Origin of the sequence: Rheinheimera muenzenbergensis, from assembly GCF_036984005.1 — a bacterium.
Taxonomy (GTDB): domain Bacteria; phylum Pseudomonadota; class Gammaproteobacteria; order Enterobacterales; family Alteromonadaceae; genus Alishewanella; species Alishewanella muenzenbergensis.
Window position 1 is genome coordinate 1 of sequence record NZ_JALAAR010000001.1, and the last position, 115,343, is coordinate 115,343.

100 protein-coding genes and 1 pseudogene (1 of these 101 running past the window's edge) are annotated in these 115,343 nt (G+C 49.2%); 37 read left to right on the top strand and 64 right to left on the bottom strand.

Annotated features, from left to right (window positions below; translation table 11 throughout):
• Positions 1-115: 115 nt before the first annotated feature.
• The gene (locus tag MN202_RS00005) at positions 116-553 is read right to left on the bottom strand and encodes a DUF4826 family protein (protein ID WP_335734026.1); all 438 of its coding nucleotides are present in this window, start codon (positions 551-553) and stop codon (positions 116-118) included.
• Positions 554-785: 232 nt separating this feature from the next.
• On the opposite strand from MN202_RS00005, the gene MN202_RS00010 reads away from it, so the two are divergent.
• On the top strand, positions 786-1,829 hold the full coding sequence (locus MN202_RS00010) for a Leu/Phe/Val dehydrogenase (protein WP_335734027.1): 1,044 nt from the start codon (positions 786-788) through the stop codon (positions 1,827-1,829).
• A gap of 32 nt (positions 1,830-1,861) precedes the next feature.
• On the opposite strand, the gene MN202_RS00015 is transcribed toward MN202_RS00010, so the two are convergent.
• Complete coding sequence (locus MN202_RS00015; RefSeq protein WP_335734028.1) at positions 1,862-2,749, bottom strand: patatin-like phospholipase family protein; 888 nt, start codon at positions 2,747-2,749, stop codon at positions 1,862-1,864.
• 140 nt (positions 2,750-2,889) lie between these two features.
• Here MN202_RS00015 and MN202_RS00020 point away from each other — a divergent pair, with 140 nt between their 5' ends.
• From MN202_RS00020 to prsR, 3 genes are read left to right on the top strand one after another with little or no spacing between them, the layout of a single operon-like run.
• Entirely contained in the window at positions 2,890-3,636 is a 747-nt protein-coding gene (locus MN202_RS00020; protein ID WP_335734029.1) for a S1 family peptidase, read from the top strand.
• A gap of 37 nt (positions 3,637-3,673) precedes the next feature.
• Positions 3,674-5,698, top strand: a complete 2,025-nt coding sequence (gene prsK, locus MN202_RS00025) for an XrtA/PEP-CTERM system histidine kinase PrsK (RefSeq protein WP_335734030.1) — start codon at positions 3,674-3,676, stop codon at positions 5,696-5,698.
• Between the two features lie 34 nt (positions 5,699-5,732).
• On the top strand, positions 5,733-7,091 hold the full coding sequence (prsR, locus tag MN202_RS00030; protein ID WP_335734031.1) for a PEP-CTERM-box response regulator transcription factor: 1,359 nt from the start codon (positions 5,733-5,735) through the stop codon (positions 7,089-7,091).
• Positions 7,092-7,158: 67 nt separating this feature from the next.
• Here the strand turns inward: prsR and MN202_RS00035 are convergent, their stop codons facing one another.
• From MN202_RS00035 to tkt, 10 genes are all read right to left on the bottom strand, one after another.
• A complete protein-coding gene (locus tag MN202_RS00035; protein WP_335734032.1) occupies positions 7,159-8,418 on the bottom strand; it encodes a tetratricopeptide repeat protein in 1,260 nt (419 codons plus the stop codon).
• A 1-nt stretch (position 8,419) separates the two neighbouring features.
• Positions 8,420-9,037 carry an energy transducer TonB gene (locus MN202_RS00040; RefSeq protein ID WP_335734033.1) on the bottom strand — a complete coding sequence of 206 codons (618 nt, stop codon included), beginning with the start codon at positions 9,035-9,037 and terminating at the stop codon, positions 8,420-8,422.
• Positions 9,038-9,039: 2 nt separating this feature from the next.
• Entirely contained in the window at positions 9,040-9,444 is a 405-nt protein-coding gene (locus tag MN202_RS00045; protein ID WP_166839892.1) for an ExbD/TolR family protein, read from the bottom strand.
• 11 nt (positions 9,445-9,455) lie between these two features.
• Entirely contained in the window at positions 9,456-9,983 is a 528-nt protein-coding gene (locus tag MN202_RS00050; RefSeq protein ID WP_335734034.1) for a MotA/TolQ/ExbB proton channel family protein, read from the bottom strand.
• Positions 9,983-11,344, bottom strand: coding sequence for a MotA/TolQ/ExbB proton channel family protein (locus MN202_RS00055; protein ID WP_335734035.1), 1,362 nt, complete (start codon positions 11,342-11,344; stop codon positions 9,983-9,985). Before MN202_RS00055 ends, MN202_RS00050 begins: the two co-directional genes overlap by 1 nt.
• Positions 11,345-11,356: 12 nt before the next feature.
• Positions 11,357-12,127 carry a DUF3450 domain-containing protein gene (locus tag MN202_RS00060; RefSeq protein ID WP_335734036.1) on the bottom strand — a complete coding sequence of 257 codons (771 nt, stop codon included), beginning with the start codon at positions 12,125-12,127 and terminating at the stop codon, positions 11,357-11,359.
• A gap of 247 nt (positions 12,128-12,374) precedes the next feature.
• Entirely contained in the window at positions 12,375-13,439 is a 1,065-nt protein-coding gene (gene fba, locus MN202_RS00065) for a class II fructose-bisphosphate aldolase (RefSeq protein ID WP_335734037.1), read from the bottom strand.
• 49 nt (positions 13,440-13,488) lie between these two features.
• Positions 13,489-14,670, bottom strand: a complete 1,182-nt coding sequence (locus MN202_RS00070; RefSeq protein ID WP_335734038.1) for a phosphoglycerate kinase — start codon at positions 14,668-14,670, stop codon at positions 13,489-13,491.
• Between the two features lie 25 nt (positions 14,671-14,695).
• On the bottom strand, positions 14,696-15,700 hold the full coding sequence (gene epd, locus MN202_RS00075) for an erythrose-4-phosphate dehydrogenase (RefSeq protein WP_335734039.1): 1,005 nt from the start codon (positions 15,698-15,700) through the stop codon (positions 14,696-14,698).
• Between the two features lie 72 nt (positions 15,701-15,772).
• Positions 15,773-17,770 (bottom strand): transketolase, encoded by a 1,998-nt coding sequence (gene tkt / locus MN202_RS00080; protein ID WP_335734040.1) that lies wholly within the window; start codon positions 17,768-17,770, stop codon positions 15,773-15,775.
• Between the two features lie 325 nt (positions 17,771-18,095).
• Between tkt and metK the strand changes: the two genes are divergently transcribed.
• From metK to MN202_RS00115, 7 genes are all read left to right on the top strand, one after another.
• Positions 18,096-19,244: a methionine adenosyltransferase gene (metK, locus tag MN202_RS00085; protein WP_335734041.1), complete on the top strand. Its 1,149-nt coding sequence runs from the start codon at positions 18,096-18,098 to the stop codon at positions 19,242-19,244.
• Between the two features lie 179 nt (positions 19,245-19,423).
• Positions 19,424-21,016 carry an AbgT family transporter gene (locus MN202_RS00090; protein ID WP_335734042.1) on the top strand — a complete coding sequence of 531 codons (1,593 nt, stop codon included), beginning with the start codon at positions 19,424-19,426 and terminating at the stop codon, positions 21,014-21,016.
• 108 nt (positions 21,017-21,124) lie between these two features.
• Positions 21,125-21,853: a 16S rRNA (uracil(1498)-N(3))-methyltransferase gene (gene rsmE / locus MN202_RS00095; protein ID WP_335734043.1), complete on the top strand. Its 729-nt coding sequence runs from the start codon at positions 21,125-21,127 to the stop codon at positions 21,851-21,853.
• 9 nt (positions 21,854-21,862) lie between these two features.
• Positions 21,863-22,825, top strand: coding sequence for a glutathione synthase (gene gshB / locus MN202_RS00100; RefSeq protein ID WP_335734044.1), 963 nt, complete (start codon positions 21,863-21,865; stop codon positions 22,823-22,825).
• 24 nt (positions 22,826-22,849) lie between these two features.
• Positions 22,850-23,407 (top strand): YqgE/AlgH family protein, encoded by a 558-nt coding sequence (locus MN202_RS00105; RefSeq protein WP_335734045.1) that lies wholly within the window; start codon positions 22,850-22,852, stop codon positions 23,405-23,407.
• The gene (gene ruvX / locus MN202_RS00110) at positions 23,407-23,823 is read left to right on the top strand and encodes a Holliday junction resolvase RuvX (protein WP_335734046.1); all 417 of its coding nucleotides are present in this window, start codon (positions 23,407-23,409) and stop codon (positions 23,821-23,823) included. The genes MN202_RS00105 and ruvX overlap by 1 nt, the downstream gene beginning before the upstream one ends.
• Positions 23,807-24,070, top strand: coding sequence for a DUF1653 domain-containing protein (locus tag MN202_RS00115; RefSeq protein ID WP_335734047.1), 264 nt, complete (start codon positions 23,807-23,809; stop codon positions 24,068-24,070). Before ruvX ends, MN202_RS00115 begins: the two co-directional genes overlap by 17 nt.
• Here MN202_RS00115 and MN202_RS00120 read toward each other — a convergent pair.
• The 3 genes from MN202_RS00120 to MN202_RS00130 form a co-directional block, all read right to left on the bottom strand.
• Entirely contained in the window at positions 24,036-24,602 is a 567-nt protein-coding gene (locus MN202_RS00120; protein ID WP_335734048.1) for a hypothetical protein, read from the bottom strand. The two genes, MN202_RS00115 and MN202_RS00120, sit on opposite strands and share 35 nt — an antisense overlap.
• 5 nt (positions 24,603-24,607) lie before the next feature.
• Positions 24,608-25,312 carry a hypothetical protein gene (locus MN202_RS00125; RefSeq protein ID WP_335734049.1) on the bottom strand — a complete coding sequence of 235 codons (705 nt, stop codon included), beginning with the start codon at positions 25,310-25,312 and terminating at the stop codon, positions 24,608-24,610.
• 63 nt (positions 25,313-25,375) lie between these two features.
• Positions 25,376-25,984, bottom strand: a complete 609-nt coding sequence (locus tag MN202_RS00130; RefSeq protein WP_335734050.1) for a DUF2589 domain-containing protein — start codon at positions 25,982-25,984, stop codon at positions 25,376-25,378.
• 319 nt (positions 25,985-26,303) lie between these two features.
• Here MN202_RS00130 and MN202_RS00135 point away from each other — a divergent pair, with 319 nt between their 5' ends.
• Genes MN202_RS00135 through MN202_RS00145 form a run of 3 tightly spaced genes read left to right on the top strand, consistent with a single transcriptional unit; the run spans position 26,304 to position 28,414 of the window.
• Positions 26,304-26,555 (top strand): superinfection immunity protein, encoded by a 252-nt coding sequence (locus tag MN202_RS00135; RefSeq protein ID WP_335734051.1) that lies wholly within the window; start codon positions 26,304-26,306, stop codon positions 26,553-26,555.
• 10 nt (positions 26,556-26,565) lie between these two features.
• Positions 26,566-27,708 carry a sensor histidine kinase gene (locus MN202_RS00140; RefSeq protein WP_335734052.1) on the top strand — a complete coding sequence of 381 codons (1,143 nt, stop codon included), beginning with the start codon at positions 26,566-26,568 and terminating at the stop codon, positions 27,706-27,708.
• Positions 27,701-28,414 carry a LytR/AlgR family response regulator transcription factor gene (locus MN202_RS00145; protein WP_335734053.1) on the top strand — a complete coding sequence of 238 codons (714 nt, stop codon included), beginning with the start codon at positions 27,701-27,703 and terminating at the stop codon, positions 28,412-28,414. Before MN202_RS00140 ends, MN202_RS00145 begins: the two co-directional genes overlap by 8 nt.
• A gap of 2 nt (positions 28,415-28,416) precedes the next feature.
• Here the strand turns inward: MN202_RS00145 and MN202_RS00150 are convergent, their stop codons facing one another.
• Entirely contained in the window at positions 28,417-29,289 is an 873-nt protein-coding gene (locus MN202_RS00150; protein ID WP_335734054.1) for a tRNA/rRNA methyltransferase, read from the bottom strand.
• Between the two features lie 290 nt (positions 29,290-29,579).
• Here MN202_RS00150 and MN202_RS00155 point away from each other — a divergent pair, with 290 nt between their 5' ends.
• From MN202_RS00155 to MN202_RS00170, 4 genes are all read left to right on the top strand, one after another.
• Positions 29,580-30,704 (top strand): PP2C family protein-serine/threonine phosphatase, encoded by a 1,125-nt coding sequence (locus tag MN202_RS00155; protein ID WP_335734055.1) that lies wholly within the window; start codon positions 29,580-29,582, stop codon positions 30,702-30,704.
• Positions 30,688-31,740, top strand: coding sequence for a serine/threonine-protein kinase (locus MN202_RS00160; RefSeq protein WP_335734056.1), 1,053 nt, complete (start codon positions 30,688-30,690; stop codon positions 31,738-31,740). Before MN202_RS00155 ends, MN202_RS00160 begins: the two co-directional genes overlap by 17 nt.
• Positions 31,737-32,804, top strand: a complete 1,068-nt coding sequence (locus MN202_RS00165; protein WP_335734057.1) for a serine/threonine protein kinase — start codon at positions 31,737-31,739, stop codon at positions 32,802-32,804. Before MN202_RS00160 ends, MN202_RS00165 begins: the two co-directional genes overlap by 4 nt.
• 83 nt (positions 32,805-32,887) lie before the next feature.
• The gene (locus MN202_RS00170; RefSeq protein WP_335734058.1) at positions 32,888-33,700 is read left to right on the top strand and encodes a hypothetical protein; all 813 of its coding nucleotides are present in this window, start codon (positions 32,888-32,890) and stop codon (positions 33,698-33,700) included.
• Between the two features lie 9 nt (positions 33,701-33,709).
• Here the strand turns inward: MN202_RS00170 and MN202_RS00175 are convergent, their stop codons facing one another.
• Positions 33,710-34,225 carry an RNA methyltransferase substrate-binding domain-containing protein gene (locus tag MN202_RS00175; RefSeq protein ID WP_335734059.1) on the bottom strand — a complete coding sequence of 172 codons (516 nt, stop codon included), beginning with the start codon at positions 34,223-34,225 and terminating at the stop codon, positions 33,710-33,712.
• A 303-nt stretch (positions 34,226-34,528) separates the two neighbouring features.
• Here MN202_RS00175 and MN202_RS00180 point away from each other — a divergent pair, with 303 nt between their 5' ends.
• From MN202_RS00180 to MN202_RS00195, 4 genes are all read left to right on the top strand, one after another.
• Entirely contained in the window at positions 34,529-34,981 is a 453-nt protein-coding gene (locus MN202_RS00180; protein ID WP_335734060.1) for a hypothetical protein, read from the top strand.
• Positions 34,981-35,451, top strand: a complete 471-nt coding sequence (locus MN202_RS00185) for a hypothetical protein (protein WP_335734061.1) — start codon at positions 34,981-34,983, stop codon at positions 35,449-35,451. The genes MN202_RS00180 and MN202_RS00185 overlap by 1 nt, the downstream gene beginning before the upstream one ends.
• A 69-nt stretch (positions 35,452-35,520) precedes the next feature.
• Complete coding sequence (locus MN202_RS00190; RefSeq protein WP_335734062.1) at positions 35,521-36,357, top strand: 23S rRNA (adenine(2030)-N(6))-methyltransferase RlmJ; 837 nt, start codon at positions 35,521-35,523, stop codon at positions 36,355-36,357.
• 3 nt (positions 36,358-36,360) lie between these two features.
• Positions 36,361-37,143, top strand: coding sequence for a S1/P1 nuclease (locus MN202_RS00195; RefSeq protein WP_335734063.1), 783 nt, complete (start codon positions 36,361-36,363; stop codon positions 37,141-37,143).
• On the opposite strand, the gene MN202_RS00200 is transcribed toward MN202_RS00195, so the two are convergent.
• The 6 genes from MN202_RS00200 to rlmC form a co-directional block, all read right to left on the bottom strand.
• Positions 37,116-38,246: a dienelactone hydrolase family protein gene (locus tag MN202_RS00200; RefSeq protein ID WP_335734064.1), complete on the bottom strand. Its 1,131-nt coding sequence runs from the start codon at positions 38,244-38,246 to the stop codon at positions 37,116-37,118. The two genes, MN202_RS00195 and MN202_RS00200, sit on opposite strands and share 28 nt — an antisense overlap.
• On the bottom strand, positions 38,246-38,791 hold the full coding sequence (locus tag MN202_RS00205; protein WP_335734065.1) for a hydrolase: 546 nt from the start codon (positions 38,789-38,791) through the stop codon (positions 38,246-38,248). Before MN202_RS00205 ends, MN202_RS00200 begins: the two co-directional genes overlap by 1 nt.
• Positions 38,792-38,802: 11 nt before the next feature.
• Positions 38,803-41,898 carry an error-prone DNA polymerase gene (locus tag MN202_RS00210; RefSeq protein ID WP_335734066.1) on the bottom strand — a complete coding sequence of 1,032 codons (3,096 nt, stop codon included), beginning with the start codon at positions 41,896-41,898 and terminating at the stop codon, positions 38,803-38,805.
• 9 nt (positions 41,899-41,907) lie between these two features.
• Positions 41,908-43,305, bottom strand: coding sequence for a Y-family DNA polymerase (locus MN202_RS00215; protein WP_335734067.1), 1,398 nt, complete (start codon positions 43,303-43,305; stop codon positions 41,908-41,910).
• Position 43,306: 1 nt separating this feature from the next.
• Positions 43,307-43,975, bottom strand: coding sequence for a translesion DNA synthesis-associated protein ImuA (gene imuA, locus MN202_RS00220; protein ID WP_335734068.1), 669 nt, complete (start codon positions 43,973-43,975; stop codon positions 43,307-43,309).
• Between the two features lie 66 nt (positions 43,976-44,041).
• Entirely contained in the window at positions 44,042-45,184 is a 1,143-nt protein-coding gene (rlmC, locus tag MN202_RS00225; protein WP_335734069.1) for a 23S rRNA (uracil(747)-C(5))-methyltransferase RlmC, read from the bottom strand.
• A gap of 164 nt (positions 45,185-45,348) precedes the next feature.
• On the opposite strand from rlmC, the gene MN202_RS00230 reads away from it, so the two are divergent.
• Positions 45,349-45,930 carry a porin family protein gene (locus MN202_RS00230; RefSeq protein WP_335734070.1) on the top strand — a complete coding sequence of 194 codons (582 nt, stop codon included), beginning with the start codon at positions 45,349-45,351 and terminating at the stop codon, positions 45,928-45,930.
• A gap of 83 nt (positions 45,931-46,013) precedes the next feature.
• Here MN202_RS00230 and MN202_RS00235 read toward each other — a convergent pair whose 3' ends face one another.
• From MN202_RS00235 to thpR, 5 genes are all read right to left on the bottom strand, one after another.
• The gene (locus tag MN202_RS00235) at positions 46,014-47,387 is read right to left on the bottom strand and encodes an amidohydrolase family protein (protein WP_335734071.1); all 1,374 of its coding nucleotides are present in this window, start codon (positions 47,385-47,387) and stop codon (positions 46,014-46,016) included.
• Positions 47,388-47,540: 153 nt separating this feature from the next.
• Complete coding sequence (locus MN202_RS00240; RefSeq protein ID WP_335734072.1) at positions 47,541-49,418, bottom strand: alpha/beta hydrolase family protein; 1,878 nt, start codon at positions 49,416-49,418, stop codon at positions 47,541-47,543.
• 164 nt (positions 49,419-49,582) lie between these two features.
• Positions 49,583-51,904 carry a penicillin-binding protein 1C gene (pbpC, locus tag MN202_RS00245; RefSeq protein WP_335734073.1) on the bottom strand — a complete coding sequence of 774 codons (2,322 nt, stop codon included), beginning with the start codon at positions 51,902-51,904 and terminating at the stop codon, positions 49,583-49,585.
• A gap of 18 nt (positions 51,905-51,922) precedes the next feature.
• Positions 51,923-57,748 carry an alpha-2-macroglobulin family protein gene (locus MN202_RS00250; protein WP_335734074.1) on the bottom strand — a complete coding sequence of 1,942 codons (5,826 nt, stop codon included), beginning with the start codon at positions 57,746-57,748 and terminating at the stop codon, positions 51,923-51,925.
• A 127-nt stretch (positions 57,749-57,875) separates the two neighbouring features.
• On the bottom strand, positions 57,876-58,427 hold the full coding sequence (gene thpR / locus MN202_RS00255) for an RNA 2',3'-cyclic phosphodiesterase (RefSeq protein ID WP_335734075.1): 552 nt from the start codon (positions 58,425-58,427) through the stop codon (positions 57,876-57,878).
• An 84-nt stretch (positions 58,428-58,511) separates the two neighbouring features.
• Between thpR and MN202_RS00260 the strand changes: the two are divergent.
• Positions 58,512-60,179 (top strand): annotated as a pseudogene (locus MN202_RS00260) (PAS domain S-box protein); the annotation flags it as partial.
• Between the two features lie 102 nt (positions 60,180-60,281).
• Here the strand turns inward: MN202_RS00260 and MN202_RS00265 are convergent.
• The 13 genes from MN202_RS00265 to MN202_RS00325 form a co-directional block, all read right to left on the bottom strand.
• Positions 60,282-62,591, bottom strand: a complete 2,310-nt coding sequence (locus tag MN202_RS00265) for a YgiQ family radical SAM protein (protein WP_418333705.1) — start codon at positions 62,589-62,591, stop codon at positions 60,282-60,284.
• A 215-nt stretch (positions 62,592-62,806) separates the two neighbouring features.
• Positions 62,807-63,859 carry a hypothetical protein gene (locus MN202_RS00270; RefSeq protein ID WP_335734077.1) on the bottom strand — a complete coding sequence of 351 codons (1,053 nt, stop codon included), beginning with the start codon at positions 63,857-63,859 and terminating at the stop codon, positions 62,807-62,809.
• A gap of 254 nt (positions 63,860-64,113) precedes the next feature.
• Positions 64,114-64,416, bottom strand: a complete 303-nt coding sequence (locus MN202_RS00275) for a hypothetical protein (protein WP_335734078.1) — start codon at positions 64,414-64,416, stop codon at positions 64,114-64,116.
• A 170-nt stretch (positions 64,417-64,586) separates the two neighbouring features.
• Complete coding sequence (locus MN202_RS00280; RefSeq protein WP_335734079.1) at positions 64,587-64,844, bottom strand: hypothetical protein; 258 nt, start codon at positions 64,842-64,844, stop codon at positions 64,587-64,589.
• 127 nt (positions 64,845-64,971) lie between these two features.
• The gene (gene nadS, locus MN202_RS00285; RefSeq protein WP_335734080.1) at positions 64,972-65,256 is read right to left on the bottom strand and encodes a NadS family protein; all 285 of its coding nucleotides are present in this window, start codon (positions 65,254-65,256) and stop codon (positions 64,972-64,974) included.
• A 1-nt stretch (position 65,257) separates the two neighbouring features.
• Positions 65,258-65,593, bottom strand: a complete 336-nt coding sequence (locus MN202_RS00290; protein ID WP_472511558.1) for a type II toxin-antitoxin system RelE/ParE family toxin — start codon at positions 65,591-65,593, stop codon at positions 65,258-65,260.
• 134 nt (positions 65,594-65,727) lie between these two features.
• Positions 65,728-66,237 (bottom strand): GNAT family N-acetyltransferase, encoded by a 510-nt coding sequence (locus MN202_RS00295; RefSeq protein ID WP_335734081.1) that lies wholly within the window; start codon positions 66,235-66,237, stop codon positions 65,728-65,730.
• A 112-nt stretch (positions 66,238-66,349) separates the two neighbouring features.
• Positions 66,350-66,703, bottom strand: coding sequence for a hypothetical protein (locus MN202_RS00300; RefSeq protein ID WP_335734082.1), 354 nt, complete (start codon positions 66,701-66,703; stop codon positions 66,350-66,352).
• 29 nt (positions 66,704-66,732) lie between these two features.
• Positions 66,733-67,479, bottom strand: a complete 747-nt coding sequence (locus MN202_RS00305; RefSeq protein WP_335734083.1) for an esterase/lipase family protein — start codon at positions 67,477-67,479, stop codon at positions 66,733-66,735.
• A gap of 56 nt (positions 67,480-67,535) precedes the next feature.
• The gene (locus MN202_RS00310) at positions 67,536-67,781 is read right to left on the bottom strand and encodes a hypothetical protein (protein WP_335734084.1); all 246 of its coding nucleotides are present in this window, start codon (positions 67,779-67,781) and stop codon (positions 67,536-67,538) included.
• 9 nt (positions 67,782-67,790) lie between these two features.
• Complete coding sequence (locus MN202_RS00315) at positions 67,791-69,977, bottom strand: eCIS core domain-containing protein (protein ID WP_335734085.1); 2,187 nt, start codon at positions 69,975-69,977, stop codon at positions 67,791-67,793.
• Positions 69,978-70,049: 72 nt separating this feature from the next.
• Entirely contained in the window at positions 70,050-70,628 is a 579-nt protein-coding gene (locus tag MN202_RS00320; RefSeq protein ID WP_335734086.1) for a HutD/Ves family protein, read from the bottom strand.
• 51 nt (positions 70,629-70,679) lie between these two features.
• Complete coding sequence (locus tag MN202_RS00325; protein ID WP_335734087.1) at positions 70,680-70,970, bottom strand: hypothetical protein; 291 nt, start codon at positions 70,968-70,970, stop codon at positions 70,680-70,682.
• A 291-nt stretch (positions 70,971-71,261) separates the two neighbouring features.
• Here MN202_RS00325 and MN202_RS00330 point away from each other — a divergent pair, with 291 nt between their 5' ends.
• The gene (locus tag MN202_RS00330; RefSeq protein WP_335734088.1) at positions 71,262-71,603 is read left to right on the top strand and encodes a YajD family HNH nuclease; all 342 of its coding nucleotides are present in this window, start codon (positions 71,262-71,264) and stop codon (positions 71,601-71,603) included.
• 3 nt (positions 71,604-71,606) lie between these two features.
• Here the strand turns inward: MN202_RS00330 and MN202_RS00335 are convergent, their stop codons facing one another.
• Complete coding sequence (locus MN202_RS00335) at positions 71,607-72,557, bottom strand: helix-turn-helix transcriptional regulator (protein WP_335734089.1); 951 nt, start codon at positions 72,555-72,557, stop codon at positions 71,607-71,609.
• A 170-nt stretch (positions 72,558-72,727) separates the two neighbouring features.
• On the opposite strand from MN202_RS00335, the gene MN202_RS00340 reads away from it, so the two are divergent.
• Positions 72,728-73,357, top strand: a complete 630-nt coding sequence (locus MN202_RS00340; RefSeq protein ID WP_335734090.1) for a glutathione S-transferase family protein — start codon at positions 72,728-72,730, stop codon at positions 73,355-73,357.
• Positions 73,358-73,391: 34 nt separating this feature from the next.
• Here MN202_RS00340 and MN202_RS00345 read toward each other — a convergent pair whose 3' ends face one another.
• Positions 73,392-73,871: an NYN domain-containing protein gene (locus tag MN202_RS00345; RefSeq protein WP_335734091.1), complete on the bottom strand. Its 480-nt coding sequence runs from the start codon at positions 73,869-73,871 to the stop codon at positions 73,392-73,394.
• Between the two features lie 205 nt (positions 73,872-74,076).
• Here MN202_RS00345 and MN202_RS00350 point away from each other — a divergent pair, with 205 nt between their 5' ends.
• Entirely contained in the window at positions 74,077-75,054 is a 978-nt protein-coding gene (locus MN202_RS00350; protein WP_335734092.1) for an alpha/beta hydrolase, read from the top strand.
• Between the two features lie 84 nt (positions 75,055-75,138).
• Positions 75,139-76,590, top strand: a complete 1,452-nt coding sequence (locus MN202_RS00355) for a diguanylate cyclase (RefSeq protein WP_335734093.1) — start codon at positions 75,139-75,141, stop codon at positions 76,588-76,590.
• A 7-nt stretch (positions 76,591-76,597) separates the two neighbouring features.
• Here the strand turns inward: MN202_RS00355 and ybaK are convergent, their stop codons facing one another.
• From ybaK to MN202_RS00375, 4 genes are all read right to left on the bottom strand, one after another.
• The gene (gene ybaK, locus MN202_RS00360; RefSeq protein ID WP_335734094.1) at positions 76,598-77,068 is read right to left on the bottom strand and encodes a Cys-tRNA(Pro) deacylase; all 471 of its coding nucleotides are present in this window, start codon (positions 77,066-77,068) and stop codon (positions 76,598-76,600) included.
• An 86-nt stretch (positions 77,069-77,154) separates the two neighbouring features.
• Entirely contained in the window at positions 77,155-78,354 is a 1,200-nt protein-coding gene (locus MN202_RS00365) for a TonB family protein (protein WP_335734095.1), read from the bottom strand.
• Entirely contained in the window at positions 78,347-78,739 is a 393-nt protein-coding gene (locus MN202_RS00370; RefSeq protein ID WP_335734096.1) for a BlaI/MecI/CopY family transcriptional regulator, read from the bottom strand. The genes MN202_RS00365 and MN202_RS00370 overlap by 8 nt, the downstream gene beginning before the upstream one ends.
• Before the next feature lie 70 nt (positions 78,740-78,809).
• Positions 78,810-79,835: a GlxA family transcriptional regulator gene (locus MN202_RS00375; RefSeq protein WP_335734097.1), complete on the bottom strand. Its 1,026-nt coding sequence runs from the start codon at positions 79,833-79,835 to the stop codon at positions 78,810-78,812.
• 111 nt (positions 79,836-79,946) lie between these two features.
• Between MN202_RS00375 and MN202_RS00380 the strand changes: the two genes are divergently transcribed.
• Complete coding sequence (locus MN202_RS00380) at positions 79,947-80,144, top strand: hypothetical protein (protein WP_335734098.1); 198 nt, start codon at positions 79,947-79,949, stop codon at positions 80,142-80,144.
• A gap of 77 nt (positions 80,145-80,221) precedes the next feature.
• On the opposite strand, the gene MN202_RS00385 is transcribed toward MN202_RS00380, so the two are convergent.
• The 6 genes from MN202_RS00385 to MN202_RS00410 form a co-directional block, all read right to left on the bottom strand.
• Positions 80,222-81,910 (bottom strand): dipeptidyl-peptidase 3 family protein, encoded by a 1,689-nt coding sequence (locus MN202_RS00385; protein WP_335734099.1) that lies wholly within the window; start codon positions 81,908-81,910, stop codon positions 80,222-80,224.
• 87 nt (positions 81,911-81,997) lie between these two features.
• Positions 81,998-82,558: a TMEM165/GDT1 family protein gene (locus MN202_RS00390; RefSeq protein WP_335734100.1), complete on the bottom strand. Its 561-nt coding sequence runs from the start codon at positions 82,556-82,558 to the stop codon at positions 81,998-82,000.
• Between the two features lie 225 nt (positions 82,559-82,783).
• Positions 82,784-83,659, bottom strand: coding sequence for an alpha/beta hydrolase (locus tag MN202_RS00395; RefSeq protein ID WP_335734101.1), 876 nt, complete (start codon positions 83,657-83,659; stop codon positions 82,784-82,786).
• A gap of 6 nt (positions 83,660-83,665) precedes the next feature.
• Positions 83,666-86,728, bottom strand: a complete 3,063-nt coding sequence (locus MN202_RS00400; RefSeq protein WP_335734102.1) for an efflux RND transporter permease subunit — start codon at positions 86,726-86,728, stop codon at positions 83,666-83,668.
• Positions 86,725-89,979: an efflux RND transporter permease subunit gene (locus MN202_RS00405; protein WP_335734103.1), complete on the bottom strand. Its 3,255-nt coding sequence runs from the start codon at positions 89,977-89,979 to the stop codon at positions 86,725-86,727. Before MN202_RS00405 ends, MN202_RS00400 begins: the two co-directional genes overlap by 4 nt.
• A 29-nt stretch (positions 89,980-90,008) precedes the next feature.
• Positions 90,009-91,082: an efflux RND transporter periplasmic adaptor subunit gene (locus MN202_RS00410; protein WP_335734104.1), complete on the bottom strand. Its 1,074-nt coding sequence runs from the start codon at positions 91,080-91,082 to the stop codon at positions 90,009-90,011.
• 283 nt (positions 91,083-91,365) lie between these two features.
• Here MN202_RS00410 and MN202_RS00415 point away from each other — a divergent pair, with 283 nt between their 5' ends.
• Positions 91,366-92,817: an OmpP1/FadL family transporter gene (locus MN202_RS00415; protein WP_335734105.1), complete on the top strand. Its 1,452-nt coding sequence runs from the start codon at positions 91,366-91,368 to the stop codon at positions 92,815-92,817.
• Positions 92,818-92,882: 65 nt separating this feature from the next.
• On the opposite strand, the gene MN202_RS00420 is transcribed toward MN202_RS00415, so the two are convergent.
• Positions 92,883-94,199 carry a DUF4397 domain-containing protein gene (locus MN202_RS00420; RefSeq protein ID WP_335734106.1) on the bottom strand — a complete coding sequence of 439 codons (1,317 nt, stop codon included), beginning with the start codon at positions 94,197-94,199 and terminating at the stop codon, positions 92,883-92,885.
• A gap of 216 nt (positions 94,200-94,415) precedes the next feature.
• Between MN202_RS00420 and MN202_RS00425 the strand changes: the two genes are divergently transcribed.
• Positions 94,416-95,522 carry a phosphoribosylaminoimidazolesuccinocarboxamide synthase gene (locus MN202_RS00425; protein WP_335734107.1) on the top strand — a complete coding sequence of 369 codons (1,107 nt, stop codon included), beginning with the start codon at positions 94,416-94,418 and terminating at the stop codon, positions 95,520-95,522.
• Positions 95,523-95,586: 64 nt separating this feature from the next.
• On the opposite strand, the gene MN202_RS00430 is transcribed toward MN202_RS00425, so the two are convergent.
• The 4 genes from MN202_RS00430 to MN202_RS00445 all read right to left on the bottom strand — a co-directional run bounded on the left by MN202_RS00430 (position 95,587) and on the right by MN202_RS00445 (position 98,032).
• Positions 95,587-95,799, bottom strand: coding sequence for a hypothetical protein (locus MN202_RS00430; protein WP_335734108.1), 213 nt, complete (start codon positions 95,797-95,799; stop codon positions 95,587-95,589).
• 260 nt (positions 95,800-96,059) lie between these two features.
• Complete coding sequence (locus MN202_RS00435; protein ID WP_335734109.1) at positions 96,060-97,034, bottom strand: DUF4097 family beta strand repeat-containing protein; 975 nt, start codon at positions 97,032-97,034, stop codon at positions 96,060-96,062.
• A gap of 10 nt (positions 97,035-97,044) precedes the next feature.
• On the bottom strand, positions 97,045-97,524 hold the full coding sequence (locus MN202_RS00440) for a hypothetical protein (RefSeq protein ID WP_335734110.1): 480 nt from the start codon (positions 97,522-97,524) through the stop codon (positions 97,045-97,047).
• Positions 97,517-98,032, bottom strand: a complete 516-nt coding sequence (locus tag MN202_RS00445) for an RNA polymerase sigma factor (RefSeq protein WP_335734436.1) — start codon at positions 98,030-98,032, stop codon at positions 97,517-97,519. Before MN202_RS00445 ends, MN202_RS00440 begins: the two co-directional genes overlap by 8 nt.
• 177 nt (positions 98,033-98,209) lie before the next feature.
• On the opposite strand from MN202_RS00445, the gene MN202_RS00450 reads away from it, so the two are divergent.
• Positions 98,210-99,004 (top strand): pseudouridine synthase, encoded by a 795-nt coding sequence (locus MN202_RS00450; protein ID WP_335734111.1) that lies wholly within the window; start codon positions 98,210-98,212, stop codon positions 99,002-99,004.
• Here MN202_RS00450 and MN202_RS00455 read toward each other — a convergent pair.
• Complete coding sequence (locus tag MN202_RS00455) at positions 98,969-100,165, bottom strand: MFS transporter (RefSeq protein WP_335734112.1); 1,197 nt, start codon at positions 100,163-100,165, stop codon at positions 98,969-98,971. The two genes, MN202_RS00450 and MN202_RS00455, sit on opposite strands and share 36 nt — an antisense overlap.
• 144 nt (positions 100,166-100,309) lie before the next feature.
• On the opposite strand from MN202_RS00455, the gene MN202_RS00460 reads away from it, so the two are divergent.
• Complete coding sequence (locus MN202_RS00460; RefSeq protein ID WP_335734113.1) at positions 100,310-100,957, top strand: DUF5610 domain-containing protein; 648 nt, start codon at positions 100,310-100,312, stop codon at positions 100,955-100,957.
• 29 nt (positions 100,958-100,986) lie between these two features.
• On the opposite strand, the gene paeA is transcribed toward MN202_RS00460, so the two are convergent.
• The gene (paeA, locus tag MN202_RS00465) at positions 100,987-102,294 is read right to left on the bottom strand and encodes a polyamine export protein PaeA (RefSeq protein WP_335734114.1); all 1,308 of its coding nucleotides are present in this window, start codon (positions 102,292-102,294) and stop codon (positions 100,987-100,989) included.
• Between the two features lie 183 nt (positions 102,295-102,477).
• Between paeA and MN202_RS00470 the strand changes: the two genes are divergently transcribed.
• Both MN202_RS00470 and MN202_RS00475 read left to right on the top strand, forming a co-directional pair.
• Positions 102,478-102,834, top strand: coding sequence for a DUF3718 domain-containing protein (locus MN202_RS00470; protein ID WP_335734115.1), 357 nt, complete (start codon positions 102,478-102,480; stop codon positions 102,832-102,834).
• A 128-nt stretch (positions 102,835-102,962) separates the two neighbouring features.
• Positions 102,963-103,943, top strand: coding sequence for a sugar phosphate nucleotidyltransferase (locus tag MN202_RS00475; protein WP_335734116.1), 981 nt, complete (start codon positions 102,963-102,965; stop codon positions 103,941-103,943).
• A gap of 4 nt (positions 103,944-103,947) precedes the next feature.
• Here MN202_RS00475 and MN202_RS00480 read toward each other — a convergent pair whose 3' ends face one another.
• The 4 genes from MN202_RS00480 to MN202_RS00495 form a co-directional block, all read right to left on the bottom strand.
• Positions 103,948-105,201 (bottom strand): Nramp family divalent metal transporter, encoded by a 1,254-nt coding sequence (locus tag MN202_RS00480; RefSeq protein WP_335734117.1) that lies wholly within the window; start codon positions 105,199-105,201, stop codon positions 103,948-103,950.
• Positions 105,202-105,269: 68 nt separating this feature from the next.
• Positions 105,270-108,443: an efflux RND transporter permease subunit gene (locus MN202_RS00485; RefSeq protein ID WP_335734118.1), complete on the bottom strand. Its 3,174-nt coding sequence runs from the start codon at positions 108,441-108,443 to the stop codon at positions 105,270-105,272.
• A 17-nt stretch (positions 108,444-108,460) separates the two neighbouring features.
• On the bottom strand, positions 108,461-109,642 hold the full coding sequence (locus MN202_RS00490) for an efflux RND transporter periplasmic adaptor subunit (protein ID WP_335734119.1): 1,182 nt from the start codon (positions 109,640-109,642) through the stop codon (positions 108,461-108,463).
• Positions 109,643-109,852: 210 nt separating this feature from the next.
• Positions 109,853-110,545 (bottom strand): tellurite resistance TerB family protein, encoded by a 693-nt coding sequence (locus MN202_RS00495; RefSeq protein ID WP_335734120.1) that lies wholly within the window; start codon positions 110,543-110,545, stop codon positions 109,853-109,855.
• Positions 110,546-110,699: 154 nt separating this feature from the next.
• On the opposite strand from MN202_RS00495, the gene MN202_RS00500 reads away from it, so the two are divergent.
• Both MN202_RS00500 and MN202_RS00505 read left to right on the top strand, forming a co-directional pair.
• Positions 110,700-113,954 carry a S41 family peptidase gene (locus tag MN202_RS00500; protein WP_335734121.1) on the top strand — a complete coding sequence of 1,085 codons (3,255 nt, stop codon included), beginning with the start codon at positions 110,700-110,702 and terminating at the stop codon, positions 113,952-113,954.
• A gap of 226 nt (positions 113,955-114,180) precedes the next feature.
• Positions 114,181-115,343, top strand: partial view of a S8 family peptidase gene (locus MN202_RS00505; RefSeq protein ID WP_335734122.1) — the 5' portion only. The gene runs 2,851 nt beyond the window's last position; the window shows 1,163 of its 4,014 coding nt (coding positions 1-1,163); its start codon is at positions 114,181-114,183; the stop codon falls past the right edge of the window.

A 115,343-nucleotide genomic window follows, 5' to 3' on the forward strand; every position in this document is an offset into this window, starting at 1 on the left:
CAAGAAGTGTTAAATCGAGCAAACTTAAGTATCCCGTTAAAAAGAAAAATGCCGGTCAGCTTAACTGACCGGCATTACACTTAGTGCGGTTTTTTTTCGGCTACTAATATAGCAATTAGCTTAGCGCTTCTTGTTGCCATAATTCGTCAGCATTAAACATATCGTACAAACTGTGCGCTCGGTTAATCAGCAGATTTACAAAATCTTTTTGCGTTTGATCTGTCACACCGGCATCGACAATTTGCTGGGCTTTTAATTGCCAATGTAACGAAAATGCCCGTACCGCCTCGCGTGCATTGGCTGCGGCAGAAAAGGCCATATGATCGGTGGGTAAGTCACCGCTGATCACCCAAAACGACTGTTTGTCTTTAGTATTGAGCTTCCATACTGCAAAGTAAGGCGGTAGATAGCGGCTCTCTGTTACGGCGACATTATCAGGCAAAATACCTTTACTGGCTAAATACTCATTAGCTTTCTGATACTGGCTTCTTACCCATTCCTGTCTGGCTTGCTCAGCCTGTTCAATTTGTTGTTGAGTTAACTGCTCACTCATAACTTTTATTCCTCAGTGTAAGTGGCATTACTTTAGGGGAGTGAGTTTCAACAATCAAGTGTTACGAAAGATTGTCGACAATGCGCTGGACAGACCAGAGCATTTTTCAGTGCTACTGTGGTGAAACCCCGGGTGAAATGTTACATTGCGCGGCGCAAAAGTTGGTGCAGCACCAACCTAAACAACAATGCAAGCACTGTCACTTACTACAGTGCATAACGGAGAATCAGTCGTGGCAGTTTTTAATCATCCTGAATTCGAGAATCATGAGCAAGTGGTATTCTGCGCCGACGCAGAAACCGGTTTAAGAGCTATTATCGCGGTGCATAGCACTGCATTGGGCCCTGCCGTTGGTGGTTGCCGTTTATGGAACTACGAATCAGATGAAGCCGCTATTAATGACGTACTGCGCTTATCACGCGGCATGACATATAAAAATGCAATGGCAGGTTTGCCATTAGGTGGCGGTAAGTCAGTGATTATTGGTGATGCTAAAAGCATTAAATCAGAAGCGTTATTCCGTGCTTTTGGCCGCATGGTGCATAGGCTGTCTGGTAGTTACTACAGCGCTGAAGACGTGAATATCACCACCGGCGACATCATGATGGTGAACAAAGAAACGCCTTATGTTGCCGGTTTAGAAGGCAAAAGTGGAAACCCGGCACCGTTTACTGCACTGGGTACTTACCGCGGTATTAAAGCAGCCGCTTTACATCAGTTTGGCTCTGATAATCTGGCGGGTAAAACCGTAGCAGTACAGGGGCTGGGCAGCGTCGGCTATTATCTGTGCGAGTATTTGCACAAAGAAGGCGCTCAGCTTATTGTTACCGACATTAACCCAACTGCAGTGCAGCGCGCGGTTGAACAATTTGGCGCAACTGCCGTAGGTTTATCTGACATCTATGGCGTAGATGCCGATATTTATGCCCCCTGTGCGTTAGGTGCCACCATCAATGATGACACTATTTTGCAGTTAAAAGCCCGCGTGGTAGCTGGCTGTGCCAATAATCAGTTAAAAGAAGCACGCCATGGTGAAGTACTGCGGCAAAAAGGTATTTTGTATGCACCGGACTACGTTATTAACGCCGGTGGCATTATTAATGTCGCCTTTGAAATGCGGCCGCAAGGCTATTCCGAAGCTGAATCTACGGCAAAGGTAATGGCCATTTATGACACCCTGTTAACGGTATTCCGCCGGGCCGATGCCGAGCAACAATCTACCAGTGTTGTCGCTGATTTAATGGCACAGGAAATCATTCGCCGGGGCAAGTGTTAAGCGAAAGCACGATAAGCCACGCTAACAGTGGCTTAGTCTTTTACATTAACTGGCTGGGTGTTGGCTGCATTGGCGCAGTCATGTTGAAACAACCCAGCCAGCTTACGCGGCACTATATTGCTCACCGTGTTATAGCCAATATCAAACAATTGCTGTTTTTGTTCAGTTGTCATAGTAAAGTCTACTGACGATACCGCGCCGGTATTCACCACTATGGTATTGTGCCAATACTCTGCGTGCACATATTCGCGCGATACCGCACTCATAAAAGTTCTTATCAGCATCATGATATAAGACACCAACGGGAAATAGCGGCCAGGTAGCAAAGGCTTAGCCTCGGCATCACTTTTTAAGCGAAAGCACATCAGCGGTAAGCCCGCGCCGGACCAATCATGGTGTAATGCGTCTTCAGACAAAATTACGCCATCGGTCATGATATGGTTTTCAAATTGCTGAAACGAAAAAAACAGCGGGATAGACATAGAAAACCGCACGGCTTTGGATACTTTAAGATTTGGTGTTTTGATGCGGTTAAATACCACAGGCCCGCCACCGTTAATATCAGTGGCCAAAATATGTAAATCATACGGCAAGTCAGCAAAGGTTTTACCCTGCAATTGCTTGTCCAGCCAGGCTTCGAGTTTGTTGCCGTTACATAAACCACCGGTGCGGATCAATGACGAAAACGAAAAGCTCCAGAACTGTTTAAAGTCAGTTTGCAATGCCAATGCTTTAATATCCGGCAAACTCCAGCCAGCAGCATACAGCGCCGCAACTATACTGCCGCCGGAAACACCTACCAAATGCCGGAACATAAAGCCCATATCCAGTAACGCCTGCAAAATACCGATATAACAACTGAGCCGGGTGCCCCCGCCAGAAAAAATGGGTACTATTTCGGTATTGGTCAGATTTGGCATCTCAGCACTGTCCTTAGCCTGATAACAACTGTTTTAGTATGGGACATAATCTGGTTAGTGCCACAGAATAGCGCAGCTATTTAGCACAAATTGCGCTAATATTGCTCAATAGCACAATTACTTAGATATGGAATGTCGGAATGTTGCAAAAAGTTTTACCCATTCTGCTGCTTTGTTATACCTGCACAATTCAGGCGAAAACGACACTTAGCAGCAGTATCAGTAAAATTAAGCCGTCGGTTGTCGCTATCGGCGTTCATGATCCGCTAGGTTCCCCCAGAGTACGTTTAACCGGTACCGGTTTTGTTGTCGGCGATGGGACAAAAATCGTCACTAACTATCATGTCATAGCACGAACACTGAGCGAAGCCAGAAACGAGCGTTATGTTGTGTTGTCCGGCACCGGCAGCGATGTACAAATGCACAGCATACAACAAACTAAAACTGCCCCAGCGCATGATTTAGCCGTACTTTCCATTGCCACTGCCCTACCCGCTGTGACACTCGCAAATGAAAAACTAGCAGCCGAAGGGACTGAAATAGCCTTCACCGGTTTTCCTATCACCAATGTGCTGGGGTTATATCCGGCTACGCACAGAGGCATTATTTCCGCCATCACTCCCATTGCGGCTCCTGCTGATAACTCCAGCCAACTACAGGCAGCGGCATTAAAGCGGTTAAAACAACCCTATATGGTGTATCAACTGGACGCGACGGCCTATCCTGGCAACAGCGGCAGCCCGTTGTATGACGCCGGCACTGCGCAGGTAATCGGCATCATCAATAAAGTTTTTGTAAAATCCACCAGGGAAGCTGTACTCAGTGATCCGAGCGCCATCAGTTATGCTATTCCGGTGCAGTTTTTACTGCCATTATTAGCTGACTAACAGCATTACCGCAGCTTAATTTACCGGACTGAACTAAATGGATTTTCTACCACATCTTGCACTGGATAAAGTAGGCTACGCGCTTGCTGCTACAGCAAGCTTTGTCTTTTTCTTATTACTATTGGTTACCCGGGTTAAAAACCTGCAACGCTTGCTGCTGCTATGCTGGACCTTAGTGTGTTGTGTTTGGGCAAGCTATTACCTGTTATACGCAGTCACCCCCTATAGCACAAAAGCATCACTGCTGTTTGAACTGCTTAGATACTATGTATTGTTGCTGTTTTTAATTACCGCACTTAACTCTGCAACCAACAGTTTCCGCCTGTTACTGCAGAATAAAGCCATGTTACTGATTACCGCCACGGTATTAGTGTGGTACCCGCTGTGCTACTGGCAGCTTATTTCCGATAACCTGATATTCACCGGCAGTTTGGCGCTGTGCATTTTACAGCTGGCATTTCTCGAAGCCTTGTATCGTCGCTCCGGTAACGACAGATGGCAATATAAACCTATGGTGATAAGTCTCGGGCTTTGTTTGCTATTTGATTTTGTCTTGCTGGCTGAATCAGCGTTATTCGCTCAGGTCGACAACCAACTCTGGGCTGCAAGAGGTTACGTATGCGCCGCTTTGCTGCCACTGATAATAGTGTCAGTAAGACGGATCAGTGCCTGGGGTATCAGCGTCTATGTGTCACGGGATATCGTGCTGCAAAGTTCGCTGGTGTTGGCATCTGGTGGTTATTTGTGCCTGATTGCTATCGCAGGGTTTTATATCCGCTATGTCGGCGGCAATTGGTCAAACCTATTGCAAGCCACCTTTTTTGCGCTCGGCTTTGCTATGCTGGCTTTTCTGCTGTTTTCCGGCGCGCTGCGCAGAAAGCTAAAAGTGTTTATCGAGAAGCATTTTTTTGCTAATAAATTCGATTACCGGCAAAAATGGTTAGAACTAACACGTATGCTGCGGCAAATTGACCTTAGCAAAGCCCGGCAATACGACGCCATTTTGCAAGCCTGGCTTAGCGCTGTCGGTTATAGCCGCGGTTGCCTGGTACGGCTACCTAAATCAACAAGTCCTCACTGTTTGGCTGTAGCTAACCGCGCCCCATTAACAGCAGACGAGTTAACACTGATTTCCCGCTATCAGACCAGTTTTGCTAAGCAGCACTGGATTGTCGATTTGTCTGACAAAGAAAGCAGTTTTGTCCGACAACAACAGGATCTGACACAGCTGGATGTGCAGTTAATATTACCCATCCATGCTGATGGCGAGCTTTGGGGGCTTTGCATGATCAATACCCCAGACGTGGATAAACAACAACTGAACTGGGAGTTACGTGACTATTTAATGCTGGTTACCGAACAAACTGCCAGCTATTTACTGCTTATGGAAGCCAGTAAAATATTCAGTGAAAATGCCCAGTTTGCCGCGTTCAGCCGGATGTCGGCCTTTGTAGTGCATGATTTAAAAAATGTAAAAGCCCAAATTGACCTCACCCTACAGAACGCTAAAAAACACCGCCACAATCCCGAGTTTATTGAAGATACCTTCGATACCTTGTCTGCCATGCAGCAACGGCTGGAAAACATGTTAGCCCAACTGAACAATAAACGACATCAAAATGAAACCGTCAGCGCCTTTGATGCCGCAGAGGTGATCCGGCAAGTGATAACATTGCGCTGCGCCGGCAAAAAGCCAGTGCCCCAATTTACCGCTTTGCAACAGTGCCAGTTACAGCTGAATAAAGAACGCTTTAGCAGCGTGATATACCATCTATTAGACAATGCGCAACACGCCACGGCCGAGCATGGCCGTATCGACGTCAGCCTGGATGTACAGCAAAAGCAGCTGGTATTACAAATCAGCGACAATGGTTGCGGTATGTCAGCAGATTTTATCAGCAACAGATTATTTAAGCCTTTCGACTCAACAAAAGGCAATTCAGGTATGGGCGTCGGCGCCTATGATGCGCTACACTTTGCCCAACAACACAACGGGCAACTTTTGGTTAAAAGTACTGAAGGTAGCGGAACTACCTTTACCCTAACGCTTCCGTTACAATAAAAACGTATTGAGTTGTAACTACAAGGATCGTGGCATGAAAACAGTTTTAGTTATTGAAGATGATATTGGTATTCAAAAGCAACTTAAATGGAGTTTAAGTGACTATGAATTGGTTTTTGCCGCCGACAGAACCAGCGCTCTGACACAGTTACGCCGCTACGAACCTGCCGTTGTTACACTGGATTTAGGCTTACCTCCCGATGCCGCCAATGCATCAGAGGGACTTGCCTGTCTGGCCGACATACTAGCCGCACAGCCCGATTGTAAGGTAATAGTTATCACCGGAAACACCGACAACGAACATGCGCTTAAAGCCGTTGCGCTGGGCGCCTATGACTATTATCAAAAGCCAATTAACACTGACGTGCTAAATATAATATTAGCCAGAGCATTTAAAATCAGTGAGCTTGAAACTGAAAATCGCGCGCTCAGATCAGCAAATATAAATAACAGTGACATTATTGGTAACAGCGAAGCCATTTTAAAGGCATGCCGGACGGTAGAAAAAATTGCGCCGACTGAAATAACCACCCTATTACTCGGCGAAAGTGGTACCGGCAAAGAAGTGTTTGCCCGGGCTATTCACCGCCAAAGTCCAAGAATTAATAAACCCTTTGTCGCGATAAACTGTGCCTCCATTCCGGAAAACTTACTGGAAAGCGAACTGTTCGGCTATGAAAAAGGCGCTTTTACCGGAGCCAATAAAACGACACTGGGAAAAATTGAATGTGCCAATGGTGGCACTTTACTGTTAGACGAAATAGGCGACATGCCGCTTAGTCTGCAGGCAAAAATGTTGCGTTTTTTACAAGAGCGGGTCATAGAACGGGTTGGTGGCCGACAGGAAATTGAAGTGAATGTCCGGGTTATCTGCGCCACTCATCGTAATCTGGCGGAAATGGTTGCAGAGCAGAGCTTTCGCGAAGACTTGTATTACCGTATCAGCGAGATCAGCCTGACAATACCACCACTGCGCCAACGTGGCCACGACATCATTGTCATTGCCAAAGCCCTGCTCCACCGCTTTAATGACGAATTTAACAGCCGCGTACAGGGCTTCAGCGAATCCGCCATGCAGGCAATGCTGCACTACCAGTGGCCGGGTAATATTCGCGAATTGCAAAACAAACTTAAGTCAGCGGTAATACTGGCAGACAGCAAATATATATCGGAAGATGATTTAGGCCTAAGCAACCAGAGTAGTAAAACAGAAACCTTACGTAAAGTACGTGAGCAAGCCGAAACTCATGCTATCCGCCATGCCTATACTCTGGCAAATGGCAATTTATCTAAAACTGCAGACAGCCTGGGTATTACCCGGCCAACACTTTATGCACTAATAGATAAGTACCGCCTGCACGACCTACGTAATGTTGAAACTGAAAACCCGTAACGGCAATATGTCGTTACGGGAATAGCAATACAGATAAAAAAACCCCACTTTCAGGTGGGGTTTTTTATTACAGCGTAATGCCTTTTTGCTTGGCTTTATCTTTAATGTACGACTCCCAACTACGCACCTGACGTGACATAGCAGGATCTTTCTTCGCATTCATCAAAGCAGCATAAGCTTCTTTATACTTCTTCTGATTAAAGTAAGCATCTACCAGGCTCATATACACCGTTGAAGGTTTCTCAACATTCAGCGATAGCGCCTTATCAAAAGCCGCAATAGCTTCATTGTACTTTTGCACAGACACATAAGCAGAGCCCTGACGACGATATGCATCTGCATCGTTAGTCATTTTAGCCAGCTCGCCATAGTATTCTGCAGCACGGGCAAACTCACGGGCAGACTGGTAGTTAGAAGCGATAAAAGTAACGTTGTTTTTATCTTTCTTAACCAGGCCTTCCTTCATGTGCTTTTCCATCACCGTGGCGGCTTTGTATGGAACATTATTATTCGCATACATTTGCGCCAGCATCCGCACTTCAGAGTCTTTTTCCAGATAACCTTGTGAGTAAGCCATCTGTAGAGTCGACAATGATTTAGCATAATCTTCAGTTAAGGTGTAAAAATTACCCAGATAAACCCAGAACTGCTTATTCTCAGGAAATATCTGCACCATAATTTCAGAGTGAGCTACTAAATCTTTATAGCGTTTTAACTCATACAGCGCGCCCATCTTCAACAGATAGTGATTTGATTCAGGCTTAGCTGAAAAACGAATCGCATCATCAGCGGCAGGTACAACTTTGTCATACTGGGCCATCAGGTGATAAGCGTTGGCTATCCGCATATAAGCATCAGAACTTTGCTCGCCGGTAAACATAATCCAGTCTTCATAAGCTTTAATCGCTTTCTGGTACTGTTTATCCTGCAACAACATATCGGCCAGTAGCTTCATGGTTCCAGCCTGATCATTAAACGTCAACTGATCAGGTTTTACCGCTAAAGTCAGATATTTAACTGCCTGCTTTTCGTCTTTAGTGGCGTACAAATTACCCAAAAAACGATTCAATGTAGCCATATCAAACTCGTTGCTGGATTTGGTATCCAGTAACACTGCTATGGCTTCATCTAGCTGGTCTGCGTTGTAAAGTTCATAGGCTTTAACCAATGTCTTACCAACGCGCTCACCAACGATTTGCGTTTTCCGTGCTTTACGTTCTTCCACTTTGGCCATATTCGGCTGCACCGCAGCCGACACCGGAGCCACAGCAACACCAAGGGCGGCCATGACAACCAGAGCTGAGGTAAGTTTATTAAACTTTTTCATATTAACCTCCTGCCATATCAAGTGTGAAATCAAGCTGCACGACCTGGCCGGTTTGCTTTAACGGCTTACCGTCAACCACTTTAGGGCTGTATTTCCAGCGACGCAGTGCACGGATAGCTTCACGGTCGAATACACGGCGTGGTTCGGCTTCAATAACTTCAACCTCATCCACACTACCATCTTCCATAATGCTAAAGCGTAACCTTACCCAACCTTGCAAACCATCGCGGGCAGCTTGTACCGGGTAGCGCGGCTCTATACGTACTATAGGTGTTGCATCACCATCGCGCATCATGCCAGATGGGTCACCTAAGCCTGCATTAGCAGCGCCTAAGTTTAAACCCGGCATATTAAAGCCGATAGTACCACCCGCATTTGCCACATCAGGCTCAGGCTGAGGCGCCTTAGGCGGCTGAGCTGGCGGTGGTGGCGGCGGTGGCGGTGGTGGCCGACGTGTCTGTGTATCTGAATCGGGTGGCGTAGTGTTTAGCTCAATCACTATACGCTCTTGATCTACCACCGAACGCTCTCCGGAACCTTTAACCAGAAGAGCCATAATCAGAAACAGCACGAACGTTACCACAGCACCGATTATTAACGATGTCAGGAAACGTGCCATAATTACTTAGTCTCCCCGGCGATACTAATCACCAATGCCGGATCAGCAGCTTTAATCTGATCCATCACTTCCATCACTATACCGTGCTTAGCTTCTTTATCTGCCTGTACGATAATAGTGTCGGTTGGTGACTCAGCTCTTAACCGTTCAATGTTGGCAGAAACCCGCTCAATATCAACAGTACGCTTATCCATCCAAATTTCGCCGTTTGCACGGACTGCAATAAAGATAGTAGCGCTTGGCTTTTTGACAGCCTGAGCTGCTTCTGGTTTATTCACATCGATACCGGCTTCCTTAACGAAAGACGTCGTTACGATGAAAAAGATAAGCATAATGAACACGATATCCATCATCGGCGTAATGTCGATTGCGGCTTCATCGTCTTCACGAATACGTTTACGTGCCATAAAAATCTCTCTTAATGATGCGGTAAGCTGTCAACGAGATCTGCTTTTTCCCGTTTGACTTTAACTTCCAGCCGCGAACTGAAAAATACGCCTGATAATGCAGCAACCATACCCGCCATTGTTGGTATTGTCGCCATCGAAATACCAGCAGCCATAGTTCTTGGATTACCTGTCCCCATTGCAGCCATAATGTCGAATACTGCAATCATACCGGTTACCGTACCCAGCAACCCAACTAAGGGTGACATAGCTACGAGCGTTTTAATCAGCAACATGCCTTGATCCAATTGAAGCGTAGCTTCGGAAATCCAGGTATCGCGAATTTTATGTGCATACCATGATGTGGTATCAGCACGGGCATCCCAACGAGCAATAATGTCTCGCTTTAACTTCGGGAAAACCCATGTTACGTACCAGTAGCGCTCCAGCATCATAAACCACATAACGAGGAGCACCAGGGCGACAACGTATAATACGTTGCCACCGGTATGTATAAAATCCTGTACCGATTCCCACAGCTCAATAAGCTGGAGCATCATTAGGCTTTCTCCTTCTCCGCATGAGCAGCAACGATACCGGCGCTTTGCTCATCTAAAACGTGCAGGATTGATTTCGCTTTTGACGCAACAACACTGTGTAAAAAGATTAACGGTAATGCCGCAATCAGACCCAGAGCTGTTGTAACAAGTGCCAGAGAGATATCGCCGGCCATCAGTTTTGGATCACCAGTTCCGTATAATGTAATGGTCTGGAACGTTTGAATCATACCGATTACGGTACCTAACAGACCCATTAACGGTGCTACAGCAGCAAACAGCTTGATTAAACCGATACCACGATCCACTTTTGGCGTCTCACGCAAAATAGCTTCATCCAGTTTCAGTTCAAGGTTTTCTACGTCAGCAGAAGTATTCTGGTGATACACAGTCAGAATACGACCCAGTGGATTGTCTTTTGACGGGTTAGCCAGATCTTTCAGCTGAGCACGGATTTTCGCACCCACAACGCTCAGAACTACGAAGCGCTCGATGAAAATCAGTAAACCAATTAACAATAAGATCGTGATCAGGTAACCAACTTCTTTACCCTGATGGTAGTAATCCATCAGCGTATTACGCTGCTGGTTTAACCGCAGTAAAGAGTTGCCCTTGGTTGGATCCAGGTAAAAACCAACTAACTCACCGCTTGACGCGTTGTGGAAGTTTGCTACTGAATCATGAATTTTTGCCTGAGGAGCACGGCCTAATGGCTGCAGCTGGTCTGTTGAATCGTTGCGTAACAGATACTCTTGCTCACCAGTTACGTGGAAAGTACCAAAACGGGTAACACGACGCGTTTCTGTACCGCCATCCAGCTTCACTACTTCAGCATCAAAAGTAGCAATCTTGCCTGACTCAGTCATCTCAGTCAGCATCGCCAGCCACAGATCTTCCATCTCTTGCAGAGTTGGCAGCTCTTTCGCTTCAGCGATAGTACGCAGTGGTACATCACGGTCCGGGTACTGAGCACTGATTAATGATGTAGAAATGTCACCAATAGCTTTGTTAGCTGACTGGCGAACCACACCGAATACTTCACCCATGGTGCCTAAAGCACTTTCAAGTTCAGCTTGTTTCTGTGCAATCAGGATGTCGTTATCAGCGTATTGCTTTTGCAGACGCTTACCACGAGCTTCTTCATCGCTGAAAGCTTTTTTAGCCGCGTTTAATAACGCTTGCTTATCTGCACGGTCAGCCAGGAAAGCACGCTCGCGCTCCTGGTTTACACGACCTTCAATAACACGTTGTTTTTTTACTTGCTCCAGTAACTGATCCAGCTTAGCGGTATCAGCAACAGTGCTAAAAGTCATAGAGGCGGAAAGTGTTACTGCCGCAGCTACGACGAAAGATTTAAATTTCATGCTCATTTGCTGTTACTCCGCTGCGAATAAAGGTACACGATCCATTTCAAGCTGGGCTTCACGACGCGCCATCTTGATAAAATTGGTCACTGAATTCATGTACGAATCTGGTAATTCATCCCAGCTTTGCGTTGTTTTGTTCCAAACCCAGCCAGAGCTGCCATCCAGCGACTGTGCCATTAATACCAGGCGACCTAAATGCACGTAATCAACCGTCATTTCGCTGCCACCGATAGTCAGAGTACCCTGGAACGCAGCCAGCTCAGAGCCGTAACCCATTTCGATGCTGTAAGCTTCAAGGATTTGACGGAACTGTTCTGAACGCTGAACGTCTGAACGGGCCATGATTTCACGCAGATTTTCAGCGCGCTGAATACGACGCTCAGTACGCAATGGAATATCGGCTTTAACAAACTGTTCCAGTGCGTCGATCATACGGAACATTAATGGCACTGTACCTTTGTTGGTATTTTCTAAGCCATCAATCTGACGCTGGATAGAATTAATCTGACGCTGCTGATCAGCAACCAGGGTCGCCAGAAAATCATTATAAACTTTCAGGTTTTCTGTCTGGTCAACAACCTGGCGGTACTCGCCGAGTAATTCCTGCGACTGGTCATAAATATTGTTGATTTTTTCTTGAGACTGCACAGCTGCGCGCTGAATTTGACTACCTTCCTGATGCAACGCTTTTAAATCTGTTGCCAGTGCATTCGCCGACAGAGCGAAAGTACCGGCCAGAGCTGTTGCAACAAGACTCTTGCGAATTTTATTGTTAAACATAGTTCCCAACCAATTATTGCTGATTAACGTAACCTGAAGTAGTAAGGGCATGTTGCTTACGGATACAACAACGCCCTCGGTTAGAGGGTAAACCGTCCGCATCATTACAGTTAAAAACGACCTTGTCAAGACGACGCAGGCGTCCAGAGGTCTGCTCTGTTCCTGTTATGCATTGCAGCAGTTTACCCAAATTAAGCACAGTTAAACATTTACAAATTAAATTACTATAACTTATTAAATTATTAGCTTATTTAATGTTCGGTGTCAGTTGACCTGACACATACCGTGCCACCATATCGTCCAATGATATGGCTTTGATTTTGCTGCCATGGCCTGCAGCATTAAAAGCTTCATAACGGGCAACACAAATTTCCATCATGGCCTTTACTGACTCTTGCAAATATTTGCGCGGGTCAAACTCTGCCGGATGTTGCGTCATATAACGACGAATAGCACCGGTAGAGGCTAAACGTAAATCAGTATCGATATTGATTTTACGCACACCATATTTAATGCCCTGCTGAATTTGATCAACAGGTACACCATAGGTTTGCGGGATCTGGCCGCCATTTTCGTTAATAATTTGCAACCATTCCTGTGGCACTGAAGACGAACCATGCATCACCAGATGAGTATCAGGAATGCGTTGATGAATGGCTTTTATACGATCAATTGCCAGAATATCACCTGTCGGTGGCCGGCTAAACTTATAGGCACCGTGTGAGGTACCACAAGCGATAGCTAGCGCATCAACCTGGGTTTCCCGTACAAACTGTGCCGCTTCTTCCGGATCAGTCAACATTTGATCATGGCTTAAGATGCAATCTGCACCTATTCCATCTTCTTCGCCTGCCGCACCGGTTTCCAGTGAGCCTAAACAACCTAGCTCGCCTTCTACCGACACACCACAGGCGTGCGCTATTTCTACAACTTTGCGCGTTATACCGGCATTGTAGCCATAGTCCATCGGTGTTTTACCATCTTCACCTAAAGAGCCGTCCATCATTACCGATGAAAAACCCAGCTGAATAGATCGTTGGCATACACCCAGCGAGGTGCCATGGTCCTGATGCATTACCACCGGTATATGCGGAAACTCTTCCACCGCTGCCAGAATTAAATGGCGTAAAAAGGGCGCACCGGCGTATTTACGCGCACCTGCAGATGCCTGCACTATTACCGGGCTGTCAGTTTTATCCGCTGCCAGCATGATCGCGCGCATTTGCTCTAGGTTGTTTACGTTAAAAGCCGGTATGCCGTAGCCGAATTCGGCAGCATGATCCAGCATTTGACGCAGGGAAATAAGGGCCATGAAATCCTCTCTTAATCTTTTAGGGTACAGTTGTAATATGTCATTTTTATTATTGTGTTATTGCACGTTGTTCCAGTATAGCCACTGCTGGCAGAGTTTTACCTTCCAAAAACTCCAGAAAGGCACCTCCGCCGGTAGATACATAGGATACTTTGTCAGCAATATTGTACTTATCGATAGCCGCCAGGGTGTCACCGCCGCCGGCGATCGAAAAGGCGTTGCTGTCTGCGATCGCCTGTGCCAGTGCCTGGGTGCCTGCAGCAAACTGATCAAATTCAAAGACGCCCACCGGACCGTTCCAAACGATGGTACCGGCAGATTTTAAGATATTAACCAACTCGGCCGTAGTATCCGGGCCAATATCGAAAATCATATCGGTATCTGCCACCGCGGCTACCGGTTTTAACGTTGCAGCTGCAGTTTCGCTAAACGCCTGCCCCACCACCACATCGGTTGGTACCGGAATATTACCACCGCGCGCTTTGGCTTGTGCCATCAGACGCTGTGCTTCAGGGATTAAATCGGCTTCATATAAGGATTTACCGACGTTATTACCGTTGGCGGCAATAAAGGTGTTGGCAATACCGCCCCCCACGATTAACTGATCGACAATACCGGATAATGATTCCAAAACAGTCAGCTTGGTTGATACCTTTGACCCGCCGACAATAGCGACCAGTGGCCGCTTAGGATTTTTTAACGCTGCGGCTAACGCATCAAGTTCTGCTACCAATAATGGGCCGGCACACGCTACCGGCGCAAATTTTGCCACACCGTGTGTAGACGCCTGAGCGCGGTGCGCAGTACCAAAAGCGTCCATCACAAACACATCACACAGGCCCGCCAGCTGTTGCGCTAGAGCGTCGTCGTTTTTGCCTTCGCCTTTATTAAAACGCACGTTTTCAAACACCACGACTTCGCCCGCTGCCACATCAATACCCTGCAGATAATCCACAGCTAAGCGCACTGGTGCTGTTAACGCCTGCGCCAGGTAATCCACGACAGGTTGCAAAGAGGACTCGGCATCGTAGACGCCCTCTTCTGGCCGGCCCAGGTGCGACATCACCATCACTTTAGCGCCTTTACTCAGTGCCAGTTCAATGGTCGGTATTGCCGCTTTTAATCTGGCATCAGAGGTAACTTTGCCGTTCTTTACCGGCACGTTTAAATCTTCACGGATCAGTACACGTTTGCCGTTAAGATCCAAATCGCTCATGCGAATAACAGACATTTCTTGCTCCTTGTTATTAATTGCGTTACAGCATCGCCCGCGCAGTATCGAGCATACGGTTAGCAAAGCCCCATTCGTTATCACACCACACCAGGCATTTTACCAACCGTTTATGACTGACGCGGGTTTGCGAACCATCGACAATGCAGGAATGCGCATCGTGGTTAAAATCTACTGATACCAAAGGCTCTTCGGTGTAATCCAGAATACCGGCCAGCTCGCCGATACGGGCGTGTTGCAATACCTGATTTACCGCTGCAATACTGACATCCTGGTGCAGGGTGACACTTAAATCCATCGCGGTGACATTTACTGTCGGCACCCGTACCGCTATGGCTTCAAAGCGGCCGGCAAACTTTGGCAGTATGCGCTCTATGCCCAACGCCAGTTTGGTGTCGACCGGAATAATCGATTGGCTGGCAGCGCGGGTGCGGCGTAAATCCGGGTGATATGCATCTATTACCTGTTGATCATGCATCGAGGCATGAATCGTCGTAATAGTGCCGCTTTCAACGCCAAAATGCTGATCCAATACCTGGATCACCGGCACTATGCAGTTAGTGGTGCACGACCCTGCCGACACCACTGTCATCTGCGCGGTTAAACTGCTGTGGTTGATGCCGTAGATAATAGTGGCATCAATATCGCTATCTGCCGGGTGCGAAAACAACACCTTTTTAGCACCGGCCGTTAAATGCCAGTTTGCATGCTCGCGGCTGTGAAATACGCCAGTGCACTCCAGCACCACATCGACTTCAAGCTCACTCCACGGCAGCTCCAGCGGATCAGCCTCGGCAAACAGAGCTATGTTGTTGCCATCTACCCTGATACCACCATCAAAGGAGCTAACACTAAAACCAAAGCGACCGTGTGAGGTGTCATACTTCAACAAATGCGCTACGCCTTTGGCGTCAGCTAATTCATTAATTGCTACCACTTGCAGTTCGTGTTGCCAGCCATTTTCATAAATAGCGCGTAAAATATTGCGCCCGATACGGCCGAAGCCGTTTATTGCCAATCTGATAGCCATAACACCACGCTAAATGACATAAAAAACGACATAAGAAAATGGGACCAAACCTGGTCCCATTAGATCTGGCTGTTAAGCCAGTAGTTGCCGTGCCGCCTCGAGCACTTTGTCACTGGTAATACCAAAGTGTTCAAACAGTTGCTCAGCCGGCGCAGACTCACCAAAGCTGGTCATGCCGATAATTTTGCCGCTTAACCCGACATATTTATACCAACTGTCGGTAATGCCGGCTTCCACCGCAACCCGTTTTGTTACAGCGGCCGGTAATACTGCGTCACGATACGCAGCGTCTTGCTGCTCAAATACATCGGTAGATGGCATAGATACCACGCGCACCGCTTTACCTTCGCCGCTAAGCGTTTTAGCCGCCTGCATTGCCAGTTCAACTTCTGAACCGGTGGCAATAAAAATAAGCTCTGGCGTGCCGGCACAGTCACTAAGGATATAACCACCGCGTTTAACATCAGCTAACTGTTGACTGCTGCGTACTTGCTGTACCAGATTTTGCCGGGTAAAAATAAGGGTCGTCGGGCCATCTTGGCGTTCAATCGCTGCCTGCCAGGCAATGGCAGATTCAACCTGATCACAAGGACGCCAGTTCATCAGGTTAGGCGTGGCTCGCAGTGCAGCCAGTTGCTCTACCGGCTGGTGCGTTGGGCCATCTTCGCCCAAACCAATAGAGTCATGGGTGTAAACAAAAATAACCCGCTGCTTCATCAGGGCTGCCATACGCACTGCATTACGGGCGTATTCCATAAACATCAGGAAAGTTGCACCATATGGCACAAAGCCGCCATGCAAAGCAATACCATTCATAATGGCCGACATACCAAACTCGCGCACACCGTAATAGATGTAATTGCCGTTGGCATCAGTGCCGGTTAGCGGCTTAGAGCCTGACCAGATTGTCAGGTTAGAGCCGGCTAAGTCGGCTGACCCACCCATAAACTCGGGTAACAGCGGGCCAAATGCATTTAACGCGTTTTGTGACGCTTTACGCGTGGCTATAGTAGCCGGGTTTGCTTGCAGTTTCTCGATGTAAGCTTGCGATTGCGTTGCCCAGTCAGCGGGTAACTGGCCTGCAACACGGCGGCTGAACTCAGCTGCCAGCTCAGGGTAAGCTGCACTGTAGCGGGCAAACAACTGCTGCCAGTTTTGTTGCTGTGCGCTGCCTTTGGCTTTAGCATCCCAATCAGCATAAATATCAGCCGGAATGTCAAAAGGCGCGTGTGGCCACTGCAGAAAATCACGGGCTGCGGCAATTTCAGCATCACCCAGCGGAGCACCGTGGCAATCATGGCTGCCACCTTTATTTGGCGCACCATAGCCAATGACTGTGCGACAACAAATTAACGTAGGTTTGCTGCTTTCTGCTTTTGCCAGCGTAATAGCCGCTTCAATAGCAGCAGCGTCATGGCCATCCACATTACTAATTACATGCCAGCCATAGGCCTCAAACCGCGCCGGAGTATTATCGGTAAACCAGCCTTCAACATGGCCATCAATAGAAATACCGTTATCGTCCCAAAACGCAATTAATTTACCCAGGCCTAAAGTGCCAGCCAGTGAACAGGCTTCATGCGAAATACCTTCCATTAAGCAGCCGTCACCTAAAAAGGTATAAGTATGGTGATCAACGATGTCAAAACCCGGCTGGTTAAACTGCGCCGCTAAGGCTTTTTCAGCAATCGCCATACCAACAGCATTGGTAATGCCCTGCCCCAGCGGGCCGGTAGTAGTTTCGACACCCGGGGCATAACCGTACTCCGGGTGGCCCGGTGTTCTGGAATGCAACTGGCGGAACTGTTTTAAATCGTCAATGTTTAAGTCATAACCCGATAAATGCAACAGAGAGTACAACAACATAGAACCATGGCCATTGGACAATATAAAGCGATCACGGTTAGGCCATTTGGGGTCTTGCGGATTATGTTTTAAAAAATCGCGCCACAACACTTCGGCAATATCCGCCATGCCCATAGGGGCGCCCGGATGTCCTGATTTGGCTTTTTGCACTGCATCCATACTTAATGCACGGATCGCGTTTGCGAGTTGTTTACGAGATGGCATCTTCACTCCTGACATTGCGCGGCTTCAACTGACGAAGCTGATTATTATAGTGCTGACATGTTAAGGCGTTATGGCGCGCTATTTTCCCAGAGCGCCCGCCGTATGGCAAATTTAAATCTGCCAGTTGGCAGAATTTACTAGCTGGTAGATCCAACAAGCTGTGCTAACGTAATTAGCAAGGTAAAATAGCATTAAAGACGTCTGGGCGGCAGATTTTTCTGGCAAAGTAATAGCACTTTCTCTAGAATACGCGCCTATTTTTTGGTTCGTTGGCTGTTTACCCGGCTAACTGACGGCATTAACCTTATTTAGTGGAATACAACCTATGGCACAACATATTTTTACTTCTGAGTCGGTATCTGAAGGACACCCGGATAAAATCGCCGATCAGATTTCAGACGCCGTACTGGATGCAATCCTTGAACAAGACCCAAGAGCCCGCGTAGCCTGCGAAACCTTCGTTAAAACCGGCATGGTTTTAGTAGGTGGCGAAATTACGACGTCAGCCTGGGTTGATATTGAAGAAATTACCCGTAAAACCGTGCGTGAAATTGGCTATACCCATTCTGATATGGGCTTTGATGCCGACTCCTGCGCTATCTTAAACGCCATCGGCAAGCAATCGCCGGATATTAACCAGGGCGTAGATCGGGCCGATCCAAAAGAGCAAGGCGCCGGCGATCAGGGTTTAATGTTTGGCTATGCCAGCAACGAAACTGATGTATTAATGCCTGCTCCTATCACTTATTCGCACCGTCTGGTGCAGCGCCAGGCGCAGGTGCGTAAAGATGGTACCCTGCCATGGTTACGCCCGGATGCCAAATCACAGCTCAGCTTTATTTATGAAGATGGCAAGCCGGTAGGTATTGATGCGGTAGTATTATCAACCCAGCACTGCGATACCATCAGCACGGCCGATCTGCGCGAAGCGGTAATGGAAACCATTATTAAGCCGGTATTACCTGCTGAATGGTTAACCAGCAAAACCAAATTCTTTATTAACCCAACCGGCCGCTTTGTTATCGGTGGTCCAATGGGCGACTGTGGTTTAACCGGTCGTAAGATTATTGTTGATACCTACGGCGGTATGGCGCGTCATGGTGGTGGGGCTTTCTCTGGTAAAGATCCATCAAAAGTTGACCGCTCAGCCGCTTATGCTGCCCGTTATGTAGCAAAAAACATCGTGGCGGCCGGTCTGGCCGACCGCTGTGAGCTGCAGGTGTCTTACGCTATCGGTGTGGCAGAGCCAACCTCTATCAGCCTGGAAACCTTTGGTACCAGTAAACTGACTGAAGATCAGCTGATTGCGCTGGTACGCCAGCATTTTGACCTGCGCCCATATGGCCTGATTGAAATGCTGCAACTGGAGCGTCCAATTTATCAACCAACAGCGGCTTACGGTCATTTCGGTCGCGCAGAGTTCCCATGGGAGCAAACTGATAAAGCTGAACTGCTGCGTCAATACGCCAGATAATAAGTTGCAGTTAAAATAAAAAGGAGAGCCCGGCTCTCCTTTTTCACAACTGTGGTTTATGCACAACCTCACTTTAACCTTATCATCAGCGGCTTTTTGTGTATTATAAGCCGTTGTGTTGTATCCAGGGTCCTCTGTCTGCGGGCAGAGTGAAACAAAACTATAAGAAAGGAACCGTTATGTCTGAACAAACTGCCCCTGCCGTAAAAAGCGGTTGGCTCAACCGTGCGCTAAATGCCATCGAAGTCGTCGGCAATAAATTACCCGATCCAGCCGTACTATTTGCCATTTTAATGGTAATGGTCTGGCTGGTCTCCTGGGCACTTGCCGGCGTCAGTTTTAATGAAGTCGACCCTCGTACCGGCGCTGCTATTCAGGTAAATAATTTATTGGCAGCGGATTCCCTGACCACTTTTATGGCAAAAATGGTTAATACCTTCGTCACCTTTGCCCCGCTGGGCGTAGTGCTGGTGGCGATGCTGGGTTTGGGCGTAGCAGAACATACCGGTTTTATTAATGCCGGTTTACGCTCAGTGTTATCGGTTACACCCAAAATGCTGTTAACGCCGGTGCTGATAGCGGTCGGTGTTGCCAGTCATATGGCGGTTGATGCCGGTTATGTGCTGGTTATCCCTCTGGGTGCGGTAATTTTTTATGCCGCAGGCCGCCATCCGCTGGCCGGTATTGCCGCCGCGTTTGCCGGTGTGTCCGGTGGTTTCTCGGCCACCTTATTGCCGTCAAGCTTAGATCCGTTATTATCAGGTCTGACGCAGGTTTCAGCCCGCTTATCGTCCGATCCGGCTGCAGCCGAAATGGTAATAAGCCCGATGAATAACTACTACTTCACCACCGCATCGACGCTGTTAGTCGTGATTGTCGGCTGGATTATTACCGACAAGTTTATTGAACCGCGCTTAAAAGCCACTCAGGTTGATGGCGACCCGGCCGATATGCCAAAAATGGACGATTTAAAGCCAAACGAGCGCAAAGGTTTACGCTGGGCCAGTTTTTCTATGCTGTTAAGCATAGTGTTATTAATAGTGTCAGCCTTACCAGAAACGTCAGCCTGGCGCGCACCTGCCGGCACTGTGCTGGCTGCAGGCCAGAGTAACCTGCTGGTGTTCACAGCGCCATTAATGCAATCTATTGTTAGTATTATCTTTTTATTCTTCTTAATTCCGGGTGTGGTGTATGGCTATGTGTCTGGCAATGCCAAAGATCACCGCGATATTATCAAAGGCATGAGCAAGGCCATGAGCGGCATGGGCTATTACATAGTAATGGCGTTTTTCTGCGCTCAGTTTATCTATGCGTTTGGTCAGTCTAACCTGGGCGCCTTGCTGGCCATCAAAGGTGCTAACTGGCTGCAGGAAATGGCGTTCCCTATGGGCTTTACCTTAATTGGTATTGTCTTTCTGTCTGGCTTTGTAAACTTGCTGGTCGGTTCTGCCTCAGCAAAATGGGCGCTGATCGGTGCCATTATGGTACCTATGCTGATGCAGCTGGGTGTTTCACCTGATCTGACTCAAGCGGCTTATCGCGTCGGTGACTCGTCAACTAACATCATTACACCGTTACTGCCGTACTTCCCGCTGATCGTGGTGTTCTGTCAAAAGTACGTCAAGTCTACCGGTATTGGTACGCTGATTGCGCTGATGTTGCCATATTCCATTGCTATGTTGGTATTGTGGACGGCCTTCCTGCTTGGTTTCTGGGCGCTGGATATTCCACTGGGTGTTGGTTCAAGCTACAGCTACCCTGCCAGCAATTAAGTCTGGTTTAAATAACAACAAACCCTGCTGCGGCAGGGTTTGTTTTTTTCTGTTGCTCGCCGTTTCCGCCTGCTACCATAACGGCATTGTTCAGTTGCAGAAGTTTTTATGCGTATTCCAAGAATTTATCATCATGGCGCTATAGCGCTAAACCAGCAATTTGCCCTGGACGACGATGCCGCCAACCATGTAGGCCGCGTGCTGCGTATGGCAGTAGGCAGCGAACTGATGCTGTTTAATGGTGATGGCTTTAACTACCCTGCCCGCATCAGTAGCAGCGATAAAAAACGGGTCAGTGTTATTGCCACAGCACAGCAGCCCAACCCGGTTGAGTCGCCACTGAAAATTCATTTGGGTCAGGGCATATCGCGCGGCGACAGAATGGATTTTGCCATTCAAAAAGCCGTCGAGTTAGGTGTGACTGAAATAACCCCGTTATTTACCGAACGTTGCGGCGTAAAGCTGGATGCTGACCGGTTAGCCAAACGCAACGAGCAGTGGCAAAAAATTGCCATCAGTGCCTGTGAGCAGAGCGGCCGTAGCATAGTGCCAACCGTACATCCGGCCATTTCACTGGATAGCTGGCTTGGACAAAACACAAAAGAATTAAAACTAACCTTGCATCCGTGGGCCAAAGACACCATTAAGACCCTAACCGCTAACCTGAATATCCGCTTAGTCATAGGCCCTGAAGGCGGTTTTAGTGAGCAAGAAATGGCACACACCACAGCAGCTGGTTTTAACGGCATTCAGTTGGGGCCACGCGTACTGCGCACTGAAACCGCTGCACTTACAGCAATCAGCGCCTTACAACTGCAATTTGGCGATCTGGCCTGAGGACACTGCATGAACAAACCGATAAAACTTGGCATAGTGATGGACCCAATCTCTGCCATCAATATTAAAAAAGACTCCAGTTTTGCCATGTTGCTGCAAGCACAGCAGCGCGGTTACCAAATCCACTATATGGAAATGGCCGATTTATATCTGCTCGAAGGCCAGGCACGCGCCGCCACTAAGCTCTTAACGGTGCAGCAAGAGCAAGCCGGTTGGTATAACTTTGGCAGCGAGCAAGACATTGCGCTCAGTGAGCTGGATGTGATCTTAATGCGTAAAGATCCGCCGTTTGATACCGAGTATATCTACGCCACTTACATACTGGAGCGGGCAGAAGATGAAGGTACATTAATCGTCAATAAGCCGCAGAGCCTGCGCGATGCCAACGAAAAACTGTACACCAGCTGGTTTAGCCAACATACACCAAAAACCCTGGTAAGCCGCGATGCCAAACGCTTAAAAGCCTTTTACCAGGCAGAACAGGACGTAATATTAAAGCCGCTGGATGGTATGGGCGGCGCTTCTATTTTTCGGCTAAAACCCGGTGATGCCAATGTCAGCGTGATCATAGAAACCCTGACAGAACATGGCAGCCGCTATGCCATGGCACAGCGCTTTATTCCGCAAATTAGTGACGGTGATAAACGAATACTGGTGGTAAATGGTAAACCCGTGCCATACTGTTTAGCGCGCATTCCGGCCAGCGGCGAAACCCGGGGTAACCTGGCAGCCGGCGGACGGGGTGAAGCCAGGCCATTATCAGCATCGGATCTGGCCATTGCCAATGCGGTAGCACCTACATTAAAAGCCAAAGGTTTGATTTTTGTCGGTCTGGATGTAATAGGCGACAAATTAACAGAAATAAATGTTACCAGCCCAACCTGTATCCGCGAAATTGAAGCGGCGTTTCCAATTAGTATCACCGGTATGTTATTTGATGAAATTGAACAGCTGCTGGCACAGCGCCAGTGACAACCACGTTGTAGCGAGGTCACTATGCAGAGTTTTCAGAATCATTTTTTAATTGCAATGCCATCACTGGACGATCCACTGTTTAAACGCAGTGTGGCCTATATTTGTGAGCACAATGATGAAGGTGCCATGGCTATAGTGATCAACCATCCACTGGAAGTGAAGGTGGCAGATTTACTGCAACAACTGCAAATTGAATTTAACCAAAAAAGCCCCGCAGCCACCGCACACGTTTGCGCAGGTGGCCCGGTGCAGCATGACAGAGGTTTTGTGCTACACACGGCCAAAGAAGGTTACAGCAGCAGTATGCGCTTAAACGATAGCCTGATGGTGACAACATCGAAAGATATCCTGTTTGATCTGACCACCGACAACGCACCGGAAAAATTTATCCTGGCACTGGGATATGCTGGCTGGACCGCCGGCCAGCTGGAGCAGGAAATTGCCGACAATGCCTGGTTATTGATCCCGGCAGACAGCAACATTATTTTTGATTTGGCCCATGCCGATAAATGGCAAAGTGCCACGGCTAAATTTGGTATTAAACCCTGGCAACTAACTAACGAGGCCGGTCACGCTTAATGAGTCGCACCATACTAACCTTTGATTACGGCACCAAAAGCATTGGCGTGGCGGTAGGACAAGAGCTTACCGGCACCGCCTCGCTGCTTAGTGCGTTAAAAGCCCAGGACGGCACACCGGATTGGAGCCAACTGGAAAAACTGATTGGCGAGTGGAAACCGCAATTATTGCTGGTAGGTCTGCCACTCAATATGGATGGCACCGAACAACCCTTTACTGCCCGCACGCGCAAATTTGCTAACCGGCTGCATGGTCGTTTTGGCCTGCCGGTCGAGCTACACGATGAACGTCTTACCACCACCGAGGCGCGCGCCATGCTGTTTGCTGAAGGCGGCTACCGTAGTCTGGCCAAAGATAAAGTGGACAGTTTATCGGCAAAAATTATCTTTGAGAGTTGGTATGAACAACAAGCTTAAACCACCGCTGCAGCCGGGTTTTTACCAGCATTACAAAGGCGCTTATTATCAGGTTATCGACTGCGCCCGCCACAGCGAAACAGAGCAGTGGCTGGTTATTTACCGCGCGCTGTACGGCGATTTTGGTCTCTGGGCGCGGCCGCTGGATATGTTCACTGAAAACGTTGAAATCGCCGGCGAATTACTGCCGCGCTTTTTGTACATTGGCAGCGTTAAGCCGGCTGAGCTGCAAAATCCGCAGGGTTAACCTCTTGTGCCAGCAGTAAAATAATATCCTGCTGCGATAACCAACTGCGTAACTGCACCGCCCCGGCTTTTAGCTGGTCATGCTGGCCAATCAATAGCCACAATTGCTGTACAAAGTTGTCAAAACCCGCCGTAGCATCATAACGTAGCGCCCCGCTTTGGCTTATAACACTAAGCAAATGTCTAATTAATTCAGAACTTTGCTGCAGCTTCTGCTGATAGGGCGTTAACGCTTGCTGTAAACACTGTTGCAATGGGTACAGCATCTGAACGGCTTCACGTAGTTGCTGTTTACGCAACTGGCCACGATGCTCATCACAATGCACGGGCATAGTAAGTTTGCTGCGTAAGCCAGCCAGTTCGGCGCTGGCTACCAGGCCGTAGCTACTTAACAGTTGTTCCGCTGATGTTATCCAGCTTTGCAGTGCAGTCAGCGCCTGCGGCTGTTTACGTTCAAAGGCCGTAACCAGCGGCGGAAACTGCAACAGCATAGTAGTTAACTCTTTTACCAGATGCACAATCGACTTTTGCATGGCCGTTATTCCGGTAATAGACGACGGCTGACTTCACCAGTACTACTTTCCATCTGCTGCCACTCCATGCCATCTTCCGAGATCTTAAGTTTGATGTAGATGATATTTTCCGGCTTCTCTTCGCGCAGCTTATGCGACTCGGCAATCACATTTAAGTTTTCGATCACCTTGCGCTGGCTTAGCACCTTTATTTCCTGCGTCGCCGCCGCCACCACTCTGGCTGTTATCTGTTCAATATTAAGTTTAGGGATATTTTCCCGGCTGAGCAGTTGATGCTCTTCTGCCAGTTGCACCAGTTGCCGCACCGCCAGTTGGCTGTACTCTTCTACCGGTGCCATGTCTTGTTTAATGCGTAGTGACTGTTCCAGATCGTGGGTTTGCTGCACCAGGGCCGACCGCAGGGCTTTCGACGCTTTAGAAGGCAAACTGGTGCGGCCAAGGCTATTGGTTAGTTCCTTGTACATCAGGCTGTTAAACTTATTATTGTCTATCGGCTGATATTGGGTCTCTGTTTTTTCGGTCAAAACATCCAGTGCCACCGGTATGGTCAGTTCAACATCCCCCACGCGCATATGCGGCACGGCAAAATGCTTAAGTAAGTCATGTTTGGCATATTCTTCCGCCACTTTCACGGTTTGAATATCCGCCATTACCCGGGCATTGGTAATGCTGCTGATAATACTGCCCAGGTATTCGTTTAAATTCGGCATAGTAAATTCCCTGTAAAACCAGGCCGGCAGCAACGCCACCGGCCCTTAGCTTCGCCAACGCGATCAGGCGCTAACGATACTGTCTTCTAACATCGTTAAGATCCGGTCTAACCCAGCCGGTATTTCATCATTTAACGCCGTAACCTTAACACCGAGGTTATAGGTTTTTTCTACGCTGACACCACGGGTAGACGAGCGTTTGTAAGAGGCTGACGCTTTGAAATTTACAATTTTATAGTTAATGCCCAGCTCGGCGCTGGCAGCAAATTCGCTGGATACATTGGACGTTTCGGTCGACGTCAGCTTGGCATTAAAGTCGATGGTGATTTCTTCAATTCTAAGCGCCGGTATCGTCAACATGGTCAAAAACGGTACCTTTATCGACACTTCTGTAGAGATAAAATTGCTGGTGACATCAGTACCCGGTGGTAAACCTTCGTCAGTCAGTTGTTGTGCCGTCTTGCCGACATGAGGATTGGGCGTCGATTTAGTAAAATCAAAATCAACATAACGCAGCTCTTTACTGCCACCGTTATCTTCAAAGCCCACCGCCTGAATAAAACTGACCTGCGACATAGACGCCGCATGTTGTGCCTGCACCGCTGCCTGCAACGGGCCGCCGATATACACGCTAAAATCTAAACTATTGAGTTCCTGCACCAGATTTGGCATGACTCTCACTCCCTGCTAGCTGTACCTACTCTGTTAAGGCTTTTCGGTTGCCGCCGACTACTTTTCGCCGGCTGTTTACCACAGCTACTACAGACGGTACATCAGCACCAGCCCGGCAGTTAATCAAGCCTAGCTGTAAGCTGAAGAATAACCAGCAACAAAATAGGGAATTTTATTACGCTTTGCTGATAAATAACTGACATGCAGCAAGCCAATTTTACCTTTTGTCACCGATTAAAACCGTTAGTCATTTTTTTCCGCCAGCTGTGCAGGCCTGGCTTTATTGTATCAGCGTCAACTAACACAAAAGGACAATAGCATGTTTGCACAAACTGAACTTATGCACCACTTAGGCCAGCTCAGCCCATTTTTCTGGTTAGGCTTTATACCGGCATTTCTGGCGGTGTATTTTTTACCCAGCATTATTGCCAGTTTTCGCAACCGCCAACATCTGGGTAAAATTTTCCTCGCTAATATACCGGCAGGCTTTTCCTGGATTGCCTGGTTGGCACTTATTGCCTGGGCCTTTACCGGTAAACAGAAAAAACCTGCTGAACAAGCCGGGGCTTAGGTAGTACACTGTGTTTACTCAGCATTTTACTATTGAGCCAATGTTTACTTTGCCTGCTTATCGCCAACGTATTGCGTTAAATAACTGCAGCCGCGCCTACTTGTGGGCGCAGCTGATTACTATGCTGGTGTATTTGCTGTACCTGATGGCCTACACTTTGCCTTTTGTCAGTGTTCAGCAACCTGGTTTACTATTAGCGTTTTTACTGAAGTATCTTATCGAGGCGGGCTGTTTTGTCAGCCTTGGCCACCTGCTGTTACGGCCCGGGCTACAGTCTATACAACAGCATGGTATCAGTATCACGTCGTTGTTTAGCTTCGGCCTGATGTTACTGCTGGCCGCGACGCTGCAATCAGCCCTCAGTTACCTGTTAAGCCAGCTTGATGTGTTTAACAGCACAGATCTGAGCCTACTAACCGTCAATAACCCTGAGCAGCAGTCATCGTTTCAGATGACATTTTCCACCACTTTTATCCTGCTCAGTTACGGTATTATGTACGCCGGCATGTATCTGGTGTGGACCTTTGCCTATGTACTATGGCAAAACTGGCAAGCCCGGCGTTTAATGCAACAACAAATGCAACAAGCCCGGCTACAGCAGCTGACAAACCAGCTTAGCCCGCACTTTTTATTTAATGCCTTTAACAGTATCCGCGCGCTGATTTTTGAAGATCAGCAAAAAGCCGCCGATACCGTAACCCGGTTATCTGAACTGTTTCGTTTTCACCTGCAGGCGCATTTACAGCCCGAATCTACGCTGGCACAAGAGTGGCAGTTAACCGAGCAATACCTGGCGATAGAGCAAGTACGGCTGGAACAACGCCTACAATTTAGCTGTGATATTGCACAGCAGTTATCGCAATACAAACTGCCAACACTGAGTTTGCTTACTCTGGTAGAGAACGCCATTAAACATGGCATAGCGCCTAATGTCGCCGCCGGACAATTGCATATAAGCGCCACAGCACACAATAACGGCTGGCGGTTAACGGTAACCAACAGCGTGCAAGCCGATACTGCACAGGCCGGCACTGCTACAGGCTTAGCTAATTTACGCAGCCGGCTGCAACTGATGTACGGCGCAAACGCTACGCTAAAACTGACGCAGCAAAGCGGCCAATTTAGCGCCCAGTTGGAGTTTAGCCATGTATAACTGCCTACTGGTTGACGACGAGCGCTTAGCCCGCAGCGAATTAAAACGCCTGCTAAAAGCGCATCCCCAATGCATTGTTGCCGCCGAAGCACAAAGTGGCGAAGAAGCCTTGCAGCAACTTGCCAGCATGAAAATTGATGTAGTGTTTCTGGATATTCAGATGCCGGGCCTGACCGGCTTGCAACTGGCAGAGCATATTCCCGCTAACACCCAATTTATCTTTTGTACCGCCTTTAACAGCTTCGCGTTAGATGCATTTGAGCTAAATGCGGTGGATTATCTGCTAAAACCTATAGCACCGGAACGGCTTGGCAAAGCGCTGCAAAAACTGCGGCCAGCTAATACTGATATCACACCGCACTTTTTAGCGGAACAGCACGGTATTTTACTTAAGTTCGGTGACAGCCAGCGGGTGGTAAGGCTAAATGAAATCAGCCGTTTTGAAAGCATCGGCAACCATGCTGCAGTGTATACGCCTTATGGCAAAAGCTTTATTCACAGCTCGCTGGCGAAGATTGAACAAAAACTCGACCCGGCGCTGTTTTTCAAAGCCAGCCGGGCCGATATAGTGCGCATCAGCGCCATCAGCCAGATTGAACCGGCAATTGCCGACGGTGGTTTAGTCGCCATCTTACAAGACGGCCAGCAGGTCGATGTCAGCCGGCGTCAGGCGCAGCAGCTAAAACAGCAATTTAGTGCGTTTTAGCTTTACAATTGCTGGCGGTACCATTCGCCTAAGATCAGGCTGGCGGCAACACTAACGTTAAGTGATTCTACCTTGCCGGAGCCTGGTATTTGCAGCGCAATATCGGCGCTTTTGGCCACGTTTTTTGACACGCCAAACATCTCTTCACCAAATACAATCACCACTTTGGCCGGCAGCTGGCTTTGATACAACGAAGTACCACCGTGGCTGGACGTGGTGATCAGCGTATAACCGGCGTCTTTGCACAGCTGTAATGCCAGAGGCAGGTTATCGCAACTTAAGCCGTCGACAAATTCGCCACCACCTTCAGCTGTGCGCAGTGCAGCGCCCGATTGCAACAGCTCCGGTTGCTTCATAATAATGCCGCCCACGCCAAAGTGGGCACAGCTGCGGGTTATTGCGCCTAAATTGTGTGCGTTTTGGACTTTATCTAAGGCGAGTAAACAGTCTTTTTTAATCCCTTTATGTTGCAGGTAATTCGCAAGCGATTGAATTGGTTTACTTTTTACCAGCATCACGATGCCGCCATGATGCGTACTGGCTGAAATTTTCTCTAACTCATCATCTTCCACTATGTGATACGCCTTTTTAGACGCCGCCAGATACTTCATTACGTCTGAAAACTTCGGTGCTACCTTCTCTGAAACATAAAGCCGAATAACCGCTTCTGGCCGCTGTTGGAAAAGCACTCGGCAAGCGTTTGGGCTATACACTTTGATCTCATCGCCCTGCACCGACTTTACGGCTTTCGCTGTTTGAGGTTTTGCAGCTTTAGCGTTTCGATCTTGTTTACCCGCAGAGGCCTTATCAGTTTTAGTCCAAGGTTTATGTAACGGGTTAGCGGCTTTGTTTTTACTCGGACGGTTTTGCGACATCGGTATTCCTGTATCAGCCTAAAGGCCAGCAATCATTATTGCGGCGAATTTTAGCAGCTAAGTCTAGTCTTTACTTGCGTTTTCTATATTCACAAGACGTTATCAACAACTAGGCAAATTCTTAAAACTAGGATGTGGCTTTTTAGATAAATTGTGAAGGCTATAAAAATGGGTATCAATCAATGACGCGTTAATCAAACTGTTAAATTTTTTCTTCAATTAAATAGAATTAATCATGGCCTACGTGCTATCGTCTAACTTACTTATCAATATGTTACAGGACATGGATCATGTTTCAAGAGCTTTTTCAGAAGCATATTGCTAAAGGAATTCTTAGCAGAAAAATGCTTTCTATTGATAACGGGTCTATCGCAATAGCATCCGACGTTGGCCTAACGAGGCAAGCCAACCAAGACAGAGTTGCAGTAATGAAATTTAGCTCCGTCGATGCTTCATATACTCTTTTGTCAGTCGTTGATGGCATGGGTGGTATGAGAGATGGAGAAAAATCCGCCGAGATAGCAATTTCAGTCTTTTTCAACACAGTAATAAACACAATACACCTTGGTCCAGAACTAGCTATATCTAAAGCAACTTTAGCTGCGAATGACGCTGTATTTCAATTTACCAATGCTAAAGGTGGAAGCACTCTCACCGCTATTTTGTTGAGTAACAATGGTGATAACTTTACAGTTAACGTCGGAGACAGCCGAATTTATGCCAGAAAACGGGAATCTCATAAAATCGTTAGATTAAGCATAGATGATTCTCTTGCAGAGGCTGTGGGCGGAAGTGGAACTGAGCTGATTCAATTTATTGGTATGGGCGACGGCATCCAACCTCATATTTCTCGTCTGTCGTCAGATGTAAGCCAAGTTTTTCTAACTACGGATGGCATTCATTATATAGAGCCTGCGACTCTATCAAGCATTGTCGAAAACTCTGATAATGTTATTCAAGTGGTTGAACGACTGGTTGCTACAGCTCGCTGGTGTGGTGGACCAGACAATGCATCTATTTGTGCTGCAGATTTAGAAAACTTAACCTTTAACGAATACTTAACTGAAACAAATGTTGTTCAAGTATCAGATCCAACAAGCACGTTTAATTTTATCCTCGATAAATCAAACATTAACAGCTTAAGCCTAGATTACGTTAGAGCGCGGAATATTATTGAGCCTCATAAAAATACAAGTAAGCATGAAGATACTGATAAACCCAAAGTAGTCAGAAAAGAGCAATCGTCGCTTGATGATACAAAAGAAACGTCAAAAGAACGTCCAAAAAGAAAACGAGCGCGTTCTAAAAAGCAAACCGAAACTGCAACTCCTGAATCGAAAATGCAAATTAAGTTAACAATATGCGACGACGAAAGTAATGAGAATGATGAGGTAAAGGATGACTCTTCAAAATAGATATGAAATCAACGGCAGTAATAGTTCAGGAGGAATGGGAGACATACTTTACTGCAAAGATAATCATCTACAGAGAAACGTTGTCATAAAGCTACTGAAAGACAACGAAGAAGAAAGAAGATTAATTGATGAACAAAAATCTCTATTAAACCTCCGTTCAAAGCATGTAGTTCAACTCTATGACATTGTTCGTATAGACGGAAAAATTGGTTTAGTTCTTGAGTTTATTGAAGGAAAGGATCTCTCTTCAGAATCATTCAAGGATGATATGAACGGATTAGTATCAACACTGTGGCAAATTTCATGCGGTTTGAGAGATATCCATAACGAAGGCATTATTCACAGAGACATAAAGCCAAATAACATTCGGCGAAATCGTAATGGCGTGATCAAAGTTTTTGATTTTGGTCTTTCTAGAAAGTCAGATAGTGCTAAAACGCAAAGTGTAATCGGTACAGTAGTATTCATGGCTCCGGAACTTTGGAAATTAGGCGAAGTGGAATTTACTTCTGCTATTGATGTATACGCTTTTGGGGTTACAGCGCTTGCACTGACACAAGTAAATGTGCCAGAGGGGTTACTTAAATATCCGCCGCAGCCGGTGGGGCTAGGTTGGCTGCAAAACACCCTCCCAGATCTTGACCCCGATATTGTGAGCATTTTGGAAAGATGTCTTGAATATACGCCAAAAGATAGACCCCAAATAGTTGAGGTTGAGCATGCTTTCAGGCGTCATCTGTTAAAAGATCGACATAAAGGTCTTTTGGTAATGGATCAACAAGTCAAAGAACTAAACTGCCACAATAGAAGAGCAAAAATAACTTACACAGTAGGTAATACTTTGCATGGAGAGATAGCAATAGAATATAACGGTTATGATTTCAATGTGATTGCATTTTCTGGCGCTGTATTCGTAAACAATACCGCTGTAACTATTGGGCAAAAACTGCCCGGTGCTTCTGTTATTACGTTAGGTAACGGTAAAAAAAGAGGATTCGTTACTTTCGACATATCAAATCCAGAGGTTGTTTCATGATTGAATCTAACACTTTAATCGCAGGCCGCTATGAAGTACTAAAACATATTGGTTCCGGAGGCATGCAAGACGTTTACTTAGTCAAGGACATATTAATTGGTGGGGCGTTTGCTTTAAAAACTCCACAGCCAGGGCAGAAAGCTAGAAGATTTCAAGCTAGTGCGGTCATTGCCGCAAAAGTGAACCATCATAATGTTGCTAAAACATTAGACTACTTTGAAGAAGGTGGTAATGTTTATCTCGTTGAAGAGTTTGTTGATGGTGAAACGTTAGAAGAAAAAATCAAAAAACGCGCTTTTTTAGACCCTCATTTGGCTGCAAAAACCTTACATTTATTAGCAAAAGGTATAAGAGCATCTCATATTCAAGGCGTTATTCATCGTGACTTGAAACCAAGTAATATTATGGTTGATTCTACTTTAGGGCTGCAAGAGCTTAAGATAACAGATTTCGGCATTGCAACATTAACTGAAGAGGTTTTTAACGAAGCAGCGGAATCTGGTGATATTACTAGATCAACATCAGGCACGGTAAAAGGTGCATTACCATTCATGGCGCCCGAAATGATGTTTAGAAAGCAAGGAGATACTCTAACTTGTGCTGTCGACATTTGGTCGATTGGAGCAATGATGTTTAAGTTGCTTACAGGACAGTATCCATTTGGTGTGTTTCTGGATGCTGCGGTTAACGTTAAAAACCAAGTTAGAGCACCTTGGCCTGATTTTATGACATCAAATCCTCAATTTGCACCTTTAGCAAAAGAGCTTCAGTCTATCATTGAAAGATGCCTTGCATATGCACCCAATAAAAGACCCACGGCAGATGAATTAGTTTCAATGTGCCAAAACCTGTGCTACCTATCTTCTGAACGATTTGAAGGCACCGTATACCGATTAATAAATAATGGATACAGCGGTTTTGCATCAAACCCTGAACATTCAGTATTTTTCAATGTACATAGTATGTACGGGATTAATCAAATCAAAGAAGGCAGTCAAATATCTTATTCAAGATTTCATGGGACACCAAACGATAGAGCACATCCAATAATCGTCTTAAATTAAAAATAATTTTGTTTCAAGTTAAAATGCAAATTTCAAAATAAGTTGCTCGCTACGTTGACCAGATGCTTAAAAAGGGATAACCATTGTTAGTTACAGCATTGAAAGGAATTGATGAATTAAATGTAAATTTAAAGTGCCTTAGCTGCTCGAACTGCGGTGTTATTTACTCTAGACAACCTGTTTCACGTTTATCGTGGATGTGTCCTCATATAGCTTTAGCTATTACAGAAAACGAGTCCGAATTTGTAAAAATACATCCTGAATTCAAGCCCTATATTCCTTTCATTAGACAACATGCCCGCTCAAACACTGACCATTTTTTACCCAATGTTTCAAATATATACAATTGTAATGATGTCACAATATTCCAAAGTCAATTTGATCTAGAAAGACGAAGTCACGAGTTTTTAAGAATCGCGCTAGATAACAAGATGTACACTTTATGGCTACCGGGTTTTGAATGGTGCTTTAACGCTGATGAGATAACAGACCCTCTCTCTGAAAGTAATAAAAGAAGGATTGAAAGACTAATATTTGACAATGTAAACGTTGGATTATTTTACAATTTGAACAGAATTGTTTTGGCTAATCCTGAAGTTACTAAAAGCAAAAAAATTGGTAGCTCAGGTTTAAGATTTATTGGTGTGAACGATGGCAACCAAATCGACTTTCAAGTATCAGCAATCTACAAAGTATCGTCGCAAAAAATCAGATTAAACCTTAAAATTTCAGGATGGCAGAGGATAAAAGGAAGCTCAGTTGCGTATTATGATAAGGCGACTAATTCATTAGATTTCAAACATAAAGCGTTAACTATATTTGAAGAAGCTTTACTTAACTGGTGTAATGAAATAACTAATTACGCTAAATTAATTTCTAATGTTTCAATAACATAGAGCAGTTACTTAGCCGACCCAAAAGTCATAGATTGGTCTACCTCTTTTATGCGGGTTACCCACGCCGTCCAGTGCCAGCAAACAATCGCGTTTACGGCCTTTTTGCTGCAAATAGGCCGCTAAACTTTGTTGTGGCTTGCGTTTTACCAGCAGTACCACGCCGCCGTGATGGCTACTGCCAGCCACTTTTTCCAGCTCAGTGTCATCAACAATATGGTAGGCTTTTTTCGCTGCAGCTAAATACTTCATCACATCAGCAAACTTAGCCGCCATTGGTGCTGAAACGTAAAGCCGGATCAGTGCATCTGGTCTTTGGCTAAATAACACCCGGCAGGCATTTTCACCATACACCTTGCCTTCATCGTCCTGCACTGTGCGTACGGCTTTAACCGGTGGCGTTTTATCCGCTGCCGCACGATGGGCTTTATTAGCAGCAGGCCTGGCGTTTTTAGCGCCGGCATCTTTGGTCCAGGGCTTGTGTAGCGGATTGGCTGCTTTGCCGCCTTTGGTTCTGTGTTGTGACATAAAACATCCTGCGAGCGCCGCATGGCGGCAGTAAATCAATAATGCGGCGGATTTTACCAGCTGCGCTGCAACAATACTTGTGTTTTACGCTCACTGTCCTGGTTACCAGTGCAGACAGCACCAGGCTGATGATAACCAGCGCATATCACAGCCGGGCTACTGCAAGCTTGCAAGCCAGGAAAAACTTTACATTAAAAAAACACCTTTGACATAATTAGATACAGTACTAGAATGTTGGCCGTACCGTTAAACGCCAATTTATAACAGTGTTTTTAAAAAGGATTTTTCAAACGAAGCCTGCCTATGGACCCGATTACACTTATCAATTTAGTGCCCTACACTTTTTTAAACCCGTTGATCCTGCTGGCGTATTTTGTCGCTTTTTCAGAGGACAGCGCGCTTCGTCTGTTAAAGGTTAAGCCTTTTTACCATCTGTCTGGCAACTCACAGCGCATTAATCTATTGGTGTATGCCGGCTTTTGTATAGTGGCAAGCGCCGCTTTTATGGCCTTTAAGCTGGTTGTGTTACTGCCTTTAGCTACAACGCCACTAACCGCTTTAGATATCATGCTGGTGCAACCTGGCTGGAGCTGGCTGTTTGCCTACGTAGTAAGTGCATTTACATTAGCTGCATTGCTTTCCCGCGATGGCTTGGAGGGTAATATCGCCGGCTTTATTTTTGCGCCCTTTATCTTTATAGCCACAATATTATTACTGATAGAGCACGTGCAGTGGCTATTAGCGAGGGTGATCTGATGGAATTAAGCGCTAGCTGGTGGATGTATCTGCTTAATGCTTTTACCCCCGTTTTGGCCATTATAATGCAAGCACATTTAATAGCGGAGCAGCAAAAAGCCGCCAGCGGTAACACTGAGCCGGTCAAAGCCGCAGAGCCTTTACCACCTATCGTGTCGGCTATTGCCGGTTTACTGACACAAGTGATTATGGCTGCCTTTATCTACACAATCTGGCTGGCGGCGCACTGGCTGATATTCTGGTTGCTAAACAAGCCTTTTAATATCTCTGCGTATTTTTACAAACCTGCGCAGCTGGCCTATTGGTTTCCTTATTTATTCGGGCTGTATTTTGCTTGTTATAGCGTTGTTGTCGCCGCCAACCTTAGCTCAACACGATTTAAAATCGTCATGAACAGCGTAAATTTTTTAGGCTTTGCTGCTTCGCTTTATATGGTGGCAGTTACCTATCTGAAGTGGCTGACAATGTAAAACGACTTGTGTTTTTCTGCCTGCGCAGTATGCTGTCGGCCTTTAAATCCGCCACTAAAGGCCCTGTTTATGCTTAGCTATCGTCATAGTTTTCATGCCGGTAACCATGCCGATGTGCTAAAACATCTGGTACAGGTTGCCATTGTTGACTACCTGCTGCAAAAAGATAAACCTTTTTGCTATCACGACAGTCATGCCGGCGCCGGTTTATACAGCTTGCTGGCCGAGCAAGCGCAGAAAACCAGCGAGTACCAGGGCGGTATTGGCAAATTGTGGCAGTATCAGGCGACAAGCCCGGCATTGGCACATTACATTGCATTGATAAAACAGCTGAACCCGGACGGCGAGCTGGCGTTTTACCCTGGCTCACCCAAAATTGCCGCCATGCTGTTACGCAGCAGCGATAGCATTCAGGCTACAGAGCTGCACCCCACTGACTACCCTATTCTGGCAAGCCAGTTTGCCCGCCGCCGCCACAGCCGGATAGAGCATATGGATGCCTGGGCCGGCTTTAAAGCCATGCTGCCACCACTGCATAAACGTGGTCTGGTGCTGATAGATCCCCCCTACGAGCTGAAAACTGAATACCAGGATGTAGTTGCTGGTTTACAAAGCGCTTATCAGCGTTTTCCACAAGCGACTTATGCAATCTGGTATCCGGTGATCGAGCGCGCAGCGGTTGAAGCCTTTATCAGCGCTATTGCCGCCACTGGTATCAAAGATCAGCTGCGCATTGAATATTGCCCGCTACCAGACAGCAGTGGCTTTGGCATGACCGGCAGCGGTATGCTGGTCATTAATCCTCCCTATACGCTGGCCAAAGATATGCAGCAAGCCCTTAGCGAACTCAGCCCGCTGTTAAGTGCCGAAGGGGAATTTCAGGTACACCAACTGGTGCCGGAGTAAACTATGCGTTTTATTATTTTGCTGGCGTTATTGCTACTGAGTAACCCGCTGCAGGCTTTTAGTAAAACCGGCCACCAGCTGGTATGTGCAACGGCCTATCAGCTGGTTAGCGACACGACAAGGTTGCAGATTGACCGCCTGGTTGCCGCCTCGCCCTATCAGCACTTTAACCAAAGCTGCAGCTGGGCCGATGAAGTTCGTGACGACCCGGCTTTCGACTATGCCTCAGTACTGCATTTTGTTAATTTCCCGCGTGATAAACAACAGCTAAGCGCGACAGACTGCCCGGCGCATGGCTGCATTTTATCCGGTATTACTGCTATGCAGCTGCGTTTAAAACAGCAACCCGGCGACTGGCAAGCCTTGCTATTTTTAGCGCATTTTATTGCCGACCTACACCAGCCACTGCACGTCAGCTATGCCGATGATTTAGGTGGCAACCGCACTGCGGTGTATTTTTTTGGTTTGCCGAACAACCTGCATGGTGTATGGGATTTTGCACTGTTAAAACAACTGGGCTATGAAGCAGACAGCAACAAAGCTGCTGCTTTGTTTAACCTTATCAGTGCTGAGCAGCGCTTAGCCTGGCAGCAAGGCGATGTGCTGAGTTGGGCCAACGAATCGGCGGCACTTACCATAGAGATTTATCAGCGCTATAAACCGGGCATGCTTATTGATAACAGCTATGTACAGCATTATCAGGCCACACTGGAGCAACGTATACAGCAAGCCGGTGTGCGCCTGGCACTATTGCTGGATCAGTCTCTTGCGCCCCCTGCTAACTGAGTAGCCAACCAGCTGAACACCTGCTGTTGCTGCTCGGCGTTAAACTCATGGCCGTATTGCGGATAAAGCGATGTAGTCAGTTGCTCTGCAGCACCATGCGCCTGCCATACCTTTGCCAGTTGCTGATAGGCCAGCTCGACACCGGCTTTGGGCATCAGATTGTCCTGGCCACCGTTGATAAACAACATCGCTTTAGGCGCAGCCAGTGACGCTATATCGGCAATATCTAATTTTGCCGCTAAACCCGGGTGCAGCATATAAAACGCCGACTGGCCCTTGAGAATATTATTGCCAGGCGTAATTAAATGCCGGTAGCTGTTTAACCAGGCTATCGCCACACCCGCTTTGATATCATCAGTTAAGGCCGCCAGTTGCCAGGCCCGGAAGGCCCCCATCGAAAACCCCAGCACCGCCAGCCTTGTGCTGTCGGCCTGAGGTAACTGCTTAATAAACTGTAGCAGGCGAATATCTTCGTAAGCGGCCATGCCGGCCAGCGAGCGGCCCAGCATAAACATATTGGCAGCCAGCGCCTGCTGCGCCTTAAACTCAAGCGGGCCGCGCTCACTCCAGCCAAAAGTATCTGCCGCCACAACCAGATAGCCTTGTCTGGCCAGTGCATCACCGACAAAATTACCGCTGAAGTATTTATCGGCCCATTGCTGCGCGGATGCCTGACGTGGATCGCCGGCAAAGGGTTTGAGCCATTTTTCTTTGCCGATATCAAAGCGGGCGCCGTGATCATGCAGTAGTAACAATGCCGGTACCGGCTTGGCCACATCAGGTTGCAATAACATTAACTGCACCCGGCTTTGTTTGGTGAGTTGCACCGACCACAGCTGGGCGCTGTACCCGTCACGCACTTCGGTTTTTAGCAAGCTGGCGGCAAAATCAACCGGTTCATCCGGCCACAACAATGCTTCACGTAATGCCGCCCGCCCCTGAGCGCGCCAATGCTGTATATCGTTAAAGCGCGCTGGTTGCCAGCTTAGCGGATAGTGTTGTGCTGGCAATAACTGCTGATAAAAATCCGGTAATTGCTGCTCAATCAGCTGATCTGCCTGCAGTGGCAACGCCAAAACCAACAGTAGTAATGCATAGCGCATTAACGGATCCAGCCCTTGCTGATTTGGCGAAAGGTGTCAGTGCCACAGCACTGCAGCCATTCAAATGCCAGCATCTCCTGGCTGATGATTTGTGCGCCGGCTTGCTGCATCCGGCTCAGCGCCAGTTGCTTGTTTTGCTCGCTACGCGAACCCACCGCTTCTACTACCACAAATACCTGATAGCCCAGCGCCAGTAAATCCAGCACCGACTGCAGCACACAGACATGGGCTTCAGTGCCCAGCACTACAATTTGTTTACGCCCGGCACAGGCCAGACTGCTGACAATATGCGGCTCTTTCAGCGCGCTAAAATGCATTTTTTGCAGTACCTGCGCCGCAGGAATAAGCTCTGCCAGTGCCGGCAATGTCGCGCCTATACCCTGCGGATATTGTTCGGTGGCCCATACTGGCACTTCCAGTTGTACGGCCACCTGCAGCACCCAGGCCGCCGCCTGCTCTACCGCTTTACTATCAAAAATAGCCGGAGCCAGTTTTTGTTGCATATCAATCAGTAATACCAGGCTTTGTGAGGCTTGCAGTAACATAGCAGTTCCTGTTAATGAAAATCGCGCGAGGACAGCTTAAGTTCGGCCAAAAGTGCCGATAAGTCAACCAGCTTACCGGCGATAATATGGGTGACGTCGCCTTCGCGCTGTAAAATGCCATCCACCTGTAAAATAGTGGCGGTTAAAAAGCTTTTTTGCTGTGCCTGTGCCGTCGCCAGCCATACCAGCACATTGGCCGTGCCGGTTTCATCCTCCAGCGACATAAAGGTGACTCCGGCCGCGGTGCCCGGCCGTTGGCGTAACGTTACCAGGCCACTGACCCGTACCGGGCTGTTGTGCCGCACCCTGTACAATTCGTCAACCGGTACGCTGCGCGGTAATTTACCGGCCTGGCGCAGCAATGCTAACGGATGCGTTGCCAACGTAAGGCCGGTGGCGGCGTAGTCTTCCAGCATTTCTTCTACTTTACCTGGCGGCGCTAAATAAGCCGGCGTCGTTTGTGCTACCTGTGCCGCTGTTGATTGCCGCTCCGGCTCAGTAGCAAACAGCGGCAGACTGTGCTGCGTGTCCAGCAATTGCCAGCGGCTGTTGTACCTATCACCACTGATACTGTTTAGCGCATTGGCACTGGCCAGTGCCTGTAAATCGCCGCGGCTAAGCCCGGTTTGCCGCAGTTGCGTTATATCACGATAACCGCCGGAGGGACGCAGCTGTAACAGTAACTGCGCTCCGGCCGACGATAAGCCCTTAATCTGTCGCAGGCCCAGCCGGATGGCCTTACCTTGTTGCTGCAGGCAATAATCCCACTGCGACTGATTAACACACAGCGGCAACAACTCGACGCCATGTCGGCGGGCATCCTGCAGCAGCTGCGCCGGGCTGTAGAAGCCCATCGGGTAACTGTTCAGCAAGGCGGTGCAAAACGCAGCCGGATAGTAGTGCTTCAACCAGGCCGAAACATAAGCCAACACCGCAAAACTGGCCGAATGCGACTCCGGAAAGCCATATTCACCAAAACCGCAAATTTGCTGGTAAATACGCTCGGCAAAGTCCAGCGGATAACCGCGCCTTTGCATACCGTCTATCAGTTTATGTTTAAACTGCAGCAGTTCACCGGTTTTCTGCCAGCTGGCCATGGCACGGCGCAACTGATCGGCCTCGCCGCCACTAAAGCCGGCTGCCACCATCGCCAGTGCGATAACCTGCTCCTGAAATATCGGCACGCCCAGAGTGCGTGCCAGCACGTCTTTTACTGCCTCTGACGGATAGTCCACCGCCTCTTTGCCATCACGCCGTTTTAAATACGGGTGCACCATATCGCCCTGAATTGGCCCGGGTCGCACTATGGCAATTTGCACCACCAGATCGTAGTAACAGGCCGGTTTAAGCCGTGGCAGCATGCTCATTTGCGCGCGTGACTCTATCTGAAACACGCCAACCGTATCGGCTTTTTGCAGCATCTGATACACAGCGGCATCATCGCCCCTGGCACTGATACCGGCAATGCTTAAGTCTTGCTGCTCATGTTGCTTTAGCAACGCAAAGCACTTGCGGATAGCCGTTAGCATGCCCAGCGCCAACACATCCACTTTTAGCAGCTGAAGTGTCTCCAGATCATCTTTATCCCACTGGATCACGGTTCTGTCGGCCATGGCGGCGTTCTCTACCGGCACCAGTTCATACAAGGGCCCTTGTGAGATAACAAAACCGCCGACATGCTGCGATAAATGCCTTGGCGCCCCCCGCAGTTGCTCCACCAGCGTAACCAGCTGCTGTGTGGTTTGGCTAGTGCTGTTAAGCCCCAGCGCCGCCAGTTGCTGTTGCCAGCTTAATGCCGGGTCGCGCCGCTGAATATTTTTCACTAAGAAATCCAGCTGACTAATCGGCAGCCCCAGCGCTTTGCCAACATCACGCAGCGCGCTTTTAAAGCGGTAGCTTATTACCGTAGCGGCCAGCGCGGCGCGTTCCCGGCCGTATTTCTGGTACAGATACTGAATCACTTCTTCGCGCCGCTCATGCTCAAAGTCGACATCAATATCCGGCGGCTCCTGGCGTTCGCGCGACAAAAAGCGCTCAAACAGCACCTGAATTTTTTGTGGATCGACGGCGGTAATTTCCAGGCAATAACACACTACCGAATTGGCCGCCGAGCCCCTGCCCTGATACAAAATGCCACGCGCTTTAGCAAACTGCACCAGATCATAGATAGTGAGAAAAAAGTATTCATAGTTAAGCTCAGTGATCAGTGCCATTTCTTTGTCGATAATGGCCTGAACCCGCGCAGTTATGCCGTCAGGAAACCGGACTTGGCTGCCCCGGGCAACCAACCGGGCCAAATAACCGGCTGCCGTTTCACCATCGGGCACCAGCTCGCTGGGGTATTGATACTTAAGTTGATCCAGTGAGAAAGTGCAGCGCGCGGCAATAACACAACTTTGCTGTAGCAACTCAGTGCTGAACAGTTTTTCCAGCTTCGCCAAAGGCCGCAGGGCACGTTCGGCATTGCTTAGCAGCTGCCGGCCCAGTTCGGCTATAGGTTTACCGGCTTTAATGGCACTGACACAATGTTGCAGCGCCAAGCGCTGCGGGCTATGCATCAGTACAGCGCCACAAGCCACAACGCTAAGCTGATGCTGCCGGGCCAACTGCTGGCAATAGAGGTTAAAGGCGGCTTCATTATGGTTAAGCTGGCGGCGCATTGCTAACCACAGCCGCTCGCGGTGATACTTTTGCAGCCAATTGGCCCAGTGTGTATCACTGTCGCTATCGCCAGCGGGTAACCACAACAGCAGGCACTGTTGCAGCGACATAAGATCCCACTCAGTTAAGCAATATTCGCCTTTACTGCTACGCCGCCGGGCGTTGCTGATCACCCGGCACAGTTCAGCATAAGCCGCCTTATCCGGGCACAGCAATACCAGCTCAAGTTTATCCAGCTGAAAATAACTGCCCACAATCAGCTTAATGTTTAGCTGCTGCTCCTTTATCTGCCGGTAGGCCCGCACTATACCGGCAACCGAGCATTCATCGGTCAGCGCCAGGGCTTCATAACCCAGCGCTGCAGCCTGCTGCACCAGTTCCTGCGGGCTGGAAGCGCCGTGCAAAAAACTAAAGTGGCTTTGACAAAACAATTCAGCGTAGGCCATAACACGCAGCTAACTAAATAAACCGTGCACAAACCACTGCTGCTGTGCAGTACGGTATAACCATAGCCACTGGCCTTGCTGGTTGCGGCCAATAAAATAATCACGCTGGGCTGCCAGTTGCCAGCCGTCCGCACACAAACGCTCCGGGCCGCTGTTTATCTCTACCGCTTCATGCAGTCGCCGTGGCTGTGGTAATAAAAATGCCGGTCGCTGTAGCAAGGCACCGGCCTGCGGCCTGGTTGACAACAACGGCAAGGGCCGGCCACTGGCGTGCTCGGGTAAATGCTGGTTTTGCAAGCTTAGCCCGCTTATTGCGCCGCGGCCCAACCTGGCTTGCAATAAAGACACCAGCTGCAAAGCGGAGATATTACCCTGCTGTGGCGCAAATAAATCGTCGCTTTGCGCCTGCTGTGGTGCAAATTGTGTTACCTCAAGCTGCAAGCCATACACCGGCGCCGTCAGCTGGCTGCTTTCCAGTTGCAACTGACACAGCCTAAGCCAGTTAACCGCGCGATATTCTCCCTGAGCCGAGCCAATACTGTAGCTTTTTGTTGCGCGGTCACGGCTATACAAATGCAGGGTCAGTTGATGGCATAAAGCATTATTCCGCTCAAGTTGTTGTTCAAGTTGCTGCAATAGCTTTTGCAGCGGCACACTGAGCACTGCCACATCGCTGATGTCATACAACAGCTCCAGATAACGGCTAAAACCGGGCTCGGGCCGGATATAATCCAGTGCATGAAAAAACTCACCGCGTAAACGGCCAAGATAACTGATTAAGCGGTGATCAAAGCGCCGTGCCAGTTCAGCCGCCGATAACGCCAGTAAACGGCCCAGAGTATCAATGCCCAGCCGCTGCAGCTGCTGCTGCATCTTTGTTTCCAGCTCAGTAAAGCTAAGCGGGCTGCGCTTTAGGGCTTTATCTGTCACGGCATGATCGGCAGTTAACTGGTTAAATTGCTGCAGTGCCAAACATTTAGCGGCAAAGGGTGTAGCTGCGCTGGCATAAGCATAACGATACGGCAGCCGTTTAAGCCCGCCCAGCAAGGCGCTCCGGTAGCCATCCAGGCCATGATACAGCTGCAGCATACTGCAGCCGCGTAAATACAAGCCGGCTGGCGGATCTGGCGCAATTTCACCGCTTAGCTGATACAACTGCTGCGCAATTGCCATTAACAGCGCCTGCTGTTGCTGCTCCTGATAGGGAATAAGCTGCAGGTTGTGGCACAGTGCTGCAGCAGTAGCCAGCCCCATCCGCAGCTGCACCCCTTGCGCAGCTGCCTGTTCATTTAACTGAATAATACTATGCTGCGTATCCACCACCGCCAGCGGCAAAGTTTGTTGCCCGGCCTCTGCTAAGCTATCGCACTGCAGCGCCGGAAAATGCAGATACACATACAGCGCCATTTCAGCCAGCCTTACGCTGTGGCAACGCTGTACTAGCTGCCGGCAAATACAACGCCGGCCAGTGCTTTTGCATATCCAGCACAAAATCTGCCGTCGGCCAGCCGCCTTTGCGTTTATGCACACGAAGTTGCAAACCCTGCCGGTGCGGTTTCAACTCCAGGCTTAAATTTACCGGCAAACTTAGCCCGGCTGCCGGCCGGCGCAGCAACACCAGGCTGGCCGCCCCCTGCTCTGCTGCCAGTTGTAAACGTCGGGCCAAAGCCAGCTTCAGCAGCGGCTGCCATAGCAATACCACAGCACAACAACCGCTTTGCAGGCATTGCTCGGTAGCCCACAACGCTTCTTTGCTGGTTTTTGGCGTAATAATTACTAATTGTGACAAGCTGATACCGGCTGCGGCCAGCATATCGGCGCAGGGTTCTGCCGGAGGGGATATCAAAACCAGCAAACGGCCAAGGCTATGCTGCTGTTGTAAGTAAGGCAGCAATAAACGTAGCTCGCCTATGCCCAATTCTGTTTGAATATCAATTAAACCGCTGGCCGGAAAGCCTCCGGCCAGTTGCTGATCCAGCTCACTGTAACCGGTCGCCACCGCCTGATATGCCGCCTGCTGGCTATTGCCGTGCCATAACAATTGCCGTCTGGCTAACTGTGCTAATATCGCCGACATAATGCACCCCAATACACTGTACATTAATACAGTATATACTGCGATAAGCAGGATGCAACCGCAACCTTAATCGCGGCGTTGCAACAGGGTTAGTACTTCGTAGTGGCTGCTGTGGGCAAACATATCAAACAATTGTACTTTCAGTAGCTTATATTCTGGCAAAGCTGCCAGATCCTGCGCCAGCGTTTGCGCATTACAGCTGGAGTAAATTAACCAGTGCGGCGCTAAGCGTTGTATATCTTTGCACAGTGCTTCGCCCAGCCCCCGCCGCGGCGGATTTACCACCAGTAAGTCCGGAGCCTCAGCCGCAGCACTGGCAAAGGCAGCGGAATCCAGCGCCTGAAACTGCACATTCGTAAAACCCAGCTCTGATGCAGAACGGCTGGCACTGGCGATAGCCGCCGGCGCTATTTCAATGCCAGTCAGGCTCTGTCCAGCCTGAATCAGGTGCAAGCCAAAGCCACCGACGCCACAAAACAGATCCCAGATGCGCTTAAATTTGCCCTGCAGCTGCAACTGCGCCGCCCAGTCTGCAGCCGTCTGATACAGGCTGGCGGCCATAACCGGCTGAGTTTGAAAAAAACTTTGCGGCGTTAAATACAGCGGCACCTGATTTAACTGCTCGGCCAACAGCGTTTGCTCTGTCAGGATAATTTCTTCTTCGCCTTCCAGCAGTGCCGCAGGCAGCGGCTGCAGGTTAACTGAACACACCTCCAGCTGTGGCCACTGCGCCAATAACCAGGGCAGATGCTTTTGCACCGACGCCAGGCAGTTTTTGGAGCGCAGCACCAAACGCAGCATAAAACGGCCACTGTGCCGGCTTTGGCTAAGTAAAATAAACTTCAGCTCGCCGCGCCTTGCAGCAATATCGTAAGGAGTTAGTTTTGCGCGTTGAATAAAGGCTTTACACAATTCAAAGGCCGGTGCAAACGCCGGCGGATATAACGGGCAGTCGGCCAAATCAACCGCTTCTCCCTGTGCATTAACAATGCCCAGCATTGGCTGTTCTGCTGTGCCCAGTGCCACCATCTTGGCTTTATAGCGAAAGCCCTGCTCTGCCGATGCTACCGGCTCAAACAACTGTGCCGGCTTAAACGCTGCCAACAAGGTTGTGAGTTGTTGCTGCTTTAACGCCAGCTGTTGTGGGTAAGGTTTATCCAGCCAGTGGCAAGACAGACAGCGTTTCGCTGCAAAATGGTGGCAATGCATAATATCTCCGGGCCAGACCGCGCTATTTTACTGTGTCAGCACAGTACAACAAGCAAAAAATCTATAGCCATACAGCAAAAGAAAACCTGCTGTTATCACCGTGTTGCTAAAAGATCCGACAACCGCTAGTATGCGCGCATTTCAATAATGTATTAAGGGATAACATGAAAAACGTTTTAGGTGCATTGTCAGTAGTTGCGGCGTTGTGTGCCATGCCGGCTCTTGCTGATACCGAACATACCGGCTTTTTTATCGGTGGCGGTGTCAGTAATTTCGACTTGGACATTAAGTATGTCAACGAAGACCTGTCAGCAACCGGTTTTACTCTTTATGGCGGCTATAACTTCAGCAACTGGTTTGGTATTGAAGCCAGCGTCAACGCCGCCACAGACTTAGGCGATAACAACTCGGATCTCACAGCCGCAGCTATTATTGTAGGGCCTAAATTCAGCTACAACCTGAACGACACTATCACCTTGTTTGCCAAGGCAGGCCTGGCCAGTGTCGCAGTTGTCGACAACTATTATGCTGAAGATAGGGGAGATTGGGATTGGGGTGATGAAGCCGACTACAGTGGCTTAGGTTACAGCTATGGGCTGGGTAGTCGCTTCGCCGTCACTAAACACCTGAACATCCGTCTGGCATATGAATATATCAGTGCAGAATTGGATGCAGACTCCAGCTACTTCTACGATATTGATACTGAGCTGTCAGTATTCAGCCTTGGATTGCATTATCAGTTCTAAACCACTGTCACTGTAATCAGTTTAACAGTATGGCAATTGCCGGAGTAAGCCGGCAAACGACATACTGTTAAACAACAATACTGTTACAGTTGGTCCGTCTGTACTACGCCATTTTGTTTGTAAATTACTCCGCCCTTCATTACCAGCTTTACATCCGACAGTTTATTGATATACCGCAGAACATCCCCTTTCACTGCAATAATGTCGGCATATTTGCCTTCGCTTACCGTGCCCAGCTTGTCAGACACGCCCATCATCACAGCCGGCCAGTAGGTGGCAGCACGAATGGTATCCATTGCTGATATCCCCATTACATCTACCCATACCGCCAGCTCGTTCCAGGTGCTTTGGCAATGAAATTTAGTGGGAATACCACTGTCAGTACCCACCAAAAACACTACTCCGGCTTCACGCAGCTGGGCAATTTTGTGCTTAAGGGTTGGTTTGCGCAGTGGCGTCAGTTGCATATAAGCCAGCTTACCCGGCTGCTTCAGCGACTGTTTAATGTCGGCGATGGTGTCAGGCTTTAAGCCACGCTGCCAGCAATCGGCGTCCAGATGCTCGGGGTTAGCCACCGTTAAATCATAGTTCCACAAACCTTCTACTGTTGGCGTCCAGAACAGGGGGCCGCCGGCAACCCGGCCGGTAGCGGTGCGCTCTTTAAGCAAGTTCATGACATCATCAGGAAAGGCCGGTGCCGTGGTCAGGCCGGTATGTTCAAAGTTATCGACACCAATACTCAGGCCACGGCGAATTTCATCCGGCCGGTGCGCATGGGCAACAACCTTAAGACCGTGCTTATGCGCCTGGGTTACTATGGCCTGCGCCTCTTCCAGCGTCATTTTGTCCTGATCGATAAGCTTTACAATATCCACGCCGGCTGCGGCCAGTTTATCGACCTTTTGCTGCGCGTCTTTCACCCCCTTAATGCTCCAGCGAAACGCCTCGGTGCCGGGGTAAGCTTTATGCTGTAAAAACGGGCCGGAAACAAATAAGCGCGGACCGGGGATCTCCCCCTTTTCAATACGCTGTTTCACACTGATAGAATCGGCCAGCGGCGCGCCCAGATCGCGGGCGCTGGTAATACCGGCTAACAATAACTGCACGGCACTGGCTGGCATAATTTCATCCGACAGCCGGTTAATGTAGGCTTTATCCCAATGCACATAATTGGCATGACCATTTAGCATCAGGTGAGCGTGGTTTTCCCACAAGCCGGGTAATACATCCATGCCTTCGGTAGACACCACCTTATAACCATCCGGCACCGGTAGCGTGGCGACTGTGCCAACCTGCTCTATCATGCCATCACGCACCAAAATAACGCTATTTGCCAGCGGTTGGTGGCCATAACCGTCAATCAGCCGGCCGCCAACCAAAGCCGTGGTGTCGGCCTGTACCAGCCCTGCGCCCCACAGCACACAGCTTAATAAGCTAAGCAGTAGTGGTTTTTTCATTGTTATATCGCCTCTTCACGCCAGGTTAAAATTTAACCTAACGCTGATTCAACCTGAGCACAATGGGCTTTAACGCAAATAGCCGGCAAACTGGCAATAAAAAAGCCCGTTATAACAACGGGCTTACAGCATTCACTTAAGTGTTAAATATTGCTACAGCGTTAAATGCTGGCCAACAAAATCCAGCAGTTGCTTATAGTACACACTGCGGTTTTCCGGCGAGTAAAAACCATGGGTTTCATCATCAAACTCCAGCCACTGATATTGTTTACCGGCTTTATCCAGCGCGGCTTTTAAACGGGTGGCATGCTCCAGCGGCGCACGTTTATCTTTTTTGCCATGGGCAATAAAAAGTGCGGCCTGCAATTTTTCTACATGATTTACCGGCGAAATATGCTGAATAACCGCGTCATCTTTACCAAGCACATTATCAAGATAAGCGACACCAAAGGTCCGTGTGGGTATATCGCCTTCCTCTTTCATCAAGGTTAAATCATAGATACCGGCCACTGCCACAGCACATTTATACAAATCCGGCGCCAGCACAGCCGATTGCACTGCCGAATAGCCACCAAAGCTGCCGCCCATAATGCACACATTGCCGGCCTTAGCTTTACCACTATCGATAGCCCAGCGGGTACCGGCAATAATATCCTGTTGTATCGCATCGCCCCATTGTAAATACCCTGCTTCCTGATGTTTCAGTCCATAGCCCCAAGAACCACGATAATTTAACTGCAATACCGAATAACCTGCTGTCGCCAGCAACTGTACTTCGCGATCAAAGCCCCAGCTATCACGGACAAAATGCGGCCCGCCATGCACATTTACAATCAGTGGTTTATTAGCACTATTACCCTTGCCGGCAGTAAAATAGCCGTGAATTTGAGTGTCATCGAAGGATTTAAACGCAATGGCTTCTGTGGTTGCCAACTTGGCTTTAGCCAATGCCGGCATCCTATCGAATAGCTTTGTCATACTGCTATTTTTTTTATCGAATAAAAAATAACTGCCGGCATTAATATCTGAGTATATGGCGACGACCCAAAACTGTTCATTGCTGGTTTTACTGGTAATGGTAAGTGCATTGCCGGGAAAAGTGGCCAGCAAGTCTTTAAATACCTGCGCTTCAGCATATTTATCCGACAGCAACACATAGGTTGGCAGACCATCGTCAAGCTTTAACGCAAAGATACGGTTATCATTTTTAGTGTGTTCAAAATGCGCAATATCGACGTTTTTATCGGTAAAAATTTCTTTGTAACTAAAATCAGCCAGCTTTAGTTTAAATAAGCCGGTTTTATCCTGACCATAGTCATCCAGAACATAAACAGAGTCCCCGCTTTCATCCAGGCCAATGGCAGAAAACCGTTCACCAAAGTTCGATGCTGGTACCTGCTCCCAATCTTTAACTTTGTCGTTAAAACGATATACCAAAGTATTGTCGCCTTTATCGACACCTACCGCCAGTTTCAGTGCACCGTCCTGATCGGCGATAAAATCAGCGTAAGGCACCGGCGAATGGCCGACTTTACGCATTTTGCCAGTGTAAATATCCAGCAACATCAGCTCAGCTAAACGGTCACCACCTTCGCTCCAGGGCGTGCTGGAAATTAAAATCTGCTCTTCGTTATCCGGCATCACACTGACAATTTCAGCCCAGCCTTTTGTCGCTTCTTTCTTTTTAATGTGCGAGCCGGTTTGCATCTCACCGGCACGATAACCGTAAATCAGGCTGGCTTTAGAGCTATCCCAGTTTATTGCAAATAGCTCACCATAATATGACGGCTCTTGTTTCCATGGCATGATCTCGGCCATTTTTATCACTAAGCGCTCGTTGTTGGCCCAGAAATAGCCGCCAATTTCTTCACGGCCGGGAAAGCGGATAGCATTAACCATTTTAAAATTTTTACGTTCAATAATGCCCAATGCAGTTTTGTTATTAATATTTACCACTGCCGAAATAAAGCGGCCATCCGGTGAAATTTGTACATTGGTATAGGTTGGATTCTGGCTGAGCAACGCCACCATATCAGCATCATTAGCTGCAACAGCCGGCCACTGTATGATAAAAACAGCGCATAACAACATAATCCTTATAGCATTTTGCATGGTATTCCCTTAGTAAACCCCAAAGCGGAAACCAAAGTTAACAAATTGATTAAATTGTGACAACAAGGAAATGTAACAATACTCTAATTTACAGTTGTTACTGCGGTAACAACATCGGCTGCATTACCCAGGTCATCCACTACCTTGATATGAAACTGGCCGGCCTGCGCTTGCCATAGCAGCGGCTCATCCGGACGGGCGGCACCAATAAAGCGGTTATCGACAAACCAGTAGGCAGTTTTGGCCGCTCCATCCAGGGTTGCCAGCAGCGGCAAACTGTTTTGTTGTTTATCTAACTGATATTGCAACCCGGGTTGCGGCAGACGGATAACGGGTGGCTGGCCCTGACCAGATTGCAAGCAGCCAGCGGCCATAGCCGGTACCTGCTGCAGCATAATGCCGGCCCGGCTAAAGGCCTGCTGAATATCTGATGGCCAGAATTCAAACACCTTTAGTTCGGTTTGCGGTGGCGTATGCTGACAGGCGCGCAGACCGGAATCGACGTACACCGGCACAGCGCGATGCACCTCAGACAACCTGACTGGCGACACGCCGGGTATAAACCAGCCGGGACGGCTTTGCGGACAGTGTTTGTTCGGCAAGTCACCGCTGCGGCTACACAGTAGTACCTGTTTAACATTAAGGGCTGCAGCGGGCGTAAACAGCTGTTGCTCTGCCTGCAAGTCTGGCTGTAATAATGAAAACAGCTCAAACAATAAGGGCCCGGCTGCGGTACGGCCAACTAAATTAGCATTGGCACTGCCGTCAAAATTACCCAGCCATACCGCCAGCACATAATCACCGCTCAGGCCTATTGCCCAGGCATCACGAAAGGCGTAAGAGGTACCGGTTTTCCAGGCCACCGGCCGGCCAGGGCTGAGTTGACTGATAAGGCCCGGCTGCGGTCTTGGGTGTTGGCGCAGCATATCCAGCGTTAAAAATGCCGCTTCGGCGGTAAGTAAGGGTTGCACCGGCTGGGTAGCCGCCTCTGCCTGCCATTGCAGCGGTTGCCAGTTACCGCCGTTACCTAACATGGCATACAGCTGCACTAATTGCTGCATGCTAATTTCCATACCGCCCAATACCAGTGCCAGGCCGTAATGGTCAGCAGCTTGCGGCAACGGTACCTGCGCCTGTTTTAGCCAGTGATAAAAATCCGGCTCTGACAGCTTGGCCTGCAATTGCACCGCCGGCACATTACGGCTGTTAATTAATGCCTCAGTAGCACTTAGCGGCCCGACAAACTGCCGGTCAAAGTTTTCCGGATTAAAACTGCCATAACGCCGGGGTAAATCACTTAACAGACTTTGCGGATGAATATGCCCCTGCTGCATCGCCAAAGCATAAACAAAAGGCTTTAAAGCCGAACCGGGCGAGCGCAGCGCGCTAACACCGTCTACCTGGCCAGCAATATCAGCGTTATTAAAATCAGCTGAGCCCAGATACGCCGTTATCTGCAGGCTACTACGTTTCACCAGTAATACACTGGCATTAACCAGGCCTTTGTCACGATGGCGGCCCAGATAACGGCTTAGCTGTTGCTCAATACGTTGCTGTAAAGCGGCGTCAATGCTGGTATAAAAGCGCCCGCCGCGCTGCCCTTCACCTTGCAGATGGTTGAGTAAATGCGGCACTTTATACGGTAAGTCGGTACGGCTTTTATACTGCAGCGGCAGCGTAAGCAGCGCCTCACGCGCGGTGGGATGCTGCGCCAGCCACTGTGCCGTTAGCCGCTGCCGGGCTAATTCCAGTTGTTGCCGGCCTTGTTGGCTTAGCGGGCTGCGTTGGTTTGGGTTTTGTGGGATCAAGGTCAGTGCTAAGGCTTCCGCCTGGGTTAGCGCTTTGGCTTGTTTACCAAAATAAATCAGGCTGGCGGCGGCCACGCCTTCAATGTTGCCGCCATAGGGCGCATAGTTAAAGTAGGCCTCAAGCAGTTCATCTTTGTCGTAATGCCACTCCAGATACAGCGCATAGGCTAACTGCTGTAACTTGCCGCTAAAGCTGCTGCTGTTCAAGCCAAAACGCAGCCGCGCCAGTTGCATGGTTAAGGTGGATGCGCCCTGACGCCGGCCATTTTTAAGCACACTTTGCCAGAAGGCCCGCGCTACGGCTTGCAAGTCTACGCCAATATGTTGGTAAAAACGCCTGTCTTCATACCACAATGTAGCCTGAATAAGCTCCGGTGCTATATCGCTTAGCGGTAGCTTTAGCCGGTAACGCTGATCCGCCGCCAGACGCAGGCTAAGCAGGCTGCCGTCGGCGGCAAAATAGGCACTGGCCTCAGCATAATGCGGATACAGCGACGGTTTGCGGCTGCATACCAATAGCAGCACAGCTAACAGCAAAGCTGCCAGCGGCACCAGCAGCAGCCTGCCCAGCCAGCGCCGCACTTTAGTTAACGGCATGATCTGCACTTAGCTGCATTAATTGGCCTGCGCCTGCACGACAAAGCGGCCAGCGGCAGTACTGGCGCGCACACTGTTATCGTACATCGACTCGGCCTGTACCACCGGCAGAATAAAATCACCGGCGGCAGTCACCTTAACCTGATAACGCAGCTCGGTCATTTTCGGGCCAAAACTGGCGTAATACACTAACCGATCTTCACGGATATCAACATAGTCGGCGCGCCAGCCCTGGCGCTCGCGCGGCACTGAGCTGCGGATCACACTAAAGCCTGCCGGCAGTAAGTCCACCACCGCCACATTGTTATGCCAGCTGGTGCTCAGGCTACGCAGGCGCAGGCGCACCGTGAGTTCATCGCCTTGTTGCGCTTGCGTTACCAGTTTACCTTCGCTATTCAGATAATCCCGCGTCACTTCCAGCTGCTGTGCGACAGCTTCTGTTGGCGCTTTAACAGCAAAGCCGGCTTCACTGAGGGCATAAAACAGCGGTTGCTCACTTTGCAGCACTATTTTCTCTGCCAGTACACTAAAAGCGCGCTTGGGTTGCGCAGTTTGATTATCTGCGCCTGCCAATGCGGTTTTACTGCCATCGGTATGTTGTTGATAAAACAGCGGCGCTTTAAGCTCTTCGTCACTAAACAACTGATCATAAGCCGCCAACGCCAGCACGGTGTAGGCAGTGGCATAGGTGTTGTACTGTTTATCAAATACCGGCTGCAGTAAACGCAGCAGATCTTGCTGATCCAGTTTGCGCGCTTCATCAGCAAAATGGCTGGCCAGCAAATATACATATTGTGCATCCTGGCTTAGCTGCGATTGAAACGCCGGGTTGGCGTACGCCGCCAGCGTGATACCAGAGCGGGCCAGATAAGCCGTTTGCAGCGCCGAAGCTTTGCCCAGCCGGTAGTTGCTTACTAAAGCCCGCGCCAGTTCAGGCTTTTGCAACAGCTGATAGCTGGCGGCCATGTAGCTGGCAGTAATATCGCTTTGCCAGGCTTGCTGATGCTGTTTTTCCAGCCTTTCGTGCAGCTCGGTTAAATAATTGCTGGTTACTTCACCACTGCGCGTCAGCAAATAAATGGCCGTAGCGCGGGCGCGAGCATGATACAAATTAGCACCGCCCTGGCGTGCGGCACGGCGCAGATACTCAAGCCCCTGCTGGTACAGATAATCCGGTACAGCCAGGCCCTGCTCGCGGGCAGCCAGTAAAAAGTGCATGGCATAAATACTTGGTATATCGGCACTGCTGTAACCGCCGGGCCAGAAGCTAAAGCCGCCGTCACTTTGCTGACGCTCGGCCAGCTTTTCAATCAGCACAGCAAATTTGTCATTCAGTTCAGGCCAGCGTGCCTGATAGGAAGGTTGTTGCACTAAACCCAGCCAGGGGAATACCTGCGACACCACCTGCTCAGTACAGCCATGTGGATACCGTGCCAGATAATCGGTAAAGCCTTCTACCAGCACCAGCGGGCTGGCTGAGGCCGCTACGGCTAGCTGGGCAAACTCGGCATGCAGCGGATAGCGGGTTGCCACTTCGGCGTTGCCATTTTTGCTGTAACCGGCATTAAGGCTGGATAAATAAGGCGTTGCCGGGCGTATACTTAAACTGGCCTCGCGCACCGCCTGTTCCGTTACCGCGTCGCTGCTGTACTGCGCGGTAAAACCTATGCTGGCTTCACCTGGTGCCGCGCCGGCTTTTACCCTGAAGCGGGCACTTTGTTCACTGCCCTCACTAATATTAAGCTGCACCGTACCTTCGCCTACCAGGCTTAACGCCGCTGGCAACTGCACACTTACCTGTATCGGCGCATCCTTACCCGAGCCCTTAATACCGTTGGCAACACTGATGCTGACATCAAACTCATCACCCGGTGCCGCGCTTTGCAACACTTCAGGTGTTAACACAAAGGGGCCGCGCACGCGCACATCACGGCTGCTGGCTGCCAAGGCATTGTCGGCCACCGCGACGGCCATCAGCTTAATATTACCGCTAAAACTTGCCGGCAGCGTTACCTGAGCACTGCCCGGCTGGCTGCTGGCTTTTACCATGCCCAGCCAAAACACGCCAGGTTGCTCGGCACGGCGGGCAAAGGGGTTAAGGTTTTTATCCATCATCATCCGCGCTTCAGCCAGTGCCATTCGCTCGACATCCCCCCCAACACCGGCCAGTTGGCGTTGCAAGGCGCTAAACTCGGGTAAGATCAGATCCAGCATTTGTAAACTGCGCACTTGCAGTGCCTTCTTCTGCAGATAATGGCCTAACGGATCGGGTAGCTGGTAGCCCGCCACCTGTAAAATGCCTTCGTCTACGCCATATATCAATAAATCGGCCGGTTTGTCGGTGCGATAGCCCAGCGTAAAGGCTTTACCCGGCCTGACTTCCTCTGGCGCGGTTAGCGTAATAGCTACAGTGCGGGCACTGCGATCGATATTAAACGGCACCACCGCATAGCTAAGCGGGCTGACAAACAAGGCGTCGGAGTCACTGGCACGGACAAAGGCAACATTAACATAGGCATTGCCTTCCAGCTCTGAAGGCACCTGAATACGTGCAATGCTGCTGGTAGTGTCACTGCTAAACCAGCTAAAGTTATGCACTTTATCGGTTTCAATACTAATTAAGCCGCTACCGGTATAAGGCGCGGTAATATTCAGCTCTATCCAGTCACCGGCTTTATAGTCGGTTTTATCCAGTTTAACGCTTAGCGCCGCGTTTTGTTCCAGCATGGCAGCGGTATTGCCCTCAGCTACCACGCTAAACGCCAGGCTGCCCAATACCTGCCCGTCCTGCTGCAACTGCAATTCAAAATCGCCGGCGCTGTCGGTAGGCAAGGTGTAGTTACTACCGTTAGCGTCGATAGCAAAAGCACTGCTGCTAAGTTCAATATCCTGCACTATGCTCTGGTAGGCAAAGGTGCCGTCTGGCTGTTTAACCAACGACGACAGCGGACGTTTTTCTATTAATTTCACGCTGATATCATTAAGCTCAACCTGGCTCAGGCTATTATTTACCGCAATAAATTTCAGCTTACGTGTTTGTTGCCGTTTCAGGTAACGCAATTCACCATCAGCTTTTACCGCCACCAGCACCGGTAACGGCGACAACCAGGCGGTACTGACGGCTTTAACACTGCGCCCGCCACTGCTGTCAAAACCTTCACTATTAACCACCAGACGATAAGTACCGCCACTGTACTGCGCTAATGGCAGTGCAAAACTGGCTTTGCCGTCGGCATCGGTTTGTTGCTCATCCAGGCTCAGCCGCACCCGGCTGCGCGACTGCTCATCCTGCTGCGGCGCGATAAAATGATAATCAGCATACTGCTGAAAACTGAAATTGGCCGGAATTAATTCCAGCGAGGCGCTGATCCGCCGTTGTTGTGCCGGCGTGCCAAACAGATTATCCAGCTGGATCTGTGCCGCCAGATCTGCCGGTGCCAGCCAGCCTTTGGCGCTTTGGTTAAAGCGGCTTTGTATTTTTAATGTATCCGGCAAAAACTCTTCCAGTACAAAGCTGACAGAGCCCAGATGCCTTGTAGTATTGCCCTTGCTATCAAGCAGGCTTACCGAAGCATGGTAATTGCCGGTTTCGCTGTGTGCTGCGGTATCCAGGCTAAAACTGTGCAAGCCTCTGCCGGCCAGATTGAAATTTTGCTGCCAAAACATATTGCCGCGCGGGCTTCTCAGCTGAATTTTCAGCGGCAGATCCGGCCCGGCCAGCGATAAATCACTATTGCGGATAATAGCCGCCAGTTGCACCTGCTCACCGGGGCGATAAATGCCACGGTCGCTAAACATATAGGCTGTCAGGGCTTTATCGCTGTGTTGATCCTGATAGCGGCCCCCGGTATCAAATTTAGAAAAGTCCAGTTGACGGCTGTATCTGTCGTACGGAATAAAACTGCTATCGGTCACGCCGTCACGCAGGCGGCTAACCAGATACACCACCGGCTGGCGCTCGCGCTCAAAGCCGCTGGTAGATCCCAGGCTAACATGGCCCTGAGCATTGCTGACGGCAGACATAATGGCCTGGCCGTTTTTACCCAGCAGCTCCACTTTAGCCCCGGCTACCGGCTTGCCGCTGGCTACCGACATCACAAATACCTGCTGGCTGCTGTCGGCCTGATGCTTCACCAGCAAACCTAAATCGGTGACCAACACGACGCGTTTGTCCAACTCGGCACCGTCACGGTTTGGGTAGCGGGCGTCATATTCAGTTATTTTGACAAAAAACACCCCCATTCCTGCCTGTTCAAGATAAGGGGTTAACGGCAACGCCAGATAGCTGGCCTGTTTTGGATGCTGTTGCGCCAGATTAAAGGTTTGCTGATGCACAGTACTGATATTAGATTCATCAAACTGGTAGTTGTAAAAATACGGCTGGCTGACATCGCCACCGGTCTGGCTGATAAAATGGTTTAAATGCTGCGGCAGTAACTTATGCAGCGTAACCTTTACGCCTGTTACGCCGCGGGTAAGCAGCTGCAGGGTTTTATCGCCGCTCAGGCTAAGTAAGGCGCCATCACCAACCAGCCTGGCCTGCTTCGGATACTCTGGTGCCTGCACCACGCTGCGATATTCACTGGCCAGGCTAAAATCACTGCCCGACTGCAAGCCCTTGGGCACGCTAACAAATACGCTTTGGCCGGGCAGTAAATCCAGTTTCAGGCTAAAGGCGCTATCTTGCTCAGCAGCGGTTGGCATCAGCTCGACCGGCAATAAACTGGCCTGTTGCAATACTGCCGCCGTCACCTCACCTGGCGCCCAGTAATAGGACTTGCGCCGCGGGTGTTTTGGCAATACATACAACTTAAGCTTTTGTTGTAATTCGGTACGGCTAATACGATCCGTAAATTCCAGCAGCAGCATTTGCCCGGGTTGTTGCTCTGGCGTGTAGACAATCTCCGTGCTTAGCCGTTGTACTTTTAAAAAGCTGCTTTTATCCGGTACCAACAGCTGATCACTAACCGCGTTTTGGGTTATCCCCTTGCCAGTGCTGGCCTGAACGCCCTTTTGCAGTGTCAGTGTCAGATACTGCTCCTGCGCTGGCAGCGTTATTGCTGCCGAACTGACATAAACTTCACGACCGCTGGCATCTGCGCTCAGGCTAAATGCCAGCGCCTTACCTTTGCTGTTAATATCAGCACCATTGTCGCGCATGGTTAACGATAGCTGCTGCTCGACACTTTGCAGCTGCACCGGGTGGCTAAAACGCAGCGTTGCCACAATCTGACGCGTTGCCTGCTCGGTTGGGTGCTGATAAAACCGCAACCGCTCGACGCCGGCACTAAGCTCTGCCGTACTAAAACGGTAACTGTCGCTACTGAGTACGGTGGATGCGGCAAACAGCTGTTTTTCCAGTTTCAGCTGATAACTGCTGCCGGCAGGCCAGGCCTGCTCGGGGGTAAAGCTCAGTGTGTTATCGTCCTGCCACAACCATTTACCAGCAATTGCCGGGGTAATGCTGGCCCCTTCCGTTAGCACTTCGCCAATTAAATCCAGCCGCGCCGCCGACAGCTGTGGTACTGGCGCAATACGCCCGGTCTGGTTGCTGATGTCATAGCTAAATTGCAAGATTAACGGTGTGGGCTGTTCGATATCGTCCTGATAGTGGCCAAGCGGCGGTGCTATAACCTGCGCCTTAACCTGCAGCGGTTTGGGCAACTGCTGGTAATACTGATAAGCCGCTACCGCAGCCGCACCCAGCGCCAGCACAGTTGCCACAGTGGCGAAAAACCGCAGTGGCCGCTGCCTTGCCTGTTGCTTTACCTGTTGCAGCCAGGCTGGGGCGACCCAGCTAAGCGAGCCGAAAATTTTGCTAAACCATGAGGCAGAGGCAGGCATAACCAATCCTTGTTAATGAAATCGCGTAAAATGGGTAGTGTTGCCGAGTATAGGCGCTGAAAATTAATCACTGATGAACTATAGCAGTTAACGCTAAACGTCTTAACCCCTTGCGATTAAATAGCTGTTATATAAGCATAAAGTTATGCAATGGCTGATACTGCAAACGGCCGTCATGTTGCGCCGACTGATACAGCGCAAACTGGCTGATGTGCAGATTTAACGGCGTTACCGGCTGCGCCAGTGCGGCATCGGCCACCGCCTGGCGGGCCAGCGTAATATGCGGCCGGTATATATCGTGGATATCGCTAAAACCCTCGGCTTTACAACACTCGGCTACCTGCTGCTGTAACAGCAACAGCGCATCTGGCAGCTGGGATGGCGCCAGATAGAGAATTTTCGGTTTGGTAAAACAGCTTAAGGTATCCAGCATGATGCTAAACGGCGCTAAGTTAATTTGTCCGGCAGCGTTAATCAGCCGCTGTTGCTGTGTCGCATCAACCTGGCCTAAAAAAAACAAGGTCAGATGCAGATTATCGCTATCTACCGCTTTCGCAGCAGGGCACAGGTTAAGCGCCTGGCGCTGATAAGGCAGCAATTGTTGTTGCTGCAGCGGTGAGAATTTAACGCTGAAAAACAGCCGTTTTGATTGCAACAGCAATGCAGCCCCTCCTGACATAGACGCCTGAATTAAAATAAATTATTTGCTAAAAAGCAAATCGCTGACTAGCTTTAAACCTGCCCTGCTTGGTGGAGTACAACTATGCTTAGCTTCAAATCATCGGCGGAAAATATCATTACGGCTATTAATGCCTCGCAGGCGGTTATTCAGTTTTCGTTAGATGGCATTATTCAAACGGCTAACGATAACTTTCTGCGAACGATGGGATACAGCTTAACCGAAGTAGTCGGCAAGCATCACCGTATTTTCGTTGATCCGGTTGAAGCACAAAGTGCAGAATATTCGCAATTCTGGCAGCAATTACGTGCCGGTAAATCGCAAACAGCCGAATTTAAACGCAAAGCTAAAGACGGCACTGATGTCTGGATCCAGGCGTCATATACACCGATCCTGAAAAATGGCAAAGTAGAGCGCATTATCAAGTTTGCTACCGACATTACCAATCAGGTAATACAGCGCGCTAATCTGGAATCACAAATTCAGGCTATTCACCGCGCCCAGGCGGTAATAGAGTTCGCTTTGGATGGCACCATTTTAGACGCCAATCAAAATTTTCTGGCGTTGATGGGTTACAGTCTGGCTGAGGTTCGCGGCAAGCATCATAAAATTTTTGTGCCGGCTGACGAAGCCAAAAGCCAGGCCTACCAGCAATTCTGGCAAACTTTACGCTCGGGTGCCTACCAGACGGCAGAATATAAACGCGTCACCAAAAGCGGTCAGGAAGTGTGGATCCACGCCACTTACAACCCCATCACCACACCGGATGGCAAAGTCATTAAAATTGTTAAGTTTGCCAATGACATCACCGCCGAAGTAGCACAACGTGCCGAGTTCCGCTTGCTGTCTATGGTGGCCAACGAAACCGACAATGCCGTAATAATTACCAACGCCGGCCGCGAAATTCAATACGTAAATAATGGCTTTGTAAAGATGACCGGTTACGCCGCCGATCTGGTTAAAGGCCATCGCACCAAAGAGTTTCTGGTCGGGCCAAAAACAGACCCGGCTACCCGGCAGCGCATTGAGGCCGAGCTGGATGCGCCACGCGCCTTTTATGATGAAATTGAAATTCACCGTAAAAACGGCGATGCACTGTGGATATCTGTTACCAGTAACCCGGTGTATGATAAACAGCAGCAACATCTTGGTTATATTGCCATTCTGGCTGATATTACTGCCGTAAAAACCACGGCACTCGATTTTGCCACCCGGCTCAACACCATCAGCCAGACGTCTCTGTTGGCGGAGTGGGATTTAAACGGCAAGTTACTGCAATTAAATGACTACCCGGAAAAAATTCTGGCCATAGCGCCAGCACTGTTTAGCGACGCCCTGCAAAACTGGCAGCAATATTTAGCCGATGCCGAAGCCAGAGCGTTGATGGACGGTACCAGTATCAGTAAAGAAATAATGCTTGATATCAGCGGCCGTGAGATCTGGTTTGGTGCCACCTTTAGCGCGGTAAAAGACCCTTACGGCACTATCACTAAGGTGATTTTGTACGGTACCGACATCAGTGAGCGATTGCTGGTGGTAAAACAGTCTGAACAGGTGATGATTGAACTGGTAAAATCCGGCGACAGCATTAATCAGATGGTATCCAGCATTAATGCTATTGCCGATCAAACCAATTTGCTGGCGCTTAACGCCGCTATAGAAGCCGCCCGCGCCGGTGAAGCCGGTCGTGGCTTTTCGGTTGTCGCAGATGAAGTGCGCAACCTGGCCGCCAAAGCCGGCACCTCAGCCAGCGAAATTAACAGCGTAGTTAGCCAAAACCAAACCCTGTTAAAAGACCTGGCGTCCACATTGAATACGCTAAACAGTAAAGCAAGCTAACGGCAATACCGCAGTTTATTTACTGCGGTTTTTTCCTGACGCCTTGCCTTGTCCTGTTGCGGCAGTTTTACCAGACTGCGCGCTGTTATTGCTAAACGGCTTTTTGCCCGGCTTGTCGTTGCCATTGCGCTTGGCAATGGCTTTGGCTGCCGGGTTTAAACCGGTGTGGCGGCTAAGTGCAGGTTTACCACCTTTTAATGGCTTTTTAAACTGCTCTTCTTTGCCCTCTTCCGGCACTAAACAGCCTTTGCCGCGGCCAATTAAGTGCTTTAAGCCCATCTTTATTAAGGCTTCGCGAATTTGCGGCCAGCCTTTGGGATCATGGTAGCGTAGTATGGCTTTGTGCAAACGGCGCTGACGCTCGCCTTTGGGCACGGCGACGACTTCGTCATTGGCCTTGTTGATGTTTTTCAGCGAGTTCATTTCCGTATGGTAAATAGTGGTCGCGTTGGCCATCGGGCTGGGGTAAAAGTTTTGCACCTGATCCAGTTTAAAATCGCGCTCTTTAAGCCATAGCGCCAGGTTTACCATGTCCAGATCGGTAGTACCCGGGTGGGCGGCAATAAAATACGGAATTAAAAACTGCTCTTTGCCGGCTTCTTTACTAAAGCGGTCAAACATTTCTTTAAACTTGTCGTAGGCGCCCATGCCCGGTTTCATCATCTTCGACAAAGGGCCGTTCTCGGTATGCTCCGGCGCAATTTTTAAATAGCCGCCAACATGGTGCTGCACCAGCTCGCGCACATAGTTCGGGTCTTCTACCGCTAAATCGTAACGCACGCCGGACGCTACCAGTACCTTTTTAATACCAGGCAAGGTGCGCGCTTCGCGGTACAGCTCTACCGTCGGGCTTTGATCGGTGTCCATATGCTCGCAAATCGTCGGATACACGCAGCTTGGCCGGCGGCAGGTTTGCTCGGCTTTCGGGTTTTTGCAGTTTAAGCGGTACATATTGGCCGTTGGGCCACCAAGATCGGATATCACGCCGGTAAAACCGGGCACTTTGTCGCGAATATCCTTGATCTCCTGCATTATCGACTCTTTCGAGCGGCTTTGAATAATACGGCCTTCATGCTCGGTAATAGAACAAAACGAGCAACCACCAAAGCAGCCGCGCATAATATTCACCGAGGTTTTAATCATCTCGTAAGCCGGAATTTTCTCTTTGCCATATACCGGGTGCGGCACGCGCTGATACGGCAGGCCAAAGACTAAATCCATCTCTTCAGTAGAAAGCGGAAATGCCGGCGGGTTAACCCAAATATGCCTGTCGCCATGGCGCTGCATTATCGCGCGGGCACAACCCGGGTTGGTTTCCTGGTGCAAAATTCGCGAGGCATGGGCATACAGCGGCTTATTAACGCTTACCTGCTCAAAGGCCGGCAGCTTAACGTAGGTTTGCTCCCACGGCTTTTGCCGCGGCGCCTGGATCATGATTGGTTTGGCTTCTACTTCAGCCGGCTTACTCAGATCAATACCGGCTTTGGCATATTCCGAATAGCTGCTGCAGCCAACATCATCGGCGCCATAGGGGTTGGATATCGGGTCAATTTTGCCGATTTTATCCAGCGCAGTCGAATCGACACCGCGCCAGCCTGGCAGCGGCTCTTTGCGAATAACGGCGGTGCCGCGTACGTCCTGAATTTCGCTGATGGGCACGCCCGAAGCAATGCGGTGCGCCACTTCGATTAGCGGCCGCTCGGCATTACCGTAAATTAAAATATCGGCCTTGGCATCAAAGATCACCGAGCGACGCACTTTTTCTGACCAGTAATCATAATGCGCGATACGGCGCAAGCTGGCCTCAATACCGCCAATAATTACCGGCACGTCTTTAAAGGCTTCTTTACAACGCTGGGTATAAACAGTAACCGCGCGGTCTGGCCGTTTACCGCCAACATCGCCCGGTGTATAGGCATCGTCGTGGCGCAGCTTTTTATCAGCGGTGTAGCGGTTAATCATCGAGTCCATATTGCCGGCCGACACGCCATAAAACAGGTTTGGCTTACCCAGGCGCATAAAGTCGTCTTTGCTGTGCCAATCCGGCTGGCAAATAAGCCCCACACGGTAGCCCTGGGCTTCTAGCATGCGCCCTACTACCGCCATACCAAAGCTCGGATGGTCAACATAGGCATCGCCTACTACCAAAATCACATCGCAGCTATCCCAGCCAAGTTTATCCATCTCAGCGCGCGACATAGGTAAAAACGGCGCCGTGCCATAGCACTCGGCCCAGTATTTTGGGTAGCTGAATAAATCACGCTCAGGCGCCATGCGTGCTACAGGGGCAGACTTGCGGGAAACGGTAGTAGCAACAGTGGACATAAATTAAGCACCAGAGTGTATCAAGGGCGCGTATTATACAAGGTGTAAAGGGGAAAGGCGAATGGTGGCTTGGCTACAAGAGTTAAGACAATAACAAAAAACCCGCCGAAGCGGGTTTTTATAGATTTTTTAACCTAATCCCATACACCGTGATTCATAAATTTCTCCTGTGTTGCTCGCTATTAGATATATACTATCGACTAATGTAGTTTAGACTATTGTGAATGTCCAGCATTTTCCCGCCACCAGAAAGCAAAGCCTTGGTGGGGGTACACGCCGGCATTAATGTTAAAAGTAAAAGCATTTTCATTGTGTATACAAATTTCTTTCTTAACAGGTTTTGTGTGCAATCCCCTTCCGTATATCTCTATTGACTGCGGTGCAATTATCTTTAGCTTCATTCCATCAGCGGGGGTAGTTGTAGTCCAGATTTCTGAATCGTTTTTACGTCTGAAGGTGTGAGATCTAAAAAGAACCTTGATTTCGTCCTGAGGGCCAAGCTCAATCTCTTTTTCGAAACCTACGCCGCTATTACCATCTAGCTTCTTCGTAAAATCAGAAAGCTCTTTATCAGACATTGGAATTTCGCCAATTTGACCATAGTCAATTTTTACTCTATCAGCCAAAATTTTATCCAAATCACATGATACGCCATATCTTACTTTGAACTTACGTTTTGTATATCCTTGATTAGATATAACATGCTCTGATGTTATTTTAACCTTGACCAATTCCTTTCGCAAATCTGCCTTAACGTCATTCAGATCGACATCTTGAGGGAAAGATATTTCATAAGTCATTACTGAATCTTTCTTAAGTATCGTGCTTTCAAGCACACTATCTTTAATTTCTTCGTAAAGGGTGTCTGGGATAAATCTTTTAAAAACAGCTGATAAGACATTTTTCCCTAGCTGCTCTCTAAATTGCTCACTAGCTTCAAATTGTCTTTTTTTAAGAAACTTTTCTATCGTAAAACCTACTATAGATGCAACAACCGCTGTTACACCAAGCTCTCTAGCAATTAGTAATACGTACTTTATTGTCGTTTGATCAACAATGTACTTTTTGAGGTACACCTCACCTTCATTACCAAAAAAAATCAGTATCACCCCTATAAAGAAGGTAATTAAAATAGTAAATTTATCATAAAAACTGAACTCAAAAGGATTTGACTCGATTGTTTTGCCATTATTTTCGGTTTTACTGTATTTTTCCACTTGAGCATCAAGCTTGACTATCTTGTAAGCTTTCCAGAAATTCCATGCCATATATAATCCTTACATTATTAAGCAGCAAAGTAAGCACCATCAAAGTTAAAACAAAATCAAAGCAGTTACCCCAGCAAGCACGAGCGAATTTTTTAACTACAATTTTTTATCACTAATAAACAACTGATTTAAATGTACTGAAAAATCAAACTTGGTCAAGGCTTTATTTGCTGCAAAAACTAAGGGCGCAATAATGCGCCCCTACGTTGGCATCATGGCAACCGATGCCGGTCTGTTGGAATACCTCGGTTCCGCTATTCAACCTCGACAAAATCGTTTTCGCTAGCGCTGCCGCCGTGATTTTTCCGGTACTCTTCAAACTCCAGATCGGCTTTTTTATCGCTTTGCGGCCAATCTGCATCAATTTGGTTGAGTATTTCAGTAACAACAGCCCAACCGGTTACGTTAGGAGTAGTATCATCCAACCACTGCTTGCCATCCCAGTACAAATAGTCATAAGAGCCAAAACCGCTAATATGCCGGATTGCCACGAGGTAAACGCCGGTATCGGTTGGAGTGCCATCATTCCACTTAACATTTATTTTGTGCTTAGCCATTACTTCTGATCCCTAAATGCTTCAGCCATGCCTATCAAGCCAGTTTGTGACGTAAATACATGAGCCGCATAAGTACTTTTTATAAACTTTGCCTCTTGGCTTAGCGTCTAGGTTCAGTACTTCCAGCTCTGTATTTATTACGATAAACAATTTCCTCTCGTCGGGCTTAATCATAAGCCTAAATCCTTTTTAAAATCATTTAGCCCTTGAGAGCCGCTTAAATCTTTACTGCGCTCGTCAACAAGCCTGGCACCGGCACTATTGTCTAATTGATCAAGAAACCACTCGTATTGTTCTGCTGTCAGGATAGCGCCTACGGTTTTCCCTTTTTTAGTCAGAACCAGTTCAGTTTTCTGAGCTCCTAAAGTATTAACAAAGGTTTCAATTGCTTTTGTGTCAACTACTTCAGCTTCGTTATAGTCTTCCATCTCTATACTCCAGTAAATTTGAATGGGGTGAATGCTGCAAAAAAACAAACTTGGTCAAGGCTATATTTGCTGTAAAAACTAAGGGCGCAATGATGCGCCCATACGATGGTTTGGTGTAGCGGCCCGTTTAGTGTGCAGCCAGTTGGTGGTAGAACTCGGGGTTGTCCTGAATAGTCGCCAGCACTTTGGCGGCCAGGCCGGTTGGGTTACGGCGCTTACTCTCCCAGCTTTTAATAGTATCAACACTGGTACCCAGTGCTTGGGCTAACTGTGCCTGGGTAATGGCCAGGCTCTCACGCAAGGTTTTAACATCAGCTACTTCAAAGCGGGTCACCCGGCTTGCTTCTTTTCTACCTTGCTTAATCTCCACCGCTTCGGTCAGAGAATCCTTTAGCTCGTTAAAGATACTCATACTACACCTCGCCTTTTAGTAACTTGGTTAACTGCTTTAACTCAGCTTTTTCAGCAGCAGTAAGGCTGTCTTTTTCATTTTTAGCATAGGCCAGCAGCATATAGATAACTTCTGCCGTTGCCAGAAAATAGACGACTCTGGCGCTACCGCTTTTACCCTGCCCATCTGTTGCCATACGCACCTTGCGTAGCCCACCAGTACCGGTGATCAGATCGCCTTTCATCGGTTGAGCAATAAGCTCTTGCTGCAGTACCCTTAGCTCGTCATCAGTAGCAATTTGCTTGATCTGCTTGGTAAACAGCGATGTTTCGATAAACTCGATACCATGCAATGTCAAAACCTACCTCCTTGTAAGTTATTGCAAATGTACATAGTACACCTTAAAAATTAATTGGCCAAGCCAATGCCACCTATCAGAAAAGTTAAGGCACAAAATGCGCCCTAACATTGGGTTAGCCTGGTTGCCTAGCATCACGCGTCAAAATGGTAGATGTGATCGGCATAATGATTACCGCCAATGCTATGTGCATCCGGCTCTTTTGCTACCAGCTTAAAACCGGCTTTTTGTAATACCCGCTCTGATGCGATATTGCCCTCAGTAACCACTGCTTTAAAACGAGCTATCTCCTGCGTATTTGCTGCCCATTGAATTAACGCTTGTAATGATTCTGTGCCAAAGCCCTGACCATGAAACTCGGGCAGCAATAAATACCCCACTTCAGCCCTCCCCTCTGCCATTGCCATGCCGGTAACGCCAATAGCCTTGCCGGTATCAAGCTGGCGCATAACCAGACATAGCCAGTGGCTGGCGTCTTTGTGCCATGGCTGCAGCCGTGACTGAAATTTCTGCTGTAACTCAGCCTCTGTTGGTGCATCAAAACACTGCGCTATCACCTCAGGAGTCTGGTGTAGTAGCTGAAATAACGGCCAGTCTTGTTGTGTAAGTGGCGTCATTTCCAGACGCGCAGAAGTCACTCGCATAAGATCCCTTTTATACTGAAAATGATTGGCGCAACGCTTTCTCAGCCTGCGGATAATGTCTCGACACTTAATTCAGAGTGCATAATTACGTTTGATCTTACCACGGCAGCATTTAACCGGCTCGGGTGCCATTTGGCACAGTTTGTTCCGGACAGGCTAAACAAGGTGTTAATTTATCTTCATAGCCAATATCAAACAACATCCCCTGCGATACCTCCCCGGCCATTTTGCGCTCAGGTAAATTCACCACAAACAGTGCCTGTTTGCCTTCAATCTCTTGTGGGTTAGCGCGCTCCTGTTTAATGCCCGCCAGTATGCTGCGCTGATGATCACCAAAATCGACGATAAGTTTCATCAGCTTGTCAGATTTAGCAACCTCTAACACTTGTGTAATGGTACCAACACGGATATCGATTTTTGTTAAGTCATCAAAACTTATAGGAGCTTTTATTGCTGCTGGTGCCATGGCTATTCCAAATTAAATAGGCTTAGTTGTTAGGCAGGTTTAACTTGCCGTTGCGCCGGGCAGGTAAACTGCTGGGCGCTGTCGCCAAAAAAGCTGCCGCTGCGTAAAAAGTGCAGTACCTGATCTATAACCTGTTGCCGTTTCATCAAAAACGGATGCGATACTTCTACCGTAACCAGCGCGCACATGCCTTGCACTTTGGTGTTTTCAACCGACACCTTGCCATCATCCGGGTTCGGTAAGAAGTTTGACAATATAAGATTGATAGAGCTGGTGCCGGCAATAATGCCCAGCTCAAAACTCACCGGGCCCAACTGTTTAGGTATATCGTGTTCGCCGGTGCCCAGTTGCATACCGGCCGGACCGTTAAAGGCTTCAAAGCCCGGTACATCTTTTAGGTTATCCACCACCTGGCTGCCCCGATTCGGCGGCCCCATCATCACTACCCGGCCCAAATCGGTAATGACATTGTGCTGCAGATATTGCCGCAGCAAAATACCGCCCATTGAATGGGTAACAAAATGAATAACACGGCTTTGCTCTGCGCGGCACTGCGCTAATGCCGGCGTTATCGCCATCGGCGCCAGTGCTTCTACGCTATAGTCACGCGATGGGTAATCAACATTGACGCTATGGTAGCCGGCATCATCCAGTGCTTGCTGCATAGTTTCCATCGCGCCAGCGCTGCGGGCCAGGCCGTGCAACAGTACAACGCAGTCTTTTGCCATGCCGTTAAACGACAAAAGCAGCAAAACGGCTGACAGTATTATTCGCATAGCATTTCTCTGAGGTTACCCGATTCATGTGCACTGACGTAGCTTCCAGGGGCCCGTCATTTTTCAATTGAACGCCCAATCGTTTCCATCTGATTTTTTAGAATTTTAATTTTAGCGTCAATGGCGTACAGCTCATCCTTGTTGTTTTTTATTGCTTTGAGCGCTTCCAACTGCTCAATAGTAGCCAACAACTCCATTTTCTTATTTTTTTTAACAGCCTCATCTATAGCCTGTTCAAGCGCTTTTGGATCATTTTTCAGGTGTTCCAGACCCAATCGTTTTATTCTTGATTCAGAAGACACCTTTTTCTCCTATTTCTTTTTATGCTCGACTTGCAGATCAGCACGCGCTACCACATCGATTGGGCTCGTATCTTCTCGCAATATTGCACTTGTCCCCCAAACAATTCCTGTTCCCGGATGTCTCGGCTTTTCTTCAGTATTCTTGCTATGCAATATTTCACTCAATGTCAACTCCCGAGGTATGTTATATACACTAAAGTGAGTATCCCGATTCGCAATCAACCAATATGTTTCCTGGCCTATTACCCGCCACAGTTTATTCTCTGTGTTGGTTTCTATTTCGCCATCCTTTCTCATGATATTTTTCTGCCGGAAAGGCTCTTTAAACTTTTCAGGCAGTTTATGCTCATTTAACAAGCTGATTTCAGCCTGCTCTACACCATCAATGGTGACATCCTGTCCTTGTTGTTGTCTTATTTTCTTATGTGTCACATAAGCTGCAACGGCTGTTTCTGCCTCTGTAAGCACTGTTTCCACATTCTGAATTGTGATCGTGGCTAATTGGCCTACCACTACAAAACTGAACTCATCTCCACCATGTCTAAAGCTAATAACATCTGCCTTCAGCGACCTCATGTGTTTATCAGTTGTATCAGACATAAATCTAAACACATTGTCAGAATCACCTCGTGTAAGATTATCATTCAGGCCACCCAAATTTCTGACATCAACCTCGACATAACCTGCAAGTACACTAGGATAGTTTTCATTAAAATAATCCTTTGCTTTAACAAGTGTGGCAATTCGATCTCCTGCAGCGTCAAAGCCTGTGAGAGCCTCTTTCTCTGACCTGCCAGCAATCTTATACAGCTCAGCAATTTGTTCAGCCTCTAACCCTAATTCTGCGCCTTTTAGTTTGAAATCATCATCACGAGCGTCGGCGGCACCTTTAAAAGTACCGGGAGCGTCCCCCTGAAAATCATGTGCAGTTTTTGACGATACTCCTGCATCTGCCGGTAAACGGGCAGCACCTGAATCCACAGCTTCAGCAGCTTTCGCTTTACTGCCTTTCATTTCAAAAACGCTAAACCCCATATCGACACCCTTTTGCTCAGGTCTTTTCGGGTTAGCAATGTCAGCAATGTCCATTTCACCTTTTTTGGCCTTCCATTCAGATTCAGCTTTTTTCAGCTCGGCCTCAATTAGTTCTTTAGTCAAGGTCGCTTTATTTCCAATGACCATAAATCCAAATCGACTTCCTTCGTGCCGATATCCTTGCACTTGATAACGGCCACGCAGCACATTCAGAGAATCATCTACGAGTTTAGACATCTTGCCAAAAACATCATCTGCACCAGCATGACCTTTTGCCGCATTCAATCCAGCCAGATTGCGGAATTTAATATCAGCATAAAACACAATGTCATCGTGCTCACCACGTGTACCTTTATCTACAAAGTCTCTGGCCAATGCCCTTGTTTCTTCCTGATCAGAACTGGTTCGCAACTTAGTAACCGGATCAAGCGTATTTCCGCCACTGTGGTCGTACAATATTTGCGCCTGTTGCTCAGCAATACCATATGTTTCTTGAGCCAGTTGCATGAACCTTTCTTTCCTGAGATCAGCACTGTCTTTAAACACGGCCTGAACGACAGCTGCTGGCTGTGCCTGTACTAAATTTGAAGGTTTCTGTGGGCGTTGAGACACAGCCATTGCCCCCATAATATCGGCCTCATTTTCCAGGCTTATATCATCGTTTATATTCACTTTTTGCTTTAGTTGGCTTGTTGGTTTTACCCGTCCTTGCTTTTGCTGAACCACGTGCCAAGTCTCATGAGGCAAATGCTTTTCTTGTCCAGATGCAATATGAATATCAGTGCCCTGCGCAAAAGCATGCGCTTGCAGCTGAGCTGGTTTGTCAGAGTGGTAATGTACTTTTACGTCATCCATGGAGTAACCGGAAAGATTTTCTATTCCGGTTTTTAAAGTATCAGGCAAGCCCGTGTTGTTGTTTTTCTTCTGAATGAAGGGCTGTTGTTGAACAGAGTGTTTGCCAGCCACAGCTTGCAATTGAGCAACTTGCTTTGTCTGACGACTAATATTAGCCATCTCTTGCAGTTTCTTTTGTGCAATAGTTTCTGTTCGATTATCGACAAATTGAAAAGTTGACTCGCCAACACTTTGCATTTGATTAATGCCATTCGCAACCGATTGGCTTTTATTCTTTTGCGTTTTGTCAGCGTGTGTATTCGTCATTTAAGTTGCCTCACTGGCGATTGAGTAATTTTAGCAGCTGGCAACCGGAAAGCGAAAACACTAAGTAAATGTTCATTGATTTGCCGCCAGGCAGATATATACAACCTGTGCACTATCACTGCTGCTTATCTGCAAACTATTGCTTTCATTAGTCAGGCTAAGCGTATGCTGCGCTTGCAGCGTTATGTGCTTTGCACCAATTACCGCATTAACACGGCCGCTGGCGACATAAACAAGCGTCTGCGCACTTAACGGCAATGTTTGTGCTGCACTGCCTATAGTGAGTACCTGCAGCTGGGCCTGCACAGCTGCACGGCGGGTCATCAGGTTAAAATCACGTACGGCACCATTAATTAAACTGCAATGAATAGCCGTTTCACCGGCGAAGGCGAACGGCGTAAGCGGTGTATCTAATAGCTGTGGGTTAGCGCCCACACCATGCAGGCTAAAACCATTGCCTTCAAGCAGCAAAATAATACGGTCAATATTATCAAAGCGCGAAAACGGGCCGTCGCTGGCCACTTCAGCAATAGACAAGCGCCATAACATACCGAGCTCATCATCCTGCCGGCATAGCTGATGGGTAATGCCACCACCATTTTGCCAGCGCTGGGTTTGCCACTGCTGTGGCGCAATAATCTCTGTGCTCATAAAGTCTCTGGCAGATGTGTTGAATAAAGCGTTACTGACAGCAGGCGACATCTAGCTGCCCAAATTAAAAAAGATCCCCACCGCCAGCTCGGCCCAGCAATACAAAAATACCACCGCAACAGCCAATGCAAGCCAAAGCCGCTTCGCTGCGGGTATACGTCTGGCCAGCAATACAAAGCCGCTGGCACTGCCAAAAATTAAGCCAGCCATCAGTATAAAATCAGCGCCGCTCCAGTTTACCTCTGCAGTTAGCTGCATGGCCGTAAAAGGTAGCAACAACAGCACAACTGTTGCTACCGCTATCCAAATAAAAATGTCGTTACGCTGCAGCTGAGGTTTCATCAGTGTGCTCCCTTAATTAAGCGTTACTTTATTATATTTGTCGTAGTAAAAACATCAGATTCCGCTGTTTGCTTCTGCTGTGCTCCAGCCTGTTATAGATGTATTACCGCTCTAAAGCTTAACTGATGCTGACAAAAATACTACAGCGTGCTGACGTCGCCGTGGGTAGAATTAACAGCGGCCTTGGGTAATTGGTTATTGCACTAAAATGGCCCTTAGCCGCATAATTGCCGTTAGCTTAACAGCGCCATGCTACCGTGGCGGTATGTGTAACGTGTTAGCAGGATAATTATGACTAAAACCAACAGCGGTGCTGCGGCTTATCAGCAGCAGGAACAAGGCTATCGTGATAAAGCACTGAAAATGTATCCCTGGGTGTGTGGCCGCTGTGCCCGCGAGTTTGTGCACTCTAATTTGCGCGAGCTGACTGTGCATCATATTGACCACAATCACAGCAATAACCCCGCAGATGGCAGCAATTGGGAGCTGTTGTGTATTTATTGCCATGATAACGAGCACAATAAATTCCACGAATTTGTACTCTACGGTGGCACTACTGAGCAAAAAGTCGCGCCGGCGACCCATAATCCGTTTGCCGATTTAAAAGCGTTATTAAATAAGCCGAAGTCATAAATCTTAACGTCCCGCGATATGCAGTAAACGCTCGGCCTGCAGCTTTAACGCCTGTTTTAACTCCGGCGGTGCAATAATACTAAAATCAAACGGCAGCTGGCTTAGCCACTGCGCCAGAAACAGGCAGCTGTCGGTGCGGGTACTTAACAGCAAGCCATCTGGCTGGGGCTTTAACATAGCTGCTGTAGACCCCAGCGCCTGGGCGGCGCTTTGAGGATCGGTATGCAACAATACCTGCACGTCTACATTGCCCGGTATGCCAAACAGGCTTTGGCTAAAATGCTCAGCAGAATCAAAATCGTCCGGCCGGCTAAAGTGTTGTTCCAGTAGTTCGATGTGCTGCAACCGGTCGAGCCGAAAGGTGCGTAATTCGCGACGCAGATGACAATACCCACTCATATACCAGCGGCCAAGGCGAAACAGCAAGCCATAAGGGTCAACCTGCCTTTTCGCCGGCGCTTGTTGGCGTGCAGCATAGTGGATAATAACTGAGCGCTGTTGTTCCAGCGCATCGAGCAAGGGGCTAAGGTGTTGGCCAGCGCTGGGGGTTTCAGCGACGGGCAGCACCAACCGGATAGTATCGGCAATAGCCCTGGCACGGGATTTTAGTTTAACCGGCATGACCCGCTCCAGCTTGGCCTGCACACTACTGATGGCCGCCTGCGTATCGGCCAGGTTAAGGTTGTGTGCCGCCAGCAGCCCAAGCGATAACGCCAGAGTTTCGTCGTTGGTAAACATCATTGGCGGCAATTTAAAACCGGCCACTAACATATAACCGCCGTCGCGGCCTTGCTCTGATGTTACCGGTATACCCAGCTGCTCCAGTGCCTGGATATAACGGCGCACAGTGCGTTTATCGACGCCCAGCCTTGCCGCCAGTTCGGTGCCACTTAAACGACCATGTGACTGCAGCAGTTCCAGCAAACTAAGCACACGAATAGTTGGCCCGCTCATACAGCTCTCCGGTTAGTCATTTATTGTTCCTGCTTCCACTTAGGTGTGGAAAATATACCTGATTACTAGGACGCATTCTGTCCTATTTTGGTTTTATTCTGTTCCGGCAGCACATCGAATCGCCATAAAACAGGTTGTATCTATTACTCTTACTTACAAGGAATACACGAATGAAACCGTTAACTTTCTATACCAACCCTAATTCACGTGGTCGTATTATCCGCAGGCTGCTGGAAGAGCTCGAAGTACCTTACGACGTAAAGGTGTTGCAGTTCGGCAGCGAAATGAAAGCAGCGGAATTTTTAGCACTAAACCCTATGGGTAAAGTACCGGCCATTAAACATGGCGATACAGTGGTCACCGAAGGTGCTGCTATTTGTGCCTATCTGGCCGATCAGTTTGCCGATAAAAAGCTGGCCCCCGCCCCCGATAGCCCGGAGCGCGGCAGCTATTATCGCTGGTTATTTTTTGCCGCCGGCCCACTGGAAATGGCCACTACCGCCAAAGCGTATGACTGGCGTATTGATAGCGACAATGCTGCTTCTGTAGGTTGCGGCTTGTATCAGGACACGGTAAAGGCGTTGGAAACCGCCCTGACCAAAGGCCCCTACCTTTGTGGTGAGCAATTTACCGCAGCGGACATTTATGTTGGTAGCCACATTAGCTGGGGCATGCTGTTTGGCACACTGGAAAAACGCCCGGCCTTTATCGACTATGCGCAGCGGCTGCAAGCGCGTAAAGCCTGTATCCGGGCAACAGAGCTTGATGATGCTCTGGCAGCAGAGCTGGCGCAAAGTTAATGAGCTTGCCGCGGGTGCTTACCGCACACGCGGCCTAGGCTGGCAGTAGCAGCACATCGTCAATCGCGATAAAACGGCTGGCAGCTTTTACCAGCGCCTGGGCAGTTAAACCCTCCACACCGTAGACCTCGACTTCGGTTTGGTACCTGGAGGTCAGTTTGTCGGCCAACAGGGCAAAATCGCCATCGCCGGAGGCCAGTACCAGTACATCACTGTGCTGGCCGTACTCGATAGCATCGAGCGTGATACCGACATCCCAATCGCCTTTAGCACTGCCATCGGCGCGCTGAATAAAGGGCTTTAGTTTTACCTCGAAACCAATGGCGCGCAGGATATTTTGAAACTGGCGCTGCTTTTCATCTTTGCGATCAATAGCATAGGCAATAGCCTTTACCACAGTGCGACCAGCAGTAACCTGACGCCAAAAGGCGTTGTAGTCAAAATTACGGCCATAAGCTTCACGGCTGGTGTAGTAGACGTTTTGTACATCTACCAGAATTGTTACCTTGGTCATAGCACTCTCCGGCACAACAAAGTTGCCACGCTAACCGGCAATAGCCGCTGCAGCAAGCAATTTAGTGTTATTTCGGCTACCGGCCCGGCCGGATGCTAACTGCAAAAACCCGCGATGTAATAGTGCAACTAAGCAAATTCAGCCTATGCTTTTTTGGCATCAATACATTTGGCCGCAGTTAAACTACCAACAGAAGGAGTTTGTGATGTTATTTATTACTAACAGATTTCCCAAAGGATCTATTTTAAGTCGCGCTGGACGGAAATTTTCGTTCGACCTGCGCAACAATGCACCGAGTAATTCGGTGTTCTTTTGTCAGCACCACCCCGATGGCCATTGCACTGAAGTAATGGGGGAAAAGTTTTTATTAGCATTAAAACAAAGCCCCTACCGGCAGTTATTGCTCTATATTCATGGTTTTTCTAATTTACCGGACGATATTTTTCAATCGGCCAAAGAACTGCAAGAACTGTGCGACAAAGAAAAGCCGCAGGAAGTTTTGGTCGTGCCGGTGATCTGGCCTTGCGATAATGACATGGGCATTGTTAAAGACTACTGGGATGATCAGAAATCTGCTGATCAAAGTGCTGCAGCCTTTTCACGCGCTTTGAGTATTTTTTTAGACTGGCGTCTTACACCAGCCAACGAGCCGGAAACAGCGCCCTGCCTGAAAAGAATTAATGTACTGGCACACTCTATGGGTAACCGGGTGTTGCGGCAAACCTTGCTGGACTGGAATAAAAATGATCTGGCAAATGGCGTACCACTGCTATTTCGCAATACTTTTATGGTGGCGGCAGATATCCGCAATGAGTCGGTACATAAAGATCAGTCCGGCAGATTGATTGCGGACGCATCGCGCAATGTGGTGGTGTATTTTGCCTCTGACGACTTAGCCCTGCGCAGCAGTAAAGTTGCCAACCTGAAAAACAAAGTGGCCTCTCGCCGGCTGGGCCACACTGGGCCGGAAGATATCAACCTGACGCCACATAATCTGTACAGTGTTGATTGCGACGATATTAATACCGCATATGACACACCCAAAGGCCATTCTTATTTCCGTTATGGCCGTATACCCGGTAAAGCTGGCTTGGTTTTTAAGCATATATTTGACTGTATATTACACGGCAGGGTATTTCCGCAGGATGAATTTCGCCGCAGTTCGGTACTGCGTGAACCCTAAGCAGTTTGTTGGTTCGCGCTTTTACCGATTGAGCGCTACTATCAGTAGATGTTAACAACTGACGTCAGCTGTAAGGCATTATCTGTGTCAGCTTTTTTACCAGACGTAATAAAAATTATCGTAAAAACAGTGCGTTGCTTGCTGTTGTGGCAACGCACTTTATTCTGTACCGGCTTATTGCTGACAACATCGCCACTGCAGGCCGACAATAACGAACTCCGCTATTGCATAGATCCGGATTGGATGCCGTATGAAGCCATTGTTGATGGTGTGCACGTAGGTATTTCAGCAGATTATTTGCAGCTGATTGCCGAAAAATCCGGTTTTAAATTCAAATTAGTTCCCAGCCGCTCCTGGTTGCACAGCCTGCAACTGCTGCAAAATGGCAGCTGCATGTTGCTGCCAATGTTAAACCAAACAGCTGAGCGCCTGCAGTTTTTGCGCTTTTCCGAGGTGTATTTTCGTTCACCTAATGTGCTGGTATCTCAGCATCAGCAACCCTTTTTACAAAGCCTGGAGAATATTGGCCAACGCGTGCTGGCGGTGCCGGCAGGCTACCGTTTAATGGAGCATCTGCTTAATTACTATCCGGACAGCAACACCCTGCTGGTAGACAGCGAATCAGCCGGCTTGCAGGCAGTAATGAATGGCAATGCCGATTTATTTGTCGGTTCGTTATATTCAATCAATCACTATATTCAACAGCATGGGCTGTACCAGCTAAAAGTGGCCGGCTGGGTTGGTGTCGAAGATCAACTGCGGATTGGCGTCGCCATTGCACATCAGGCAATTTTACCGCAACTAAACCAGGCTATTGCCGCCATTACAGAAGCAGAACATCTGGCTATTTACCGCAACCACACCCGTATGCCGGTAAACGAGATAACTAACTACAAACCGCTGTGGCAACTGGCCGCAACCGCTATGGCTATCATAGTGTTACTGATTATCTGGAATTACCGCAGCCGCTACTTTTATCAGCGCTTGCAAGAAAAAAACCAGCAATTAGAACAAACCCGCGCCGAATTGGAGGCGGCAGTAAAGGAGCTAAAATTTTTATCCGATCATGATCCACTAACACATCTTTACAACCGCAATTATTTTGATAGAACGCTGCGTGTGGCCCAGCAGCGCGCCAGCCACGGCCAGCATATTTTTAGTCTGATTGTGGTAGATATCGATTTTTTTAAACAGATAAATGACAACCACGGCCATAGCGCCGGTGATGCCATCCTGCGTGAACTGGCAGATATCCTGCGCCAGCAGGTGCGGGAACAGGATATTGCCACGCGCTGGGGCGGAGAAGAATTTGTTATTTTTTGCCCACAAACCAGCGCAGCTGAAGCCCAGGCCTTATGCAGCAGAATAGCAGCCGCTATTGCTGGCTACACCTTTAGCCACCATATCAGCTTAAGCTGCAGTTTTGGCGTAGCACAGCAGCAAGCAGATGAAGAACTAAGCCACTGCTTTGAGCGCGCAGACAGGGCCCTGTATCAGGCCAAACAGGCCGGCCGCAACCGCACCTGCCTGGGCTGAAGTTCAGTTACAACTGACACAAGGCTGCCATACGGCCATTTAGCAGCCGGCATAATTCCACTCCACTAAGCTCTATTTCCAGCCCGCGTTTGCCGGCACTGACAAAAATGCTGTCAAACTGCTGTGCTGAGCTATCAATAACAGTTGGCAACGCTTTTTTCTGCCCCAGCGGGCTAACACCACCTAAGACATAACCGGTACTGCGCATAACATCAGTAGCACTAGCCATCACGGCTTTTTTGGCCCCCAATGCTTTTGCCAGCAGTTTCATACTTAGCTGCTGGCTAACCGGCAATACCGCGACAGCCAGTTGCTTGCCATCTAATTGTACTACCAGAGTTTTAAAGACCTGCTCTGGCTTAACACCGAGTTTTTCTGCCGCTTCCAGGCCGTAGGATAACGCGGCAGGATCATGCAGATACTGATGCACGGTATAAGCGATACCCTGTTGTTTCGCCAAATCAATAGCGGGTGTCATAGTGTCTCCCATTGGCTAAATGCAATAAAGCAGCGCCAGCTACTGGCACTGCGATATTAACGCTGCGTTATTGCACTTCAGCTACATCAGCCTTTACCTTGCTTCGGTGCCTTAACAGTGTGCCGCTCTACGCCTTCAGGCTCCAGATCCAATTCAAAATCTAACTGTACATGATTACCTTTTAACACAGCAGTTGATGGCTTATAACGCCATTTTTTAAATGCCCTTAAGGCTTCGGCATCAAACACTTCAGGAGGATACGAATCAATTATCCGGGTATTTGATACTGAGCCATCAAGTTCAATATCAAACTCTATTTGCACATAGCCTGCAATTGACTGTCGTGCTGCGTCTACCGGATAGCGAGGCTGTATCTGGACAATTGGGGTTAAACCTACGCTGCCAGACTCTTTCGCTGTGCTTGGCTGTTGCAGCAAAACACTGAACAGCATGACCAAAGTTAGCATAGTGACTACTGGTGCTTTGCTGAATCCGCGCTGACTCTGCAACTGAATAACTCGTTGTTTCATAATATTAAAATCTCCATAGTGATGAGTAAGCGGCCACCGATTTACTGATGACGGCTGTGTAATGCTTAGTAAGGCATAACCATAAGCAATTCTTTCTGCCTGGCTGGCGTTGTGGGTAACGACGGCATCGCAGGCCAACTCTTGTGCCTGACGATATTGGCGATAACTAACCCACAGCAGCGGGTTAAACCAAAACAGGCAGACTAACGCAAGGGCCAGGTAATTCAGATGTAAGTCGCCACGGCGCCAGTGTGTCAGCTCATGCTGCAAAATAAGCTGCTGCTGGATGGCATCAAAGCGGGTAAAAAAATCATGCGGCAATAAAATACGCGGTACTAAAAGCCCGGTAATATAAGGGCCGCTATTATCATCGGCCTGGCGGCAATTGAGTATTGCGGGTGCTAGCTTTAGCGGTACAGCGCGTAAATATTGCGCCCGGCTGCTCAGGTAGTTTAACAGTAAGTAACTGCTGCATAACGCCACACCAAGCAACCACAGCCAAAACCACCCATTTGTAGTACTGGCAGCGTTGGAAACCTGTTGCAGCCCTACCTGGTAGCGCTTTATCACGTCGCTGTGAATAGCGACCGGTGAAAAGGAAACCAGCATAGTGGTCAACAAAAACACCGGCACCGCCGCCCACAACGCATAAACACTGCGGGCACCAAGGGGTTTAAGTAACACTTTCTGCGCCAGCAATATTACCAACAACAGTAGCGATAAAGGCAGTGACAGTTGCAGCAGATAACTAGTCATGCTTCTGCTCCTGCTCCCATTGTGCAATCAGGTTTTTTAACTGCTGCACGTCATCGGCATTTAGCTTATTCTGGCTGGCAAAACCGGCAACCAATGGCGCTACGCGGCCGGCAAACAAACGCTCGACAAAGGAGCGGCTTTGTTCAAGCTGGTAATCCTGCTGTGCAATCAGCGGATAGTACAAATAGGCACGACCATCTCTATTAAAACCCAGAGCACCTTTAGTTACCAGTCGGTTTAGCAGGGTTTTTACCGTTTTTTCGTGCCAGTCTTTCTCATTACCCAGGGCGGCAACCACATCATTGGCCGACAATGGCTGACGCTGCCACAACACCTGCATCACGCTTAGCTCAGCATTGCTGATTTCAATCATAACTGCACCCATCTATTACACTTGTAATACACATAATATTACACCTGTAATAGATGACTGCAAGCAGTTTTTTAAGCTGATATTAATTTATTGCAGTGGGTTGTTGTGCCGGACAGCAGTTAAAGTGACCTTCCTGCATAAATTTATGCCGGTACTGGCTGGGGGTAAGCTCGGTGTAGTTGATAAAAAGCTTACGGAACGAGCTGACGTCTTCATAACCTACCTGCAATACAATTTGCTCTACCGGTTGATTTGTGGTTTCTAACAAGCGTTTGGCGTGCTCTATGCGCAGGCGCTGCAGATAATTCAGCGGTGTATCGTTTAATGCGGCTTTAAAGCGGCGCAGCAAAGTACGCTTGGTTAAATGAAACTGCTCTGCCAGCGGCTCTAACGCAAAGGGCTCATTCAGAGTTTTCAGCAGGTACTTTTGTACCTCGCTGATCAGCGCATCATTGTGCTGCTGGCCGACAGATAAATCCATATAGGGAATTTGCGAACTACGATTTGGATCGGTCAGCATAATTTTGGCAATTTGTCGTGCAAATTGCTCACCAACTAACTGCTCTGCCAGCGACAAACACAAGTTCACAAAAGAGGTTGTAGCACCGGCCGTTATGATGTTGTCATGTTGCACCAACAGTTTGTTGAGCTGCAAGTGTACATCCGGATACAGGCTTTCAAACACATCTTTAAAGAACCAGCTGGAGGTGGCATTTTTGTGTGCCAGCAGCCCACTGGCCGCCAGAATAAAAGTGCCAGTACAGTTGGCAGCGATAAGCTTACCGGCCTCAGCAGCCTGACGCAGCCCGGGAAAATACGCTGCAGCAGGCTCTGCAATAGCCGCTAGCTGGGCACGGTTGTAAGCATAGGCCGGTGCTATAACCAGCGCATCGGCCTGTTGCCAGTGATGTGGCTGCACGTTAAAGCAGACGCCGTGCTTTAGCTGTAACGGCGCCCCATCAGGTGATACCACATAGCAATGAAACAGCGGGGCTGCGTCACGGTGCTGGTATTGCCACAACACATTGCAGTACTCAAAAAAGTCCAGCAAACCAAACAGATCGTTGTTGATACTGTGATTTGTCGCCAAAACAGCAATTTGCTTCAATTGCGCCACCTTTTGTCACTATTGGCCTTATTTTTATCAATAGTGACACTGCCGGTGCCATTTCGCAAGTTCTACACTGCAAGGGTCAAACAATAAGGTGCAGGAGGCAGTATGAATACCCTAAGCAAAAAAAAGTGGCCGGCCATTGCGGTACTATTGGTTAGCTGGCTGGTGATTTTCTGGATTAACTTTGCCGCAGAGCTGTCGCTGATGATGCATGTGCTGGCAGTACCGGTGTTATTGCTAAGCACTGCTGCAGGGGCATTTCGTATGTTTGAGCCACAAGACGACGCCACTGGCAGTAACTAAGCGGCGAAAAGCTGCGGATCTGTTAAGATCCGCGCCCTGGCTTATCCGGGCAGCCAGTCGCTGCCCGCTGTACTGCGTTAGTTTAGGCCGAGGATGTCTTTACCCTGGTTAAACTTCACATCTACCGGAATATCGGCAGCTGCCAGCCTGGCCAGATCAGCGGCCAGCTGTGGTTTGATAACGCCTTTGTCTGCGACCAGCGCCGCCACACCAGCATAATTACCATCACCCTGCAGTGTCAGGATAAGCTCAGACAATGATGCCATTGCCGTCTGCATTTTGTCGAAATCGACTTTATAGGTACCGTCGTCATTGCGGACAAAGGCGCCCTGCTCGGCAAAATAGTTAAAGCGGATCATATTGGCTTTACCATGTGCACTGGATGCACCAAAGCGTACCGAGCGGAAAATACCGGCCATAAAGGTAGTGTAGTAATCTTCCAGCTCGCCCTCCTCCAGCATACCCTGCTGTTTAAGCTGGGTGATCATATACACCCCGAGAATATCGGCCTTGCCTTCTTCCAGCGCTGACGCATGCTCTTTCAGCGCCTGGCGCACCGTACCGCTGCCATCAAGGGTGTTTTTAATCCCCAGGCCATGCGCCACTTCATGAAACATGGTGTTGTTAAAAAAGGCGTTAAAGGTAACGTGCTTGCGCTGCTCTGGCGCGATTAGCAGCTGAGCAATCGGCAGCATAATGTGATCAAACTTGGCCTGCATGGCGTTTTTCAGCTGTAAGCGGCGGGTACCTTTTTCCAGCTGCACCTGCTCATCATTTGGCAGATTAATAGCAATGGTTTTGGAACCGGCATTCGAATGGCCGGCATAGTAAATAACGTCATAGGCATTTAAGTCAGCATCTGAGCCCGGCACTTCCTGCTTGTAAGCCTCTGCCACCGGCAAGCCTTGCTGCAGCGCTGGCAAGGTAGCCGCGTATTTCGCCAGTCGCTCGCTCCACTGCATATCTTTTACCAGTACATAGGCTTCAAATGCCGCGCGATAGCCAAACAGTTGATCTTCATAGGTTTCTATCGGCCCTATTACCAGCTCAACCGGGTTGGTTTTCATATCCATCCAGGCCATATCAGACGGCTGATAGTTATCATCTAGCAAGGCTTTAGCCCGCAGTGTCAGGTAATTGGCAAATTCGCTGTTTTGCGCCAGTGCAGCCGCTTCGTTTAATAATGTTGCTGCTCTGGTCAGCTCATCTTTATAGGCAATGGAATACGGCACGCTGATAAGCTTACCGCTGTCATCGCGTTTTATCAGCGAATACAAACCGGCTTTATCAGCCAGCGTGCTTTGCTCAAGCTCCTGCTTGCTCATATCAGCAGGATAAAACTGCGCGCCCAGTGGCTTTTCAGCATACTGGCTTAAAAATGCTTTATCACCGTTTAAGCGATCCCAGGGGCCATAGTTTATGGCGGCAAAATCGCGCACCTTGCCTGCTGGCAAGCGCGCCAGAAATGCTGCTTTAGGCTCACCAAACGCCTGCTGCCAGAATAAATCGTCCATAATTTTGCTGGCATCAATAAGCTTGGCCAACATAGCGCGCTGCGCATCAGATAAATGCGATAAATCGGCTGTTAAATCAACCGGATAATAAATATCCAACCGCTGTTTGTGCTCGTCTAACAGTACCGGCGCAGCCTGAGGTTTTTGCTGTGACGTTGTATTATCTGAAGCACCTGGCTTATTTGGCGAGCAGGCAGTAACACTAATAGCGCCGGCAAGGGCCAGCGCTGTGAAAATGGCATGATAACGCATGTTTTATCCTGTTGTTCTTGTAGTAACCGTGCAACAGGGTAAGAAAAGCCCGCCAACAGTGCAAGCCGCGCTAGCGCAACACAGCGGCTAACCGGCAACAATAATATACAGGCCAAGCGATATAAACACTGCGCAGGCGGCACGGCGGGCTAATGCCAGCGGTATTTTTTGCATTAACCAACTACCGGCATAGATCACCGGCACATTTGCCGCCAGCATACCCAGCGTAGTACCCCAGATCACATACCAGACCGCCTGCTCAAAGTTAGCCGCCAGCAATACGGTAGCAACCTGGGTTTTATCGCCAATTTCGGCAAGAAAAAACAACACACAGCTGGCAATAAAGGCACCGTAACGCAATACACCGGTATCTTCACTGTCGTCTTTATCCGGTATAAGTAACCACAGGCCCACGGCAATAAAAGAGCCGCCAAGCAAGCCATAATGCCAGTTGGCCGGAATAAACTGCGCTACCCAGACACCGAGCCAGGCCGAAGCAGCGTGGTTTAACAAGGTAGCCAACAAAATGCCGGCAATAATGGCGCCTTTGGCACGAAAACGGGCGGCAAGAAACAGCGACAATAGCTGGGTTTTATCACCAATTTCGGCAATAGCGACGGCAGTAAAAGAGGAGAACAAAGCTTCCATTAACAATACCTTAGCGGGATTCTACATAAGACACAGCAACGGCTCCCGCAGTGGGCCGTTATTGTGTCTTAAGTCTCATCAATTCAGCAGGCGCTGAACGCATCGGCCATGTGCATTGGGGCACAAGTATGTTGACCGTAGCGCCGCGGTACCACACCGCAGCAGATTACTCCCTTAAGGACGGCGCGCAGTTTAATCTAAAGCCGGCACCGGCTCAACCGCCTTTTAGCGCTGGCGCAAATAAAATGCCGTTGGATTAAACAAAAACAATGCCGCATCGGCAAACTCAGCACGCCAGAACGCTTCGTTATGCTCTGCACCGGCAACGGTTTTAACCGACAAGCCGGAATAGCTAACGCCTTGCTGGCGTAACAAGCTGGCCATCTTTTGCATATTGCTTACCATGTCACGGCCTTCTTTTTCGCCTACCAGCATGCTTAGCCGGCTGCCTGTAGGCAACACACTGCTGTCCGTTTGCTGAAACACCGCATCGGCATACCAGTACGACGGCGAAAAAATACCGGCTTTGCCAAATACGCCAGCTTGGTTAAAGATGGCGTAGTGGCTAATTAATCCGCCCATACTGCTGCCCATAATGCCGGTTTGTGCAGGCTCTTGCAGCGTACGGTAATGCTGATCAATATAGGGTTTTAGCGTGTCGGTAATAAAGCGGATATACAACTCGCCTTCGCCGCTACCATAGCGCGGATGATCCCAGCCGCTGTATTCAGTCATTCTGTGCTCAGCACCATTATCAACTGCCACTACAATTAGCTGCAACCAGCCGTCAGCGGCGAGCTGATTCAGACTTTCGTCAACGCCCCACTCGCCGGAAAAAGCGGTGGCAGCATCAAACACATTCTGGCCGTCGTGCATATACAACACCGGATAGCGCTTATTGCTGAGCGCATAATCCGGCGGCAGATATAGCCGCACCTGACGGCTGCGGTTTAATCCGGCTATCTGAAATGGCGGTGTCAGCAGCTGCACATTCGCCGCTGCCGTAGACGGCTTTTGCGGCGGCAGTTGGGCAGTACTGAGTGAAAAACAAGCAACACTTACTACGGCTGGCACCAGTTTGCTCACTAACGACAGTAACATCAGCACTTATCCCCGTATTTTTATCAATTTATCGGCCCAGCGCAGCGATTGCGCCTGCCAACTGGCCCAACCGGCAGTTAATTTAACCAGGCCCCAGTAAGTCAGTGGCACCAGCACCAGACTGGTTAAGGTAGAAAACAGCAAACCACCAATTATCGCAATTGCCATAGGCGCATAGCTTGGGCCATCACCGCCTATTTGGGTACCGCCCAGTGCCAGTGGCAATAAGCCCAGTACAGTGGTGGACACTGTCATCAGGATGGGCCGCAACCGCGACTCACTGGCATTGATAATCAGCTCACGTAGTGTAGCGTCAGGTTGTTCCTGCCGGTCTTGGTTAATGCGGTCTACCAGCACTATGCCGTTGTTTACCACTATGCCCATTAACACCAGCATACCAATCATGCCCATAACGCCCATAGTGGTGCCGGTAAACAAAAAGGTCCAGAACACACCTACCAGCGAAAATAACAACGAACCAATCACCGCTGTTGGTAATAATAAAGACTCAAATAACGCCGCCATTACCAGATAAATCATCGCTACCGCCAGTAACATATTGACCACCATGACCTGCTGCGACTCGTCCTGGCGCTGAAAGCTGCCCTGAAAGGACCAGCGATAACCAGCCGGCAATGCCAGTTGGTCCATCACTTTTTTAATGTCTTCGCGCGCGGTGTCCATTTTATAGTCTTTGGCCAGGTTCATCCGGATAGCAATGCCGGTTTGCCGGTCAAAGCGGCGGATCTGATTTAGCCGCGGTGCTATGGTCAGCGTCGCCAGTTGCTGCAGGCTAATTACCACACCGTCTTTATTTAAAATGGGCAAGGCGGCCAGCTCAGCCTGGGAGTGACTGATTTTTTCGTCGTACAGCACACGCATTAACAGTTCACCCTGCTCCAGCGTACGGAAAGTACGTAAATTGGTACCGCGCAGTGCCAGCGCAACAGCCTGCGCCACCTGCTGCGCCGACAAACCATGGCGTTGCAGCTGATCCAGTTTTAACCGTATTTGCACTTCCTGCTGGCCACGGGCCATTTCTGAACTGACATCTTCCAGCCCGGCAATACCAGACAGCATAGGTTCAATATCCTCCGCCAGCTTTAACAGCACCTCGGTCGAACTGCCGAGCAAATGCACCTGCATACCACCATTGTTACCCCAGCCAAATGATGGCTTAGCCCGCACCAGTGCCGGCCAGTCTTTACGAATTGCCTCTTTTAACGCCGCCATCGGCTGGCTAAGCTGCGGTTTTAAAATAATGATTGAAATCGCATGGCCAGAGCGGTAATAGCTGTATACCGACTCGATATCAAACCGCTCTTTATTGGCATATAAATACGCCTCCATGCTGCTGACTTCTGCTTCCACTTCTTCCAGGGCAAAGTTGCCCTGTATATTGTAATTTAAAAAAATGCGGTCTCTGTCTTCATTGTCTTCATCACCGCTGGACACCGCCCCCATTGGAATAGCGATGCTAACCAACAACAATACTGCAATTAGCGTCGACCACCGCGGATGATACATCACCCAGCTCAGAACTTTACGATAGCCGCGCTCAAAAGCGCCGGCCTGATGTTGTTGCTGTGGCTGCATATGCAAGTAGGTAGTAAGCAGTGGGATCAATGTCAGCGCCATCAACAGGCTAACGGCCAGACACAAACAAATAGCAATGGCCACATGTTCGAGAAAAATGGTTAATTCCATTTTCTGGCCAACAATATTGGGCAAAAATACAATGGCAGTAGTAGCAGTACCGGCCACCACCGCTAAACTAACCCGGCGTACGCCACGGGCGGTAGCCGCTTTGACATCGCCGCCTAAAGCACGTTCACGAAAGATACTTTCGGTTACCACCACAGCGTTATCAACCAGCATACCAATGGCCAGCATTAAGCCCATCATGCTTAAGATATTCAGGCTGTAATCAAGAAAATACATGATGCCCAGCGCAATACAGATTGATACCGGCACGGCCAGCACCACTACCATAGTGGTGCCGATATGACGCAAAAACATATACAGCACTGCAAAAGATAACAAAGCGCCAATGCCACCGGCACTGAGTAAATCACTAAGTGAGGTAGTCACGCCATCGGCCATATCATCCATTATGTACAGACTGATGCCGTTAAAAGCCGGATCTTTATCGGCCGCTTCTACTACCGCCAAAGCCGCGCGGGCAACCTCTACCAGGTTAGCGCCGGATTCTTTAAACACGTTCATGCCAACAGCGTAGGTCTGGTCCAGATGACGGCCATCTTCACGCTCGGGCAGCTCCAGCTGCACCGTGGCAACTTCGCGCAAGCTAAGTCCGGGCCGCAGCGGCAGTGCCGCTATCTGCTCAAGCTGCTGATACTCACCTACCGGTTTAATTAAGATACTGTTTTCACTGTTACGCAGCTCACCGGCCGTCATCGCAAAATTGTTGCTTTGCAAGGTGCGCACTATGCTTGGGGCATCAATATTTAATGCCCGCATTTTGTCCGGATCCAGCCGGATAATCACCTGGCGTTTTTCTACGCCGTACAGTTCCACTTTCGATACACCGGCAACCCGCTCCAGCGGACGTTTTATTTGCCGCTCCAGCAGATCGTAAGCCATAGCCAGATCACGTTCGCTGGAAATACGCAGCTGAAATATCGGCATATCGTTAGTATTAAACTGAAACACCAGCACCCGCTCGACATCGTCCGGCAATAGATGCCGGATGCTGTCCAGCCGCTCACGTACTTCAATGCTTTTGCTGTTGATGTTTTCTTCCCAGTTAAACTCCAGCGAAATCTCAGCGCTGTTTTCATTTGACCAGGAGCGCATCTCCTTAACCCCACTCACCGTCGCCAGTGCTTCTTCTACCGGGCGGGTGATCAGACGCTCAATTTCAGTCGGCGTGGCATTGTTATAAGGCACATTGATAAAAATCTGCGGAATATCAATACCCGGAAACTTTTCCAGCGGTAACATACGGCTGGCAATAATGCCAAACACCAGCATCGACAAAAACAACATGCAAATTGTCACTGGCCGGGTCAGGGCAAAGCGGGTTAACCACAACGGCTGCTGGTTCATACCGTCACCTCCGCAGCAACCGTATTTGCGACCTTGTCCCGGCTGACTAAAGCATAAAGTACCGGTATAAACAGCAAGGTCAGCATAGTTGCCAGTGCCAGGCCAAAAATTACCGTAATCGCCATAGGCGCGCGGATTTCACTGCCATCACCGGTTCCCAGCGCCATTGGCAGCAGGCCCAGAATAGTGGTTAAGGTGGTCATTAATACCGGACGTAAACGGCTGGCACCGGCATCGATTATCGCCTGCTTTAGCGCCATACCTTCAGCCCGCAGCTGATTAATGCGATCAATTAATACTATGGCGTTGTTCACTACTATACCGGCCAGCATAATCAGGCCGATAAACACTATGACTGACAGACGGGTATCGGTTAGCCATAAACCTAAAATCGCGCCGGCACCGGCCAGTGGCACTGTAAACAGGATCAGCAGCGGTTGCAGCAGGTTTTCAAACTGCGATGCCATAACTAAGTAGACTAAAAATACCGCCAGCAGCAGCGCCATAGTCAGAGATGTGTACGCCCGCTGCATCTCTTCGCTTTGGCCAACTACAGCGCCCGTTACACCATATGGCAACGTTTGCGCCGCCAGTATCGCTGCTGCACTTTGCGTGGCTTGCTCTAAATCACCAAATGCCAGATTTGCACTGACCACAGCAACACGTTGCTGGCCAATGCGGGTAATTTCGCTCGGGCCGGTTTCACGCTTTATCTCGGCGACAGCAGATAAGGGTAGCGGCTTGTCACTGCCCGGATTAATGATCAGCTGGGCCAGTTGTTGCTCGGATTGGCGATACTGCTCGGCTAAGCGTACGCGGATATCCACTTTACGATCATTGACCGAATACTGGCCGGCCAGTTCACCGCCAACATAAGCCGCCACGCGTTTTGCCACTTCATGCGAGGTCATGCCCAGCTGTGACAATAAACCATGATTAAAATACAAGGTGATCTCCGGCTGTCCCGGCCGCAGGCTGGTTTTAACATCAGTAAAGCGATTATCGGCTTCCAGCGCCAAAACCAGATTGTCAGCAGCAGTTTTCAGCTGTGCCAGCTCATAGCCGGATAACTCCAGCTCCAGCGGCGTGCTAAAACTGAATAATTGCGGCCGGTCAATTTTCACAGCGATATCAGCCTGTTGTGCCAGGTAATCACGCAACACTGCCACCACTTGTTGCTCCTGCTCGGCGCTGCTACCAGGCTGCAATACAATATTCAGCCGGCCCCAGTGGCTGCCACCGATGCTGGGGTCAACTGTCATCTGCGCGCCGGTACCGGCCTGAGCATAGCTGCGTTTTACTGCGCTTTGCTCGCCGGCAAGCGCGGCCAGTTTAGTCAGTACTTTGTCGGTTTGCTCTATAGCACTGCCCACCGGCAGCTGTACTTCAACATAAAATTCGCCCTGGCTCATTGCTGGTATCACATCGGCGCCCAGCCGTGGTAACAAGGCAAAACATAAGGCAGCAGCGCTAAGCGTTACTGCTATAGTCAGCGTTTTTAGCTGTAAGGCTGCAGCAAGCGCCCGCCGGTACACCGCTTCTAAGCGGCTTAACAGCCATTGCACTGCGCCCAGCACCGGAGAAAACAACAGCGCTAAACCACGGCTAACCAGACGGAACAGCAGGGTTATCAGGGTTACCAACAGCAATAATAAACCGCGCACGGCTTTACCCAGCATCCGCAGTGGCCAGCTTGGCCAGTAGTACCAGCGCCGTACCGCCGGCTCTGTTTGTTGCACTGCTGCAGGTTCAGCAACTGCACTGCGGCTGCGCTCACGAGCTGCCATGGTAGGAATAAGGGTTAACGCCACCACTAACGACGCTAATAAAGCAAAGGTTACCGTTAACGCCTGATCACGAAACAGCTGGCCGGCAATGCCCTCAACAAACACCAGCGGAAAAAACACCGCCACTGTGGTTAATGTCGATGCCGTAATGGCCATCGCCACTTCACTGGTACCGGTTTGTGCTGCCGCAAAGGCCGTTTTACCCTGCTCTTTGTGCCGGGCTATGTTTTCCAGCACCACTATAGCGTTATCAACCAGCAAGCCAACCGCCAGTGCAATACCGCCCAAACTCATCATATTTAACGTAATACCCTGGCCATACATCAGATTAAAAGTAGCGATGACAGATACCGGAATAGAAATTGAAATGATCAACGTGGCCCAGACATTACGTAAAAACAGATACAGCACCAGCATTGCCAGCAAACCACCAACCACAGCGGCCGACTTTACATCGTCAATGGCTTGTTTAATAAACTCTGACTGATCATACACCAATGTCAGGCGGTAACCTGCCGGCAAGGCTTTTTGCAACTCAGGCAACTGTGCCAGCAGTGTTTGCGCCACCTGCACGGTATTGGCATCGCCTTCTTTATAAATCGCCACTTCAATAGCTTCTTTACCATCGACATAGGTAATGCTCTGACGATCAACAAAGCTGTCGCGCACTCGCGCCACATCTTTTAACCGCACCTGGCTGCCATTAACCTGGGCAACATACAGATTTTCAATCTGGTTTAAATCGGCAAATTGATTAATGGTGCGCACTAAATAGTCATAGCTGGACGTTTCCAACCGGCCGCCGGCCTGATTCAGGTTTTCCTGGCGTAAACGATCACTGATCTGGCTGATATCCAGCTGCAGCTGGCTAAGCTTTTGCGGATCAACCAGTATTTGAATTTCCTGACTTAAACCACCATCCGGCCTTACGGCTGCTACACCCGGTAATGATTCCAGCGCACGACGCAGGTCTTCTTCGGCAAAGGTACGCAGGCTAACTAACTGAGCAGGATTTAGCGCTTCACCGGCGTTTTCACGGCTCAGTGCCAAGCGTACTATCGGGTCCAGGTTGGGGTTAAAGCGCAGCAACAGCGGTTTTTCAATTTCCAGCGGCAAAAATAGCACATCCAGCTTTTCCCGCACTTCCAGTGCCGCCAAGTCCATATCCGTGCCCCAGTCAAACTCCATTACCACATCAGAGCGGCCGGAGCGCGATACCGACTGTACCTTACGCACCCCTTTGACAATACCGACGGCTTCTTCAATCGGTTTGCTGACCAGTTGTTCGACTTCGGCCGGCGCAGCGCCAACAAACTCAGTGCGAACCGTCAGCGACGGGTAAGATAGATCCGGCAGTAAATTAACCGCCAGGCGGCCGGCGGCCACCATGCCAAAAAGTATAATACCTAGTGTAAACATCCAGATGGTAACCGGGCGGGCTACCGCAGTATCGACCAGCTTCATAGCGTCATGTCCTGTGAGCGTTATTATTCTTATTCAAACTCGCGTTCGGTAACTACATTAACCAGAGCTTCGTCTTTTAACGCCGACTGGCCGGCAATCACCACCCGATCTCCCAGCGCCAGCCCAGACAATACTTCTACCGTGTTATCGGCCTGATAGCCCAAATGCACCTGCTTGCGGCTAACTTTTTGCTCGCTGTCGATAACAAATACCGTTTGCGTATTGTCGGTGCTCATCAGAGCGCGTTTGGGTAGCAGTAAGGCATCAGTTTTTACATCAAACTGCAACTGCACCTGGGCAAACATACCGGGTTTTAATTGTTGCTGCGCGTTGGCAACTTTAAGTACCGCCCGCACTGTGCCTGACTGAGCATCTACCACCGGTGCTATACGCACCAGCTCAGCCTGTACTTCGGCCATACCGGCAAACTGTAACAGAGCCTGCTGACCAATCCGGGCCTGCGCCAGCTGTTGCTCAGGTAAATGCACCACGGCTTCTAATTGCTGGTTTGACACCAAATGAAACAACGACTGCGTTGCATGCTGGTTAACCAGCTGGCCGACTTTGGCATAGCGGCGCGACACCACGCCGTCTATCGGGGCGCGGATCTCCGTTTCTTTCAGAGCCAGTTCAGCCAGGCTGACGGTAGCTTGTAACGAATCATACTGCCATTTCAGTTTTTCAAATACATCGGCGCTAATCAGCTGGCGTTGGAACATCTCTTCCATGCGCTTTAATTCACTGCTCAGACGGCTTAGTTCGGCTTTTTCTTTATTAAGACTGTATTGCTGACGCTCGTTATCCAGCACTGCCAGCAACTGACCGGCGCTAACTTTGTCACCCTCTTCTACCAGAATTTTTTGCACTATACCGGTAGCCTTGCTGATCACCTCAGCTTCGGCACGCGCTTCCAGAGTGGCCGTCGTGCGGTAGCTGCTGCTGATTTGGCCCTGGCGGGTTAACGCCGCCTCAACCGGAATAGCCACTACCGCGTCAGCCTTAGTGGCAGCAGTAGAACTATTTGCCTGATTACAACCGGTTAGTAACACGCTGGCTAAAATAGCAGCGGCGGCGGTAAGCTTAAAACTGTGTGAGGTTTTCATTATTCATCCTTTGGAAAATAAAAAACTGAGCAAGTTAACACCGTCAATGCAGTTGCTATGCCAGCCGCAAAAATAATTAATTCATGTATATTTTCAACAACATAGAATATGTTCATTTTATAACGCACACTCATCATTCATGTTAGTTAGTCAAAATCACTATTTGTTGGTCATAAAACTCAATAGCGCCGCGGCCAAACTACAGCCAGATAAGCTCTAGAGTATGTACTCTAAGGTCTGACCTCTCTATAATCGCCCTTTTTACATTCAACAGGGTATGTATATGATTAGAAAATCCGCCGTGTCATTAGCTGTGCTGTCCGCGTTCATTGGTGTGCCGGCGCACGCTGAAGGCTATAAATTGTTTGAGCAATCAGTCAGTAGCATGGGCAACGCCTATGCCGGCCGTGGCGCACAGATCACCGATGCCAGCCTGGTATATTCCAACCCCGCCGCCATTACCGAACTTGACGGTGCCCAGCTATCTGGCGGTCTTAACCTTATCAGTGCACAAACCAATTACCGCAACGCCAGTGCGCAAAGTGCCAACGGTCAGTCAGTAGTTGGTCGTACCGAAGGCGCAAATAGTTTGAATGAACTGGTACCTTTTATGTTTTACGCCGATAAAGTGTCAGAACAATTAAGCTGGGGTATAGGTTTTTACGCCCCCTTTGGCTTGTCATCCGATTATGATGATGACTTTGTCGGCCGTTACTTTGCTGATGAAACTGCCGTTCAGGTAGTTAGCCTGCAGCCGGCACTGGCCTATAAACTTAACGAGCGTCTCTCTGTTGGTGTTGGTATTTCACTAAATCATGCCGAGGGGACCTTATCGAAATTTAAAGATCACAGTGGCCTGTGCGAAGCCGGACCGCTGCTTGGCGCCATTTTTAACGATGCCATTTGTGCCAGCCATTACGAAGTAGAAGGCGATGATATTGCCTTTGGTTACACCCTGGGTATCTATGCTGAGCCTATCGACGGCACCCGCCTGGCTTTAACCTGGCACTCTGCTGTCGACTACAGCTTAAAAGGTGATTCAGTTATAACCAATACGCCGGTTACTGTTGCCAACGGCGCGCCTTATCTGGTGCCGGTACCCGGTATGCCGCAACTGCCATTACTGGATGCCCGCACCGGCAAACTGGCAACTAACGATATGCTGGTTGAAAAAAGCAAACTGGATCTAACCACACCGGCCAGCGCGGCCTTTAGCCTGGACCAACAGCTGACAGCTGCCCTGTCGTTGCAGTTCAGTGCGGCCTGGACGCAATGGAGCAAATTTCAGAGCATTGATATTGTTAGCAACGATGCCAATCCGAGCATTTCATTAAGTACCCAACGCGAACCAAACCTGAATAGCTCCGGCTATATTGGCTATATTCCGGAATACTGGCATAACAGCTGGTCTTTTGCACTTGGTGCAACCTATGTCTACCAGAAAGACTTAACACTGAAAACCGGCGTCGCCTTTGATGAAAACCCGATTAGCCAACGCCATAAAACCGCACGCATTCCCACCGATGATCGGGTATGGCTAACGGTTGGTGCCAACTGGCAGCTTAGTGACAAGCTAAGCCTGGATTTTGCCTATGGCTACCTGTTTACCGGTGATGTCAGTGTTGATGAGCACGAATACAATGTGCAGGACGAACGCTTATACAACAGCGGCTTTCAGGGCCAGTACAGCAATAAAGGCCAGCTGATTGCTGTTCAGGCTAACTACCGTTTTTAAGTTGGCGATGGCATGATAAAAAAAGGCGATCAGATGATCGCCTTTTTTGTTATTAACGCACCGGCTTAGTGTGCCAGCGTTAGCTTGTAACCTGACGGTGCGGCATCGTCCTGCTCGGCCAGTAACATATAGTGTTTAGCTGGCGTAAGTTGCAGTAAATCGGTTTTATCCAGCAAGGTGGTGCTGCCGTTTTCAGCAACCTGCACCAGAGCTATAGCATAGTAGTCTTCCGGTAACGTCAGTGACTGCTGCTTTTTAAAATCCAGATTTTTTACATGGTAGCGTGCATCGGCAATGGTTTCGTTTTGTCTGACAAAATAGAACTGCAGACGGTCAAAATCCGCAACCAGATTGGCAACGATTAAGTCGTGGCTTTTTTGCTGCGGGCTGTCTTTTTCGGCTACGGCCAGCGCTTCTGTTGCGCCCGCTTTGTTATTGTACAGCAACACGGCTTTGCTCTCGCCTGCCGCTAAACTTAACAAAGCGCTGTTTAGCAGCAAGTTGTTGTCGGCGTCACGCACGGACAGGCTAAAGTCACCTTTAGCATGGTCCTGATAGGCACTAAGCTGGCCTGCTGCAACGCTGCCAGCGGACACATTATCCAGAGTTAAGGCTACCGACGTCGCCAGGCTGTTGTAAACGCGAAATTGCGCACCGGCATCAACATCGTTATGGGCGGCAACAGTGGTGGAGTTAAGCACTATATCCAGCGATAGCTGATTGGCTATAGGACCAAATTTGTCGCGCACTATCAGCACGTAACTGTTGCGATAGGCGAAGTTAATAGCATCGGTGGTAAACAGCGGTGTCTGGCTGCCAGCTGCAGTCAGAAAAAAGCGGTACTGGCCGATGTCGTTATTAACCACCTCAGTACTGACTTCATTCTGGCTCAGGCTATCCAGTTTGTCGGCGTTTTCAAAGCCGTTACCAACCTGAGCCATGTACAGGTCCAATTGACTGTGCTGGGCAGATAAATTCACCAGATGCAGCTTAAACTTGCCCTCTTCCGGTTCGGTACGGCTGACATCAACTGTAAGATAATCATACTGCTGGCCTTGTTGCGTCAAAATAAACAAGGCTTTGTTGTCTACGACCAGAGGTAAGTCTTTACTTAACAGCGATGCACTAGTGGCGACATCCTTAACTTGCAACGTATAGCTGTCAGGTTCTAAAGATATCACTGAGCTAACATCACCATAGGTCGCTGAACCAACACTCTTGTCACCAGCGCTTAGAATTGCATTGCCTGTACCGGCTGCACCGTTATAAAACTGCAGAAAACTTTCTGCCGTGGCTGAATCGTTACTACTACTGCCACCACAGGCACTCAGCACCAGCGCCGAGGCTAATAACACACACGAAGTTAAACCATTTGCTTTCATTCACTTTATCCTAAAGCCAGAGAAATCCGGCGTCAGAGTAAGGATTTAAGCTAACGATAGCCATGGCAATTTACCAATGAAAACAGATAATTACGATTAATTACAATTGCTGCTAGTATTGATTGGCCGCAGCGGTTGCGCACAGACAGATTTAGTTACGCCACAAGATCTGCTACACTCTGCCCGCCTTTTTTTCCAGCCTCAGAAGAAGTGAAAATGACTCTTGCAACCCAGGTTCTGGCGGTCAATGACGACTTGCCAATTCGTACAGATTTACCGGTTCACTCCGGCAAAGTGCGCAGCGTATATTGGTTAACTGCAGCTGACAGTGCTCGGCTGATCCGCGACAAAGGCTATGCTGTTGCCGCCGATACTCCGCTGGCCATTATGGTAATAAGTGACCGTATTTCAGCATTTGACTGCATCTGGCATGCCGAACACGGCTTAAACGGTGTGCCTGGCAAGGGGGCTGCGTTAAATGCGATTTCTAACCACTGGTTTTCGCTGTTTAAACAGCACGGTCTGGCCGACAGTCATATTCTGGATATACCGCATCCATTGGTATGGATAGTACAAAAAGCCCGGCCGGTAAAAATTGAAGCCATCGCCCGGCAGTATATTACCGGTTCAATGTGGCGAGCCTACAGTAAAGGTGAGCGTGAGTTCTGTGGCATTAGGTTGCCGGAAGGCTTGCAAAAAGACCAACAGCTGGAAGATATTCTGATCACACCGTCAACCAAAGGCATATTAACCGGGCTGGACGGCGTACCTGAGGCCGATGATGTTAATATCTCCCGCGCTGATATCGAACGTCACAGTACCGCCTTTGGCTTTGAGCAAGCATCTGACATCGACCTGTACGAGAAGCTGCTAAAACAGGGTTTCGCTGTAATAAGCGATGCATTAGCCAAACTGGATCAAATATTTGTCGACACCAAATTTGAATTTGGTTATGTCAAAGATACGCAAGGCCAGAGCAAACTAATTTATATGGACGAAGTCGGCACCCCTGACAGCTCACGCATCTGGGATGGCGCCAGCTGGCGTAACGGCAACATTGTCGAGCAATCTAAAGAAGGCTTTCGCCAGTGGCTGCTAAACCACTTCCCCGAGCCGGATATACTGCTGAATAAAGACCGCATGCCAGAACGCGCGGCCTTAGCCTGCGACAACGCCCTGCCAACAGAAGTAATGATGGACATCTCGCGCACTTATTTAGGCATTGCCGAGAAAGTGATAGGCAAAAAAATCGAGTTATCGGCCAACCCGAAAGCCGAAATAATAGCAGTGCTGGATAAGCACTATGACCTGATCGCTAAATAAACCCTGTCAGACATTGTTAAAACCAAGGCCCGCCAATGCGGGCCTTGTGTTTATGTCAAAACCGTTAAGCAGCATGGTTAACCGCAACATCATTTTTAATAATCAGCACCATGATATATAACAGGGCAAACGGTGGGATAAATGCCAGCAAAGCGCCAAAAAATGCCGCCAGTTTTGGCGTCTGGGTTTTACGTTTGCCCAGGTAATAGCTAAGCACAGCCATCAGCGGCAGTAAGACCAGTACCACCTGGCCGAACAACGTTGCATTGATATTCATGAAAACCTCCTTGTGTAATACAGCTACAGACATCGCTAAAAGTGGCGACTAAGCCACGTTAATTCACCCCATTAAACTGCAGCAGTATGTTGCAGATCCTTATGTTGCAGATCTTGGTAGTTGCAAAATTCCGTCCAGTCTAATTCGCCCAGCAAATGTAAATCAAGCGTTTTATTTTACTCTTACTTTTGTTGCCTTATATAACAAAGGCCGCAATCGCGGCCCTTGGTTGATACAAAAACATGATAGTTTGTCAGGGGTTACAGCTTGCCGAGGGTTACATCACCGCTTACTGTGCTTAAATCTACGCTGCCATTGCCGCTGCCCAGAGTGAATTGCAGGCTGCGGGCCGGGCCATATTTTGCTTTGCTGGCTTTATCGCTGCTGAGTTTGTTGTCGATACTGCCCCCGGCAGATGCCTGAATATCAAAGCGGGCATTGATACTGCTATCCAGTTTTAATTCAATATCGCCGCTGACGCTGCTGCCGCTAATGCGTGGGCTAGCCGACTTAGCCACCTCAGCTTCAATTTCACCGTTAACCGTACTTAATTTCAAATGCTGTGTGCCGGTCATTTTTAATTCGGCATCACCATTTACGGTGCTTACACTCACTTCTTCGGCACTGGTTCTGGCTTTAATTTCGCCATTTACCACACTGTAATTCAGCCGGCCGGAAGAGCCAACGTCAATAATTTTACCATTTACCGAACTCAGCTCAATTTCACCGCTGCTATCTTTACTGTTAATTTCACCATTTACCGTGTTCAACTGCACCAGAACACTCAACTTGGCGGCGGAAATATTGCCGTTTACCGTGCTGATTTTACTGCCGCCTGTTACTCCGGCCAGGCTGACGTCACTGTTTACACCTTTAAACTCAATGCTGCTGCCAGTGGGAACTTCAACTTGTAAATCAGCACCGTTAGATTTTTCACTACCGCGATAATTTACCTGACGCGGCATGGTCATTTCAAAACGGGTAAAACCGTCTTTTGATTCCAGCGTATAGCCGGTGGCCTTTTCGTCCAGCTTGCCGCTTATTTTAAACTGATTACCATCAACGGCTTTAATGCTTACTTCACCGCTCATAACTTCAAGATATATTTTCTCATTGGCGGCAACGGCACGGCTTTCGTTTACGCTTTCGCGCTGGTCAGCATAAGCTGGCAGGCCAGCATGCAACAGCAGCAATGCTGCTACGCCGGTTAACCATTTTTTTGATAGTGTATTCATAATGTTGCTCCTAACTTATGATTAAATGATGCTGCAACGTCGCCCGCTGAATATAGGAAAGTTGCTGTTGATATAAGCTTTGCAACTGCGCTAACAGCTGCGGTTCATCCGGATAAAACTGTAATGCCTGGCGCACCTGAGCGATGGCCTGATCCCAAATTTGCATTTGCAGTTGCCAGTTTTCAAACCCCTCAGCAACGGCAACAATTTGCGCCAATTGCTGTTGTTTTTGTTGCTCGTACACCTGCAATATCATCAACTCTGCACTAGGCATTGCCGCTGAGCGCTGCGCAGCGGAAGGCAAAACAGCCAACTGCCAGCCAATTAACCCCACCAACAGTAATGCAGCAGCACTGGCCCAATACCCTAGTGGCGGCCTGGCTGTTTGACGCTCTGGCAAGCGGCTGACAATATCGCTCCACAGCTCACGCTCGGGCGTGATAGCTTTATTTAAGCTGCGGATAGCGTCATCTAATTGCTCGTTATTCATCGGCTAACCACTCCTGTAATAAAAGTCTGGCCCGGTGGTACTGCGCCTTTGACGTACCTTCGGCGATAGCCAACATGCTGGCTATTTCCCGGTGCCCATATCCCTCTATGGCAAACAAAACAAATACTGCTCTGGCCTGATGCGGCAAACGCACGATGGCGTGCTCTAACGGTGCCTGCAAACTGTGGCAAGCTACCGTCTGCTCGGCCAGCTCCAGTTCATCACTGCTATCGGTCAGGCGCAGGTATTTTTCCTGGCGCCAGATATCTATAGCGGTGCGGGTGGCGATGCTGTGCAACCAGGTGGCAAAACTGCTGTCACCACGAAAAGATGGCAATTGCTGCCAGATCTTTAAGAAAATTTCCTGGCTGGCTTCTTCAGCTTTCTGCCGGTTTGCCAATAAGCGCAAACAAATGGCATACACCCGGCCAACAAACTGCTGATACAGCACCTTAAAAGCCTGCTTATCGCCTTGCTTTGCTGCATCGATTGCCGCTGCAATCTCCATCAACCCCATAGCCTTTTATTGTATTGTTTGACTGGTTAGTCGATAGCGTATTGGCAAAGGTTTAAAGCGTGGTAACTTTTTTTGAAAAAAAGAAAAACGGGAGCAAGCTCCCGTCACTAACTAGTGAGATATAATCCAGGAAGGAAGGTAGAACGCGGGCAAGTATGCAGCTAGCCCGTGTCAGTTGTGTTACAGATCAGCGACAATTTAATGAAACAGGCAGAAGTTGAAGTATTGATGGCAGGACATAGTAATCTGATAGCACCACAGCGGCTGGCAAAATGGATAGCGCACTGCGGCTGGTGTTCACGCCGCGCTGCCGAGCGTTTAATCAGTGCCGGCAGTGTCAGCGTTAATGGTAAACCGGCTAATCACACTGATCTGGTATGTGCGGCGGACCAGATCCTGATTAATCAGCAGCCGCTGAAGGCTGCAACAGAGCGGCAATACTGGCTGTACCACAAACCGGTTGGTATTGACTGTAATAACCGGCCAGACGATCCGGCCAGCCTTTATCACCTATTACAGCAGCTGCCACAACGCCTGTTTGCCGTCGGCCGCCTGGATAAAGATTCCAGTGGCTTGTTACTGCTCACTAATGACGGTGCCTTAAGCCAACAGCTAATGCATCCGGATCACTATCACACGAAAACCTATATTGTTGACACCGACAAAGCCATTACTGCCGCTTTTGTGCAACAAATGGCTGACGGTGTAAGCTGGACACTGGGCGCAAACCACTATCATTCCCGGCCTTGCCAGGTTTGCGCCATGGGTACTGCACAATTTCAAATTGTACTTACTGAGGGCCAGCACCGGCAAATTCGTTATATGTGCAAAAGCTTAGGCTATCGGGTCACATCGCTCAAACGACTGGCGCTGGGTGCACTACAACTGGCAGACCTGGCCTGTGGTGCCTACCGGCCACTCACAGCATCAGAGCTGGCTGGCCTGCAGCGCCTTAACGCGTAGCCAAAGCCACAGGCACAATAGCAAGGTTACGCCATACATTAACAACGCCGCCACTACCACACCTTGCCAGTTAAGCCATTGCCAAAATGGTTGTAAATATACGCCGCCGCTGCTGGCACCAACATAATAAAATACCAGATAGAGCGCACTGGCACTGGCTTTGGCGCGGCTGGCGGTTTGATTAACCCAGCTGCTGGCCAGTGAATGGGTAAGAAAAAAGCCAAATGCATTGATAAAAAACCCCAGCACTATCAACCATAAACTGGCACTTAGCGTAATTAACGTGCCTAAAATCAGGATGATTACACCCAATGCCATGCCCAGCGGCACTGGCAGACGCTGCGCCACGCGGCCCGACATTGCCGAGCCGACTGTGCCGGTGAAATAAGTAATAAACAACAAGCCAATCCAAAAACTGGACAAGCTGTAAGGAGCATCGGCCAGCACAAAGCCGATATAGGTGTACTGGTTAAGAAAAATAAAAAAGTTTAGCCCACCGATAAGATAGGTTAATAGCAACAACGGCTGGCGCAGATGGTACCAGTTATCAATACAGGCCTGGCGCAAACTAAACGGCTTTGCCACAAAAACTTTGCTGGCTGGCAAATACCGCCAGATAAAATAACAACTAAATATACTCAGTATCGCAACAGGCCAAAATGCCCATTGCCAATGGCCAAGATCTGCCAGAGCACCAGCCATTAAACGACCACTGATGCCGCCCAATGAATTAGCACTGATATAAAACCCCACAGCAGCAACCATAGCCGGCTTGCTGTAGGCTTCCCCCATCCAGGCTATGGCTATAGCCGGTAAGCCGCCCAGAAACAGCCCCTGCACCGCGCGCCAGAATACCAGAGAATTAAAGCTGTCTACCTGGGTCAGCGCCAGTGTGCTGAGTGTCATACCGGCCAGCGTAAGCAATAGTAGCTTTTTTCGGCCCCAGGCATCAGACAGCGCTGCATACACCAGCAGAGACACACCCAAACACAAGGTCGCCACAGTATAAGCCCAGCTGGCTTGCAGCGGTGTCAGGCCAAACTCGCGGCTAAGCTGGGGTAACAGAGGCTGCAGCAAATGCAGATTGGCAAATACCACTACGGCGGCTAAACATAAGGCAAAGGCAGAGCGATAAAAGGCAGCGGTTTTATAATCTATCAAGGCCTGCAGTCCGGCGACGGAGTAAGGCGCTATTATAAAGCCATTTGCCAACACAGACGAGCAACAAAAAAGTTAAAGCTTTAGCAAACACTGCCGATAACCAGCTACAGGCTATACTAATGCGACAATTTGAGGAGCAAGCTCATGGCCATTACACCAGGTAACAACTCAGCGGCTATTACCCCTGTCAGGCAGGACAACAGCGCAGCAAAAGCCGACAAGGCTAAAACCGATGTTGCCGCTGGAGCAAACAGCGGTATCAGTGCAGCTGCAAAGGCCAAGCAGGCACAAAATGTGGCGATACTACGCGCCAATGAGCAAGTGTCGCTGCGCAGTAACAATGACAGCTTAAGCTTACTGTACAAAACTGCGCTGGAGGGCATTAATGCTGAACTGGAGCCGGTATTGGGCGAAAACGCCGCCCAAAAAGTTTACGACTCAGGTATCGACACCTCACCCGAAGCCACTGCCGAACGTATCGTCGCCTTTGCTACCGCCTTTTACAGTCGCTACAAAGAGCTGGCAGGTGCTGAAACAGAACAGCAAACGCTGGATGATTTTTTGGCGCTGATAACGCCGGGCATTGAAAAAGGCTTTGCCGATGCCAAAGATATTCTTACCAACTTAAAAGTGTACGAAGGAGACGTAGAAAGCGGCGTAGACAGCACCTATGATTTAGTTAACAAAGGGCTGGCCAGCTTTCGCGAAAGAATGCTGGAGCTGGCAGCTAACCCGCCAGCTGACGACATTGATAGTGCAGCACAAGGTACGGATCCCAAAGACAGCAACTAACAGCAGCCAACAGGCTGCTGTCTGGCTATTTACTGTTTATCAGCCGGCTCTGCCGGCGTTATCCTGGTGACCAGCAGCTGGTCAATTTTATAGCTGTCGATATCAACCACCTCAAATTTGTAGCCACTGTGCAGTACAAAGTCAGTACGTTTAGGGATTTTACGCAGCGTGTACATCATAAAACCGGCAATGGTTTCGTAGTTTTCTGCATCCGGAAAACTATTAATATCCAGTACCCGCATAACATCCTGTAGCGGCGTCAGGCCTTCAACCAACCAGGAATTGGTATCCCGGGCGACTATTTGCTCTTCTTCAGAACTTACCAACTCGCCCATCACGATGCTCATGACATCTTTTAAGGTAATAATGCCCACCACCAGTGCGTATTCGTTCATGATAATGGCAAAATCAACACCGGCCGATTTAAAGTGTTCCAGCACTTCGTATAATGACAGCGTATCCGGAATAATCAGCGGAGCCCGCACTATACCTTCTTTTTTCAGTGATATTGGCTGGTCATGCAACACCTGTAGCAATATATCGCGGGTATCGACATAGCCGATAACTTTATCCAGTACACCATCAACCACCAGAAACTTCGCATGCGGATGTTCGGCCAGCTTCGACTTAATATTGTCCTGCGACTCATTCAGAGTGAAAAATATCAGGCTTTCCCGCGCCGTCATGGCCGATGTTACAGTGCGTGACTCCATATCAAATACGTTTTCCAGCAACTGATGTTCGTGTTCCTGCAGCACGCCGGCCTGGGCCCCTGCTTCCATCATGGCAATGATATCTTCCGGTGTAATATCATCCTTGCGCATAGTTGGCACTTTAAACAAACTAAAGCAGACATTTGCCAGGCCGTTAAACAGCCAGACAAAGGGCTTAAGAAAGGTGATCAGAAACAACATCGGCGTAACCACTTTAAGCGCTATGGTCTCCGGCGCTATCATTGCCAGACGCTTGGGCATCAGATCAGCAAACAGAATAAACAGTGAGGTAACAAAAAATACCGATATGGCAAAGGCAACCGACGGCAGCCAACTGCCAGTAAAAAATAATTCCAGCAAAGCGCTGAAATAAGGCGTAAATGCCGATTCCCCTAAAATACCGCCTAAAATAGCCACCGCATTTAAACCAATTTGCACCACGGTGAAAAAATTGCCCGGGTGCTCCTGCAGCGCCAGTACTTTTTCTGCATTGGCGACACCTTCTGACGCCAGCAAACGTAAACGCATCTTGCGTGATGCGGCCAGCGCTATCTCTGACACTGAAAAAAACGCACTGGCGCTGACCAGTAACAACATCAGTAATATATATTCCAGCGTAGTCATAACGGCTCCGGACCGGTTAGCTGTTGCAAAGCAAATTTATACCTGGCCAGTATAGCGCTGTTAAGCAAATAAAAACGCTAAGCTGCTGAAAATATTCATGGGAATTTTTTACGCCAGCTACTGCCAGTTTAAATTACTGCAGCTATACTTCAGCGGAAACTAAAGCAAACCCGTGGAGGGGTTATGAAAAAACTGTTAGTTCCTGTAGTGGCGCTGCTGCTGGCTATGCCGGCGCTGGCTAACGATCAATTAGCTGGCAGCATGTGTGGTTATATCAAAGATGATAACCGTAATCAGCTGCGTAAAATGCTAACTGACAATAAGCTTAACGTGCGCAATATTTATGACAGCATTAAATGTAATAACGAAAACATGCTGCAATTTGCTATCCGCAGCGACGCCTATGAATCAGGCACCTTTATCGTTAAGCAAATGCCGGCAAAAACCCTGGCAGAATTTGACTATCCGGCCTGGGCAGCCAGCAACGGTTTTGAAGCCTCTCCTCTGGTTAATGAAATCCGCGCGCGTATAGGCCAATAACCCGACTTGCTGTAGCAGCTTAGGTGGTGCTACAGCAATATCAACTTTTCATTTGATACATATCAAGCCGACAGACTGCACCTACTGTACATTTAATGTCCTGACATCTGAATTGACGGAGGTACAGCATGAGTACAGTACTAAACGTGATACTGGCCGGTGGTGCTGGCAAACGATTGGCTCCGTTAACACTAAAACAGGCTAAACCGGCACTGAACTTTGTGCACCGCCGGCGTATTATCGATTTTGTACTGAGTAATTTGTGGCATTCCGGTTTTCATCATTTGCTGGTACTAACCCAATATCAGCCTCAGGCTTTACACAGCCATCTGCAGCGCCACTGGCAGGCGCGCTTTAAACAATATGGTAGCCTGCAGTGTTGTCAGGCACCGGCGGCATTAAATATTGGCACTGCAGGTGCGGTCGCACGCGAGCTCAGTATCATCCGCGATTATCAACCGGCGCATATTGCCGTACTCAGCGCAGATCATATTTATAAAATGGACTACCGTCAGATGCTGCAGTGTCACCAACAACAGCAGGCAGATGTCACCATAGCGGCTGTTGCAGTGCCTGTAGAGCAAGCCCGCCATTTTGGGGTTTTTATTGTCGATGCTGAGCAGCGCATTGTGGGCTTCATTGAAAAACCGCAGGCCAACGTACCTCAAATACCGCAGCGGCCCGGTTTTGCCTTAGTGTCTATGGGTAACTACCTGTTTCGCTCAGCGGTGCTGCAACAAGCCTTGGGCAATATAGCCGCCGGCCAGCACATTGATTTTGCTCGCCATATACTACCGCACCTTATTAGCAGCGGCCGTGCCTGCGTCTATGATTTTGGCAGCAATGTTCTACCAGGCGAACAGAGCCTGCCCCACTACTGGCGCGATGTTGGCACCCTAAACAGTTATTTTGCCAGTCGGTTAGATGTACTTAGCCATCCGGACTGGCTGCAGGGCGATAACCAACTGTGGCCGATCCTGGGGCGGCGCAGTTGTACTGAGCGCCTGGGCCAGGCAAGCTCGGCATTGTTGCGCAAACACAGCGGCGGCTGGCTTAGCGCTATTACGCCCTTAGCGCCGGCCCGCCATCAGCATGCGTTGTACTGTTAGCAAGCTACAGCAGCGCAAAAGCCAATGCCAGGCTACGCCCGCTAAGTAGCAGACTAACCAGCAACACCAGCGCGCCCAGCACATTTTGCCGGCGGTTATTTTTATAGGCTCCCAGTACCTTATGGTTCATGGCTAACAATAAACAAATACACATCAGCGGTAGTAAAATACCATTGGCCACCTGGGCAAACCAAATTACGTTTAATGGCCGGATCCCCAACGATGACAGCAGCACACCTATGCAAATAATGGCCAGCCAGGTTAAGCGAAACAGCGGTTGTTTAAGATCCAGCGGCTTTCCCATAATCCCCGTCAATGCATAGGCCGCGGCCAACGGCGCGGTAATGGCTGAGGATAAACCGGCCGCCATCAGCCCAACAGCCAGACTCCAGGTTGCAGCGGTACCAAAAAGCGGTGTTAAGCTTTGCGCCAGTTGCGACACATTGTCCAGTTGCTGGCCGCTGCCAAAAAATGCTATCGCGGCTGTCGACACTATGGCAATAGAAATCAGGCCACCAAGCGGAATGGCGACAGCGATATCGGCACGCGACGCCGCCAGCGCAGAACGGGTATCAATATCGGCCTGCGGCCATTTTTGCGCCGCACTGGCTGCATGCAAGAACAAGGAATATGGCACCACTGTAGTGCCAATCAGCGCAACCACCGTCAGCATAGCGCCAGCGGGGATCTGTGGCCAAAACGCACCCTTAACTAAAGCCAATATATCCGGCCTGGTTAAAATCATCGTGGCGATAAACGCCAGGCTCATTAGCAACACCAGTCCAATCAGGCATCGCTCAATCCATTTATAGCGGCCAAACCACAGCACGGTGGCGGCAAGCAAGCCCAGTACTAAAGGCCAAAACTTAATGCCAGTGCTGGAATACCAGTGCTGAATAAAAGTTACCCCGGAAAAAATAGCCTCTGCGCCCAGCGCCGCACCGCTGATATTGCCGGCCTGGTAGGCGCTGTTACCAACCACAATAGCCGCCACTACCAACAATAAAAGCGGCCAGCGCAATAGCGGTGCGCTGACCAGTGTACGCAGATTTTCGCCCAGCCCGCGCCCGGTCACAATACCCAGCCTGGCAGCCATTTCCTGCAGCACCATAGTGGCAAACACCGAAAACAGCAGCGCCCATACCAGTGCATAGCCGTAATTAGCACCAGCCAATGATGCGGTAATCACAGTACCGGGGCCAATAAAGGCAGCAGTAACCAGGGTTGCAGGACCAAAACGGAAGGATTTTGTTGTCATCAGAAATAGTTAACAGGAAAGCATGGCGCTACCTTAGCACAAGGCAGCGCCAGCTGATCAAGCAGGAGTTACAATAAACCTTCTTTCGTATCCAAATGTTCGCGCCGGTGTTGCTCGGCAATTTCTTCTGCCAGTTGCTGCTTTGTGCGTGTTTCACCAATACGCCGCTCGGTCAGCCAGAAGAAAAACAGCGGTACAAAAAACACCGCTAAGAAGGTTGCCGCCATCATACCGCCCATTACACCGGTACCTACGCTGTGACGGGCGCCTGCGCCGGCACCACTGCTTAACGCCAGTGGCACTACACCCAGGATAAACGCCAGTGACGTCATTATAATTGGCCTAAACCGCAGCCGCGCCGCTTCTAATGCCGCCGTGCCGGTGCTCCAGCCCTGCTGCGTTTTCATCAGTGCATATTCGACAATCAAAATAGCATTTTTAGCCGCCAAACCTAATAAGGTCACCAGACCAATCTGGAAATACACATCATTGGTTAATCCGGCTATCCACACGGCCACCAAAGCGCCGAAGATACCAAACGGCATGGCCAGCAATACTGATAACGGCAATGACCATTTTTCGTACAACGCCGCCAGAATTAAAAATACCATCACCACTGCCATGCCCAGCGCCAGCCCGGTTGTGCCGCCACTACGTTTTTCCTGAAAGGCACTGCCGGTCCAGTCATAGCTGATATCCGGTGGCAACACTGTATTGGCCAGCCGTTCTATTTCTGCGATGGCCTGGCCGGAACTGTAGCCCGCTGCGGCATTACCTAACAGCTTAACCGCCGGCAAGTTGTTGTAGCGCTCCATATTGTCCGGACCCGAGCTGTACTCAATATTAGCCAGCGCCGACATTGGGATCATGTCACCGCTGCTGTTTTTCACATAAATATGATTAATGTCTTCCGGTTTCATCCGGTACTGTGCATCGGCTGACATCAATACCTGCCAGGCCCGGCCATATTTATTAAAGTCGTTTACATAATAAGTACCCAGGGTACCGGCTAAGGTATTAAAGGCATCATTTACCGGCACGCCAAGGGCGCGGGCCCGTTCACGGTCCAAATCGACTTTAAGCTGCGGTGTATTAGGCCGCCATAAGGTTTGTACACCGGCTAAAATCGGGCTTTGTGCTGCCGCCCCCTGCATAATGCCCATAGCCTCAGCCAGTTGTTCCGGCCCGCCATCACCGCGATTTTGCAGATAGAACTCAAAACCACCTGTGTTACCCAAACCAAAAATTGGTGGTGGGTTAAATGCCAGCACCAGGGCTTCATTTATAGTGGCGGTTTTCATAAACAGCTCGTTTACCAGATCACTGGCACTCACGTCGCGCTCGCTCCAGTCTTGCTGGGTAACAAATATTGTTGCGGCGCTATTTTTGTAACCGCCACCAATAAAGTCAAAACCGGAGAAACTGACGATATCTTTATTAGCCGGATTTGAGCGAATGGCAGCAATAACCTGCTCTGTCACTTGTTGTGTGCGCTGCAAAGAAGCACCATCCGGTAAAAAGATTGCGGCAATATAAAAGCCCTGATCTTCATCCGGCACCAGTGAGCCCGGCGTCGCGCGCCATAAACCAGCAGTGATAAAGATCATACCGCCAACCAGCAATAAGGCCAGCAAGCCACGGCGCAGGAAAAAGCCTACCGTTGCCACATATTTACCGGTAATGCGCTGGAAAAAGCCATTAAACCAGAGGAAAAACCGCGCCGTTTGTTTATGCTCGTGACGCAAAATAGCAACGCACAGCGCCGGTGTCATCACCAAAGCCACGACACCGGATAAGCTCACTGCAATCGAGATGGTTACCGCAAACTGGCGGAACAATTCACCGGTTAAACCGCCCAAAAAGGCGATAGGTACAAAGACCGCGCACAATACCATGACAATGGCCACCACAGGGCCGGATACTTCCTGCATCGCCTTGATGGCCGCATCACGCGCCGATAAATGCTCCTCATGCATAATACGTTCGACGTTTTCCAGCACCACTATGGCGTCGTCTACTACGATACCGATAGATAACACCATGCCAAACAAGGTCAGGGTATTAATGGAATAGCCCAGCATATATAAACCGGCGAAGGTACCCAGTAAAGATATCGGCACCGCCAGGATCGGAATTAACGTAGCACGCCAGTTTTGTAAAAACAGATACACCACTAAAAACACCAGCAACATAGCTTCGGCCAGCGTTTTTACTACCTCGCGGATAGAAACTTCAACAAAGCGCGTAGTGTCATAAGGTGTCGCCTGATCCAGACCGGCAGGAAAACGCTGTTTAAGTTCTGCCACAGTGGCATTAACTTCAGCTGCAACATCCAGCGCATTGGCGCCCGGCTGCAGGAAAATACCCACCAGCGTTGCCGACTGGCCGTTGTACTGGCCTAAAAAGTCGTAATCGCGCGAGCCCAGTTCTACCCGGGCAATGTCTTTTAACCGCAGTGTGCTGCCATCGGCATTAGCGCGGATAATGACATTTTCAAACTCTTCCACCGTGGAAAACCGGCCTTGTGCGGTCACGGTATACACCAGTTCCTGCGCTTCAGCAGTGGTTGGAGTGGCACCTATTTTACCGGCAGCAAACTGAGCATTTTGCTCACTTAAGGCGGCGGCAATTTCCGGCACTGTCACTTTAAGCTGGCTCATCTGATCAGGTTTTAACCAAATGCGCATCGCATAATCTTTAGCACCAAAAATCTGCACATTAGTGGTGCCAGGAATGCGTTTTAACCTGTCCAGTACGTTTAATGTCACGTAGTTTGAGGTCCATAGGTCATCCCGGCTGCCATCAGGTGAATAAAACGCCAGTACCTGCAAAAAGCTCGACGAGCCCTTCTCTACCGTAATGCCCTGGCGGCGTACTTCTTCCGGCAGTCTGGCCTCGACCTTGCTGACACGGTTATTCACGTTAACCGCAGCCTGGTCAATATCTGTACCTATTTCAAAAGTTATAAAAATGGTAGTCATGCCAGAACTGGTTGACGTAGATGACATATACATCATGCCTTCAACGCCGGTAATGGCGTTTTCCAGCGGCGCGGCTACCGTTTGTTCCAGTACTTCTGAAGACGCGCCGGGATACATCGCCATCACCTGCACAACTGGCGGTGCTATTTCCGGGTACTGCGCTACCGGCAGGCTGCGCATCGCGGCTAAACCGGCCAGACAAATAAAGATACCTATCACAAAAGCAAAGATTGGCCTGTCAATAAAATAACGAGAAAACATACGCTTATCCTTGCCTGTTAGCTTTTAGTTGCCGGGTCCTGCGCCACTTGCACCGGCATACCGGGGAAGAAAATACGCGCCATGCCCTCAACAATTACTGTGTCACCAGCTTTCAGGCCGGATTTAATCACCCAGCCGTTCGCCCCATTTAACTTAACCCAGTCGCCCACTTCTACCGGTGCTGGCAGCGCTACTTTGCCGCCTTGCTCACCGTCTGCCAGCAGGTAAACAAATTTACCTGTGCCACCATCTAATACTGCTTTTTGCGGCACTACTATGGCGTTGTGACGCACTGCACCTTCAAGTTCAATGCGGACAAACTGGCCCGGGCGCAGTAAGGCATCCGGATTGGCAATTTCTGCTTTCATTTCGCTGGTACCAGTGGCGGGGTCAATCCGCACGTCGGCAAAATCGACAACGCCGGTCTGGTTATAGGCAGAGCCGTCGGCCAAAAGCAGTTTAACCTGCCATTGTGCCGGCAACTCGACGCTGCCGTTTTGTGCCTCGGCCCGCAGCTGCAGCTGGTCGCGCTCTGCTACCGAAAAGCGTACGTACATCGGGTCTAATTGCGTTACCTGCGTCAGTAACATATCCGGACCTGACACCAGAGTGCCTTCAGAAACACGCTCGCGGCTAACTATGCCACTAATGGGCGAGCGCACGCCGGTGTAACTAAGCTGCAGCTCAGACTGTTGTAGAATCGCCTGTGCTGTTTTTACATCGGCTTTAGCGACATCCAGTGCCGATAGCGCATCGTCATAACTTTGCTGTGAAACTGCGCCATCTTTGCGCAGTTGCTCCAGGCGTTTTAACGTGCGTTCAGCCTGGGCCTGACGCGCCTGCGCAGCCGCCAGCTCCGCTTTGTTACGGTTAGCCGTGGCCTGATAAGTAGCGGCATCCAGACTAAACAGCAGTTGGCCTTCAGCAACGCGGGACCCTTCGGTAAACAAGCGTTTTTCCAGAATGCCGGAAACCCGGGCGCGAATTTCAACCTCGCGTGAACCTGCAAGTAAAGCCGGGCTTTGCAACAATAACGGTACGCTTTGTGGTTGCACAGAGATAACATTTACCAGAGCGGGTGGCATAGCACCGGCGCCTTCTGCAGCCGCTGAAGGATCAGAACAGCCAACTAACAGGGCTACAGGTAAAAGCAGCATTGCCGTCAAGGCAGTACGGGGAAAGACAGACGTTCTTGTCATAAAGGCACCTATATGCAAACCGGTTAGTGCGCCGGCATACAGGTGGCCGGTAGCAGAATTCACGGCAGAGTTAAGCTAAAAAATCGGGGTAAAACCATTGAACCGCAGTAAAATAGCATATTTTTTACCGATCGGGATGAAATATATCTTAAGATTTGTAAAAAAGCGTCAAATGATAATGCCGGCCTGCACCGGCATTGTTGCGGTCTGCTATCCTGCTGCGGTTACTGCTTGCCGAGCCTGTTGTTCCAGCTCGGCTTTCAGTGCCGGCGCCAGTTTTAACTGTTGCGCCAGTTCGGTTAAATAGGCTTTCTCCATAAAGCTTTGCTCATCTGCTACCAGGATACTGGCCAGGTACATTTCAGCTGCCAGCTCCGCTGTGGTGGCGCTTTTGGCTATATCAGCCGGGTCCAGCGGCTTTTTCAGTTCGGCATCAAACCACTGCAGCAGCGCACCATCGGACGTTAACCGGGCCACTTCATTGTCAATCAGTTCACGCTCACGATCATCAATATGACCATCGGCTTTAGCCGCACCGATAATGGCCCGAAGCACACCATAGCAGTGCTGTTCGGCCTGAGGTGCCGGCAAGCGATCCAGCGTTTGCGGCTGAGCTTGCGTTACCGCACTGCCCTGTTGTTGCTGCCAGTTACTGTAAGCTTTATAAGCCACTACACCCAATGCGGCCAGGCCTCCGTAGGTAAGAATTTTGCCGCCCATTTTGCGGCCTTTTTTACTGCCCAGCAGTAAACCCAGAGCACCGCCGCCCAAAGCGGCGCCGGTTTTACCGGATAACAGTCCGCCCAAGCCAGCACTGCCAGATGCAGACTGCGTCGTTGCTTTACCTGACAACATCTCAGATCCCTGCCTAAATAACTGATCTAACAAACCTTTGGTGTTCATTAACCTGCCTCTGTATTTTTACGTTGATTGTCTGACCTTAACATCAGCAAAAAATTCCAGCCAGACATCAACTGTTACAAAGGGTGATTTTATCCACTAGCGGCAATGTGCTTTACTTGGTGTCGATGCAACACCACCACAACAAGGAATTCTTATGTTTACACCACGTTACTTGCTGCTGGCATCTGCGTTGGCCAGCGGTGCCGCCTTTGCCAGCGACGGCACCCGCTTGCTGCGCCAGCCGGATATCTCCGCCACGCATTTAGCCTTTGTTTACGGCGGCGATATCTGGCTTAGCGATAAAGACGGCAAAAATCCACGCCAGTTAAGCACGCATCCGGCCAGTGAATTTGCGCCAAAATTTTCCCCCGACGGCAACTGGATTGCCTTTTCAGCTGCCTACGATAACAACACTGATGTTTATATCATGCCTGTTAGCGGCGGTAGCCCCAGCAGGCTGACTTTTCACCCGGGCGCCGATACGGTAAATGGCTGGAGCCCTGATGGTAAAAGCGTAGTATTTGCCTCCAACCGTGAAATCGCCAACAGCCGCAGCAATCAGTTATATCAAGTCAGTGTTAATGGTGGTTACCCGGAAAAGTTAATGCAGGCTGTCGCCTTTGAAGGTGATTTAAGCCGAGACGGCAAAAAACTGGCGTACCGGCCGAATAATATGGCGCACAGCGGTGCCAGTGGCTGGCGTTTGCATCGTGGCGGTATGACACCACCGGTGTGGATCATCGATTTGGAAAAACAACAGCTGGAGAAAATCCCCCACCCTAATGCCAATGAATTTAACCCGTTTTGGCTCGGCGATACGGTGTATTTTCTCTCCGACCGCGATAACAGCGCGGTAAATCTGTTTCGCTACCGCAATAAACAGGTGGAACAGCTAACCCGGCATACTGACTGGGATTTGCGCAGTGCTGCCGGTCATGGCAACAACATAGTGTACGAAGCCGGTGGTTTTTTGCATCAGTTTGATATCAGTACTGGCCAGAGCACACCGCTGAGCATTGACATTAACACCACGTCGGCGCAAAAAAGACCGCAATGGAAAGATGCCAGCAAAACCCTGACCAGAGCCCGAATATCCAGCAGCGGCCAACGTTTGGTCGTATCAGCCCGAGGTGAAGTCTTTACCGTACCGGTAAAAGATGGCAGCACCCGCAACCTGACACTCAGCAGCGGCGTGCGCGAATTTGACGGTCTGTGGAGCCCGGATGGCAGCACAGTGGCCTATATCTCCGATAAAGGCAATAAGCACCAGTTGGTGCTGGAAAACCAGGATGGGTTAACCGAGCCGGAAGTATTTACACTATCCGACAGTGGCTATTTTAATCTGCTTAGCTTCTCGCCTGACGGCAAGTTGCTTGCTTATCACGACAACCACTTAAACCTGTATGCCTTTAACCTTAAAACCAAACGCAGCCAAAAGCTGGACAGCTCGCAGCGGCGTGATGATTTTAGTGTGTCATTCTCGCCCGACAGCCGCTATCTGGCTTATACCGTGTCGGGTGCCAATTATTTTAGCCAGATTAAGCTGTTTGATTTTAATGCCAATAAAACCACACAGATCACTGACGGTATGAGCCATGCCGGCGACCCTGTATTTACCCAGGACTATCTGTATTTTACTGCCTCAGTCAACACCGGTCCGTCACAGGTAGGACTGGATTTATCCACCCGCGAACGCCCGGTGCGCAAAGCGATTTACGCCTATGTGCTGGCAAGCGACGGTCAGTCGCCGCTACTGCCGAAAAGCGGTGATGAACCCACAGTAAAAGCTGAGGATAAAGCCGCGAAAAAAGATAAAGATGAGGATAAAGCAGCGATAAAAGCCGTAAAAATTGATCTTTCCGGGTTACAAAACCGCATTATTGCGCTGCCACTGGCTGAACGTAACTACGACAGTTTAAGTGTGGCCGATGACGGCGCGCTGTTTTATGTTGAACGCAGCCAGCCCGGCAGCAGTAACGAGCCACCGGCGCAGCAAAGTGACAACGACGGCAGCTTATACCGTTTTGACTTTGAAGAGAAAAAAGCCGAACTGGTGAAAGACAACATCGCCACCTATCAGCTAAGCCAGGATGGCAAGAAACTGTTACTGCACAGCATGCCCAATACCCTGCAGGTAGGCGATGCCAAGGCCAAGCCGGAAGCCAAAGCCGTTAGTTTGGCTGACGTACGCGCCTTTGTCGATCCGGCGCAGGAATGGCAGCAAATTTTTAACGACGCCTGGCGTATGCAAAAAGAGTATTTTTATGATGCCAATATGCACGGCATAAACTGGCAGGCTATTTACACCAAGTACCAGCCAATGCTCAGGCACGTGCAGCGCCGCGAAGACTTAAACGACGTCTTAGTTGACATGATTGCCGAACTGCAAGTGGGCCACAACCGTATAGGTGGCGGCGATGTACATAAGGAAAGCAGCAGTAAAGTGGGCCTGCTGGGCGCCGATTTTGCTATCAGCAACGGTAAATATCAGTTTAAAACGGTGTATCAGGGCGATCGCTGGAGTCCTTTTTTACAGGCCCCGTTAAATGTACCGGGCGCCAGTGCCAAAGCCGGTGACTACCTGCTGGCCATCAATGGCCGCGAGCTCAACGCTGACACTAACCTGTTTGCTCTGTTAGATAATACCCTGGGTACCCAGCTCGTGCTGAGTATTGCCGACAACGCCAAAGGCGTTAACCGGCGTAATGTTACCGTCGAGCCAATAGCCAACGAAAATCAGTTAAGGCTATGGCACTGGGTTGAGCAAAACCGGCAGTTGGTGGCAGACAAAACTGACGGCAAAGTCGCTTATGTTTACCTGCCCAATACCGCCGATGGTGGCTTTTACTTCTTTAACCGCATGTTTTTTGCCCAAACCGACAAGCCGGCAATCATTATTGACGAACGGCGCAACGGCGGTGGCCAGGCAGCAAACTACATTACCGAGATTCTTGGCCGACCGTTTTTATCCGGCTGGAAAGATCGTGATGGTTTAGTATTCACCACGCCTGGCGCCGGTATTTACGGCCCGAAAACCATGCTAATCGATCAGGATGCCGGCTCTGGCGGTGACTTTTTACCCTGGTCGTTTAAACGTTTGGCTCTGGGCAAAACCATTGGTACCCGCACCTGGGGTGGCTTAATTGGTATTTCGGCCAATCCGGCAATGATAGACGGTGGTTTTCATGTGGTGCCGTTCTTCCGCTTTTATACACCGGACGGTGAATGGCGGGTAGAAAACGAAGGCGTCAGCCCGGATATAGAAGTAGAACTGGATCCGATAGCGGTAAACCAAGGCATCGATGTGCAGCTGGAACGCGCCATTGCGCATACGCTGGCAGAGCTGAAAGCCAAGCCACCACAAGATCACAGCAAAGCCCCGGCCATGCCGAAAAAGCTCGGCTTATAACTTATTAACGTTAAATAAAAAACCGCTGGCAATCAGCGGTTTTTTCTTCAGCTTTGTATTGCTAGTCACGGCTTTTTGCCAGCACCCGTGACTCAATCTTATAAAGATTTTGCTGAAAAAATGATATTAAGCAAAATTATTGAAAAAGGAACACACTCTGCGATTGACCTAATGGTTGACAATAAATACACTCAATATTGACATTTACCGTCTACAAGGATGTTTAATGCGTCTTGCAATTGCGCTTATGGTATTCACTTGCGTTAGCAACAAGCTGAGCGCCGCCAATACTATTCAGTATGCTAACAATAAAGTGTTCCTGGCAGATGGTACAACTATTCCTTACGAACCTGGTAAAGACCAGCTGATAGTGCTCAACCACAGCAATAGCAATAAAGTTCAGGTGCAGTATCTGCAAAAAGGGCTGCAACGAGTTATTGTCGAGTTGACTGATGCAGCGCTGCTGCCTCATATGCAAGCCTTTAAACAAAAACACACAGCCCTGGCTAAGCCTGGTTTAGCAGCTTCCAGGCACCAGCTTGAAACAACTGCCGAGTTGGCCCGTTACAACAATACATTGTTACAACAACAAGACCGTCTTTTGTCAATGGTGCGTAATCTGGCACCAGATACCCGCTTACATCAACGTCATAGCAAGTTATTAAATGCACTGGTTATTGATGTAAACGAACAACATCTCGATACGCTTCGGCGTATGCCAAATGTGGCCAGAGTGTCCAGGCAACAGCGGGTATACAAAACGTTGTCCGACTCTGTGCCGCTGGTAAAGGCGCCAGCCGTTTGGGCGATGTCAGATCAACACAAGCAAAGTGTAAACGGCATAGGAATTGATGTCGCAGTGCTGGATACCGGTATTGATTATACCCATCCGGCACTGGGTGGCTGCCTGGGCCAGGGTTGCAAAGTGGTGGCCGGCTACGACTTTCATAATCAGGATAGCGATCCGATGGACGGCGATGGCCACGGTACCCATGTCGCTGGCATTATTGCCGCCGAGAGCGAAACATACAGTGGCGTGGCCCCCAAGGTTAATTTGCACGCTTATAAGGTGCTATCCGATGAAGGCTGGGGCAATGACACGGCTATTATCGCGGCGTTAGAATATGCTGCAGATCCGGATGGAGACCCAAGCACCGATGATGCCGTCGATGTGATCAATATGAGCCTGGGCGGCGGCGGTGATGCTGATGATCCGCTTAGCCGGGCGACCAACGCCGCGGTTGAAACCGGTATTATTGTTGTGGTTGCAGCCGGTAATGCTAGTAACTTTGGTGATATTGCCGCAAGTTCGCCTGCCTCTGCCGCTAAGGCAATTACGGTAGCCTCCACCACTAAAACCGATCAGCTGTCTGATTTCAGCTCTAAAAG

Bases quoted from the DNA above. Each gene is read 5' to 3' on its own strand.
- MN202_RS00125 (WP_335734049.1), bottom strand. From the start codon at position 25,312: ATGCCGAATTTAAACGAATACCTGGGCAGTATTATCAGCAGCATTACC.
- paeA (WP_335734114.1), bottom strand. From the start codon at position 102,294: ATGACTACGCTGGAATATATATTACTGATGTTGTTACTGGTCAGCGCC.
- MN202_RS00180 (WP_335734060.1), top strand. From the start codon at position 34,529: ATGGACCCGATTACACTTATCAATTTAGTGCCCTACACTTTTTTAAAC.
- MN202_RS00230 (WP_335734070.1), top strand. From the start codon at position 45,349: ATGAAAAACGTTTTAGGTGCATTGTCAGTAGTTGCGGCGTTGTGTGCC.
- MN202_RS00440 (WP_335734110.1), bottom strand. From the start codon at position 97,524: ATGAATAACGAGCAATTAGATGACGCTATCCGCAGCTTAAATAAAGCT.
- MN202_RS00240 (WP_335734072.1), bottom strand. From the start codon at position 49,418: ATGGTGGCGTTGCTCAGCCAGAATCCAACCTATACCAATGTACAAATT.
- metK (WP_335734041.1), top strand. From the start codon at position 18,096: ATGGCACAACATATTTTTACTTCTGAGTCGGTATCTGAAGGACACCCG.
- MN202_RS00485 (WP_335734118.1), bottom strand. From the start codon at position 108,443: ATGTTTTCTCGTTATTTTATTGACAGGCCAATCTTTGCTTTTGTGATA.
- MN202_RS00280 (WP_335734079.1), bottom strand. From the start codon at position 64,844: ATGGAAGACTATAACGAAGCTGAAGTAGTTGACACAAAAGCAATTGAA.
- MN202_RS00350 (WP_335734092.1), top strand. From the start codon at position 74,077: ATGTTATTTATTACTAACAGATTTCCCAAAGGATCTATTTTAAGTCGC.
- MN202_RS00200 (WP_335734064.1), bottom strand. From the start codon at position 38,246: ATGCGCTATGCATTACTACTGTTGGTTTTGGCGTTGCCACTGCAGGCA.
- pbpC (WP_335734073.1), bottom strand. From the start codon at position 51,904: ATGCCGTTAACTAAAGTGCGGCGCTGGCTGGGCAGGCTGCTGCTGGTG.
- MN202_RS00210 (WP_335734066.1), bottom strand. From the start codon at position 41,898: ATGGCCTACGCTGAATTGTTTTGTCAAAGCCACTTTAGTTTTTTGCAC.
- gshB (WP_335734044.1), top strand. From the start codon at position 21,863: ATGAACAAACCGATAAAACTTGGCATAGTGATGGACCCAATCTCTGCC.
- MN202_RS00415 (WP_335734105.1), top strand. From the start codon at position 91,366: ATGATTAGAAAATCCGCCGTGTCATTAGCTGTGCTGTCCGCGTTCATT.
- MN202_RS00390 (WP_335734100.1), bottom strand. From the start codon at position 82,558: ATGGAAGCTTTGTTCTCCTCTTTTACTGCCGTCGCTATTGCCGAAATT.
- prsR (WP_335734031.1), top strand. From the start codon at position 5,733: ATGAAAACAGTTTTAGTTATTGAAGATGATATTGGTATTCAAAAGCAA.
- rlmC (WP_335734069.1), bottom strand. From the start codon at position 45,184: ATGCATTGCCACCATTTTGCAGCGAAACGCTGTCTGTCTTGCCACTGG.
- MN202_RS00020 (WP_335734029.1), top strand. From the start codon at position 2,890: ATGTTGCAAAAAGTTTTACCCATTCTGCTGCTTTGTTATACCTGCACA.
- MN202_RS00475 (WP_335734116.1), top strand. From the start codon at position 102,963: ATGAGTACAGTACTAAACGTGATACTGGCCGGTGGTGCTGGCAAACGA.
- ybaK (WP_335734094.1), bottom strand. From the start codon at position 77,068: ATGACACCCGCTATTGATTTGGCGAAACAACAGGGTATCGCTTATACC.
- MN202_RS00400 (WP_335734102.1), bottom strand. From the start codon at position 86,728: ATGAACCAGCAGCCGTTGTGGTTAACCCGCTTTGCCCTGACCCGGCCA.
- MN202_RS00050 (WP_335734034.1), bottom strand. From the start codon at position 9,983: ATGATGCTCCAGCTTATTGAGCTGTGGGAATCGGTACAGGATTTTATA.
- MN202_RS00370 (WP_335734096.1), bottom strand. From the start codon at position 78,739: ATGGGTGCAGTTATGATTGAAATCAGCAATGCTGAGCTAAGCGTGATG.
- MN202_RS00195 (WP_335734063.1), top strand. From the start codon at position 36,361: ATGCGTTTTATTATTTTGCTGGCGTTATTGCTACTGAGTAACCCGCTG.
- MN202_RS00105 (WP_335734045.1), top strand. From the start codon at position 22,850: ATGCAGAGTTTTCAGAATCATTTTTTAATTGCAATGCCATCACTGGAC.
- MN202_RS00035 (WP_335734032.1), bottom strand. From the start codon at position 8,418: ATGAAAAAGTTTAATAAACTTACCTCAGCTCTGGTTGTCATGGCCGCC.
- MN202_RS00015 (WP_335734028.1), bottom strand. From the start codon at position 2,749: ATGCCAAATCTGACCAATACCGAAATAGTACCCATTTTTTCTGGCGGG.
- MN202_RS00435 (WP_335734109.1), bottom strand. From the start codon at position 97,034: ATGAATACACTATCAAAAAAATGGTTAACCGGCGTAGCAGCATTGCTG.
- MN202_RS00165 (WP_335734057.1), top strand. From the start codon at position 31,737: ATGATTGAATCTAACACTTTAATCGCAGGCCGCTATGAAGTACTAAAA.
- MN202_RS00405 (WP_335734103.1), bottom strand. From the start codon at position 89,979: ATGAAGCTGGTCGATACTGCGGTAGCCCGCCCGGTTACCATCTGGATG.
- MN202_RS00055 (WP_335734035.1), bottom strand. From the start codon at position 11,344: ATGAAATTTAAATCTTTCGTCGTAGCTGCGGCAGTAACACTTTCCGCC.
- MN202_RS00480 (WP_335734117.1), bottom strand. From the start codon at position 105,201: ATGACAACAAAATCCTTCCGTTTTGGTCCTGCAACCCTGGTTACTGCT.
- MN202_RS00330 (WP_335734088.1), top strand. From the start codon at position 71,262: ATGACTAAAACCAACAGCGGTGCTGCGGCTTATCAGCAGCAGGAACAA.
- MN202_RS00235 (WP_335734071.1), bottom strand. From the start codon at position 47,387: ATGAAAAAACCACTACTGCTTAGCTTATTAAGCTGTGTGCTGTGGGGC.
- MN202_RS00425 (WP_335734107.1), top strand. From the start codon at position 94,416: ATGACTCTTGCAACCCAGGTTCTGGCGGTCAATGACGACTTGCCAATT.
- MN202_RS00420 (WP_335734106.1), bottom strand. From the start codon at position 94,199: ATGAAAGCAAATGGTTTAACTTCGTGTGTGTTATTAGCCTCGGCGCTG.
- MN202_RS00470 (WP_335734115.1), top strand. From the start codon at position 102,478: ATGAAAAAACTGTTAGTTCCTGTAGTGGCGCTGCTGCTGGCTATGCCG.
- prsK (WP_335734030.1), top strand. From the start codon at position 3,674: ATGGATTTTCTACCACATCTTGCACTGGATAAAGTAGGCTACGCGCTT.
- MN202_RS00045 (WP_166839892.1), bottom strand. From the start codon at position 9,444: ATGGCACGTAAACGTATTCGTGAAGACGATGAAGCCGCAATCGACATT.
- MN202_RS00340 (WP_335734090.1), top strand. From the start codon at position 72,728: ATGAAACCGTTAACTTTCTATACCAACCCTAATTCACGTGGTCGTATT.
- MN202_RS00315 (WP_335734085.1), bottom strand. From the start codon at position 69,977: ATGACGAATACACACGCTGACAAAACGCAAAAGAATAAAAGCCAATCG.
- MN202_RS00490 (WP_335734119.1), bottom strand. From the start codon at position 109,642: ATGACAAGAACGTCTGTCTTTCCCCGTACTGCCTTGACGGCAATGCTG.
- MN202_RS00005 (WP_335734026.1), bottom strand. From the start codon at position 553: ATGAGTGAGCAGTTAACTCAACAACAAATTGAACAGGCTGAGCAAGCC.
- MN202_RS00145 (WP_335734053.1), top strand. From the start codon at position 27,701: ATGTATAACTGCCTACTGGTTGACGACGAGCGCTTAGCCCGCAGCGAA.
- MN202_RS00430 (WP_335734108.1), bottom strand. From the start codon at position 95,799: ATGAATATCAATGCAACGTTGTTCGGCCAGGTGGTACTGGTCTTACTG.
- MN202_RS00295 (WP_335734081.1), bottom strand. From the start codon at position 66,237: ATGCGAGTGACTTCTGCGCGTCTGGAAATGACGCCACTTACACAACAA.
- MN202_RS00130 (WP_335734050.1), bottom strand. From the start codon at position 25,984: ATGCCAAATCTGGTGCAGGAACTCAATAGTTTAGATTTTAGCGTGTAT.
- MN202_RS00205 (WP_335734065.1), bottom strand. From the start codon at position 38,791: ATGTTACTGCAAGCCTCACAAAGCCTGGTATTACTGATTGATATGCAA.
- MN202_RS00060 (WP_335734036.1), bottom strand. From the start codon at position 12,127: ATGTTTAACAATAAAATTCGCAAGAGTCTTGTTGCAACAGCTCTGGCC.
- MN202_RS00190 (WP_335734062.1), top strand. From the start codon at position 35,521: ATGCTTAGCTATCGTCATAGTTTTCATGCCGGTAACCATGCCGATGTG.
- imuA (WP_335734068.1), bottom strand. From the start codon at position 43,975: ATGTCGGCGATATTAGCACAGTTAGCCAGACGGCAATTGTTATGGCAC.
- MN202_RS00115 (WP_335734047.1), top strand. From the start codon at position 23,807: ATGAACAACAAGCTTAAACCACCGCTGCAGCCGGGTTTTTACCAGCAT.
- MN202_RS00495 (WP_335734120.1), bottom strand. From the start codon at position 110,545: ATGAACACCAAAGGTTTGTTAGATCAGTTATTTAGGCAGGGATCTGAG.
- MN202_RS00040 (WP_335734033.1), bottom strand. From the start codon at position 9,037: ATGGCACGTTTCCTGACATCGTTAATAATCGGTGCTGTGGTAACGTTC.
- nadS (WP_335734080.1), bottom strand. From the start codon at position 65,256: ATGAGTATCTTTAACGAGCTAAAGGATTCTCTGACCGAAGCGGTGGAG.
- thpR (WP_335734075.1), bottom strand. From the start codon at position 58,427: ATGTCAGGAGGGGCTGCATTGCTGTTGCAATCAAAACGGCTGTTTTTC.
- MN202_RS00150 (WP_335734054.1), bottom strand. From the start codon at position 29,289: ATGTCGCAAAACCGTCCGAGTAAAAACAAAGCCGCTAACCCGTTACAT.
- MN202_RS00395 (WP_335734101.1), bottom strand. From the start codon at position 83,659: ATGTTACTGTCGTTAGTGAGCAAACTGGTGCCAGCCGTAGTAAGTGTT.
- MN202_RS00500 (WP_335734121.1), top strand. From the start codon at position 110,700: ATGTTTACACCACGTTACTTGCTGCTGGCATCTGCGTTGGCCAGCGGT.
- rsmE (WP_335734043.1), top strand. From the start codon at position 21,125: ATGCGTATTCCAAGAATTTATCATCATGGCGCTATAGCGCTAAACCAG.
- MN202_RS00250 (WP_335734074.1), bottom strand. From the start codon at position 57,748: ATGCCTGCCTCTGCCTCATGGTTTAGCAAAATTTTCGGCTCGCTTAGC.
- MN202_RS00460 (WP_335734113.1), top strand. From the start codon at position 100,310: ATGGCCATTACACCAGGTAACAACTCAGCGGCTATTACCCCTGTCAGG.
- tkt (WP_335734040.1), bottom strand. From the start codon at position 17,770: ATGCCATCTCGTAAACAACTCGCAAACGCGATCCGTGCATTAAGTATG.
- MN202_RS00215 (WP_335734067.1), bottom strand. From the start codon at position 43,305: ATGGCGCTGTATGTGTATCTGCATTTTCCGGCGCTGCAGTGCGATAGC.
- MN202_RS00325 (WP_335734087.1), bottom strand. From the start codon at position 70,970: ATGAAACCTCAGCTGCAGCGTAACGACATTTTTATTTGGATAGCGGTA.
- epd (WP_335734039.1), bottom strand. From the start codon at position 15,700: ATGGCTATCAGATTGGCAATAAACGGCTTCGGCCGTATCGGGCGCAAT.
- fba (WP_335734037.1), bottom strand. From the start codon at position 13,439: ATGGCCCTTATTTCCCTGCGTCAAATGCTGGATCATGCTGCCGAATTC.
- MN202_RS00270 (WP_335734077.1), bottom strand. From the start codon at position 63,859: ATGGCATGGAATTTCTGGAAAGCTTACAAGATAGTCAAGCTTGATGCT.
- MN202_RS00120 (WP_335734048.1), bottom strand. From the start codon at position 24,602: ATGCAAAAGTCGATTGTGCATCTGGTAAAAGAGTTAACTACTATGCTG.
- MN202_RS00365 (WP_335734095.1), bottom strand. From the start codon at position 78,354: ATGACTAGTTATCTGCTGCAACTGTCACTGCCTTTATCGCTACTGTTG.
- MN202_RS00160 (WP_335734056.1), top strand. From the start codon at position 30,688: ATGACTCTTCAAAATAGATATGAAATCAACGGCAGTAATAGTTCAGGA.
- MN202_RS00175 (WP_335734059.1), bottom strand. From the start codon at position 34,225: ATGTCACAACACAGAACCAAAGGCGGCAAAGCAGCCAATCCGCTACAC.
- MN202_RS00305 (WP_335734083.1), bottom strand. From the start codon at position 67,479: ATGCGAATAATACTGTCAGCCGTTTTGCTGCTTTTGTCGTTTAACGGC.
- MN202_RS00185 (WP_335734061.1), top strand. From the start codon at position 34,981: ATGGAATTAAGCGCTAGCTGGTGGATGTATCTGCTTAATGCTTTTACC.
- MN202_RS00265 (WP_418333705.1), bottom strand. From the start codon at position 62,591: ATGTCCACTGTTGCTACTACCGTTTCCCGCAAGTCTGCCCCTGTAGCA.
- MN202_RS00070 (WP_335734038.1), bottom strand. From the start codon at position 14,670: ATGTCTGTTATTCGCATGAGCGATTTGGATCTTAACGGCAAACGTGTA.
- MN202_RS00300 (WP_335734082.1), bottom strand. From the start codon at position 66,703: ATGGCACCAGCAGCAATAAAAGCTCCTATAAGTTTTGATGACTTAACA.
- MN202_RS00380 (WP_335734098.1), top strand. From the start codon at position 79,947: ATGAATACCCTAAGCAAAAAAAAGTGGCCGGCCATTGCGGTACTATTG.
- MN202_RS00385 (WP_335734099.1), bottom strand. From the start codon at position 81,910: ATGCGTTATCATGCCATTTTCACAGCGCTGGCCCTTGCCGGCGCTATT.
- ruvX (WP_335734046.1), top strand. From the start codon at position 23,407: ATGAGTCGCACCATACTAACCTTTGATTACGGCACCAAAAGCATTGGC.
- MN202_RS00445 (WP_335734436.1), bottom strand. From the start codon at position 98,032: ATGGAGATTGCAGCGGCAATCGATGCAGCAAAGCAAGGCGATAAGCAG.
- MN202_RS00335 (WP_335734089.1), bottom strand. From the start codon at position 72,557: ATGAGCGGGCCAACTATTCGTGTGCTTAGTTTGCTGGAACTGCTGCAG.
- MN202_RS00410 (WP_335734104.1), bottom strand. From the start codon at position 91,082: ATGAAAACCTCACACAGTTTTAAGCTTACCGCCGCCGCTGCTATTTTA.
- MN202_RS00320 (WP_335734086.1), bottom strand. From the start codon at position 70,628: ATGAGCACAGAGATTATTGCGCCACAGCAGTGGCAAACCCAGCGCTGG.
- MN202_RS00155 (WP_335734055.1), top strand. From the start codon at position 29,580: ATGTTTCAAGAGCTTTTTCAGAAGCATATTGCTAAAGGAATTCTTAGC.
- MN202_RS00135 (WP_335734051.1), top strand. From the start codon at position 26,304: ATGTTTGCACAAACTGAACTTATGCACCACTTAGGCCAGCTCAGCCCA.
- MN202_RS00090 (WP_335734042.1), top strand. From the start codon at position 19,424: ATGTCTGAACAAACTGCCCCTGCCGTAAAAAGCGGTTGGCTCAACCGT.
- MN202_RS00345 (WP_335734091.1), bottom strand. From the start codon at position 73,871: ATGACCAAGGTAACAATTCTGGTAGATGTACAAAACGTCTACTACACC.
- MN202_RS00275 (WP_335734078.1), bottom strand. From the start codon at position 64,416: ATGGCTAAGCACAAAATAAATGTTAAGTGGAATGATGGCACTCCAACC.